The organism is Enterobacter hormaechei subsp. xiangfangensis (genome assembly GCF_001729785.1).
GTDB lineage: Bacteria > Pseudomonadota > Gammaproteobacteria > Enterobacterales > Enterobacteriaceae > Enterobacter > Enterobacter hormaechei_C.
Genome location: NZ_CP017183.1, coordinates 1,320,860 through 1,435,352, shown reverse-complemented (window position 1 = coordinate 1,435,352; position 114,493 = coordinate 1,320,860). Strand labels below are relative to the sequence as shown.

Annotated in this window: 105 protein-coding genes, 5 tRNA genes and 1 riboswitch (2 of these 111 cut by a window edge); of the genes, 44 read left to right on the top strand and 66 right to left on the bottom strand. The window is 56.2% G+C overall.

Annotated features, from left to right (window positions below; all coding sequences use genetic code 11):
• The 3 genes in view from BFV63_RS06775 to BFV63_RS06765 are tightly spaced (at most 22 nt apart) and all read left to right on the top strand, a layout consistent with a single transcriptional unit that may run on beyond the window.
• Positions 1-378: the 3' portion of a fimbria/pilus outer membrane usher protein gene (locus BFV63_RS06775; RefSeq protein ID WP_072203111.1), read on the top strand. Its footprint begins 2,166 nt before the window's first position; only the last 378 of its 2,544 coding nucleotides appear in the window; its start codon lies beyond the left edge, outside the window; the stop codon is at positions 376-378.
• A 22-nt stretch (positions 379-400) separates the two neighbouring features.
• Complete coding sequence (locus BFV63_RS06770; RefSeq protein WP_048241113.1) at positions 401-1,390, top strand: fimbrial protein; 990 nt, start codon at positions 401-403, stop codon at positions 1,388-1,390.
• Positions 1,391-1,395: 5 nt separating this feature from the next.
• Positions 1,396-1,899 (top strand): fimbrial protein, encoded by a 504-nt coding sequence (locus BFV63_RS06765; RefSeq protein WP_003858483.1) that lies wholly within the window; start codon positions 1,396-1,398, stop codon positions 1,897-1,899.
• On the opposite strand, the gene dinG is transcribed toward BFV63_RS06765, so the two are convergent.
• Positions 1,886-4,063: an ATP-dependent DNA helicase DinG gene (gene dinG / locus BFV63_RS06760; protein WP_023315673.1), complete on the bottom strand. Its 2,178-nt coding sequence runs from the start codon at positions 4,061-4,063 to the stop codon at positions 1,886-1,888. The genes BFV63_RS06765 and dinG overlap by 14 nt on opposite strands.
• Positions 4,064-4,160: 97 nt before the next feature.
• Entirely contained in the window at positions 4,161-5,543 is a 1,383-nt protein-coding gene (gene rhlE / locus BFV63_RS06755) for an ATP-dependent RNA helicase RhlE (RefSeq protein WP_003858487.1), read from the bottom strand.
• 204 nt (positions 5,544-5,747) lie between these two features.
• On the opposite strand from rhlE, the gene cecR reads away from it, so the two are divergent.
• Genes cecR through BFV63_RS06730 form a run of 5 tightly spaced genes read left to right on the top strand, consistent with a single transcriptional unit; the run spans position 5,748 to position 11,388 of the window.
• Positions 5,748-6,425 (top strand): transcriptional regulator CecR, encoded by a 678-nt coding sequence (gene cecR, locus BFV63_RS06750; protein ID WP_045350699.1) that lies wholly within the window; start codon positions 5,748-5,750, stop codon positions 6,423-6,425.
• On the top strand, positions 6,422-7,417 hold the full coding sequence (hlyD, locus tag BFV63_RS06745; protein ID WP_023315672.1) for a secretion protein HlyD: 996 nt from the start codon (positions 6,422-6,424) through the stop codon (positions 7,415-7,417). The genes cecR and hlyD overlap by 4 nt, the downstream gene beginning before the upstream one ends.
• Positions 7,410-9,149, top strand: a complete 1,740-nt coding sequence (locus tag BFV63_RS06740) for an ATP-binding cassette domain-containing protein (RefSeq protein ID WP_032608898.1) — start codon at positions 7,410-7,412, stop codon at positions 9,147-9,149. The genes hlyD and BFV63_RS06740 overlap by 8 nt, the downstream gene beginning before the upstream one ends.
• Positions 9,139-10,272, top strand: coding sequence for an ABC transporter permease (locus BFV63_RS06735; RefSeq protein WP_045331596.1), 1,134 nt, complete (start codon positions 9,139-9,141; stop codon positions 10,270-10,272). The genes BFV63_RS06740 and BFV63_RS06735 overlap by 11 nt, the downstream gene beginning before the upstream one ends.
• A gap of 9 nt (positions 10,273-10,281) precedes the next feature.
• Positions 10,282-11,388 carry an ABC transporter permease gene (locus tag BFV63_RS06730; protein WP_022647506.1) on the top strand — a complete coding sequence of 369 codons (1,107 nt, stop codon included), beginning with the start codon at positions 10,282-10,284 and terminating at the stop codon, positions 11,386-11,388.
• Here the strand turns inward: BFV63_RS06730 and BFV63_RS06725 are convergent.
• Positions 11,350-11,760 (bottom strand): YbhQ family protein, encoded by a 411-nt coding sequence (locus tag BFV63_RS06725; RefSeq protein WP_003858499.1) that lies wholly within the window; start codon positions 11,758-11,760, stop codon positions 11,350-11,352. The two genes, BFV63_RS06730 and BFV63_RS06725, sit on opposite strands and share 39 nt — an antisense overlap.
• Before the next feature lie 133 nt (positions 11,761-11,893).
• Here BFV63_RS06725 and BFV63_RS06720 point away from each other — a divergent pair, with 133 nt between their 5' ends.
• From BFV63_RS06720 to BFV63_RS06710, 3 genes are read left to right on the top strand one after another with little or no spacing between them, the layout of a single operon-like run.
• Positions 11,894-12,655, top strand: a complete 762-nt coding sequence (locus tag BFV63_RS06720; protein ID WP_032657660.1) for an endonuclease/exonuclease/phosphatase family protein — start codon at positions 11,894-11,896, stop codon at positions 12,653-12,655.
• A complete protein-coding gene (gene clsB, locus BFV63_RS06715) occupies positions 12,652-13,890 on the top strand; it encodes a cardiolipin synthase ClsB (RefSeq protein WP_003858503.1) in 1,239 nt (412 codons plus the stop codon). Before BFV63_RS06720 ends, clsB begins: the two co-directional genes overlap by 4 nt.
• On the top strand, positions 13,890-14,852 hold the full coding sequence (locus BFV63_RS06710) for a lysylphosphatidylglycerol synthase domain-containing protein (RefSeq protein ID WP_003858505.1): 963 nt from the start codon (positions 13,890-13,892) through the stop codon (positions 14,850-14,852). The genes clsB and BFV63_RS06710 overlap by 1 nt, the downstream gene beginning before the upstream one ends.
• Before the next feature lie 94 nt (positions 14,853-14,946).
• Here BFV63_RS06710 and BFV63_RS06705 read toward each other — a convergent pair whose 3' ends face one another.
• The 6 genes from BFV63_RS06705 to moaA form a co-directional block, all read right to left on the bottom strand.
• A complete protein-coding gene (locus tag BFV63_RS06705; protein ID WP_003858508.1) occupies positions 14,947-15,654 on the bottom strand; it encodes a Bax inhibitor-1/YccA family protein in 708 nt (235 codons plus the stop codon).
• Positions 15,655-15,712: 58 nt separating this feature from the next.
• Positions 15,713-16,165, bottom strand: coding sequence for a molybdopterin synthase catalytic subunit MoaE (gene moaE, locus BFV63_RS06700; RefSeq protein WP_003858509.1), 453 nt, complete (start codon positions 16,163-16,165; stop codon positions 15,713-15,715).
• 1 nt (position 16,166) lies between these two features.
• Positions 16,167-16,412 (bottom strand): molybdopterin synthase sulfur carrier subunit, encoded by a 246-nt coding sequence (gene moaD / locus BFV63_RS06695; protein WP_003858510.1) that lies wholly within the window; start codon positions 16,410-16,412, stop codon positions 16,167-16,169.
• Positions 16,405-16,890 (bottom strand): cyclic pyranopterin monophosphate synthase MoaC, encoded by a 486-nt coding sequence (gene moaC / locus BFV63_RS06690; protein ID WP_003858511.1) that lies wholly within the window; start codon positions 16,888-16,890, stop codon positions 16,405-16,407. The genes moaD and moaC overlap by 8 nt, the downstream gene beginning before the upstream one ends.
• Before the next feature lie 3 nt (positions 16,891-16,893).
• Positions 16,894-17,406 (bottom strand): molybdenum cofactor biosynthesis protein B, encoded by a 513-nt coding sequence (moaB, locus tag BFV63_RS06685; protein ID WP_048241118.1) that lies wholly within the window; start codon positions 17,404-17,406, stop codon positions 16,894-16,896.
• 24 nt (positions 17,407-17,430) lie between these two features.
• Complete coding sequence (gene moaA / locus BFV63_RS06680; protein ID WP_003858516.1) at positions 17,431-18,420, bottom strand: GTP 3',8-cyclase MoaA; 990 nt, start codon at positions 18,418-18,420, stop codon at positions 17,431-17,433.
• A riboswitch (molybdenum cofactor riboswitch) is annotated at positions 18,408-18,541 on the bottom strand. It overlaps the preceding gene by 13 nt.
• Before the next feature lie 226 nt (positions 18,542-18,767).
• On the opposite strand from moaA, the gene yvcK reads away from it, so the two are divergent.
• Positions 18,768-19,676 (top strand): uridine diphosphate-N-acetylglucosamine-binding protein YvcK, encoded by a 909-nt coding sequence (gene yvcK / locus BFV63_RS06675; protein WP_023299636.1) that lies wholly within the window; start codon positions 18,768-18,770, stop codon positions 19,674-19,676.
• Positions 19,677-19,755: 79 nt separating this feature from the next.
• Here yvcK and uvrB read toward each other — a convergent pair whose 3' ends face one another.
• On the bottom strand, positions 19,756-21,771 hold the full coding sequence (uvrB, locus tag BFV63_RS06670; RefSeq protein ID WP_003858519.1) for an excinuclease ABC subunit UvrB: 2,016 nt from the start codon (positions 21,769-21,771) through the stop codon (positions 19,756-19,758).
• Positions 21,772-22,520: 749 nt separating this feature from the next.
• Between uvrB and BFV63_RS06665 the strand changes: the two genes are divergently transcribed.
• On the top strand, positions 22,521-23,243 hold the full coding sequence (locus BFV63_RS06665; RefSeq protein WP_003858522.1) for an ABC transporter ATP-binding protein: 723 nt from the start codon (positions 22,521-22,523) through the stop codon (positions 23,241-23,243).
• Here BFV63_RS06665 and bioD read toward each other — a convergent pair.
• From bioD to bioB, 4 genes are read right to left on the bottom strand one after another with little or no spacing between them, the layout of a single operon-like run.
• Positions 23,206-23,907 (bottom strand): dethiobiotin synthase, encoded by a 702-nt coding sequence (bioD, locus tag BFV63_RS06660; protein WP_003858523.1) that lies wholly within the window; start codon positions 23,905-23,907, stop codon positions 23,206-23,208. The genes BFV63_RS06665 and bioD overlap by 38 nt on opposite strands.
• Positions 23,900-24,655, bottom strand: coding sequence for a malonyl-ACP O-methyltransferase BioC (gene bioC, locus BFV63_RS06655; protein ID WP_045331609.1), 756 nt, complete (start codon positions 24,653-24,655; stop codon positions 23,900-23,902). Before bioC ends, bioD begins: the two co-directional genes overlap by 8 nt.
• The gene (gene bioF, locus BFV63_RS06650; RefSeq protein ID WP_045331611.1) at positions 24,639-25,796 is read right to left on the bottom strand and encodes an 8-amino-7-oxononanoate synthase; all 1,158 of its coding nucleotides are present in this window, start codon (positions 25,794-25,796) and stop codon (positions 24,639-24,641) included. Before bioF ends, bioC begins: the two co-directional genes overlap by 17 nt.
• Positions 25,793-26,833, bottom strand: a complete 1,041-nt coding sequence (bioB, locus tag BFV63_RS06645; protein WP_017384942.1) for a biotin synthase BioB — start codon at positions 26,831-26,833, stop codon at positions 25,793-25,795. The genes bioF and bioB overlap by 4 nt, the downstream gene beginning before the upstream one ends.
• An 86-nt stretch (positions 26,834-26,919) precedes the next feature.
• On the opposite strand from bioB, the gene bioA reads away from it, so the two are divergent.
• Together bioA and BFV63_RS06635 are read left to right on the top strand one after the other, a co-directional pair.
• On the top strand, positions 26,920-28,209 hold the full coding sequence (bioA, locus tag BFV63_RS06640) for an adenosylmethionine--8-amino-7-oxononanoate transaminase (RefSeq protein WP_032628176.1): 1,290 nt from the start codon (positions 26,920-26,922) through the stop codon (positions 28,207-28,209).
• 47 nt (positions 28,210-28,256) lie between these two features.
• A complete protein-coding gene (locus tag BFV63_RS06635) occupies positions 28,257-28,733 on the top strand; it encodes a kinase inhibitor (RefSeq protein ID WP_003858531.1) in 477 nt (158 codons plus the stop codon).
• A 66-nt stretch (positions 28,734-28,799) separates the two neighbouring features.
• Here BFV63_RS06635 and hutH read toward each other — a convergent pair whose 3' ends face one another.
• From hutH to hutI, 5 genes are all read right to left on the bottom strand, one after another.
• Positions 28,800-30,320: a histidine ammonia-lyase gene (gene hutH, locus BFV63_RS06630; RefSeq protein ID WP_023324343.1), complete on the bottom strand. Its 1,521-nt coding sequence runs from the start codon at positions 30,318-30,320 to the stop codon at positions 28,800-28,802.
• Positions 30,317-32,005, bottom strand: coding sequence for a urocanate hydratase (hutU, locus tag BFV63_RS06625; RefSeq protein ID WP_003858533.1), 1,689 nt, complete (start codon positions 32,003-32,005; stop codon positions 30,317-30,319). The genes hutH and hutU overlap by 4 nt, the downstream gene beginning before the upstream one ends.
• A 127-nt stretch (positions 32,006-32,132) precedes the next feature.
• Positions 32,133-32,867, bottom strand: a complete 735-nt coding sequence (locus BFV63_RS06620) for a histidine utilization repressor (protein ID WP_003858534.1) — start codon at positions 32,865-32,867, stop codon at positions 32,133-32,135.
• 19 nt (positions 32,868-32,886) lie between these two features.
• On the bottom strand, positions 32,887-33,825 hold the full coding sequence (gene hutG / locus BFV63_RS06615; RefSeq protein ID WP_045336985.1) for a formimidoylglutamase: 939 nt from the start codon (positions 33,823-33,825) through the stop codon (positions 32,887-32,889).
• Positions 33,822-35,045 carry an imidazolonepropionase gene (hutI, locus tag BFV63_RS06610; protein ID WP_048241124.1) on the bottom strand — a complete coding sequence of 408 codons (1,224 nt, stop codon included), beginning with the start codon at positions 35,043-35,045 and terminating at the stop codon, positions 33,822-33,824. The genes hutG and hutI overlap by 4 nt, the downstream gene beginning before the upstream one ends.
• A 223-nt stretch (positions 35,046-35,268) precedes the next feature.
• Here hutI and BFV63_RS06605 point away from each other — a divergent pair, with 223 nt between their 5' ends.
• Positions 35,269-36,552, top strand: coding sequence for a putative acyl-CoA thioester hydrolase (locus tag BFV63_RS06605; protein ID WP_003858537.1), 1,284 nt, complete (start codon positions 35,269-35,271; stop codon positions 36,550-36,552).
• Positions 36,553-36,654: 102 nt separating this feature from the next.
• On the opposite strand, the gene pgl is transcribed toward BFV63_RS06605, so the two are convergent.
• Positions 36,655-37,650 carry a 6-phosphogluconolactonase gene (gene pgl / locus BFV63_RS06600; RefSeq protein WP_048241126.1) on the bottom strand — a complete coding sequence of 332 codons (996 nt, stop codon included), beginning with the start codon at positions 37,648-37,650 and terminating at the stop codon, positions 36,655-36,657.
• A gap of 119 nt (positions 37,651-37,769) precedes the next feature.
• Here pgl and BFV63_RS06595 point away from each other — a divergent pair, with 119 nt between their 5' ends.
• Positions 37,770-38,588 (top strand): pyridoxal phosphatase, encoded by an 819-nt coding sequence (locus tag BFV63_RS06595; protein WP_057059383.1) that lies wholly within the window; start codon positions 37,770-37,772, stop codon positions 38,586-38,588.
• Here BFV63_RS06595 and modC read toward each other — a convergent pair whose 3' ends face one another.
• From modC to BFV63_RS06575, 4 genes are all read right to left on the bottom strand, one after another.
• Positions 38,589-39,647, bottom strand: coding sequence for a molybdenum ABC transporter ATP-binding protein ModC (gene modC / locus BFV63_RS06590; protein ID WP_023303318.1), 1,059 nt, complete (start codon positions 39,645-39,647; stop codon positions 38,589-38,591). It lies immediately after the preceding gene.
• The gene (gene modB / locus BFV63_RS06585; protein WP_006809548.1) at positions 39,647-40,339 is read right to left on the bottom strand and encodes a molybdate ABC transporter permease subunit; all 693 of its coding nucleotides are present in this window, start codon (positions 40,337-40,339) and stop codon (positions 39,647-39,649) included. Before modB ends, modC begins: the two co-directional genes overlap by 1 nt.
• Complete coding sequence (modA, locus tag BFV63_RS06580; RefSeq protein ID WP_048241131.1) at positions 40,336-41,112, bottom strand: molybdate ABC transporter substrate-binding protein; 777 nt, start codon at positions 41,110-41,112, stop codon at positions 40,336-40,338. The genes modB and modA overlap by 4 nt, the downstream gene beginning before the upstream one ends.
• A gap of 178 nt (positions 41,113-41,290) precedes the next feature.
• Complete coding sequence (locus tag BFV63_RS06575) at positions 41,291-41,443, bottom strand: AcrZ family multidrug efflux pump-associated protein (RefSeq protein ID WP_003858549.1); 153 nt, start codon at positions 41,441-41,443, stop codon at positions 41,291-41,293.
• Between the two features lie 127 nt (positions 41,444-41,570).
• Between BFV63_RS06575 and modE the strand changes: the two genes are divergently transcribed.
• From modE to gpmA, 7 genes are all read left to right on the top strand, one after another.
• Complete coding sequence (gene modE / locus BFV63_RS06570; protein WP_022650630.1) at positions 41,571-42,359, top strand: molybdenum-dependent transcriptional regulator; 789 nt, start codon at positions 41,571-41,573, stop codon at positions 42,357-42,359.
• A 67-nt stretch (positions 42,360-42,426) separates the two neighbouring features.
• Positions 42,427-43,899 (top strand): molybdate ABC transporter ATP-binding protein ModF, encoded by a 1,473-nt coding sequence (gene modF / locus BFV63_RS06565; RefSeq protein WP_048241133.1) that lies wholly within the window; start codon positions 42,427-42,429, stop codon positions 43,897-43,899.
• 201 nt (positions 43,900-44,100) lie between these two features.
• Complete coding sequence (gene galE, locus BFV63_RS06560; protein ID WP_003858554.1) at positions 44,101-45,117, top strand: UDP-glucose 4-epimerase GalE; 1,017 nt, start codon at positions 44,101-44,103, stop codon at positions 45,115-45,117.
• 9 nt (positions 45,118-45,126) lie between these two features.
• Complete coding sequence (galT, locus tag BFV63_RS06555) at positions 45,127-46,173, top strand: galactose-1-phosphate uridylyltransferase (protein WP_045336995.1); 1,047 nt, start codon at positions 45,127-45,129, stop codon at positions 46,171-46,173.
• A 2-nt stretch (positions 46,174-46,175) separates the two neighbouring features.
• Positions 46,176-47,324 carry a galactokinase gene (gene galK, locus BFV63_RS06550; RefSeq protein ID WP_023324336.1) on the top strand — a complete coding sequence of 383 codons (1,149 nt, stop codon included), beginning with the start codon at positions 46,176-46,178 and terminating at the stop codon, positions 47,322-47,324.
• A complete protein-coding gene (galM, locus tag BFV63_RS06545; protein ID WP_003858560.1) occupies positions 47,318-48,361 on the top strand; it encodes a galactose-1-epimerase in 1,044 nt (347 codons plus the stop codon). Before galK ends, galM begins: the two co-directional genes overlap by 7 nt.
• A gap of 265 nt (positions 48,362-48,626) precedes the next feature.
• Entirely contained in the window at positions 48,627-49,379 is a 753-nt protein-coding gene (gpmA, locus tag BFV63_RS06540) for a 2,3-diphosphoglycerate-dependent phosphoglycerate mutase (protein ID WP_003858562.1), read from the top strand.
• A 61-nt stretch (positions 49,380-49,440) separates the two neighbouring features.
• On the opposite strand, the gene aroG is transcribed toward gpmA, so the two are convergent.
• A complete protein-coding gene (gene aroG, locus BFV63_RS06535; protein WP_003858564.1) occupies positions 49,441-50,493 on the bottom strand; it encodes a 3-deoxy-7-phosphoheptulonate synthase AroG in 1,053 nt (350 codons plus the stop codon).
• A 304-nt stretch (positions 50,494-50,797) separates the two neighbouring features.
• On the opposite strand from aroG, the gene BFV63_RS06530 reads away from it, so the two are divergent.
• Both BFV63_RS06530 and zitB read left to right on the top strand, forming a co-directional pair.
• Positions 50,798-51,157 carry a protein YbgS gene (locus tag BFV63_RS06530; RefSeq protein WP_003858566.1) on the top strand — a complete coding sequence of 120 codons (360 nt, stop codon included), beginning with the start codon at positions 50,798-50,800 and terminating at the stop codon, positions 51,155-51,157.
• Between the two features lie 99 nt (positions 51,158-51,256).
• Positions 51,257-52,195, top strand: a complete 939-nt coding sequence (zitB, locus tag BFV63_RS06525) for a CDF family zinc transporter ZitB (RefSeq protein ID WP_045894962.1) — start codon at positions 51,257-51,259, stop codon at positions 52,193-52,195.
• Here the strand turns inward: zitB and pnuC are convergent.
• The 20 genes from pnuC to mngA form a co-directional block, all read right to left on the bottom strand.
• A complete protein-coding gene (gene pnuC / locus BFV63_RS06520; RefSeq protein ID WP_022650623.1) occupies positions 52,192-52,911 on the bottom strand; it encodes a nicotinamide riboside transporter PnuC in 720 nt (239 codons plus the stop codon). The genes zitB and pnuC overlap by 4 nt on opposite strands.
• A 22-nt stretch (positions 52,912-52,933) precedes the next feature.
• On the bottom strand, positions 52,934-53,977 hold the full coding sequence (nadA, locus tag BFV63_RS06515; RefSeq protein ID WP_057059380.1) for a quinolinate synthase NadA: 1,044 nt from the start codon (positions 53,975-53,977) through the stop codon (positions 52,934-52,936).
• 230 nt (positions 53,978-54,207) lie between these two features.
• A tRNA-Lys gene (locus BFV63_RS06510) sits at positions 54,208-54,283 on the bottom strand.
• A gap of 31 nt (positions 54,284-54,314) precedes the next feature.
• A tRNA-Lys gene (locus BFV63_RS06505) sits at positions 54,315-54,390 on the bottom strand.
• 41 nt (positions 54,391-54,431) lie between these two features.
• Positions 54,432-54,507: transfer RNA gene (locus tag BFV63_RS06500), tRNA-Lys, on the bottom strand.
• A gap of 3 nt (positions 54,508-54,510) precedes the next feature.
• Positions 54,511-54,586 (bottom strand) — tRNA-Val (locus tag BFV63_RS06495).
• Positions 54,587-54,613: 27 nt separating this feature from the next.
• Positions 54,614-54,689, bottom strand: a tRNA-Lys gene (locus tag BFV63_RS06490).
• A gap of 161 nt (positions 54,690-54,850) precedes the next feature.
• Positions 54,851-55,639, bottom strand: a complete 789-nt coding sequence (gene cpoB, locus BFV63_RS06485) for a cell division protein CpoB (protein ID WP_003858574.1) — start codon at positions 55,637-55,639, stop codon at positions 54,851-54,853.
• 9 nt (positions 55,640-55,648) lie between these two features.
• Entirely contained in the window at positions 55,649-56,170 is a 522-nt protein-coding gene (pal, locus tag BFV63_RS06480) for a peptidoglycan-associated lipoprotein Pal (RefSeq protein WP_003858578.1), read from the bottom strand.
• Between the two features lie 34 nt (positions 56,171-56,204).
• Positions 56,205-57,497, bottom strand: coding sequence for a Tol-Pal system beta propeller repeat protein TolB (tolB, locus tag BFV63_RS06475; RefSeq protein WP_017384962.1), 1,293 nt, complete (start codon positions 57,495-57,497; stop codon positions 56,205-56,207).
• Between the two features lie 100 nt (positions 57,498-57,597).
• On the bottom strand, positions 57,598-58,845 hold the full coding sequence (gene tolA, locus BFV63_RS06470; RefSeq protein WP_003858583.1) for a cell envelope integrity protein TolA: 1,248 nt from the start codon (positions 58,843-58,845) through the stop codon (positions 57,598-57,600).
• 28 nt (positions 58,846-58,873) lie between these two features.
• Complete coding sequence (gene tolR, locus BFV63_RS06465; protein ID WP_003858589.1) at positions 58,874-59,302, bottom strand: colicin uptake protein TolR; 429 nt, start codon at positions 59,300-59,302, stop codon at positions 58,874-58,876.
• Positions 59,303-59,305: 3 nt separating this feature from the next.
• A complete protein-coding gene (gene tolQ, locus BFV63_RS06460; RefSeq protein WP_003858590.1) occupies positions 59,306-59,998 on the bottom strand; it encodes a Tol-Pal system protein TolQ in 693 nt (230 codons plus the stop codon).
• Positions 59,995-60,399 (bottom strand): tol-pal system-associated acyl-CoA thioesterase, encoded by a 405-nt coding sequence (gene ybgC / locus BFV63_RS06455; RefSeq protein ID WP_003858593.1) that lies wholly within the window; start codon positions 60,397-60,399, stop codon positions 59,995-59,997. Before ybgC ends, tolQ begins: the two co-directional genes overlap by 4 nt.
• A gap of 148 nt (positions 60,400-60,547) precedes the next feature.
• Entirely contained in the window at positions 60,548-60,838 is a 291-nt protein-coding gene (gene ybgE / locus BFV63_RS06450; RefSeq protein ID WP_003858596.1) for a cyd operon protein YbgE, read from the bottom strand.
• On the bottom strand, positions 60,838-60,951 hold the full coding sequence (cydX, locus tag BFV63_RS06445; protein WP_003858598.1) for a cytochrome bd-I oxidase subunit CydX: 114 nt from the start codon (positions 60,949-60,951) through the stop codon (positions 60,838-60,840). Before cydX ends, ybgE begins: the two co-directional genes overlap by 1 nt.
• A gap of 14 nt (positions 60,952-60,965) precedes the next feature.
• Positions 60,966-62,105 carry a cytochrome d ubiquinol oxidase subunit II gene (gene cydB, locus BFV63_RS06440; RefSeq protein ID WP_069597468.1) on the bottom strand — a complete coding sequence of 380 codons (1,140 nt, stop codon included), beginning with the start codon at positions 62,103-62,105 and terminating at the stop codon, positions 60,966-60,968.
• A 15-nt stretch (positions 62,106-62,120) separates the two neighbouring features.
• On the bottom strand, positions 62,121-63,689 hold the full coding sequence (gene cydA / locus BFV63_RS06435) for a cytochrome ubiquinol oxidase subunit I (protein ID WP_003858601.1): 1,569 nt from the start codon (positions 63,687-63,689) through the stop codon (positions 62,121-62,123).
• Positions 63,690-64,368: 679 nt separating this feature from the next.
• Positions 64,369-67,005: a mannosylglycerate hydrolase gene (gene mngB, locus BFV63_RS06430; RefSeq protein WP_048241137.1), complete on the bottom strand. Its 2,637-nt coding sequence runs from the start codon at positions 67,003-67,005 to the stop codon at positions 64,369-64,371.
• Positions 67,006-67,028: 23 nt separating this feature from the next.
• Positions 67,029-68,945: a PTS 2-O-a-mannosyl-D-glycerate transporter subunit IIABC gene (gene mngA / locus BFV63_RS06425; protein ID WP_048241139.1), complete on the bottom strand. Its 1,917-nt coding sequence runs from the start codon at positions 68,943-68,945 to the stop codon at positions 67,029-67,031.
• Positions 68,946-69,116: 171 nt separating this feature from the next.
• Between mngA and BFV63_RS06420 the strand changes: the two genes are divergently transcribed.
• Positions 69,117-69,833: a GntR family transcriptional regulator gene (locus BFV63_RS06420; protein ID WP_045896878.1), complete on the top strand. Its 717-nt coding sequence runs from the start codon at positions 69,117-69,119 to the stop codon at positions 69,831-69,833.
• A gap of 86 nt (positions 69,834-69,919) precedes the next feature.
• Here BFV63_RS06420 and sucD read toward each other — a convergent pair whose 3' ends face one another.
• The 8 genes from sucD to sdhC form a co-directional block, all read right to left on the bottom strand.
• On the bottom strand, positions 69,920-70,789 hold the full coding sequence (sucD, locus tag BFV63_RS06415) for a succinate--CoA ligase subunit alpha (RefSeq protein WP_003858609.1): 870 nt from the start codon (positions 70,787-70,789) through the stop codon (positions 69,920-69,922).
• The gene (sucC, locus tag BFV63_RS06410) at positions 70,789-71,955 is read right to left on the bottom strand and encodes an ADP-forming succinate--CoA ligase subunit beta (protein WP_003858611.1); all 1,167 of its coding nucleotides are present in this window, start codon (positions 71,953-71,955) and stop codon (positions 70,789-70,791) included. The genes sucD and sucC overlap by 1 nt, the downstream gene beginning before the upstream one ends.
• A gap of 85 nt (positions 71,956-72,040) precedes the next feature.
• Positions 72,041-73,267, bottom strand: coding sequence for a 2-oxoglutarate dehydrogenase complex dihydrolipoyllysine-residue succinyltransferase (gene odhB, locus BFV63_RS06405; protein ID WP_003858613.1), 1,227 nt, complete (start codon positions 73,265-73,267; stop codon positions 72,041-72,043).
• 14 nt (positions 73,268-73,281) lie between these two features.
• A complete protein-coding gene (gene sucA, locus BFV63_RS06400; protein WP_003858615.1) occupies positions 73,282-76,089 on the bottom strand; it encodes a 2-oxoglutarate dehydrogenase E1 component in 2,808 nt (935 codons plus the stop codon).
• A 223-nt stretch (positions 76,090-76,312) separates the two neighbouring features.
• Positions 76,313-77,029, bottom strand: a complete 717-nt coding sequence (gene sdhB / locus BFV63_RS06395; protein WP_003858617.1) for a succinate dehydrogenase iron-sulfur subunit SdhB — start codon at positions 77,027-77,029, stop codon at positions 76,313-76,315.
• Positions 77,030-77,044: 15 nt separating this feature from the next.
• On the bottom strand, positions 77,045-78,811 hold the full coding sequence (gene sdhA / locus BFV63_RS06390; protein WP_003858619.1) for a succinate dehydrogenase flavoprotein subunit: 1,767 nt from the start codon (positions 78,809-78,811) through the stop codon (positions 77,045-77,047).
• Entirely contained in the window at positions 78,811-79,158 is a 348-nt protein-coding gene (gene sdhD, locus BFV63_RS06385) for a succinate dehydrogenase membrane anchor subunit (RefSeq protein WP_003858621.1), read from the bottom strand. Before sdhD ends, sdhA begins: the two co-directional genes overlap by 1 nt.
• Positions 79,152-79,556 carry a succinate dehydrogenase cytochrome b556 subunit gene (gene sdhC, locus BFV63_RS06380; protein ID WP_026080740.1) on the bottom strand — a complete coding sequence of 135 codons (405 nt, stop codon included), beginning with the start codon at positions 79,554-79,556 and terminating at the stop codon, positions 79,152-79,154. The genes sdhD and sdhC overlap by 7 nt, the downstream gene beginning before the upstream one ends.
• Positions 79,557-80,195: 639 nt before the next feature.
• Here sdhC and BFV63_RS06375 point away from each other — a divergent pair.
• Positions 80,196-81,479 carry a citrate synthase gene (locus BFV63_RS06375; RefSeq protein ID WP_003858624.1) on the top strand — a complete coding sequence of 428 codons (1,284 nt, stop codon included), beginning with the start codon at positions 80,196-80,198 and terminating at the stop codon, positions 81,477-81,479.
• Positions 81,480-81,564: 85 nt separating this feature from the next.
• On the opposite strand, the gene nei is transcribed toward BFV63_RS06375, so the two are convergent.
• The 7 genes from nei to BFV63_RS06340 all read right to left on the bottom strand — a co-directional run bounded on the left by nei (position 81,565) and on the right by BFV63_RS06340 (position 87,670).
• Entirely contained in the window at positions 81,565-82,356 is a 792-nt protein-coding gene (nei, locus tag BFV63_RS06370) for an endonuclease VIII (protein WP_048241141.1), read from the bottom strand.
• 18 nt (positions 82,357-82,374) lie between these two features.
• Positions 82,375-83,115, bottom strand: coding sequence for a 5-oxoprolinase subunit PxpA (gene pxpA / locus BFV63_RS06365; protein ID WP_048241142.1), 741 nt, complete (start codon positions 83,113-83,115; stop codon positions 82,375-82,377).
• A complete protein-coding gene (gene pxpC, locus BFV63_RS06360; RefSeq protein ID WP_023315643.1) occupies positions 83,102-84,034 on the bottom strand; it encodes a 5-oxoprolinase subunit PxpC in 933 nt (310 codons plus the stop codon). The genes pxpA and pxpC overlap by 14 nt, the downstream gene beginning before the upstream one ends.
• Positions 84,028-84,684, bottom strand: coding sequence for a 5-oxoprolinase subunit PxpB (pxpB, locus tag BFV63_RS06355; protein ID WP_003858633.1), 657 nt, complete (start codon positions 84,682-84,684; stop codon positions 84,028-84,030). Before pxpB ends, pxpC begins: the two co-directional genes overlap by 7 nt.
• A 14-nt stretch (positions 84,685-84,698) precedes the next feature.
• Complete coding sequence (locus tag BFV63_RS06350) at positions 84,699-85,442, bottom strand: type 2 GTP cyclohydrolase I (protein WP_003858635.1); 744 nt, start codon at positions 85,440-85,442, stop codon at positions 84,699-84,701.
• 10 nt (positions 85,443-85,452) lie between these two features.
• Complete coding sequence (gene phrB, locus BFV63_RS06345) at positions 85,453-86,865, bottom strand: deoxyribodipyrimidine photo-lyase (RefSeq protein WP_048241143.1); 1,413 nt, start codon at positions 86,863-86,865, stop codon at positions 85,453-85,455.
• 598 nt (positions 86,866-87,463) lie between these two features.
• Positions 87,464-87,670, bottom strand: coding sequence for a YbfA family protein (locus BFV63_RS06340; protein WP_003858637.1), 207 nt, complete (start codon positions 87,668-87,670; stop codon positions 87,464-87,466).
• Positions 87,671-87,980: 310 nt separating this feature from the next.
• Between BFV63_RS06340 and kdpF the strand changes: the two genes are divergently transcribed.
• The 9 genes from kdpF to potE all read left to right on the top strand — a co-directional run bounded on the left by kdpF (position 87,981) and on the right by potE (position 99,912).
• Positions 87,981-88,070, top strand: coding sequence for a K(+)-transporting ATPase subunit F (gene kdpF, locus BFV63_RS06335; RefSeq protein ID WP_003858638.1), 90 nt, complete (start codon positions 87,981-87,983; stop codon positions 88,068-88,070).
• Positions 88,070-89,749: a potassium-transporting ATPase subunit KdpA gene (gene kdpA, locus BFV63_RS06330; RefSeq protein WP_048241145.1), complete on the top strand. Its 1,680-nt coding sequence runs from the start codon at positions 88,070-88,072 to the stop codon at positions 89,747-89,749. Before kdpF ends, kdpA begins: the two co-directional genes overlap by 1 nt.
• Positions 89,750-89,767: 18 nt before the next feature.
• Positions 89,768-91,816 carry a potassium-transporting ATPase subunit KdpB gene (gene kdpB, locus BFV63_RS06325; RefSeq protein ID WP_022650611.1) on the top strand — a complete coding sequence of 683 codons (2,049 nt, stop codon included), beginning with the start codon at positions 89,768-89,770 and terminating at the stop codon, positions 91,814-91,816.
• Positions 91,817-91,828: 12 nt separating this feature from the next.
• On the top strand, positions 91,829-92,404 hold the full coding sequence (gene kdpC, locus BFV63_RS06320; protein ID WP_045332356.1) for a potassium-transporting ATPase subunit KdpC: 576 nt from the start codon (positions 91,829-91,831) through the stop codon (positions 92,402-92,404).
• Positions 92,405-95,092, top strand: coding sequence for a two-component system sensor histidine kinase KdpD (gene kdpD, locus BFV63_RS06315; RefSeq protein ID WP_045332357.1), 2,688 nt, complete (start codon positions 92,405-92,407; stop codon positions 95,090-95,092). It begins immediately after the preceding gene.
• The gene (gene kdpE, locus BFV63_RS06310) at positions 95,089-95,766 is read left to right on the top strand and encodes a two-component system response regulator KdpE (protein WP_048241147.1); all 678 of its coding nucleotides are present in this window, start codon (positions 95,089-95,091) and stop codon (positions 95,764-95,766) included. The genes kdpD and kdpE overlap by 4 nt, the downstream gene beginning before the upstream one ends.
• Before the next feature lie 277 nt (positions 95,767-96,043).
• Positions 96,044-96,148 carry a leader peptide SpeFL gene (speFL, locus tag BFV63_RS22410; RefSeq protein WP_003858645.1) on the top strand — a complete coding sequence of 35 codons (105 nt, stop codon included), beginning with the start codon at positions 96,044-96,046 and terminating at the stop codon, positions 96,146-96,148.
• 255 nt (positions 96,149-96,403) lie between these two features.
• Positions 96,404-98,602: an ornithine decarboxylase SpeF gene (speF, locus tag BFV63_RS06305; protein ID WP_048241149.1), complete on the top strand. Its 2,199-nt coding sequence runs from the start codon at positions 96,404-96,406 to the stop codon at positions 98,600-98,602.
• Positions 98,599-99,912, top strand: coding sequence for a putrescine-ornithine antiporter (potE, locus tag BFV63_RS06300; RefSeq protein ID WP_069597467.1), 1,314 nt, complete (start codon positions 98,599-98,601; stop codon positions 99,910-99,912). Before speF ends, potE begins: the two co-directional genes overlap by 4 nt.
• A 103-nt stretch (positions 99,913-100,015) precedes the next feature.
• Here the strand turns inward: potE and pgm are convergent, their stop codons facing one another.
• Together pgm and seqA are read right to left on the bottom strand one after the other, a co-directional pair.
• Complete coding sequence (gene pgm, locus BFV63_RS06295; RefSeq protein WP_003858649.1) at positions 100,016-101,656, bottom strand: phosphoglucomutase (alpha-D-glucose-1,6-bisphosphate-dependent); 1,641 nt, start codon at positions 101,654-101,656, stop codon at positions 100,016-100,018.
• A 24-nt stretch (positions 101,657-101,680) separates the two neighbouring features.
• Positions 101,681-102,226 carry a replication initiation negative regulator SeqA gene (gene seqA, locus BFV63_RS06290; RefSeq protein WP_003858650.1) on the bottom strand — a complete coding sequence of 182 codons (546 nt, stop codon included), beginning with the start codon at positions 102,224-102,226 and terminating at the stop codon, positions 101,681-101,683.
• A gap of 183 nt (positions 102,227-102,409) precedes the next feature.
• On the opposite strand from seqA, the gene ybfF reads away from it, so the two are divergent.
• The 4 genes from ybfF to fur all read left to right on the top strand — a co-directional run bounded on the left by ybfF (position 102,410) and on the right by fur (position 105,023).
• On the top strand, positions 102,410-103,183 hold the full coding sequence (gene ybfF / locus BFV63_RS06285) for an esterase (RefSeq protein WP_003858651.1): 774 nt from the start codon (positions 102,410-102,412) through the stop codon (positions 103,181-103,183).
• A gap of 128 nt (positions 103,184-103,311) precedes the next feature.
• Positions 103,312-103,599 (top strand): LexA regulated protein, encoded by a 288-nt coding sequence (gene ybfE / locus BFV63_RS06280; RefSeq protein WP_003858652.1) that lies wholly within the window; start codon positions 103,312-103,314, stop codon positions 103,597-103,599.
• Between the two features lie 155 nt (positions 103,600-103,754).
• Positions 103,755-104,285 carry a flavodoxin FldA gene (gene fldA / locus BFV63_RS06275; RefSeq protein WP_003858653.1) on the top strand — a complete coding sequence of 177 codons (531 nt, stop codon included), beginning with the start codon at positions 103,755-103,757 and terminating at the stop codon, positions 104,283-104,285.
• 291 nt (positions 104,286-104,576) lie between these two features.
• On the top strand, positions 104,577-105,023 hold the full coding sequence (fur, locus tag BFV63_RS06270; protein ID WP_003858655.1) for a ferric iron uptake transcriptional regulator: 447 nt from the start codon (positions 104,577-104,579) through the stop codon (positions 105,021-105,023).
• Between the two features lie 91 nt (positions 105,024-105,114).
• Here fur and chiQ read toward each other — a convergent pair whose 3' ends face one another.
• From chiQ to nagE, 4 genes are all read right to left on the bottom strand, one after another.
• Complete coding sequence (gene chiQ / locus BFV63_RS06265) at positions 105,115-105,441, bottom strand: ChiQ/YbfN family lipoprotein (RefSeq protein WP_045350624.1); 327 nt, start codon at positions 105,439-105,441, stop codon at positions 105,115-105,117.
• Positions 105,442-105,488: 47 nt separating this feature from the next.
• Positions 105,489-106,886, bottom strand: a complete 1,398-nt coding sequence (gene chiP / locus BFV63_RS06260; RefSeq protein ID WP_023315635.1) for a chitoporin ChiP — start codon at positions 106,884-106,886, stop codon at positions 105,489-105,491.
• A gap of 447 nt (positions 106,887-107,333) precedes the next feature.
• The gene (glnS, locus tag BFV63_RS06255; protein WP_003858661.1) at positions 107,334-109,001 is read right to left on the bottom strand and encodes a glutamine--tRNA ligase; all 1,668 of its coding nucleotides are present in this window, start codon (positions 108,999-109,001) and stop codon (positions 107,334-107,336) included.
• A gap of 169 nt (positions 109,002-109,170) precedes the next feature.
• Positions 109,171-111,120, bottom strand: a complete 1,950-nt coding sequence (gene nagE, locus BFV63_RS06250; RefSeq protein ID WP_003858662.1) for a PTS N-acetyl glucosamine transporter subunit IIABC — start codon at positions 111,118-111,120, stop codon at positions 109,171-109,173.
• Positions 111,121-111,445: 325 nt separating this feature from the next.
• On the opposite strand from nagE, the gene nagB reads away from it, so the two are divergent.
• The 3 genes in view from nagB to nagC are tightly spaced (at most 55 nt apart) and all read left to right on the top strand, a layout consistent with a single transcriptional unit that may run on beyond the window.
• Complete coding sequence (nagB, locus tag BFV63_RS06245) at positions 111,446-112,246, top strand: glucosamine-6-phosphate deaminase (protein WP_003858663.1); 801 nt, start codon at positions 111,446-111,448, stop codon at positions 112,244-112,246.
• 55 nt (positions 112,247-112,301) lie between these two features.
• Positions 112,302-113,450, top strand: a complete 1,149-nt coding sequence (nagA, locus tag BFV63_RS06240) for an N-acetylglucosamine-6-phosphate deacetylase (RefSeq protein ID WP_069597466.1) — start codon at positions 112,302-112,304, stop codon at positions 113,448-113,450.
• 8 nt (positions 113,451-113,458) lie between these two features.
• A protein-coding gene (nagC, locus tag BFV63_RS06235; RefSeq protein ID WP_003858665.1) for a DNA-binding transcriptional regulator NagC crosses the window boundary here: on the top strand, positions 113,459-114,493 show its 5' portion. Its footprint extends 186 nt past the window's final position; only the first 1,035 of its 1,221 coding nucleotides appear in the window; its start codon is at positions 113,459-113,461; its stop codon lies off the right edge, out of view.

Below are 114,493 nucleotides of genomic sequence, written 5' to 3'. Positions count from 1 at the left end.
CGCCGCAACACCATCGCGCTGGATACCGAAACGCTACCGGACAACGCCGACGTCACCCACGCGGCGCAGATCGTGACGCCAACCCGCGGGGCCGTGGTGCGCGCCAGCTTTAACACCCGCGTGGGTAACCGCGTCCTGATGATGCTTACGCAAAAGGGTAAACCGCTGCCCTTCGGCGCAACGGTCACCACCGAAGATAAGGACAGCGAATTTATTGTCGGGAATGACGGCCAGACCTACCTCTCTGGTCTGCCGCAGCAAGGGCATCTCTACGTTTCCTGGGGACAGGGGGCGAACGAGCACTGCGTCGCTGACTATGCGCTAACGGATGAGAAAGAGCAAACCAGCATCATTAACGCTGCCGCGCAGTGTCACTGATCCACCGTTCAGGCTAACGATTATGCAAATGATTAAACAGTGCTTTTTCTTACTGGTTCTGGGAACCGCCGCGTTATTTATGCCGCATGCGAAGGCGACCTGCACCACGCCGGATCTGCCCAAAATGATTAACATGGCCTCCATTTCTGTCCCGACGACGCTGGCGGTTGGTGCAACCATTCCGGGTACAGAGCAGAGCGTTCATGTTACCGGGCACTGCGATCAGAGTATCGACAGCGGACTGGAAATTGTCTCGTGTTACTACGGTACCGGAGCGGAAATTCCGGGGCTGAAGGGAGTATACGAATCCGGCGTACCGGGTGTCGGGGTCGCATTGATGAACGATCAGGGTCAGCGAATCAGCGGAGCAGGCGGAGTACAGTGCGATTCACGCGGAACGCCTGTTGGCTATGTTTCTGGCGATGGCACACAGTCGTTTAACTTTGACGTCACGCTTGAACTGGTCAAAACAAGCGACGCCGTGACCTCCGGCACGCTGGTGCAGTCTCAGACCGAATTCGGCATTGGCGTTTTCGGTCACGAAGGGATCGGCAGCCCTAACCATATTGCGTATGCAGGTAACGTCATTTTGCATCAGGTCACCTGCTCTGTTTCGCCAAAAAATCTCACCGTTAATTTGGGTGATTTTCCCGTCAGTGATTTTATGAGCGTGGGTTTTTTATTCAGCCCCGCTCAAACGTTTAATATCACCGTTAACTGTGACACAACCGTTCAGCCTGAGCTAAAAATCACCAGTGCTAACGGCTACGAGACGGCATTCGAGGGGGTGATCAAACTGACGAAGCAGACAGGCATGGCAACGGGCGTCGGGGTGAGAATGCTGTTTGATGACCGCATTGCGACCTTTGATACCTACGTCAACACTCAAAGCCAGGCCGTTGCCAATGAAACGCTGGAGATCCCCTTTCAGGTTCGCTACGAGCAGATCAACGATGTGGTGACGCCCGGCCCCGCCAACACCGTAGCAACCATCACTCTCGCCTATAAGTGACCAACATGAAAAAGACAATCGCGTTTCTGACGATGGGCTTACTGGCCCAGGCCCACGCAGACGATATTCAGATCCAGATGACGGGAAATATTTACGCCAATACCTGCATCATTGACAGCGCCAGCCGCAACCTGACGGTGGACTTAGGCCAGACGGTGTCGGGCAGTTTTAAAGACGTGGGGGATACCGGCGAGTGGAAAGACTTTTCCCTGTCAGTATCGCACTGTCCTGCCACGCTGGCGCTTGCCACGGCCTTTTTCTATGGCCAGGCAGACAGCGTGCATCCGACCAAATTTGCCAATATCGGCAGCGCAAAGGGGCTGGCGCTGGAGCTGGCAGACCGGCAGGACAAAATACTGATTGCCCCGCAGGCCGCCTTTAACGCCGCCATCAATCCGAGCGACCACACGGCAACCTTTCCCCTGTCCGCGCGCTACTACGCCACCTCAATGCCCGTCACTGCCGGGACGTTCAGCAGCGTGATTCAGGTGACATTCACTTACCAGTAGGACCGCGCCTCTTTGCACGGATGCTTTTTGTACGCCCGGCAGAGGGTTTTGCCGGGCGTTTTTTTACCTCCGGCACTTCTGGCTGCTCAATCGGGAAGATCGGCAGCGCATTCAGCAGCCGTTGGCCGTAGTTTTTGGTGAGCAGTCGTTTGTCATAAATCACCACCTCGCCCCAGCAGCCGTGGCTACGGATCAAGCGCCCGACCTGCTGAATAAGGTTAAACGACGCCGCAGGCAGGCTTTGCACTTCAAACGGATAACGGTTCAGGCTTTTCAGCCATTCGCCTTCGGTGATCACCACCGGGCTGTCGATGGGCGGGAAGGCAATTTTATGGATATGCACCTGCGTCAGGTAGTCACCTTTCAAATCAAGCCCTTCCGCAAAGGACTGTAACCCCACCAGCACGCTGCGCTCGCCGTTATCAATGCGTTTACGGTGGGTTTCCACCAGCCGATAGCGCGGCTGATCGCCCTGCACCAGCAGGAGCAAGCGCAGATCGGTGACGTGCTCCAGGAAGCGTTGCATCGCGCGGCCGCTGGCAAACAGCACCAGCATACCGGGGTATTTTTTACTCTCAACCTGCTCGCGGAAGTAGGCCGCCATTTCCGCAATATGCTGCTCTTCGTTATCGATAAGCGGCTCATAGTTCATGCGCGGGATCACCAGCTTGCCCTGCTCACAGTGGTTGAACGGCGAGTCCAGGGCCACAAAACGGTCCCCCGCTTTCTCTTTCAGGCCGCTCATTTCCTGCAACCTTGAGAAGCTGTTCAGTGAACGCAGGGTCGCCGATGTCACTACCACGTGCGGCACGCTGCGCCAGATCAGCTTTTCCAGCTGATCGGCCACGCGGATGCCCACGCAGTGGAAGAAAAGATGTACCTGCCCGTCTCGCACTTCGCGGGTGGCCCACTTTGTCACCGGCGCGCCGGACGCCTGCGCCATTGAGGCCAGCCGCCAGAGTTTGCTCTGCGCCTCAAACATGCCCAGCGCGCGGTTCATTTGCAGCAGAATGCGGTGCAAACGCACCACGTCATGGGTACCGGTTTTCTCGCTGAGATCATTTAAGAACATCTCCGCCAGCCCGCGCAGCTTTTCAAGGTGCTTCGCCAGCTGCTGACAAATTTCCATCACTTCCTGCGGCAACTCCCCCATCGCAAAGCGGTGTTCCGCCTCCTGGGTGGCGGGGAGATACAGGTTAAGAATGTTATTCAGCGAGGCGATGAGGCCGTACACCTCTTCACAGTGCTCGCTCAACCGCTCCGGAACCGCCAGCGGCGGCGTGGTTTTCGGGCGGAACTGCTCCATGCAGGTTGCCACCAGCTTACAGAACAGATCCAGTTGCAGGCGAAACCACGGGGCGGTAATTTCCGCGCTCATCTCCAGCGCATCCCGCGCCACGTCGGGCAGATGATGACCTTCATCGAGCACCAGCAGCAGGTTTTTGGGCTCCGGCAGGACCGCTTCACTCTCCAGTGCGGCCATCACCAGCGCATGGTTGGCGACAACCACCTCCGCTTCCTGAATCTCACGCCGGGCAACAAAGAAAGGGCATTCGCGGTAGTAGTGACAGTTGCGGTTCAGGCAGCTCGCTTTATCGGTGCTGAGCCTGCGCCACAGGTCGTCGCCGATCGCCTGGCTGGTGTGATCCCGCAGGCCGTCCCACCTGTAGCTGTCGAGATCGGCCTTCAGCTTTGCGCACTGCTCCTGCTCCGCCTTGTTGTTTGGCGTCAGCTCGTCATCAAGAAACGCGAGCAGATCCTGCTGGGCGGGTTCACTGCTGGCCAGCGCCGCCAGATTGCGCGGGCAGACGTAGCGCCCGCGACCAAAGGCGGCGGTGAAGCGTAAATCGGGGATAATTTTGCGCAGCAGCGGCAAATCTTTGCTGAAGATCTGATCCTGCAAGGCCACGTTGGCGGTGCTGACCACCAGCGTTTTGTCCTCCTCCCGCGCGATGGCGATGCCGGGAATGAGATACGACAGGGTTTTCCCGACGCCGGTCGGGGCTTCAATCGCCAGATGTCGCCCGTCGTCCCCGGCGAGCGTTTTTGCCACGTCGGCAATCATCTGCCGCTGCGGCGCTCGGGGGATAAAATCGGGGATCTGCTGCTGTAGCGCCTTATACCAGGCGCCTATTTGCGCTTTCAGCGCAGCGGTTAAAGCCATCGGAAAACCTGAAATACTGTATAAACAGCCACTATTGTGGCACTTTCTCTCCGCTGCCGCAAAAAGAAAAGCCCGGCTTTACGACCGGGCTTCCAGATTACTGCGGGTTAGCAGGTTTACGCGGGCGGCGTCGGCGCTGCCCCTCGCCTGCCGGTTTCCCTTCGCCGCTACGCCACGGGTTTTCACCGGCTGGTTTGCTGTCGTTATTACGACGCGGCGGTTTGCCCGAAGATTTCGGCGCGCCACCTTCTGAACGACGCGGCTGCTGACCGCGACCACCGCCGCCCTGACCGCGTCCGCCACCCTGACGACCGTTCTGAATTGGCTCGGCTTTGATCGACGGGTCCACTTCATAGCCCGGGGTTTCAATGCGCGGGATCTCTTTCTTCAGCAGGCGTTCGATGTCACGCAGCAGCTTGTGCTCGTCCACGCAAACCAGAGAGAGCGCTTCACCGGTGGCCGCCGCACGGCCGGTACGGCCGATACGGTGAACGTAATCTTCCGGCACGTTTGGCAGCTCGTAGTTCACCACGTGCGGCAGCTCTTCGATATCCAGACCGCGTGCGGCGATGTCGGTTGCCACCAGCACGCGAATGTCGCCAGATTTAAAGTCCGCCAGCGCGCGGGTACGCGCGCCCTGGCTCTTGTTGCCGTGGATCGCCGCGCTGCGGATGCCGTCTTTATTCAGCTGTTCCGCCAGGTGGTTGGCGCCGTGCTTGGTGCGGGTAAAGACCAGCACCTGCTGCCAGTTGCCCTGTCCGATCATCTGGGAGAGCAGTTCCCGCTTGCGCTTCTTATCCACAAAGTGAACGTGCTGCGTCACCTGCTCGGAGGCGGTGTTGCGGCGCGCGACTTCCACTTCCAGCGGGTTATGCAGCAGCTTTTCCGCCAGCGCCTTGATCTCGTCGGAGAAGGTCGCGGAGAAGAGCAGGTTCTGACGACGCGTCGGCAGCTTCGCCAGCACGCGGCGAATGTCGTGGATGAAGCCCATGTCCAGCATACGGTCGGCTTCGTCCAGCACCAGGATTTCGATGTTATCGAGCTTCACCGCGTTCTGGTGTTCCAGATCCAGCAGACGCCCCGGCGTTGCCACCAGCACGTCCACGCCGCCGCGCAGCTTCATCATCTGCGGGTTAATGCTTACCCCGCCGAAAACCACCAGCGAACGAATGTTGAGGTAGCGGCTGTATTCACGCACGTTCTCGCCAATCTGGGCCGCCAGCTCGCGGGTTGGGGTGAGGATCAGCGCACGCACCGGACGACGGCCTTTGGCGTGCGGCTGGTTTTTTACCAACAGCTCCAGCAGCGGCAGGGTAAAGCCCGCGGTCTTACCGGTACCGGTCTGCGCGCTTGCCATCAGGTCACGGCCCTGCAAAACGGCCGGTATGGCCTGCTGCTGGATAGGGGTTGGCTCAACGTAGCCCTGCTCTGCGATGGCGCGCAGAATTTCCGGGTTCAGACCAAGGGAATCAAAAGACATAAAAACTCCGAACCGCCCCGACCATCACAGGTGTAGTTTTCAGGGAGATATAACGAATAGAAGGACAAAAACCACAATGTCGCGAAGGTGCGGAGTGTAGCAGCTTTTGTGACGTGGCGCATAAAATATCCCCGGCGATGACTCGACGTTTGCGCAAATCAGGCATAATCTTAATCAATCGATTGATTAATTTTTAATGCTGCTATGAATACAACCCCAGCGACAACCAAAGGCGAACAGGCGAAAAGTCAGCTTATCGCCGCCGCGCTGGCGCAGTTTGGCGAGTATGGTCTGCATGCCACCACGCGGGATATCGCCGCTCAGGCCGGGCAGAATATTGCGGCCATCACCTACTATTTTGGCTCAAAAGAGGATTTATACCTCGCCTGCGCCCAGTGGATCGCGGATTTTATCGGCACCAGCTTTCGCCCGCACGTGGAAGAAGCCACCGCGCTGTTCAGCCAGCCAGAGCCTGACCGGGCTGCCATCCGCCAGCTGATCCTTAACGCCTGTCACAACATGATCCGCCTGCTGACGCACGACGATACGCTGAACCTGAGCAAATTTATCTCCCGCGAGCAGCTCTCCCCCACTGCCGCGTACCAGCTGGTGCACGATCAGGTGATCGCCCCGATGCACAGCCATCTGACCCGGCTGATCGCCGCCTATACCGGACGGGACGCCAGCGATACCGACACCATTTTGCATACCCACGCCCTGCTGGGCGAAGTGCTCGCCTTCCGTCTGGGGCGTGAGACCATCCTGTTACGTACGGGCTGGACACAATTCGATGAGGATAAAGCCGCGCAAATTAGCCAGGTCATTACCTGTCACGTTGATCTGATCCTGCAAGGCTTAACGCAAAGGAGCCAGAAGTCATGAAAAAACCTGTCGCCATCATTCTGGTGGTTGTTGTCTTGCTTGCCGCGGGAACAGGCGGCTGGCTGTGGTATCAGAGCCAGCAGGATCGTGGCCTGACGCTGTATGGCAACGTGGATATCCGCACCGTCAACATGAGCTTCCGCGTTGGCGGACGGCTGGCCTCGCTGAACGTTGACGAAGGCGATGCCATCAAAGCCGGGCAGACGCTGGGGATGCTGGACAAAGCCCCGTTTGAGAACGCGCTGATGCAGGCAAAAGCAGGCGTCTCCGTCGCACAGGCGCAATACGACCTGATGCTGGCGGGCTATCGTGACGAAGAGATCTCCCAGGCGGCCGCTGCCGTTAAGCAGGCAAAAGCCGCCTATGACTATGCGCAGAATTTTTATAACCGTCAGCAAGGCTTATGGAAAAGCCGTACTATTTCCGCCAACGACCTGGAAAATGCGCGCTCATCCCGCGACCAGGCACAGGCGACGCTGAAATCTGCCCAGGATAAGCTAAGCCAGTACCGCACCGGTAACCGTGCGCAGGACATTGCCCAGGCGAAGGCCAGCCTTGAGCAGGCGCAGGCGCAGTTAGCCCAGGCGGAGCTGGATCTGCACGACACCACGTTAATCGCCCCGTCTGACGGCACGCTGATGACCCGCGCCGTGGAGCCGGGCAGCATGCTCAGCGCGGGCAGCACCGTGTTAACGCTCTCCTTAACCCGTCCGGTGTGGGTGCGCGCTTACATTGATGAGCCGAATCTTGGCCAGATGCAGCCGGGCCGCGAACTGCTGCTCTATACCGACGGTCGCCCGGACAAGCCGTATCACGGCAAAGTGGGCTTCGTCTCTCCTACCGCCGAGTTCACGCCAAAAACCGTTGAAACCCCGGACCTGCGTACCGACCTGGTGTATCGCCTGCGCATCATCGTCACCGATGCGGACGACGCGCTGCGTCAGGGCATGCCTGTTACCGTGACCTTAAACGACGGGGAACGACATGAATGACGCGGTTATCCAGCTCAACAATCTGGTCAAACGCTTCCCGGGAATGGCTAAACCGGCGGTCGCACCGCTGAATTGTACGATTCAGAAAGGCTATGTGACCGGGCTGGTGGGGCCGGACGGCGCGGGTAAAACCACGCTGATGCGGATGCTGGCGGGATTGCTGAAGCCGGATGAAGGCAGTGCCAGCGTGCTTGGCCTCGATCCGATCAAAGACGACGCGGCGCTCCACGGCATACTCGGCTATATGCCGCAGAAGTTTGGTCTGTACGAAGATCTGACGGTAATGGAAAACCTCAACCTGTACGCCGACCTGCGCAGCGTCACCGGCGAAACCCGGGAGAAAACCTTCGCCCGCCTGCTGGAATTTACCTCGCTCGGCCCGTTCACCGACCGGCTGGCGGGCAAGCTCTCCGGCGGGATGAAGCAGAAACTGGGGCTGGCCTGCACGCTGGTGGGCGAACCGAAGGTGCTGTTGCTGGATGAACCCGGCGTCGGCGTGGACCCGATTTCCCGCCGTGAACTGTGGCAGATGGTGCACGAGCTGGCGGGTGACGGCATGCTGATCCTCTGGAGTACCTCATACCTTGATGAAGCAGAACAGTGCCGCGACGTGCTGCTGATGAATGAAGGCGAACTGCTCTATCAGGGCGAACCCACCGAGCTGACGCAAACCATGGCCGGGCGAAGTTTTCTGCTGCACAGCGCGCAGGAATCCAACCGCACGCTGCTGCAACGGGTGCTGAAGCTGCCCCAGGTGAGCGACGGGATGATTCAGGGCCGTTCGGTGCGCGTGATCCTCAAAAAAGAGGCCACCGCCGACGATATCCGGCGTGCGCAGGGGATGCCTGAGATCGACATGACAGAGACCGCGCCGCGCTTTGAAGATGCGTTTATCGATCTGCTGGGCGGGGCGGGAACCTCAGAATCACCGCTTGGCGCCATTCTGCACACGGTGGAAGGTACGCCGGGCGAAACGGTCATTGAAGCGAAATCGCTCACCAAAAAATTCGGCGATTTCGCCGCCACCGATAACGTCAATTTTGCCGTGAAGCGCGGCGAGATATTTGGCCTGCTCGGGCCGAACGGCGCAGGAAAATCCACCACCTTTAAAATGATGTGCGGTCTGCTGGTACCGACGTCCGGCAAAGCGCTGGTGCTGAACATGGATCTCAAAGTCAGCTCCGGCAAGGCGCGCCAGCACCTGGGCTATATGGCGCAGAAGTTTTCGCTCTACGGCAACCTGACGGTGGAGCAAAATCTGCGATTTTTCTCCGGCGTCTATGGCCTGCGGGGACGGGCGCAGAACCAGAAGATCGGCCGCATGTGCGACGCCTTCGGCCTGACCGATATCGCCTCGCAGGCGACCGACGCGCTGCCGCTTGGCTTCAAACAGCGGCTGGCGCTGGCCTGCTCGTTGATGCACGAGCCGGATATCCTGTTTCTTGATGAACCTACGTCAGGCGTGGACCCCCTCACCCGCCGTGAATTCTGGTTGCATATCAATAGCATGGTGGAAAAAGGCGTGACCGTGATGGTCACCACCCACTTTATGGACGAGGCGGAGTATTGCGACCGTATCGGGCTGGTCTATCGCGGCAAGCTGATTGCCCACGGCACGCCGGATGACCTGAAAGCGCAGGCCGCCGACGACGCGCAGCCAGACCCGACCATGGAGCAGGCGTTTATCACCCTCATTCACGACTGGGATAAGGAGAATACTCATGCGCAGTAACGCCCTCTCCTGGCGCCGGGTGCGCGCCCTGTGCGTCAAAGAGACGCGGCAGATTGTGCGCGACCCCAGCAGCTGGCTGATTGCGGTGGTGATCCCCCTGCTGCTGCTGTTTATTTTCGGCTACGGGATTAACCTCGATTCCAGCAAGCTGCGGGTCGGGATTTTGCTGGAGCAGCAGAGCGAAGAGGCGCTGGACTTCACCCACGCCATGACCGGCTCGCCCTACATCGATGCCACCATCAGCGACAATCGGCAGGAACTGATCCAGAAAATGCAGGCCGGGAAGATTCGCGGTCTGATCGTCATTCCGGTGGATTTTGCCGCCAACATGGCGCGGGCGAATACCGATGCGCCGATCCAGGTCATCACCGACGGCAGCGAGCCAAACACCGCGAACTTTGTGCAGGGCTACGCGGAGGGGATCTGGCAGCTGTGGCAGATGCAGCGCGCCGAGGACCGGGGGGAGGAGTTTGAACCTCTGATTGACGTGCAGACGCGCTACTGGTTTAACCCCGCCGCCATCAGCCAGCACTTTATTATTCCGGGCGCGGTAACGATTATTATGACGGTGATCGGCGCGATTCTGACCTCGCTGGTCATCGCCCGCGAATGGGAGCGCGGCACCATGGAGGCGCTGCTCTCGACCGAAGTGACGCGCGTCGAGCTGCTGCTGTGCAAGCTTATTCCCTACTACTTCCTCGGCATGCTGGCGATGCTGCTCTGCATGCTGGTGTCCGTCTTTATCCTCGGCGTGCCGTACCGCGGCTCGCTGGTGGTGCTGTTCTTTATCACAAGCCTGTTTTTACTCAGCACGCTGGGGATGGGGCTGCTCATCTCCACCATCACCCGCAACCAGTTTAACGCCGCGCAGGTGGCGCTGAACGCCGCTTTCCTGCCGTCAATAATGCTCTCAGGGTTTATCTTCCAGATAGACAGCATGCCTGCCGTCATCCGCGCCGTGACCTACGTGATTCCGGCGCGCTACTTCGTGAGCACGCTGCAAAGCCTGTTCCTGGCGGGGAATATTCCGGTAGTGCTGATTATCAACACGCTGTTTTTAATGGCGTCGGCGGTGATGTTTATCGGGTTGACGTGGATGAAAACCAAACGGCGGTTAGATTAAGGAGCGCGCATGTTTCACCGTTTATGGACGTTAATACGCAAAGAGCTGCAATCCCTACTGCGCGAGCCGCAGACCCGCGCCATTCTGGTGCTGCCGGTGCTGCTTCAGGTTGTACTGTTTCCGTTTGCCGCCACGCTGGAGGTCACCAACGCCACCATCGCCATTTACAACGAAGACAATGGCAAGCATTCCGTCGAGCTGACGCAGCGTTTCGCCCGCGCCAAAGCCTTTACCCATGTCCTGCTGCTGCAAAGCCCGCAGGCGATCCAGCCCACCATCGACACGCAGAAAGCATTATTGCTGGTGCGCTTCCCGGCGGATTTCTCCCGCAATCTGGATACCTTCCAGACCGCGCCGATGCAGCTGATCCTCGACGGGCGTAACTCCAACAGCGCCCAGATTGCGGCGAACTATTTGCAGCAGGTAGTGAAGGACTACCAGCAGGAGCTGATGGCGGGCAAACCCAAACCCAACAACAGCGAACTGGTGGTGCGCAACTGGTATAACCCGAATCTGGACTACAAGTGGTTTGTGGTGCCGTCGCTGATCGCCATGATCACTACCATCGGAGTGATGATTGTGACCTCTCTCTCCGTCGCCCGCGAGCGCGAACAGGGCACGCTGGATCAGCTGCTGGTCTCGCCGCTCGCCACCTGGCAGATATTTGTCGGCAAGGCGGTGCCGGCACTGATTGTCGCGACGTTCCAGGCCACCATCGTGCTGGGGGTGGGAATATGGGCGTACCAGATCCCGTTTGCCGGATCGCTGGCGCTGTTTTACTTCACGATGGTGATTTACGGCCTGTCGCTGGTGGGGTTTGGGCTGCTGATTTCCGCGCTATGCTCAACGCAGCAGCAGGCGTTTATTGGGGTGTTTGTCTTTATGATGCCGGCGATTTTGCTTTCTGGGTACGTTTCGCCAGTGGAGAACATGCCGGTGTGGTTACAGGATTTGACGTGGATAAACCCGATTCGTCACTTCACGGATATCACCAAGCAAATCTATCTGAAGGATGCGAGTCTGGATATTGTGTGGGGAAGTTTGTGGCCGCTACTGGTCATCGCGGCCACTACGGGCTCAGTGGCCTATGCGATGTTTAGACGAAACATCGCGTAGCTTTTTCTCTTTGGTGAGCAACGACACCACCGCGGGTCCTGCGAGGATAGCCAGACCCGCCAGGGCCAGCAGCAGGTTGTTTTGCAGCACGCGTGACAACAGCCACAGGACGATCATTGCCGCACCAAAATACCAGGTGGTGGTGAGCTCTTCGAGCACATCTCCCACTTCGCGCCAGCGCGCGTCGTGATGACGCTGTAAAAACAGCATCGACAGCACGGTCACGCCGTAAACCACGCATAACCCTAAGCCAACACGCACCAGCGTGCCGCTCATCCAGCCCATCACCAGTACGGCCACGACCAGTAAATGCAACATTATCTGCCAGCAACTCAAACCGGTTGCGACACGAACGCGTTGTTGCCACTTCATGGCTTCTCTCCTGAAGGATTTTTCTCTGCTAATTCAGACTACCGCACTTTACGGAAAATTCCGTAACGCCGCATCTTTTTGTGACGCCTACTACACTTTATTTTCATCGGGATAGTCACCCAGGAAGGTGTTTATGAGCAAAAAAACGCAGCATTTCTCGCTTAAGGTGCTGACGATAAACATTCATAAGGGCTTCACAGCATTTAACCGCCGCTTCATTTTACCGGAGCTGCGCGACGCGGTGCGCACCGTCAGCGCCGATATTGTCTGCCTCCAGGAGGTCATGGGCGCGCATGAAGTGCACCCGATGCATTTCGAAAACTGGCCCGACACGCCCCACTACGAGTTTCTGGCGGATACCATGTGGAGCGATTACGCCTACGGGCGCAATGCGGTCTACCCGGAGGGGCATCACGGTAACGCGGTGCTGTCGCGTTTTCCTATCGAGCATTATGAGAACCGGGACGTCTCCGTTGGCGAGAGTGAAAAACGCGGGCTGTTATACTGTCGTATCACCCCCCCAGAGCTCGATTTTCCCATTCATGTAGGCTGTGTTCATCTTGGCCTGCGTGAAGCCCACCGTCAGGCCCAGCTACAGATGCTGGCAGACTGGACAAATGCGCTGCCGGAGGGCGAGCCCGTGGTGGTGGCCGGTGATTTCAACGACTGGCGACAGCGTGCCAACCATCCGCTGAAGGTGAATGCGGGGCTGGAGGAGATTTTTACCCGCGCACGCGGTCGTCCCGCGCGAACGTTTCCGGTGCGCTTCCCCGTGCTGCGCCTTGACCGTATCTACGTAAAAAATGCCCACGCCAGCAGCCCGACGGCGCTGGCTTTACTCAACTGGCGACATCTCTCCGACCATGCCCCACTCAGCGCGGAGATCCACTTATGAAATGCACATGGCAGGAAGGTAACCGTATTACGCTGCTGGAAAATGGCGATAACTATTATCCGGCGGTTTTTGAGGCGATTAGCCACGCACAGCAGAAAGTCTTTCTGGAAACGTTTATCTGGTTTGAAGACGACGTGGGCAGGCAGTTGCACAGCGCACTGCTGCATGCCGCTCGTCGCGGTATAAAAATCGAGGTCCTGCTCGACGGATATGGTTCGCCGGATCTCAGCGACGAATTTGTTAACGAGCTCACCGCCGCAGGGGTGGTATTCCGCTATTACGATCCCGGCCCGCGTCTGTTCGGGATGCGCACCAACCTGTTCCGCCGTATGCACCGCAAAATTGTGGTGGTGGATGAAACGGTGGCCTTCGTTGGCGGCATTAACTACTCCGCCGAGCATATGTCGGATTACGGTCCCGAAGCGAAACAGGACTACGCGATCCGTATCGAAGGGCCGGTAGTGCAGGACATCCAGCTGTTCGTGCTGGAAAACTTACCCGGCAAGGAGGCCGTCCGCCGCTGGTGGCGACGCCGTCACCGCCCGGAGGAGAACCGCAAGCCTGGCGAGGCGCAGGCCCTGTTCGTCTGGCGTGATAACGAGGAGCATCGGGACGATATCGAGCGTCATTACCTGAAGATGCTGGCGAACGCGAAGCGCGAGGTGATTATCGCCAACGCCTATTTCTTCCCCGGTTACCGGATTTTGCATGCCATGCGCAACGCGGCCCGACGCGGTGTGAGCGTGAAGCTTATCGTGCAGGGGGAGCCCGATATGCCGATTGTGAAGGTGGGCGCGCGTCTGCTCTATCGCTATCTGGTCAAAAGCGGCGTGCAGATCTATGAATATCGCCGCCGCCCGCTGCACGGCAAAGTCGCCGTGATGGATGACCACTGGGCGACCGTCGGCTCCAGCAACCTTGATCCGCTGAGCTTATCGCTTAATCTGGAAGCGAACCTCATCATCCACGATCGCCAGTTTAATCACACCCTGCGCGATAACCTTCAGGGTCTTATTAATAAAGACTGCGTGCGTGTGGATGAGTCCATGGTGCCGAAACGCAGCTGGTGGAACGTGGGCATCGGCGTGGTGGTGTTCCACTTCCTGCGCCACTTCCCGGCCATGGTGGGCTGGCTGCCCGCGCATACGCCGAAACTGGCGCTGGTGGATCCGCCTGTGCAACCCGAAATGGAAACCCAGGACCGCGTAGAGGCGGAAGATGGAGGGAAAACCTGATGTCGAAATCTCATCCTCGCTGGCGGCTGGCGAAAAAAATCCTGACCTGGCTGTTCTTTATTGCCGTCGCGGTCCTGCTGGTGGTGTATGCCCAGAAGGTGGACTGGGAAGAGGTGTGGAAAGTTATTCGCAACTACAACCGGACAGTCCTGCTGGGTGCCGTTGGGCTGGTGATTGTGAGCTACCTGATGTACGGCTGCTATGACCTGCTGGGACGCGCCTACTGCGGGCATAAGCTTGCCAAACGGCAGGTTATGCTGGTGTCATTCATCTGCTACGCCTTTAACCTGACGCTGAGCACCTGGGTGGGCGGGATTGGTATGCGCTATCGCCTGTACTCCCGCCTTGGCTTACCGGGCGGCACCATTACGCGTATTTTCTCCTTAAGCATCACCACCAACTGGCTGGGGTATATTCTGCTGGGCGGGGTGATTTTCACCATCGGCGTGGTGCAGCTGCCTGCGCACTGGTACATCGATGAGGCCACTCTGCGCATTCTGGGCATCGTACTGCTGCTGATCATCGCGGCCTACCTGTGGGCCTGCGCCTTTGCCAAACGTCGTCACATGACCATTAAAGGCCAGAAGCTGGTGCTGCCGTCATGGAAGTTTGCCGTCCTGCAAATGGTGGTTTCCAGCGCCAACTGGATGGCGATGGGGGCCATTATCTGGCTGTTAATTGGCGAAGATGTGAATTACTTCTTCGTGCTGGGCGTGTTGCTGGTAAGCAGTATTGCCGGGGTGATTGTGCATATTCCGGCGGGTATTGGCGTACTGGAAGCGGTGTTTATCGCGCTGCTTGCGGGGGAGCATGTGTCTCACGGGACGATTATCGCCGCCCTGCTCGCGTACCGCATGATCTACTACTTCCTGCCGCTGGCGCTGGCAACGGTCTGTTATCTGGTGCTGGAGAGTCGGGCGAAGAAGCTGCGCGCGAAGAACGAGAAGGCGATGGCAAAATAAAAGCAAAACGGCAACTTCGTTGCCGTTTTTAGGGTTTGTTCCCTCTCCCTGTGGGAGAGGGTCAGGGTGAGGGCATCAGACAGCGCCACCCTCACTAACGACGGTTGCCGAAGATACGCAGCAGCATCAGGAACAGGTTGATGAAGTCCAGATAAAGCGTCAACGCGCCCAGAATCGAGTATTTGCGCAGGTTTGAACTGTCACGAACATCAATTTGTTCACCGATGTTTTTCAGCTTCTGGGTGTCGTAGGCGGTTAAGCCCACGAAGATCACCACCCCGATATAGGTCACCGCCCACATCAGCGCGTCACTTTTCAGCCACAGGTTCACCAGCGACGCCAGCACAATCCCAATCAGCCCCATAAACAGCATGTTGCCGAAGCCGCTCAGGTCACGTTTGGTGGTGTAACCGTACAGGCTCATCACACCGAACATCCCGCCGGTCACCACAAAGGTGCTGGCGATGGAGGAGTAGGTGTAAACGATGAAAATACTGGAAAGCGTCAGCCCGGTCAGCGCCGAATAGAGCATAAACAGCGTGGTCGCCATACCCGAGCTGAGCTTGTGCACCAGCCCGGAGAGCACAAATACCAGCGCCAGTTGCGCAATAATCAGCCCAAAGAAGGTGATTTTGCTGGAGAAGATAAACATCATCAGTTCAGGCGTGTTTGCCGCATACCACGCGATAAACGCGGTAAGCAGCAGGCCAACCGTCATCCAGCCATATACCTGAGCCATGTAGGTTTGCAGCCCGCTACGGGTCTGCTGAACTATCGAATCGGAACGCGGAAATCGGTCCATGATTCACTCCTGATTAAGTAAACACACATGTTAAGACTAACACATCCACGTAAACCTGTTACCAACGGCTGGCGGCATGCTTATCGCTGTCGCGTGATTCCACCCAGCGCTCACCTTCCGGCGTCGCTTCACGTTTCCAGAACGGCGCTTTGGTTTTAAGATAATCCATGATGAACTCCCCCGCCGCAAACGCACTCCCGCGATGGGCGCTGGTGACGCCGACAAACACAATCTCTTCGCCGGGCCACATTTCGCCGATGCGATGGATAACCGTAACGCGTCCCAGCGGCCAGCGGCCTCGCGCCTCTTCGACAATGGCCGCCAGTGATTTTTCGGTCATCCCCGGATAGTGCTCCAGCGTCAGCGCTTTTACGCTGTCGCCGAGGTTGTGGTTACGCACTTTTCCGGTAAACGTCACGACCGCGCCGTCTTCATCGCGCTCTGCCAGCCAGCTGTATTCGGTACCGACGCTAAAGCGCTCAGGGCCGACCAGAATTCGGGTTTCCGTCATCTTAACCCCCTGTTACCGGCGGGAAGAAGGCCACTTCGTCCCCATCGGCCAGCGGGTGGGTCAACTCCACCAGCGTCTGATTCACGGCGGCCAGCAGTTTGCCTTCATCCAGCGCCAGCGCCCAACGGTCGCCTTGCGCCGCCAGATGCGCGCGCAGGGCGGCGACGTTTTCGAAAGAGCCGTCCAGCGTCAGGCTGTCGGTATTGACCAGCTCACGGACCTGGGCAAAAAAAAGCACCTTAATCATGGCTTTCTACCTTAAAATCGCCGGATTTGCCGCCGCTTTTTGCCAACAGACGCACCGGGCCAATCACCATATCTTTCTGCACCGCTTTACACATGTCGTAGATGGTCAGCGCCGCCACGGAGGCCGCCGTCAACGCCTCCATCTCCACGCCGGTTTTCCCGGTTAAGCGGCACAAGGACTCGATACGCACGCGATTATGCGCCGGCTGCGCCTGCAAATTTACCTCCACTTTGCTGAGCATCAGCGGATGGCAGAGCGGAATGAGGTCCCAGGTACGTTTAGCGGCCTGAATACCAGCGATACGGGCGGTGGCAAACACATCACCCTTGTGATGGCTGCCGTCGATAATCATCGCCAGCGTCTCCGGCAGCATGGTGATGAACGCTTCAGCACGCGCCTCGCGCACCGTTTCGGCTTTGGCGGAGACATCCACCATATGCGCTTCGCCAGCGGCGTTTATGTGGGTCAGTTGTGACATAGCTTATTTCTTTAAATGGGGATGGAAGTTACACGGACGGGTACGGGCATCCAGCTGCGGGGCAATAATGTTTTCCCACGCGGTGCGGCAGGCTTTGGTCGACCCCGGCATGGCGAAGATCAGCGTCTTGTTCGCCACCCCCGCGACAGCACGGGACTGAAGCGTAGAGGTACCAATCTCTTCAAACGAGAGCATGCGGAACACTTCGCCGAAGCCTTCCACTTCGCGATCGAACAGCGGGAGCAGCGCTTCCGGCGCCTGGTCGCCTGCGGTAAAGCCGGTGCCGCCAGTGATCAGCACCACCTGGACGTCATCGTTCGCAATCCACTGTGAGACCTGAGCGCGAATGGCGTAACGGTTTTCTTTGACGATCGCTTTATCAACAATCTGGTGTCCGGCTTCGTGTGCCGCCTCGCGCAGCCAGTGGCCGGAGGTATCATCCTCTTCACCACGACGTTCGGAAACGGTAAGAATAGCAATGCGTGTCGGGATAAATTCCGCGCTTACTTGATTCATCTTCTGGTTCCTTCTAAAGCCTGATTACCCGCCGATATAGGACAGGTTCTGAGTAATGCCGGTGTTGCCCTGATGCAGGAAATGGGTCTGCTTTTTGTGCGTCAGCGCCTCGGAAATGCGTGCTTCAAGCGCGTCCTGTTGAGCGTCATCTTCCAGCAAATCGCGCAGATCGACGCCGCCATCCCCGAACAGGCAAAGATGGAGCTTGCCAACGGAGGAGACACGCAGGCGGTTGCAGCTGGCACAGAAGTCTTTTTCATAGGGCATGATCAGGCCGATTTCGCCTTCATAATCCGGATGACAAAAAACCTGCGCCGGGCCATCGCTGCGCTGGCGGATCTGATGGATCCAGCCGCGTTTCAGCAGCTCGTCGCGCAACACCATGCCGGAAATATGGTGACGGCGGAACAGCTCGCTGCCCTCGCCCGTTTCCATCAGCTCGATAAAACGCAGTTGAATGGGACGGGATTTAATCCACGCCAGGAAGGTGTCCAACTGATGGTGGTTTACGTCGCGCATCAGCACCGTGTTGACTTTGACTTTTTCGAACCCGGCGGTAAACGCCGCATCGATGCCGTCCATCACCTGGCGGAACTTGTCCTGACCGGTAATGGCGTGAAACTGCCGGGCATCAAGGCTGTCCACGCTGACGTTGATCGCCGTCAGCCCCGCATCGCGCCAGTACGCCACGTCACGCGCCATGCGGTAACCGTTGGTGGTCACCGCGATCTGGCGGATACGTTCGTTTTCACGCACGGCGGCAATAATGTCAGGGAAATCACGACGCAGGGAGGGCTCTCCCCCGGTAAGACGCACTTTTTCCGTGCCGAGTTCCGAGAACGCACGCGTAACGCGGCGTACTTCATCCACGGAGAGAAAGCCATTATTGGTGACGCTGCCCGGCTTGTAGCCATCGGGCAGGCAGTAGGTGCAACGGAAGTTGCACACATCGGTAATCGACAGACGCAAGTAGTAAAACTTACGCGCGAAAGCATCAGTAAGTTGTGAAGCCATGTACACCTTTCCAGATCGGGAGGCACAGTCATTTCTTTCTGTACCCTGGTGGCAAATCCGCCACGGCCAGGGCGCCATATCTCTCGACACAGGCGCCAGGGCTAGAGTGTATGTTTTCAGTTTTGAAAACGTGGTTATGGCGATAGTAGCGTGGAAATCGCCACTTCGCCATTGTCGCTTTTCGCTATATAAATTTATACATAACGATGTTATCGTGCATTTTCACTACAGAATACGCAAAAACAGCGCTTTCGCATTGATATACGTCATTATGGATTGTGAGAGGCATCGTCTTTTAGGAGTAGTTGCGTTACTGTGACGCAAGCTTAACAGGATAAGGAATAGGTATGCGCAATCGCACTTTTGCGGATCTGGACCGCGTGGTCGCTCTTGGCGGAGGTCACGGGCTGGGACGGGTTATGTCGTCGTTATCGTCACTGGGCTCACGCCTGACGGGCATCGTGACAACAACGGACAACGGCGGCTCAACCGGGCGGATCCGACGTGCTGAAGGCGGGATAGCCTGGGGCGACATGCGCAACTGCCTCAACCAGCTCATCACTGAGCCAAGCGTGGCCTCGGCGATGTTTGAGTACCGTTTTGGCGGGAATGGCGAACTTTCAGGCCATAACCTTGGAAATCTGATGTTAAAGGCGCTGGATCACCTGAGCGTGCGCCCTCTGGAAGCGATCAATTTAATTCGTAACCTGCTAAAAGTGGATGCGTTCCTGATCCCAATGTCCGAACAGCCGGTAGATTTGATGGCGATCGATGCTGACGATCACGAAGTGTATGGTGAAGTGAATATCGACCAGCTTCTTCTGCCGCCAAAAGAGCTGATGACCTACCCCAGCGTACCCGCAACGCGTGAAGCGGTAGAAGCGATTGGCGAGGCCGATCTGATCCTGATTGGGCCGGGAAGTTTTTACACCAGCCTGATGCCGATCCTGCTGGTGAAAGAGCTGGCGCAGGCGCTGCGCAGAACGCCTGCGCCCATGGTCTATATCGGTAATTTAGGCCGCGAACTCAGCCCGGCGGCGGCAAGCCTGTCGCTGGCGGATAAGCTGGACCTGATGGAACAGTACGTTGGTAAGAAAATTATCGATGGTGTCGTGGTCGGACCGAAAGTGGATGTATCAGGGATTGGCGATCGCGTGGTGGTACAGGAGCCGCTGGAAGCCAGCGATATTAAATATCGCCACGACCGCCATCTGCTACGCGAGGCGCTGGAGAAGGCGATTCAGGCATTAGGTTAGGTTCGTTTTGTGCGGCCTGATGCCCTCACCCCGGCCCTCTCCCACAGGGAGAGGGAGAAAACGCCACCGGGCAAAAAATTCACGATGCCGCAATAAACAGATCCCGCAGCTGATGCAGCTGATCGCGGATTTGCGCAGCCTCTTCGAACTCCAGGTTCTGCGCATGCTGCATCATCTGCCCTTCCAGCTCGTGGATCTTCTGCTGCAACGCTTTCGGCGTCAGCGCGACGGTATCCTCTTCCACCACTGAACGGGCCTTGCCGCGGCCTTTCGCTTTGGTCTTCGCAATGTTCTGACCCAGCGCCAGGATATCCACCACCTTCTTGTTCAGCCCCTGCGGCGTGATGCCGTGCTCTTCGTTATAGCGCTGCTGCTTCTCGCGACGACGTTCCGTTTCGCCAATCGCTTTGGCCATAGACGGGGTGATTTTATCCCCGTACAGGATCGCCTTCCCGTTGACGTTACGCGCGGCGCGGCCAATGGTCTGGATCAGCGAGCGCTCGGAACGCAGGAAGCCCTCTTTGTCCGCGTCCAGAATCGCCACCAGCGACACCTCAGGCATATCCAGCCCTTCTCGCAGAAGGTTAATCCCTACCAGCACGTCGAACTCGCCCAGACGCAGATCGCGGATGATCTCCATACGCTCCACGGTATCGATATCCGAGTGCAGATACCGCACCTTCTCACCGTGTTCTTCCAGATACTCCGTCAAATCTTCCGCCATACGTTTGGTGAGCGTGGTAACCAGCACGCGCTCGTTGATGGCGGAACGGGCACGTATTTCCGAGAGCAGATCGTCCACCTGCGTCGCCACCGGACGCACCTCGATAATCGGATCCAGCAGCCCGGTCGGACGCACCACCTGGTCCACCACGTCATCACCGGATTTTTCCAGCTCGTAGTTGCCCGGCGTCGCCGATACGTAGATGGTCTGCGGAGCAAGCGCCTCAAATTCTTCAAACTTCATCGGACGGTTGTCCAGCGCTGACGGCAGTCGGAACCCGTACTCCACCAGCGTCTCTTTACGCGCGCGGTCACCGCGGTACATCCCGCCTATCTGGGGGATCGTAACGTGGGATTCGTCGATCACCAGCAGGCCGTCCGCCGGAAGGTAGTCAAACAGCGTCGGCGGCGCTTCGCCCGGCCCGCGCCCGGAGAGGTAGCGCGAGTAGTTTTCGATGCCGGAGCAGTAGCCCAGCTCGTTCATCATCTCCAGATCGAACTGGGTACGCTGGCTCAGGCGTTGCTCTTCCAGCAGCTTATTGTTCGCCAGCAGCACCTTGCGGCGGTCCGCCAGCTCAATTTTGATCTCTTCCATCGCCTGCACGATACGCTCGCGTGGCGTCACGTAGTGCGTTTTCGGGTAGATGGTGAAGCGCTGGATCACCGACTCGACGTGACCGGTCAACGGATCGAACAGCGACAGGCGTTCAACCTCTTCGTCGAACAGCTCCACGCGCAGCGCCATGTCGTCCGATTCCGCCGGGAAGATATCAATCACCTCGCCGCGCACGCGGAAGGTCCCGCGCTGGAACGCCTGATCGTTACGGGTGTACTGCAACTCAGCCAGACGGCGCAAAATCGCCCGCTGATCGATGATCATCCCCTGCGTCAGGTGCAGCATCATCTTGAGATAAAGATCCGGATCGCCCAGGCCGTAGATCGCCGACACCGAGGCCACCACCACCACATCACGACGCTCCAGCAGCGCCTTGGTCGCCGACAAACGCATCTGCTCGATATGTTCGTTCACCGAGGCATCTTTCTCGATAAACGTGTCGGAGCTGGGAACGTAGGCTTCCGGCTGGTAGTAGTCGTAGTAGGAGACGAAATACTCCACCGCGTTTTCCGGGAAGAACTCTTTCATCTCACCATACAGCTGCGCCGCCAGCGTTTTGTTCGGCGCGAGGACCATCGTCGGACGCTGGAGATCGGCAATGACGTTGGCAATGGTGAAGGTTTTGCCCGAACCGGTAACCCCCAGCAGAGTCTGGTGCGCCAGCCCGTCCTCCAGCCCCTCTTCCAGGCGACGAATAGCCTCGGGCTGATCCCCGGAAGGACGGAAAGCAGAATTCAGTTTAAACGGTTTACTCATGGGCGACGACCTGATGACAGAATAAGCGGCAGGTGAGTAATTTTACTCGTTGTGGCCAGGATTGCCAGTAAAAAACACTGGATGAAAAACCAGTAGCGTGTCAGGATATTTAGCGTAGCGCAGAGAGGATTAGTGCGTTCGCGAGCCAAATTTCGACTGTGACAAAATAAAACACCAGCCTCAGGGGGTTATCCCCAGAACTATTACTTTTTTAACATTTGTCAAGGGCGGTTATGAAAGTTTTATGGCAACAGGTGTCGCTGGCGTTGAGGGAATTGCTTTTATCTAATTCGTTAAAAAATAAAGACTAATTTATTAAGCCGCGTTTCCCATCAATTTGGTCGTAACCCGCGTATTCTCTCGCTTATCGCGTGTTTTCTAACTCTAATGCACAAGGTTATCCACAGGAATAGTGGATAACTGCCTCCAGCCCGTACAGCATGCACTTCAGCAAATTCCCGGTTTTTCCCACGAAGCGGCAGTAAAAAATTTTTATCACTCTTTTTTGCCTGGAAAACGTTCATTTTTTCATAAGCAACTGGCGAGATCTTAATCACAATTCTGTCATTTCTCCTGCACCACGATTCGACATACGCGGCACCGGGAATGTGCATTTCGTATAAACGTACTGCTTTTGATAGTGAGTTATTCCTAAAAATGGCCTTTTTTTAATCATTATGAAGTTCCTGGCAGGCGTTTTGCAGACATCACTCTGTGCATCACCCCCACACATTTTTAAGGAGAGAAAGATGTTGAGTCTGCGTGCTGTAAATCAGTTTTACGGAAGCCAACATACGCTATGGAACGTGAATATCGATTTCCCGCAAGGCATCTGTACGGGCATTGTTGGCCTGCCTGGCATGGGTAAATCCACGCTCATGAACTGCATTACCGGAAAGGTGCCCGTTGAGAGCGGCACCATCATCTGGCATGAGGCTGGCGCGCCGCCGCGTAATTTGCTCAGCCCTGCGTCAGCATTCACGGCGCCGCCGACGATAGGCTACGTCCCGCAGGATCGGCGGATATTTTCCCAGCTGACCGTCGATGAAAATCTGCATATCGCTATGCGGGCGACAGGGAAACCTGACCCGACATCAAAAAGTGACGTGTATGCCCTGTTTCCGGAGCTCTATCCGCTGCGACAGAGCCGTGCCTCTTCGCTGTCCCCTGACGACCAGTATCAGCTGGCCCTCGCCAGTGCGCTGGTTAATCGCCCGCGCGTGTTGATTCTGGATGAGCCCATGCATGGCGCAGGGCACGGTTTCGCGCGCAGGCTGGGGCAGCTGCTGGTGCGGCTGAATCGGGAGCTGGGAATGACGGTGCTGTTAGCTGAGCAACAGCTGTCGTTTATCCGCCGGGTAGCGGATCGTTTCTGCATGCTCTATCGCGGGCGTAACGTGGCACAGGGCCACGTTAACGAGCTGGATGACGACCTTATTGCGCACTGGATGGCGCGGGACATAAGGCGCTAAGGTCAAGATAGCGTCCGGTTTCCGCCTGCTCTGCGCCGTCGGCAAGCCACGGGATCTCGCCGAGAAACGGCGCAGGCAGCCCCCGCTTCAGCGTCGCCAGATACTCAGCATGACGTTTACCCGGCGCAACCACGTCATTGGCAATCCACCCTGCCAGACGCAACCCGGCCTGCTGCACGGCCTGAGCGGTCAGCATGGCGTGATTGATACAGCCAAGCTTCACGCCGACCACCAGAATGACAGGAAGCTGCTCGGCCTGCACCCAGTCAGCAAATGTCTGCTCGTCGGACAGCGGGGTAAACCAGCCGCCAGCCCCCTCCACCAGCACCCAGTCGGCCTGCGTTTCCAGGTCGCGTAACCCGGAAGAGAGCACCGAAAAATCAATCGGACGATCTTCATCGGCGCTGACGATGTGCGGCGAGGTGGGTTCAGCAAAGGTATAGGGGTTCACCGCAGAATAGGCCAGCGCAAGGCTGCTATTACGCTGTAGCGCCAGCGCATCGGTATTGCGTAAGCCTTCCGGCGTCATCTCGCTGCCGGAGGCTACGGGCTTATACCCGGCAGTTGTTTTCCCCAGCAGACGCGCCGCCTGCAACAGCGCGGCGCTGGCAACCGTTTTACCGACTTCAGTGTCCGTGCCGGTAACAAAATAACGTTCAGTCACGTTCAATAATCCCATGAAAAAGATGATAAGAGAGCGGGAACCGGCCCCGCTCCTGCGGCCAGGCCAGCTCGAGACGCTGGAGTTGTCCGCGGGTAAGGGGTTTCTTCTCCCGTCCGGCGTGCAGGTGCGTCGCGCCTATGCCCTTAAGCGATCGCATGGCGCTTAACGCATCGCTAAATTCGAGGGTGACGGTCTGGACCACGCTGCGATAGCGCCAGCCTGCCAGCGCCTGAGTGACCTGTTCGTGCGAGAGAAACCGGTTGGCATGAGGCTGTGCATCCACTGCCCTCCACGCCTGATTCAGCTCCGGCAACGAACTTTCCAGCAGGGTGGTAAAGGCCACCGCTCCGCCGGGCCGCGCCACGCGGTATAACTCGCGTAGGGCCTGCGGCAGGCTGGCGCACCACTGCACCGCCAGATGGCTCCAGACGAGGTCAAACAGCGCATCCTCCAGCGGGATGGCCTCGATATCGGCCACCAGATAACGGTCTGCTGACAGCTGCTGGCGGGCTTCATCCAGCATCTGCGCGGATAAATCCAGCGCCGTGACGTGGCTACCTGTTGCGCGCCAGTAACGGCTATTGCCGCCTGGCCCGCAGCCTGCGTCGAGCACCTGCGCAAAACGCCCGTCACCGAGCGCGGCCAGCAGCCCGCGGGCGCTCAGGCGTTGCAGCTCATCGTGCTGTGAATAGCTTTGCGCTGCCCGGCCAAACGCGGCGGCAACGGCCTGTTTATTGACGAGAGACATACAGTGCCTCCAGAAGCGTATCGATATCCTGCGGCTCATGCTCTGCCGTGAGCGTCAGACGCAAGCGCGCGGTGCCTGGTGGCACGGTGGGTGGGCGGATCGCCGTGACCCACTGCCCGCGTTCTCGTAGCGCCTGTGCCACCATCAGCGCCCGATGGTTTTCACCCACAATTACGGGCTGAATGGCGCTGTGCGAGTCGGTAAGCCGGTAAGACAGCTCGCTTATCCCCCGGCGAAAACGCTGAATATGGTCGGCCAGGCGCGCCCGGCGTTCAGCGCCGTCTTCGCCGCGGATCACCGCAAGCGACGCAGAGAGCGCCACGGCCTGCGCCGGGGGCATGCTGGTGCTGTAGATCAGGTGACGGGCGAACTGCACCAGGTAATCGGCCACCGGCTCGCTGCACAACACCGCGGCGCCGCTGACGCCGAAGCCTTTGCCGAAGGTGACCACCAGCAGTTCCGGCCTGACGCGTTGCTGGTGCGCGCTTCCGCGCCCCTCCTCGCCGGTGACGCCAATGCCGTGGGCATCGTCGACCAGCAGCCAGGCGTTCTGCTGTTTTGCGACGTCATGCAAGGTGGCAAGGGGCGCGCTGTCGCCGTCCATGCTGAATACCCCTTCCGTCACCGCCAGCTGAAGCCCAGAACAGGGTTTACCCAGCAGAACGTTCAGCTGAGAGGCATTGTTATGGGCAAAACGCCGCAGCTGCGCCGGGCTGAGACTGGCCGCTTCAAGCAGAGACGCGTGGCTCAGGCGGTCCGCGACGATGCGGTCATCTTTGCCCATCAGGGCGGCAATCACCGCCTGATTCGCGGCAAAACCGGAGATAAACAGCAGCGCCCGCGGGTAGCCCAGCCAGTCGGCCAGCTCTTCCTCCAGCGCCTGATGCGCCGTGGTGTAGCCGCTGACGTGCCCGGAGCCGCCGCTGCCCACGCCGTAACGATCCGCGCCCTGCTGCCAGGCGCGAACGATCTGCGGGTGCTGGCTCAGTCCCAGATAATCGTTGCTGGAGAAATTACAGAACCGCTCTCCTTCCCGGGTGAGAAAACGGCCTGCACCGTTTTCCACTACCCTGCGCACCCGAAACGCATCCGCCGCCCGCCGCTCGTCGAGCGCGGTCCTGATACGTGCCTGCCAGGTCATACGGCTGCCGCGTTGTAGAACTGGTCGGTGTCGGCGTTAAAAATCTGCTGCTCCAGCTGCTGCTGTTGCTCGTTATCCCCCGCCTGTACCCCGGTCTGGTGTGGGTTCAGCCCCAGCTTGCGGAACAGCTGGACATCTTTGTCCTCTTCCGGGTTTGGCGTGGTCAGCAGTTTACAGCCGTAGAAGATGGAGTTGGCCCCGGCCATGAAGCACATCGCCTGGGTCTGCTCGCTCATCTGCTCGCGACCGGCAGAGAGGCGAACGTAAGAGGTCGGCATCATGATGCGCGCCACCGCGATGGTGCGGATGAAATCGAAGGCATCCACGTCCTCGTTATCCGCCAGCGGCGTGCCTTTTACCTTCACCAGCATGTTGATGGGCACGCTTTCCGGCGGGGTCGGCAGGTTTGCCAGCTGTAACAGCAGGCCGGCACGATCTTTTACCGTCTCGCCCAGTCCCACGATCCCGCCGGAACAGACCTTGATCCCCGCATCACGCACTTTATCCAGCGTGTCCAGACGCTCCTGATAGGTGCGCGTGGTGATGATGTTGCCGTAGAACTCCGGCGAAGTATCGAGGTTGTGGTTGTAGTAATCCAGCCCCGCCGCCGAGAGACGCTGCGCCTGCTCCTCGTTCAGCGTACCCAGGGTCATGCAGGCTTCAAGCCCCATCTCCTTCACCCCCTTCACCATCTGCTCCAGATAGGGCATGTCGCGGTCATGCGGATTTTTCCACGCCGCGCCCATGCAGAAGCGGGTCGAGCCAGCGTTTTTGGCCTTGCGCGCGGAGTCGAGCACCTGCTCCACTTCCATCAGGCGCTCGGATTCGAGACCGGTTTTATAGCGCGCGCTTTGCGGGCAATATTTGCAGTCTTCCGGGCAAGCCCCGGTTTTGATCGACAGCAGCGTGCTGACCTGAACATGACGCGGATCGAAGTGCTGGCGGTGCACCTGTTGCGCCTCAAACATCAGCTCCAGGAAAGGTTTATTGAATAATTCAGTGACTTGCGACATCGTCCAGCGTGCGTGGTGAGCCATCGGGCTTCTCCAAAGGGTTTTGTTAATTGTCGGTTCGGTTTATACTTGTAAACCTAAAACTTTTCAAAATGGTTTACAAGTCGATTATGACCCAGGACGATCTCGCCTTCGACAAGCAGCATATCTGGCACCCTTACACCTCCACGACCCGCCCCCTTCCCGTCTATCCGGTAGCCTCTGCCCACGGCTGCGAGCTGCATCTCGCCAGCGGCGAGCGGCTTGTTGACGGGATGTCCTCCTGGTGGGCGGCGATCCATGGCTACAACCACCCGCGTCTGAACGCGGCGATGAAAGCGCAGATTGACCAGATGTCACACGTGATGTTTGGCGGGATCACACATCAGCCCGCGGTGGATTTATGCCGTCGCCTGGTAGCGATGACGCCTGAATCGCTGGAGTGTGTTTTCCTGGCCGACTCCGGCTCGGTGGCCGTGGAAGTGGCGATGAAAATGGCGTTGCAGTACTGGCATGCGAAGGGCGAAACGCGCCAGCGGTTCCTCACCTTCCGCAACGGCTATCACGGCGACACCTTCGGGGCGATGTCGGTGTGCGATCCGGACAACTCCATGCACAGCCTGTGGAAAGGCTACCTGCCGGAAAACCTGTTTGCGCCAGCCCCGCAGAGCCGCTTCGACGGCGAATGGGACGAGATGGACATGGTGGGCTTCGCGCGGCTGATGGCGGCCCATCGCCACGAGATTGCCGCCGTTATTCTCGAACCGATTGTGCAGGGCGCGGGCGGAATGCGGATCTATCACCCCGAGTGGCTGAAGCGCATTCGGAAGATGTGCGACCGCGAAGGAATTTTGCTGATTGCCGATGAGATCGCCACCGGCTTTGGCCGTACCGGGAAGCTGTTTGCCTGCGAGCATGCGGGGATCGCGCCGGATATTCTGTGCCTGGGGAAAGCGCTCACCGGCGGCACCATGACGCTCTCCGCCACGCTTACCACGCGCCAAGTTGCCGACACCATCAGCGACGGTGACGCGGGCTGCTTTATGCACGGCCCGACGTTTATGGGCAACCCGCTGGCCTGCGCCGTGGCAAGCGAAAGCCTCGCCATTCTGGAGAGCGGCGCGTGGCAGACGCAGGTGGCGGCGATTGAGGCGCAGCTGAAGCAGCAGTTAAGCGCGGCGGCGGAGGCGGAATACGTCGCGGACGTCCGCGTACTGGGCGCCATCGGGGTAATCGAGACAACGCATCCGGTGAACATGGCCGCGTTGCAGCGCTTCTTCGTTGACCAGGGCGTGTGGGTGCGACCTTTCGGTAAGCTGATTTACCTCATGCCGCCGTACAGCATTTCTGCGGATCAGCTCCGCAAGCTGACCGGGGCAGTGGTTGAAGCCGTTAACACTTCAGCGCATTTCGCGATTTAACCCCATGCGTTACACTTTCTGAATGAGTGAGTAACGAGGAAAATCGGATGAAAATCATCAGTAAAGATTTGCGCGACGGCGAAAAGCTGCCGGAACGTCACGTGTTTAACGGGATGGGTTATCAGGGGGATAATATCTCTCCCCATCTGGCGTGGGACGATGTGCCAGCGGGAACCAAAAGTTTTGTTGTGACCTGCTACGATCCGGATGCGCCAACCGGGTCGGGCTGGTGGCACTGGATCGTGGCAAACCTGCCCGCCGACACGCGCGTATTACCGCAGGGCTCCGGTTCCGATCTGGTTGCTCTGCCTGACGGTGCGATTCAGACGCGCACTGACTTTGGCAAAGCGGGCTACGGCGGCGCGGCGCCGCCAAAAGGGGAAACGCACCGCTATATCTTCACCGTGCACGCGCTGGATGTGGACAAGATTGAGGTCGACGAAGGGGCGAGCGGCGCGATGGTAGGCTTTAACGTGCATTTCCATTCGCTGGGTAGCGCGTCGATTACGGCGATGTATTCGTAATCGTGCGGGCTGATGCCCTCACCCCGGCCCTCTCCCACAGGGAGAGGGTTAGGGTGAGGGTAAAAATCACAGCACGGAAGGCAATAACCCCACCAGCCGCCCTTCTTGCAGAAGCTGCATCGCCTTATCAATATCCGGCGCAAAGAAGCGGTCGTCATCGTAGTGCGTAACGTGCTCGCGCAGCGTATGACGCGCCTGCTCCAGCAGCGGGCTGGATGTTAGCCCTTCGCGCAAATCAATACCCTGACACGCCGCCAGCCACTCCACCGCCAGCACGCCGCGGGTGTTAGAGGCCATCTCCCACAGACGACGCCCGGCAGCCGGGGCCATCGACACGTGATCTTCCTGGTTGGCTGAGGTTGGCAGGCTGTCCACGCTGTGCGGGTGCGACAGCGCCTTGTTCTCGCTTGCCAGTGCCGCGGCGGTGACCTGGGCGATCATAAAGCCCGAGTTCACGCCGCCGTTACGCACCAGGAATGGTGGCAGCTGGGACATGTGCTTATCCATCATCAGCGCGATTCGACGCTCAGACAGCGCCCCGATTTCGGCAATCGCCAGCGCGATATTATCTGCCGCCATCGCCACCGGCTCGGCGTGGAAGTTGCCGCCAGAAACCACCTCGTTTTCCTGGGCAAACACCAGCGGGTTATCGGACACCGCATTGGCCTCCACCAGCAGCACTTCTGCCGCCTGGCGCAGCTGAGTCAGGCATGCGCCCATCACCTGCGGCTGGCAGCGCAGGGAATACGGATCCTGCACCTTCTCGCAGTTATGGTGTGATTCGGCAATGTCGCTGGTATCGGTAAGTACGTGGCGGTACATGGCAGCGGCATCAATCTGACCGCGCTGGCCGCGCACCTCGTGGATGCGGGCATCGAACGGACGACGCGAGCCGAGCACCGCCTCAGTGGTCAGTGCACCGCACACCACCGCCGAGGCGAACAGATCTTCCGCTTCAAACAGACCGCGCAGCGCGAAAGCGGTCGACGCCTGCGTGCCGTTGAGCAGCGCCAGCCCCTCTTTTGCCGCGAGGGTGATCGGCGTTAAACCGGCTTTTTTCAGCGCCTCTTTCGCAGGCAGCCACTCCCCTTGCCAGCGCGCCTGGCCTTCACCCAGCAGGAGCAGCGACATATGCGCCAGCGGCGCCAGATCGCCGGAGGCGCCGACGGAGCCCTTCGCCGGGATCCACGGATAAACTTCCGCATTGACCAGCGCCATCAGCGCCTGGATCACGCTCAGACGAATGCCGGAAAACCCACGCGCCAGGCTGTTGATTTTCAACACCATCATCAGGCGGACGATCTCATCGTCCAGCGGCTGGCCAACCCCCGCCGCGTGCGACAGCACCAGCGAACGCTGTAAATTCTCCAGATCGTGCGTGGCGATGCGGGTCTGCGCCAGCAGGCCAAACCCGGTATTGATGCCGTAGGCGGTGCGCCCCTCCGCCACAATCGCCTCCACGCAGGCCACGCTGTCGTTAATGGCACGGTGGGCGCTTTCATCAAGGGAGAGTGTCACCGGCTGACGCCAGACGTGACGCAGCTGTTTGAGCGTCAGCGAGCCGGGAGTAAGTGTTAACGCGTTCATGCAGGCTTTCCTTGTGTGGCGGGGATCATCGGCAGGTTCAGGCCCTGCTCTTTGGCACAATCAATGGCAATCTCGTAACCCGCATCCGCGTGACGCATCACGCCGGTTGCCGGGTCGTTGTGCAGCACGCGAGCGATACGCGCGGCCGCTTCATCAGTTCCGTCACAGACGATGACCATCCCGGAGTGCTGGGAGAAGCCCATCCCGACGCCGCCGCCGTGGTGCAGCGACACCCAGGTCGCGCCGCTGGCGGTGTTCAGCAGGGCATTCAGCAGCGGCCAGTCGGAGACCGCATCCGAGCCGTCGCGCATGGCTTCGGTTTCACGGTTCGGACTGGCGACAGAGCCGGAGTCCAGGTGGTCGCGGCCAATGACGATCGGCGCGGAGACTTCGCCGCTGCGCACCATTTCGTTAAAGGCGAGGCCGAGTTTTTGCCGCCACTCCAGCCCGACCCAGCAGATACGCGCCGGCAGGCCCTGGAAGTTAATGCGCTCGCGCGCCATATCCAGCCAGCGATGCAGGTGTTCGTCATCGGCGACAATCTCTTTCACTCTGGCATCGGTTTTGTAGATATCCTCCGGATCGCCGGACAGGGCAACCCAGCGGAACGGCCCAATGCCGCGGCAGAACAGAGGACGGATATAGGCGGGCACGAAGCCGGGGAAGTCAAAGGCGTTATTCACCCCCATTTCTTTCGCCATCTGGCGGATGTTATTCCCGTAATCAAAGGTCGGAATACCCATCTTACTGAAGGCCAGCATCGCGGAGACGTGTTCCGCCATGGCGCGTTTAGCCGCCAGTACCGTGCCCTCAGGATCGGTTTCCGCTTTTTGCTGGTAGTCTTCCCACGTCCAGCCTTTTGGCAGATAGCCGTGGAGCGGATCGTGAGCGCTGGTCTGGTCGGTGACCAGATCCGGACGCACGCCGCGCGCCACCAGTTCCGGCAGAATATCCGCCGCGTTGCCGCACAGGGCAACCGACACGGCTTTGCCTTCAGCGGTGTACTTTTTGATGCGCGCCAGCGCGTCATCGAGGTTGTCGGCCTGTTCATCGACATAGCGGGTACGCAGACGGAAATCGATGCGGCTCTGCTGGCACTCAATGTTCAGGGAGCACGCGCCCGCCAGCGTCGCGGCCAGCGGCTGCGCGCCGCCCATGCCGCCCAGTCCGGCGGTGAGCACCCAGCGGCCTTTCAGTGAGCCGTTATAGTGCTGACGGCCCGCTTCCACGAAGGTTTCATAGGTGCCCTGCACAATCCCCTGGCTGCCGATGTAGATCCAGCTACCGGCGGTCATCTGGCCGTACATGGCCAGCCCTTTTGCGTCCAGCTCGTTGAAGTGTTCCCACGTCGCCCAGTGCGGCACCAGGTTGGAGTTGGCAATCAGCACGCGGGGCGCATTTTTATGGGTTTTGAATACGCCAACCGGTTTGCCGGATTGCACCAGCAGCGTTTCGTCGTTTTCGAGATTCGTCAAAGACTCGACAATCGCGTCATAGCACGCCCAGTTGCGTGCGGCGCGGCCAATGCCGCCGTAGACCACCAGCTCGTGGGGATTTTCTGCTACCTCAGGATCAAGGTTGTTCATCAACATGCGCAGCGGTGCTTCGGTGAGCCAGCTTTTTGCGGTGAGCGTGGTGCCGCGCGCGGCGCGGACATCCTGCTTGCGGTATTTATCTGACGACATTGTGTGTTCCTCATAAGGGACAGATGATGCATTTAGATATACTTGTATAGACAAGCACACACAAGGTCGGATTTAACAAAAAAGATACAATTTTGCTATATTGCGTTAGCGATCACGCTTATAAAACTTATGACATAAAGTGGCCCTGCAACCGGTAGCGATTTCCCGGGAACAGCAGCTTCGCATGCGACACAATTTGCGAGGACGACCAGGTACGACGGCGGATCAGCAGGCAGGGATCGTGCTCTTTAATACGCAACAGCTCGCATTCCTGCGGCGTGGCGCGCACGGCTTCCACGATATGCTCCCCTTCCGTCAGCGGGGCGACGAGCGAGAGATACGCATGCGGTGTGGTTTGGGTGTAATCCTGATTCAGATAGTCCGGTATCCGCTCCGCGTTGACGCAGCGATCTTCAATCTGGACCGGAATGTCGTTCTCATAGTGCACCATCACCGAATGGAAAATCCGGGTGCCCTCGGTAACGTTCAGCTCGATGGCCTGTTCGGCGCTGGCCTGCGTCTCTTCAAGCACCAGCACCTCGCAGTGGTGCTGATGGTTGCGGGCGGCAATTTCATCGGCAATGCTGCGGATTTCAAACAGCGCCGACTGTCCTTTTGGCTCCGCCACAAATGTCCCGACCCCTTGCAGGCGCACCAGCAACCCTTCATCGGTCAGTTCACGCAGTGCGCGGTTGATGGTCATTCGGCTAAAGCCAAACTGCGCCACCAGCTCGGCCTCGGACGGAATGCGGTCGTGCGGGCGCCAGACGCCGGCGGCGATTTTTTCGCTGATCGCCTGCTTCACCTTTTCGTAAAAAGGCGCGGGAGGACTCGGCTGCGGCAGGGGCGAGCGTGAAAACATCATGACTCCTTGAATGTTGTTATGCCCACCAGTGAGCAATTTGCCAGGCCAGTCGGGCGGCAAGCTTCGCCCCCTGACCGTCCCGATCGTAGTGCGGATTAAATTCCACCAGATCCGCCGCCTGTAGTTTACCGCTTCGGCAGATACGCTCAATCACCGGGAACAGATCCAGCGCCGGGATCCCCAACGCCGCAGGGGCGGACACGGCGGGCATTTCTGCGGCAGGCAGCACATCGAGGTCAACGGTGAGATAAACCCGGTCTGCCTGCGTAAGCACGCTATCCAGCGCGGATAGCGCATCCCGGCGAAAATCGAGATCTTCAACCAGCGTCACGTTCAACCGCTCAGCTTCCTCCCACAGCGCCTGAGTATTCGCCGCACGGCTTACCCCCAGGCAGGCGTAGTGAAACACCCGAGACTGAGACGCGCAGTAGTGCGCCAGCTGGCGGAACGGCGTGCCGGACGTTGCCCGTTCAGCCTTGCGTAAATCGAGGTGCGCATCCAGGTTGATCACCGCAATGCGATCGTTCGGAAAGGCGTCCAGCACGCCGCGCCCGTGCGCCCAGGCGGTTTCATGTCCACCGCCGAAAACCAGAGTACGCATCCCGGATTGCTGGCACGCGGTTATGGCCTCGCTCAGCGCCTGCTGTGCCGCCTCCAGCGCGTGGCCTTCAACATAAACAGAACCCATATCCACGAGGCGCGCATGCCCCTGATGGCTCGCCATATTTGCCAGCGCGCCGCGCAACACATCGGGCGCCTGTGCAGCACCGGGCCTGCCCTGGTTACGCTTAACCCCTTCATCACATTCAAAGCCCAGCAGGGCAATGCCTGACGGCACGGGAGAAAAGTGTTCGCGCTGCTGTATGGTCTGGAAGAGACGTTTCGCGTTGCTGGACTCGGCGCTGTCGTCACGCCCCTGCCAGACCTGCGGGGAGACGGGATGCCACAGTTTCATGCTACCTGCCCCCGAAACACGCGTTGATGCAAAGGATTCCGCCCCGGCTCGTAAACCATCTCAACCGGATGATTCGCCTCCCAGACGACGAAATCAGCCACATAACCGGGCTTTAACTGCCCGTGCGTCGCAGCACGTCCTAGCGCCTGCGCCGCATGCCGCGTCACGCCAGCCCAGGCCTCTTCCGGCGTGAGGCCAAACTGGACGCAGGCCATGTTCATTGCCAGATGCAGGCTGGCAAACGGACTGGTGCCCGGGTTGTAGTCGGTAGCCACCGCTATCGGCACACCCTGCTCTCTGAGCTGCGCCACCGGTGGACGCTGGCGCTCCTGAAGAAAATAGAACGCGCCGGGGAGCAATACCGCCACCGTGCCGCTTTGCGCCATCGCCTGAATACCTGCATCATCGAGAAACTCAATATGATCGGCCGACAGCCCTTTATACTGGCTGACCAGCGCCGCGCCGCCAAGATTCGACAGTTGTTCTACATGCCCTTTTACCGGGATCCCGAGCGCGGCGGCGGCCCGGAACAGGCGCTCGGTTTGCGCCGGGGTAAAGCCGACGTTTTCACAAAACACGTCCACCGCTTCAAATAACTCTTTTTGCCACAGCGTGGGCATGATCTGCTCACAGACCAGCGCCAGATAGGCATCCGGATCCTGTCGGTACTCGGCAGGAACGGCATGCGCGGCCAGCAGCGTCGGGCTGATATCGACCAGATTATTCAGGCTGAGCTGGCGGGCAACCAGCAGCATTTTCTCTTCGGCTTCGGCATTCAGACCGTATCCTGATTTGATTTCAACGGTCGTTACGCCTTCATTCATCAGCCGCTGGAGTCGCTGCTGCGCCACCGTCAGGAGCGTTTCCGGCGAACTGTTGCGGGTGGCCGTGACCGTGGCGTTAATTCCGCCGCCCTGCGCGCTAATGGTCTGATATGACACGCCGTTAAGCCGTTGCTCCCATTCCGCTGCACGATCGCCGCCGAACACCAGGTGGGTGTGGCAATCGATCAGGCCGGGAGTAACCAGACGCCCGTCGAGATCGACACACTGACAATGCCCGGAGGGGATCTCGGATTCAGGAATAATGGCCAGAATCGTCTGGCCGCGCACAACGAGGGCATGTTGTTCTCTCAGGCCGTAGGGTTCCGCCTCGCCTGTCGCCAGGGTTGCCAGTCGCGCATTTCGCCATATAACATCATCGGGATTAAGCTGCTGCATGTGCCTTCCACTTGTCATGGGTTGTATAGACATTTATTTTCATCTGCCGCCTGCTGTCAACCGCATTGGGGGAAAATGTTATTTATTTGTGATGACTTTCCCGTCGCCTGCGGGCAAAAATGCAACTTTTCCGGTTTTTATCTTCCCGTTTCGCTCAACTTAGTATAAAAAAGCAGGCTATTTCGTCTATCCAGATAAGACTTGCATACCCAGGAGCATTACCTTGAATATTTCCAGGATTTCCCGTCTGGCGTTGGCACTCGCCTTTGGCGTGACTTTATCCGCTTGCAGTTCAACACCACCGGATCAGCAACCTTCTGAGCAGGTTGCTCCGGGCACCGCTTCCCGTCCGATCCTGTCAGCGGCTGAAGCGAAGAACTTCACCCGTGCGCACTATTTCTCGGCGATGGATCCCAATGCAGCCCCGTGGACGCCTTCTTCTATTAACCTGCCGAAACAGCCAGACTTCGTTGTCGGCCCGGCCGGGGCGCAGGGCGTTACACACACCTCTATTCAGGCAGCCGTTGATGCCGCAATCACCAAACACAGCGCATCTCGTCAGTACATTGCCATCCTGCCGGGTGAATACGAAGGAACCGTTTATGTTCCGGCAGCACCGGGAAGCATTACGCTTTACGGCCTGGGCGAAAAAGCGGTCGACGTAAAAATTGGCCTGGCGATTGATTCAGAGATCGACAGCACCACCTGGCGCCATCTGGTGAACCCGGCCGGTAAATACATGCCAGGTAAACCGGCGTGGTATATGTTTGATAACTGCCAGCGCAAGCGTGCCGCCACCATTGGCGTGATGTGTTCGGCGGTATTCTGGTCACAAAACAATGGCCTGCAATTGCAAAACCTGACCATTCAGAACACCTTGGGCGACAGCGTTGACGCAGGTAATCATCAGGCCGTGGCGCTGCGTAGCGATGGCGACAAGGTACAGATTAACAACGTCAATATCCTGGGCCGCCAGAACACCTTCTTCGTGACCAATAGCGGCGTGCAGAATACCCTTCAGAACAACCGTCTGACGCGTACTCTGGTCACCAACAGCTACATTGAAGGCGACGTGGATATGGTCTCTGGCCGCGGCGCGGTGGTATTTGATAACACCGACTTCCGCGTGGTGAATTCACGTACGCAGCAGGAAGGTTACGTCTTTGCACCGGCCACGCAGTCTAACCTGTTCTATGGCTTCCTGGCCGTGAATAGCCGCTTTACTGCTGCTGGCGATGGCGTGGCGCAGCTTGGTCGCTCTCTGGACGTGGACTCCGCCACTAACGGCCAGGTCGTGATCCGCGACAGCGTGATTAACGAAGGCTTTAACATGGCGAAACCGTGGGCGGATGCGGCGATCTCGAAACGTCCTTTCTCCGGCAACACCGGCACGGTGGATGATAAAGACAACGTGCAGCGTAACCTGAACGACGCTAACTTCAACCGCATGTGGGAATACAACAACCGCGGTCTGGGTAGCAAAGTGGTTGCTGAGCCGAAGCAGTAAAATGCCTGCTGCCGGGTGGCGGCTGCGCCTTACCCGGCCTGCCACATGCATTAACCGCGCATAAAAAACCTCGCATTTGCGAGGTTTTTTTTCGTCTACGGATCAATGAGCGTTAATCACAACCCACATCGGCCCTTGTCCGACCGCATAGCGTCCTTTCTCTTCCAGTAGACCCTGCAAGCCCTGGATTTCATAGAGCGCAATGTGGTGGGATTTCTGCCCCGCCGCAATCAGGTATTTGCCGCTGTGGTCGACATTAAAGCCGCGCGGCTGGGTTTCTGTCGGCTGGAAGCCCTCAACTGCCAGAACGCTGCCGTCTTCGGAGACGCTGAAGACGGTGATCAGACTGGAGGTACGGTCACAGGCATACAGGTGACGGCCATCCGGCGTGATGTGAATGTCTGCCGCCCAGCGTGTGTCAGAGAAATCAGATGGCATCATGTCCAGCGTCTGTACGCACTCGATCTGCCCGTTAGGATCGTTCAGCTCCCACACGTCTACCGAGCTGTTCAGCTCGTTAACGACATAGGCATACTGCTGATTCGGGTGGAAGACCATGTGGCGCGGGCCTGCGCCTTCAACGGTGGTGACTTCCGCCGGGCTCTGCGCGACCAGATGGCCGTCATCGCTCAGGGTAAACAGGCAGATGCGGTCCTGCTTAAGCGCTGGCACCCACAGCGTGCGGTTATCCGGCGAAATGTTGGCTGAGTGGCAACCTTCGAGCCCTTCTACCACGTCGACGGTTTCAACGGGAATACCGTCTTCCAGGCGGGTGACGCTCACGGAGCCTGCATTGTAGGAGCCGCTGAAGATAAAGTTGCCTTTATGGTCAGTGGAAATATGGGTCGGGCTGCCCGGCAGCGGGGCTTCTGCGGTATAGGTCAGCGCGCCGTCATCCGGGGAGATGCGGTATGCCAGTACGCGGAATTCGGGGCGTACGCCGACATAAAGAAAACGTTTATCCGGGCTGACGACCATCGGCTGCACCTGGCCTGGCACATCAACAACCTGAACCAGCGTAAGCGAACCTTCTGTATTCAAACGCCAGACATGGATCTGCTGACTTTCAGGACTGGCGGTATAAACGGTTTGTTTCATGAATACTCCTGATTATTTTTAACGGTGAATGCTGAATTGTAGTCCGGGATTTTGCAGGGTTCCGCTCTCGGTGTACCATCCCGACAGACCTTAAATTCAACATTAACCCGGAAGAAAAAATGACCTCGCGAGTGATTGCCCTGGATTTAGACGGAACACTGCTTACCCCTCAGAAAACCCTGCTCCCCTCTTCTCTTGAGGCCCTCAAACGAGCCCAGGAAGCGGGGTATCAACTTCTCATCGTAACGGGTCGACATCACGTAGCCATTCATCCTTTTTATCAGGCACTGGGCTTAGATACACCTGCAATTTGTTGTAATGGCACCTATTTGTATGATTATCAGGCAAAAAAGGTTTTAGCCTCCGATCCGCTTCCCGTTACGCAGGCGCTGCAATTGATTGATTTACTGGATGAGCACGCCATTCACGGCCTGATGTATGTGGATAACGCCATGGTGTATGAACGCCCTACCGGCCATGTGATCCGCACCAGCAACTGGGCTCTGTCTCTGCCGGAAGCGCAGCGTCCGGTGTTTACTCAGGTTTCCTCCCTGCGCCAGGCGGCGGAAGACGTCGAAGCAATCTGGAAATTTGCCCTGACCGATGAAGACACCGCCAAACTGAATACCTTCGCAAAACTTGTCGAGCATACGCTGGGTCTGGAATGTGAATGGTCCTGGCACGATCAGGTGGATATCGCCCGCAAAGGCAACAGCAAAGGAAGGCGTCTGACTCAGTTCGTTGAATCGCAGGGCGGAGCAATGCAGGACGTAATTGCTTTCGGCGATAACTATAACGACATCAGCATGCTGGAAGCGGCCGGAACGGGCGTGGCGATGGGTAATGCCGATGACGCGGTGAAAGCGCGCGCTGACGTGGTGATTGGTGATAACACCACCGACAGCATCGCGCAGTATATTTATACCCACCTGCTGTGATCAGGCGGTTATGGAAACGCTCTTGATTTGCGCGTAAAGCCACAGGCCAGGCTTGATGCCCAGCTCATCCCTGGCCCACGGGCTGATGCGCGCCCACAGCGTTCTGCTGCCCACTTCCAGCTGCACTTCCACCTGGCCGTTATCATCAAAACACTGCGCCACTTTTGCGCGCAAAATATTGCGGATACTGGTTTGCAGCGGCGGTTGCAGCACCAGGGAGACATCCGACGCCTGAATGCGGATCCGTAACGTGGACTGAATCGGCGTATCGATTTTATTCACCCACAAATGCTGATCGCCCAGCGCCAGCGCGGTCATCGCGTAGTGCGGATGGTGCTCCAGCACGCTCACCTTCAGAATGCTGCTCTGCTGCTCCTTTGGCAGCCATGGATGCATAACGCTGCTGCCCCACACCTCCTCCAGATTGCCGAATGCCTTCACCCTGCCCGCTTCCAGCACCAGCACTTTGTCGGCCAGATGTAAAATCTCATCCAGCGAATGGCTGACGTAGAGCATGGGCACGTTGATTTCCCGCGCCAGACGTTGCAGATACGGCAGCAGCTCGCGCTTGCGCGGAATATCCAGCGAGGCCAGCGGCTCATCCAGCAGCAGCAGTTCCGGCGCGGTTAACAGGGCGCGGCCAATCGCCACACGCTGTTTTTCACCACCCGACAGCGACGACGGCAGACGATCCAGCAGCGGTTCGATGCCCAGCAGCGCCACCAGCTTATCGAACTGTCCGGCCATGCTTTTTGCCATGCCGTAACGCAGGTTCCCGCGAACGCTGTAGTGCGGAAACAGGCGCGCATCCTGAAACACATAGCCGATACGGCGTTTGTCCGGTGACAGGCAGACCTTCTTCTCCGCGTCATTCAAGACGCGGTTATTTAACACAATACGGCCAGACTGGGGACGCGTCAGGCCGCTAATCGCATTAATCAGCGACGTTTTCCCCGCCCCGGACACGCCAAAAATGGCGGTGATACCGCTGGCAGGCAGCGTTTCGTTCAGCGTCAGGGTGTGACTGCCCAGGGTTTGCGTAAAGTTGAGTTCCAGCATCACGGTTTCCCCATCCGTTCACGGCTGAGGCGCGCCAGCCATTCAGACACCAGCAGCGAGACCAGGGCGAGTACAATCGAAATAATACACAGCCGGGCCGCCGCACCTTCGCCACCCGGGGTCTGAATCAGGGTATACATGGCCGACGGGATGGTCCGCGTCTCGCCGGGAATGTTGGACACAAAGGTGATGGTCGCGCCAAACTCACCCAACGAACGGGCGAAGGCTAACACCGTACCGACGATAATGCCCGGTAACGTGAGCGGAAGCGTAATGGTCAGGAATACCCGCCAGCGGCCTGCGCCCAGCGTGCGGGCGGCCTGTTCTAACCGGATATCCACCCCTTCCAGCGCCAGGCGGATAGCGCGCACCATCAGCGGGAAAGACATCACCGCCGCGGCCAGAACCGCGCCGCGCCAGCTGAAAGCAAAGGTCAGTCCGAACCAGTCGTACAGCCATTCGCCGATAAAACCGCGTCGCCCCATGGAGATCAGCAGCAGATATCCGACCACCACAGGCGGTAAGACAAGCGGAAGATGGAGAACACTGTCGAGCAGGGCTTTGCCTGGAAACTTCACGCGAACTAGTAACCAGGCAAAGAACACCCCAAAGGGCAAACTCAGCGCAACCGCCAGGGAAGAGACTTTCAGGCTCAGCAGCACGGCCTGCCATTCAGGTTCGGTCAATATCATTCGTGAGTCGTAAATCCGTAACGTTTAAAGATAGCGGACGATTCAGGCCCCTTCAGGTAGTCAACGAAGGCCGTCACGCTCGCATTTTTATGTCCATCAACTATCGCAACAGGATATTCCACTTTCTTATGCGAGTCTTCCGGGAAGGTGCCCACCACCTTCACACCTTTACTGGCGACGGCATCGGAGCCGTAAACGATCCCGAGTGGCGCTTCGTTACGCTCCACCAGCGCCAGCGCGCCACGCACATCTTCTGCGGGAGCCAGCTTCGGCGATAAGGTTTCCCATGCGCCAAGTTTTTGCAGCGCTTCTTTCGCATAAATCCCGGCAGGAACATGCTCCGGATCGCCCACCGCCAGACGACCACCGTTGAGCAGACGGGTCCAGTCCGTCTGTTTGTTGATGGCGATGTCGCCCTGCTTGCTGTTTGCGGGTGCAACCACCACAAGGCTATTTCCCAGCAGCGTTTCGCGGGTAGCCGTATCAACAGATTTTTTCTCCACCGCGTAATCCATCCATTTCTGATCGGCAGAGATGAACAGATCCGCGGGCGCCCCCGCTTCAATCTGGCGGGCCAGCGTGGACGAGGAGGCAAACGACGAGACCACCTCGACGTTTTTCTCTTTTTTGTATACCGCAGCAATATCCTGCATCGCGTTAGTCAGCGACGCCGCCGCAAAGACCGTGATTTTTCCTTCATCCGCCAGCGCGTGGCCGGTGAGTGAGAGAGTCAGCATTGCCCCTGCGAAAAGGCGTACCCATGAACGTGCCATTTGAAGCTCCTGTGCGTATCGTTATATACAAACAAATATAACGATATATCGCAGGCGTTCCTAGCGCTAAATCGTACCCATTAATGCGTAAACTCAAGGAACGTTGTAAAAGATATCGGCGGGAGAGGAATAAACTTGAGAGCAAAACGCCCGGGCTGGCCGGGCGTTTTGGAGGAAATCATTGCTGCTTTTTAGGCTGGTCACGACGATGACCAATGTTCGAAAAGACGTTGAACACTTCACCCAGGCCGTAGATGGCACCGAGGATGATAGCCATCACTACTGGCACCATGATTACCGCGAATACCAGACTTTTCAACAACTCTAACATGGTTTTCTCCAGATCTTGTGAACGGCTTATTCTACCCTGAAAAGTAAGAAAAACATCCCCTTTTGTGCGGTGCGCTTTCCGCCCCCGGGCATTTGGGTCACAATAGCCTTTTTGCCGGGACACTGTTATGCAGGCCGAAATTCTCCTCACCCTACGACTTCAGCAGAAGCTTTTCGCCGATCCGCGACGTATCGCCCTGTTAAAACAAATAGAACAAACTGGCTCGATTAGCCAGGGAGCAAAAAACGCCGGCATCAGCTATAAAAGCGCCTGGGATGCGATTAACGACATGAACACCCTGAGTGAACACACGCTGGTTGAGCGCGCCACCGGCGGGAAAGGCGGCGGCGGCGCCGTGTTGACGCGTTACGGGCAACGTCTGATCCAGCTCTACGATTTACTGGCGCAGATCCAGCAAAAAGCATTTGATGTGCTGAGCGATGACGACAACCTGCCGCTGGACAGCCTGCTGGGCGCCATCTCCCGTTTCTCTTTGCAGACCAGCGCCCGTAACCAGTGGTTTGGTACGGTGACGGGGCGCGATCATTCGCAGGTGCAGGAGCATATTGAGATCCTGCTCGCGGACGGCACGACGCGCCTGAAAGCCGCCATCACCGCGCAAAGTGGTCAACGCCTTGGGCTGAACGAAGGTCAGGAGGTGCTGGTATTACTCAAAGCCCCCTGGATCAGCATCACGCTTAACCCTGAGCAGGCCGCAGAGGCCGACAACCAGCTGCGGGGACGCATCAGCCACATCGAGCGCGGCGCAGAACAGTGTGAAGTGCTGATGACCCTGCCGGATGGACAGTCGCTCTGCGCCACCGTTCCGGTGAACGACGCGACCGAATTAGACGAAGGTGCTGTGGTGACCGCATATTTCAATGCAGACAGGGTAATTATCGCCACATTGTGCTAAGCGCATTGACAACCCTGCTTACACTGAGTATCCCTGACATCTGTTGCTGCAAAAAATGGGATAACACATGTCATCATTGCATATTTCGCAAGGCACGTTTCGTCTTAGCGATACCCGTACCTTATCGCTGCCAGAGTTAACCCTTCGCGCCGGAGAAAGCTGGGCGTTTGTGGGCTCTAATGGCAGCGGAAAATCCGCGCTGGCCCGCGCTTTGGCTGGCGAAATAACCCAACTGAAGGGTGAACGTCGGTGCACCTTTACCCGGCTGACGCGCCTTTCCTTCGAACAGCTGCAAAAGCTGGTCAGCGATGAGTGGCAGCGTAACAATACCGATTTGCTCAGCCCCGGCGAAGAAGATACCGGCCGCACGACGGCGGAAATTATCCAGGATGAGATAAAAGATCCTGCCCGCTGTCAGCAGCTGGCGGAGCAATTTGGCATTACCGCCCTGCTTAACCGCCGTTTCAAATATCTTTCTACCGGTGAGACGCGCAAAACGCTGCTGTGTCAGGCGCTGATGAGCGAGCCGGAACTCTTGATCCTGGATGAACCGTTTGACGGACTGGATGTGCAGTCCCGCGCGCAGCTGGCAGCGTTGCTGGCGTCGCTTAACCAGCAGGGATACACCCTTGTACTGGTCCTGAACCGCTTTGATGAGATCCCGGATTTCGTACATTATGCAGGCGTGCTGGCGGACTGTAGCCTGACCGAAACCGGCGAGAAAGCCGTACTGCTTCGGCAGGCGCTGATTGCGCAGCTGGCCCACAGCGAGAAACTGGACGGTATTGCCCTGCCGGAGCCGGATGCGCCTTCGGCGCGCCACGGGCTGGAGCCTGACCAGCCGCGCATTGTGCTGCGCGATGGGGTGGTTGCTTACGACGATCGCCCTATTCTTAATCACCTCAGCTGGACGGTTAATCCTGGTGAGCACTGGCAGATCGTCGGCCCCAACGGGGCGGGTAAATCCACGCTGCTGAGCCTGATCACCGGGGATCACCCGCAGGGATACAGCAACGATCTCACCCTGTTCGGCCGTCGCCGCGGCAGCGGGGAAACCATCTGGGATATCAAAAAGCACATCGGCTATGTCAGCAGCAGCCTGCATCTGGACTACCGGGTGAGCACCACGGTGCGAAACGTGATCCTCTCTGGCTTCTTCGACTCCATTGGTATTTATCAGGCGGTATCCGACAAGCAGCACAAGCTGGCGCAGCAGTGGCTGGATATTCTGGGTATGGATAACCGGGTCGCCGATGCACCCTTCCAAAGCCTGTCGTGGGGGCAGCAGCGGCTGGCATTGATAGTCCGCGCGCTGGTTAAGCACCCTACGCTGCTGATTCTGGATGAACCGTTGCAGGGGCTGGATCCGCTCAACCGTCAGCTGATCCGCCGCTTTGTGGATGTCCTGATTAGCGAAGGTGAAACCCAGCTGCTGTTTGTGTCCCACCATGCTGAAGATGCCCCGTCCTGCATCACCAATCGGCTGGAATTTGTCCCTGACGGCGAGCAATACCGCTACCTGCTGAACAAAATCGATTAACGCTCGGAGGGCGCTGCCCTCCGCTTTTCAGACAACCTGCAACAATACATCTCTATCTCTTTGATCTACAATGCACTCAGTCTGAGAAAAAGCGCGTGTGAAATCCAGTGTAAACGATACCACTATTTTATCCCATGTCACACTTTTCGCGTCTCTGATATGCTATGGTTAATTCATACCATAAGCCTAATGGAGCGAAATATGCGAGTTCTGGTAACAGGTGGTAGCGGTTACATAGGAAGTCATACCTGTGTGCAACTGCTGCAAAGCGGCCACGATGTTGTCATTCTTGATAACCTGTGCAACAGTAAGCGCAGCGTGCTGCCGGTCATTGAACGCCTTTCGGGTAAACAGCCGACTTTCGTTGAAGGCGATATCCGCAATGAAGCATTGATGACTGAAATCCTTCACGATCACGCGATTGAAACCGTTATCCACTTCGCGGGCCTGAAAGCGGTTGGCGAATCGGTGGCAAAACCGCTTGAGTACTATGACAACAACGTCAACGGTACCCTGCGTCTGATCTCCGCCATGCGTGCGGCCAACGTTAAAAACTTTATCTTCAGCTCTTCCGCAACCGTCTACGGCGATCAGCCAAAAATTCCTTACGTTGAAAGCTTCCCGACCGGTACGCCGCAAAGCCCGTATGGCAAAAGCAAGCTGATGGTAGAGCAGATCCTGACCGACCTGCAAAAAGCCCAGCCTGAGTGGAGCATCGCGTTGCTGCGCTACTTCAATCCGGTCGGGGCGCATCCTTCAGGTGATATGGGCGAAGATCCGCAGGGCATTCCTAACAACCTGATGCCGTATATCGCGCAGGTTGCCGTAGGGCGTCGCGATTCCCTGGCGATTTTTGGTAACGATTATCCCACCGAAGATGGCACCGGCGTGCGCGATTACATTCACGTCATGGATCTGGCCGACGGCCACGTGGCGGCGATGCAGCAACTGGCGGACAAACCGGGCGTGCATATTTACAACCTCGGCGCCGGGATTGGCAGCAGCGTGCTGGATGTGGTGAATGCTTTCAGTAAAGCCTGCGGCAAGCCGGTGAAGTATCACTTCGCTCCCCGCCGTGATGGCGACCTCCCGGCTTACTGGGCCGATGCCACCAAAGCGGATAAAGAGCTCAACTGGCGTGTCACCCGCACGCTCGATGAAATGGCACAGGATACCTGGCACTGGCAATCACGCCATCCGCAGGGCTATCCGGACTAAGGATTTGTCATGACGCAATTCAATCCCGTCGATCACCCGCATCGTCGTTTTAACCCGCTCAGCGGGCAATGGATTTTAGTTTCACCGCATCGCGCCAAGCGCCCCTGGCAGGGGGCGCAAGAGACGCCTGCCAAACAGACGCTGCCGCAGCATGATCCGGACTGTTTCCTCTGCCCGGGCAATACCCGCGTGACGGGCGATAAAAACCCGGACTACAAAGGCACCTTCGTGTTTACTAACGACTTTGCCGCGCTGATGACCGATACGCCGGACGCGCCGGAAAGCCATGACCCGCTGATGCGCTGCGAAAGCGCCCGCGGCACCAGCCGCGTGATCTGCTTCTCGCCCGATCACAGCAAAACGCTGCCGGAGCTGAGCGTGGATGCCCTGAAAGAGGTGGTCAGCACCTGGCAGGTGCAAACCGCGGAGCTGGGCCAGAGCTATCCGTGGGTACAGGTGTTTGAAAATAAAGGCGCGGCGATGGGCTGCTCCAACCCACATCCGCACGGTCAGATCTGGGCGAACAGCTTCCTGCCGAACGAAGCCGAGCGTGAGGACCGACTGCAAAAAGCGTATTTCGCCCAGAACGGTTCGCCTATGCTGGTGGATTACACCCAGCGTGAGCTGGCGGATGGCAGCCGTACCGTGGTGGAAACCGAACACTGGCTTGCGGTAGTCCCTTACTGGGCGGCGTGGCCATTTGAGACGCTGCTGCTGCCGAAAGCCCATGTTCAGCGCATTACCGAACTCAGCGACGCCCAGCGTGACGACCTGGCGCTGGCGCTGAAAAAACTGACCAGCCGCTACGACAACCTCTTCCAGTGCTCCTTCCCCTACTCCATGGGCTGGCACGGCGCGCCGTTTAACGGCGAAGAGAATCAACACTGGCAGTTACATGCACACTTCTACCCGCCGCTGCTGCGCTCAGCAACGGTACGTAAATTCATGGTGGGCTATGAAATGCTGGCGGAAACCCAGCGCGACCTGACGGCGGAACAGGCGGCAGAACGTCTGCGTGCCGTTAGCGACGTCCATTACCGCGAATCAGGAGTCTAAAAATGAGTCTGAAAGATAAAACACAATCCCTGTTTGCTGAAAAATTTGGCTACCCTGCCACCCATGTTATCCAGGCGCCAGGCCGCGTTAATCTGATCGGCGAGCACACCGACTATAACGACGGTTTTGTCCTGCCGTGTGCCATCGACTACCAGACGGTGATCAGCTGTGCGAAACGCGACGATCGTCATGTGCGAGTAATCGCCGCGGATTACGGCAACGAAATTGACGAATTTTCCCTCGATGCGCCGATCGTGACCCACGACAGCCAGCAGTGGTCGAACTATGTTCGCGGCGTGGTGAAGCACCTGCAAAAGCGTAACAAGAATTTCGGCGGGGCCGATCTGGTGATCAGCGGCAACGTGCCGCAGGGGGCGGGATTAAGCTCTTCCGCATCTCTGGAAGTGGCGGTCGGCACCGTGTTCCAGCAGCTTTATCATCTGCCGCTGGACGGGGCGCAGATCGCCCTGAACGGTCAGGAAGCGGAAAACCAGTTCGTGGGCTGCAACTGCGGCATTATGGATCAGCTGATTTCCGCGCTGGGCAAGAAAGAACACGCTTTGCTGATTGACTGTCGCTCCCTCGGGACCAAAGCGGTTCCGCTGCCTAAAGGTGCGGCTGTGGTGATCATCAACAGCAACTTCAAACGCACCCTGGTGGGCAGCGAGTACAACACCCGTCGCGAACAGTGCGAAACCGGCGCGCGCTTCTTCCAGCAGCCAGCCCTGCGTGATGTCTCACTTGATGAATTTAACAAGGTCGCCCACGAGCTGGACCCGGTTGTCACGAAGCGCGTGCGCCATATACTGACCGAAAATGCCCGTACCGTAGAAGCCGCCTCCGCGCTGGCGAAAGGTGACCTGAAACGGATGGGCGAGCTGATGGCCGAATCGCATGCCTCCATGCGTGACGATTTCGAAATCACCGTGCCGCAAATCGACACCCTGGTTGAAATTGTGAAAGCCACGATTGGCGACAAAGGCGGCGTGCGTATGACCGGCGGCGGATTTGGCGGGTGCGTCGTCGCCCTCGTGCCGGAAGAGCTGGTCCCTGCCATTCAGGACGCAGTGGCTAAACAGTACGAAGCCAAAACGGGCATCAAAGAAACTTTCTATGTCTGCAAAGCATCACAAGGAGCCGGACAGTGCTAAACGAAATACCTACACTCGCACCGGATGGTCTGCCGTATCGCCTGTTAACCCTGCGCAACAGCGCCGGGATGGTGGTTACGCTGATGGACTGGGGCGCAACGTTACTTTCTGCCCGCGTACCGATGCCTGACGGCAGCGTGCGCGAAACCCTGCTCGGCTGCGCATCGCCGGAGCAGTATATCGAGCAGACCGCTTTTCTGGGCGCATCCATAGGCCGCTACGCTAACCGCATCGCCAGAAGCCGGTTTACGCTGGACGGCGTAACGTATTCCCTGCTTGCCAGCCAGGGCGAAAATCAGCTGCACGGCGGCCCGGAAGGGTTTGATAAACGTCGCTGGAAGATTGTGCAGCAAAATGACGGTGAGGTCTGGTTCTCTCTGGACTCCCTCGATGGAGACCAGGGTTTCCCGGGCAATCTCACCGCAACGGCGCGCTTCACCCTGACCGAAGATAATCGCATCGCCATTGAGTACCGCGCGACCGTCGATAAGCCGTGCCCGGTCAACCTGACTAACCACGCCTATTTCAACCTTGACGGTAATCAGACCGATGTCCGCAGCCACAAACTCCAGATCCTGTCGGACGAGTATCTGCCGGTCGATGAGATGGGTATCCCTTATCAGGGGCTGAAACCGGTAAGCGGTAATAGCTTTGATTTTCGTCAGCCGAAAACCATCGCCCAGGATTTCCTGAGTGATGACGATCAGCGCAAGGTGAAAGGCTACGACCATGCTTTCCTGTTGCAGGCGAAAGGCGATCTTTCTCAACCTGCCGCACAGGTCTGGTCTGCTGATGAGAAGTTACAGATGACGGTCTACACCACCGCCCCCGCCCTACAGTTCTATTCCGGTAACTATCTGGAGGGTACCACGGCGCGCGAACATGACGCCTACGGCGCCTGGCAAGGCCTGGCGCTGGAGAGCGAGTTCCTGCCAGACAGTCCTAACCATCCTGAATGGCCGCAGCCGGACTGCGTGCTACGTCCGGGTGAAGAGTACGTAAGCGTCACCGAGTATCATTTCATTCCGCGCGCTTAATGTCCGGCGGCGCACGGGCCTACAAATGTAGGCCTGATAAGCGAAGCGCCATCCGGCAAAAAAGCCTGGCCCTCACCGCGAGGGCTTTTTTATCTCCGCCTTGCTGAAAATAGCGGCGATCGCAGACAAAATCATAACCCTGGATTCACATGCATCTTACACTCTCGAACTATTTTCGCTATGGTTAGGGTTAAGCGTTGCTGCTGGCACAGTCACGGCAATATAATGAGAATTGTTATCATTCAAAATGCTTGAGGAGTAAGAAATGGCTAATACTAAGCTTGTCCTGGTGCGCCACGGCGAAAGCCAGTGGAACAACGAAAACCGCTTCACCGGTTGGTATGACGTTGATCTGTCCGAGAAAGGCGTGAGCGAAGCAAAAGCGGCAGGTAAACTGCTGAAAGAAGAAGGCTTCACCTTTGACTTTGCTTACACCTCTGTGCTGAAACGTGCCATCCATACCCTGTGGAACATTCTGGACGAGCTGGATCAGGCCTGGCTGCCGGTTGAGAAATCCTGGAAACTGAACGAGCGTCACTACGGTGCGCTGCAAGGTCTGAACAAAGCGGAAACCGCAGAAAAATACGGTGACGAGCAGGTTAAGCAGTGGCGTCGTGGTTTTGCGGTTACGCCTCCAGAGCTGAGCAAAGATGACGAGCGCTACCCGGGCCACGATCCGCGTTACGCGAAGCTGACTGAGGCTGAACTGCCGCAGACCGAAAGCCTGGCGCTGACCATCGACCGCGTTGTGCCTTACTGGAACGAAACCATTCTGCCACGCCTGAAAAGCGGCGAGCGTGTCATTATCGCTGCTCACGGTAACTCCCTGCGTGCGCTGGTGAAATACCTGGACAACATGGGTGAAGATGAAATCCTCGAGCTGAACATCCCTACCGGCGTGCCGCTGGTGTACGAGTTCGACGAAAACTTCAAGCCAGTTAAACATTACTACCTGGGTAACGCCGACGAAATCGCTGCAAAAGCGGCAGCCGTGGCGAACCAGGGTAAAGCGAAGTAATATTTGCCGGACATAAAAAAAGCGTGGAGAAATCCACGCTTTTTTATTACCCGCGAAATACTTAGCCGCGACGCGCTTTAACCGCATCCGCCAGCTGACGCAGGATCGCATCGGTATCGTCCCAGCCAATGCAGGCATCCGTCACGCTCTTACCGTAGACCAGCGGCTCGCTGCCCTCCAGGTTCTGGTTGCCTTCAACCAGATGGCTCTCAATCATCACCCCAATCACTGCGCGTTCACCGCTGGCGATTTGCTGACACACATCTGCGCCGACTTCCATCTGCTTTTTGAACTGTTTGCTGGAGTTGGCATGGCTGAAATCGATCATCACCTGCGGTGCCAGACCTGCTTTCTCCAGCCCTGCTTTTACCTCCGCTACGTGTTTAGCGCTATAGTTAGGCTCTTTACCGCCGCGCAGTATGATATGGCAATCGCCATTACCGCTGGTATTCACGATAGCCGAGTGGCCCCACTTGGTCACCGACAGGAAGCAGTGCGGCGCGCCCGCCGCATTAATGGCGTCAATGGCGACCTTGATGGTGCCATCAGTGCCATTTTTGAAACCCACCGGGCATGACAGGCCAGACGCCAGCTCGCGGTGAACCTGAGATTCAGTCGTACGCGCACCAATAGCGCCCCAGCTCATCAGGTCAGCCAGATACTGCGGGGTGATCATATCGAGGAATTCTCCGGCAGCAGGCAGCCCGCTGTCGTTGATCTCCAGCAGCAGCTTACGCGCAATGCGCAGGCCGTCGTTAATCTGGAAACTGTTGTCCATATGCGGATCGTTGATTAACCCTTTCCAGCCCACGGTGGTACGCGGTTTTTCGAAATAAACGCGCATCACGATTTCCAGTTCGCCTTTCAGCTCTTCACGCAGGGCGAGCAGACGCGACGCATACTCTTTGGCCGCAGCAGGATCGTGAATGGAGCATGGCCCGATCACTACCAGAAGACGATCGTCGCTACCTTTCAGGATCTTGTGGATCGCCTTGCGGGCATGAGACACCGTGTTGGCGGCATTTTCGGTGGCGGGGAATTTTTCAAGGAGCGCTACGGGAGGTAATAACTCATTGATCTCTTTAATGCGTAAATCGTCGTTCTGATAATTCATCTTCTTTCCGGCTCTGCCATATCTTTAGTAATGAAAGCAATCCTTTCAATCTAACTTGTCGGCCACGAAGTGTAAACGGGCTTTTACACTTCGCGCAGATAATTCCTGGAATTCGCCTAAAATACGCAACAAAATAGCGAAAAATGAGATCTGGCCTAAGCTTTTTACTTGTAACGACTGTTTTTAAATATTTATACGCGATTCCATCCTGACATAATTCAGGAGTCCGGAATCTTTCGCCACTGAACAAGATGCACTGTTGGAGAATGTTATCCAGCGTAACGATAAGAACAGGAGCACCATGATGAAAATGACGAAACTGACTACGCTTTTCCTGACGGCAACCCTTACCCTGGCAAGCGGTAGCGTACTGGCTGCTGATGCAGGCTCATCCGGCAGCAACGGCGACGCGAATGCCGCTGCCGAAGCAGGCCAGGTTGCGCCGGATGCAAAACAGAATATCGCGCCAAACAATGTTGATAACAGTAATATCAACACGGGCAATACCAATACTGGCGGGACGAACACAGGCACGATGAACCATGAGGGTATGACTACCGACGAGGTGCATAAAAACTCAGTCTGTAAAGACGGGAAATGCCCGGACCCGAATGACAAAGTGGGCAGCGATGCCAATACCAAAACGGACGGTACTACCCAGTAACCTTCCATAAGGTAAAACAGGGAGAGCGAATGCTCTCCTTTTTTATTTAAGCTCTTAAAAACGCTACACTAAAAATAATAATAAATCAGGAACGATACCATGGCGCACTCCCACTCCCATTCCCACTCCACTGGTGATGAAAATGCCAAACGGCTTTTGCTGGCTTTTGGCGTCACTGCCACCTTTATGATTATTGAGGTCACAGGCGGGCTGATATCCGGATCGCTGGCGCTGCTGGCCGATGCAGGACACATGCTGACCGACGCTGCCGCGCTCCTGTTTGCTCTGCTGGCCGTGCAGTTTGCCCGTCGCCCTCCCAATACCCGCCACACCTTTGGCTGGCTCAGACTGACCACGCTTGCCGCCTTTGTGAATGCGATTGCACTGGTGGTCATTACTATTCTTATCGTCTGGGAGGCTTTTCAGCGCTTTCGGCATCCACAACCGATAGCCGGGACGACAATGATGGTTATCGCCATTGCCGGGTTGGTCGCCAATATTCTGGCGTTCTGGATATTACATCGCGGCAGCAGCGAAAAAAATCTGAACGTGCGGGCCGCAGCGCTGCACGTGCTCGGTGATTTGCTGGGTTCTGTTGGTGCGATTGTGGCCGCGCTGATCATTATGGGTACGGGCTGGACCCCCATCGACCCGATTCTTTCCGTGCTGGTATCGTGCCTGGTATTGCGCAGCGCCTGGCGGCTGTTAAAAGAGAGCGTCAATGAGCTGCTGGAAGGCGCGCCCACATCACTGGATATTGGCGAACTGAAGCGCAACCTGAGTCGCTCCATTCCTGAGGTTCGTAACGTCCATCACGTTCACGTCTGGCTGGTGGGTGAGAAACCTCTTATGACGCTGCACGTTCAGGTTGTTCCACCCCACGATCACGACGCGCTGCTTGAACGTATTCAGCATTTCCTCGAGCATCACTATGAGATTGCGCACTCCACTATCCAGATGGAGTACCAGCCTTGCAGCGGGCCAGACTGCCACCTTAACGAGGCGCAGTCCGGCCACTCACACGCACATCATCATTAACGGGAAAGCGCGCGAGAGCCACGCTCACGCGCGCTGTTAATCCACATGCGGCTGCCGTTGAGAGCAATGAAGGTCAGGAGCATATACTCCAGCGACATGGCATAAACACCCTGGCGGGCAAAAATCACCACGCTAATGACATTGATGACCACCCACAGCAGCCAGTTCTCAACGTATTTACGGGTCATCAGGATCATTGCGGCAATCGACAACACCATCATGCAGGAATCCCAGAACGGGAAGGCATCCGGCTGAAGCTCAGGCATCGTCACGTTCAATCCCAGACCCGACATGACCGAGACCGCCACGCGCGTCAGGAAGGCAAATACCGGATCAATAAAGACGGTCATAAAGCCGATAGCCACCACGCAGGCCGCGAACCAGGCGATGGCTTTTGGCAACGGCAGCCAGCGGATTTGCAGTTCCGCCTCCTGCTGACTGTTTTGCCGAGACCAGGCGTACCAGCCATAGATATTGGCCGCGAAGAAGAACAGCTGTAGAAGCAGGCTGGCGTAGAGCTGGATCTGGAAAAAGATGATCGCAAACAGCGTGACGTTTATCAGCCCGAACGCATAGTTGCTGATCTTCTCAAGGCTGGCCAGCCAGATACAGAGTAAACCGGCCAGCGTACCCACCGCTTCAATCCACGACAGGTCATAGCCGCCCGCACCAATCGGGATATGAACCAGGATGTTCTGTGTGCTAAAAAAATCCATTTTTTCTCCGGGGCGTAATAAGTTAAGTACGTAGTGTAGCCGCAAAATCCAGCATACGGTTAAGTGGAATTAACGCGCCTTCACGCAGAGCGGCATCCACGTGGATCTCATGCGCTGCGCCACCGTTCTCAAGCGCCTCCGAAATCGCTTTGAGCCCATTCATCGCCATCCACGGGCAATGCGCGCAGCTTCGGCAGCTCGCCCCTTCTCCGGCGGTTGGCGCTTCAAGCAGCTCTTTTTCCGGCACGGCCTGTTGCATTTTGTAGAAGATACCGCGATCGGTCGCCACGATGAGCTGCTTGTGTGGCAGCGTTTTTGCCGCGTTAATTAACTGGCTGGTTGAGCCGACGGCGTCCGCCATGTCGACGATGGACTGCGGGGATTCCGGGTGCACCAGAATCGCGGCGTCCGGGTATAAGCCTTTCATCCGGGTCAGCGCCTGGGTCTTGAACTCATCGTGGACGATACAGGCCCCCTGCCAGCACAGCACATCCGCACCGGTCTGTTTTTGTACGTAGTTTCCCAGGTGACGATCGGGCGCCCAGATGATTTTCTCCCCCAGGCTGTCCAGATGTTCAATCAGCTCAACGGCAATACTGGACGTCACTACCCAGTCCGCCCGGGCTTTCACCGCCGCAGACGTGTTGGCATAGACCACCACGGTACGGTCAGGGTGGGCATCACAGAAGGCGGTGAACTCATCAATCGGGCAACCGAGGTCAAGGGAGCATTCGGCATTCAGCGTCGGCATCAGTATGGTTTTTTCCGGGCTGAGAATTTTTGCCGTTTCGCCCATGAAGCGCACACCTGCAACCAGCAGCGTGGAGGCAGGATGTTTAGCACCGAAACGCGCCATGTCCAGGGAATCTGAGATACAGCCGCCCGTCTCTTCCGCCAGCTGCTGAATTTCCGGGTCGGTGTAGTAATGCGCCACCATCACCGCATCACGCTCTTTAAGCAGGCGCTTGATTTTCTCTCGATAGAACTGTTTTTCATCCCGGCTTAGCGGAGCAGGCTTTGGCGGGAAGGGATAGATTGCGGTTTCGGGATCAAACATCACACTCATTATGGCTTCTCGTTTTACTGGCTTAACAATATTGCCTTTGTTTTGCATGAGATAACAAAAATGAGGCAATGGTGTTTTGTATACTAAACAAGATAGCGAATTTGAGGGGGAATGTCATCGGGAAATGATGCCGGTAGCATCTGTCGGGTGGCGGCTTCGCCTTACCCGACCTGCAAGGCCCTGGCGAACGACAGACAGCAAAAAGGCGCCTTTAGGGCGCCTTTTTACATTGGTGGGTCGTGCAGGATTCGAACCTGCGACCAATTGATTAAAAGTCAACTGCTCTACCAACTGAGCTAACGACCCCTTACGGGATGTACTTCAAATCTATTCAGGCTGGTGGGTCGTGCAGGATTCGAACCTGCGACCAATTGATTAAAAGTCAACTGCTCTACCAACTGAGCTAACGACCCATTCGGGTGTTGCCTGAATTATCACTCGGTACCAATAAAATTGGTGGGTCGTGCAGGATTCGAACCTGCGACCAATTGATTAAAAGTCAACTGCTCTACCAACTGAGCTAACGACCCGAGTGGTGGGTGATGACGGGCTCGAACCGCCGACCCCCTCCGTGTAAAGGAGATGCTCTACCAACTGAGCTAATCACCCACTCTGTACTGCCGGAACTGCTTTAAGTGGTGGGTCGTGCAGGATTCGAACCTGCGACCAATTGATTAAAAGTCAACTGCTCTACCAACTGAGCTAACGACCCACTTTTGCGCTGCTTTCACGTTGTTTGATATCCCGTGGCAACGGCGGCATATATTACTGATTTAAGAATTCTGCGCAACAAAAATTTCGATGAAGATCACTTAACTGCTTAGGAATCATGCTGCACGACCAGAAATAACGCGATTTCTGGTCATGCGATAATCAACCCATCGAACTCAAACGTTTTTGTGCCTGTTTGGCGCCGTCTGTACCCGGGAATTTCGCAACCACCTGCTGATAAACCGCTTTGGCTTTTGCAGTGTCGCCTTTGTCCTGCATGATCACGCCGACTTTATACATCGCATCAGGCGCTTTCGGTGATTTCGGGTAATTTTTCACCACAGAGGCAAAGTAAAACGCCGCATCATCCTTTTTACCCTTGTTGTAATTCAACTGACCCAGCCAGTAGTTCGCATTTGGCTGGTAAGTGGAATCAGGGTACTTCTTAACGAAGTTCTGAAACGCAACGATAGCATCGTCCTGGCGCGATTTGTCCTGCACCAGGGCAATGGCCGCGTTGTAGTCCGTATTCGCGTCACCGCTCTGTACAGGCGCACCAGACGACGCGGAGGCATCTGCCGCAGGTGCAGGCGTCGCCGCACCGCTTTGATCGCCTGCTGCTGGCTGTGCTGCTGCTCCGCCGCTGTTCAGGCTATCCATCTGCAACAAAATTTGCTTCTGGCGCTCCACAACCTGATTAAGCTGATACTGACTCTCCTGGATCTGACCACGAAGGGAATCAATATCATTCTGGTTATCGGAAAGCTGCTGCTGGAGTTGAGTTAAAAGCTGGCTGTGAGCGTTAGAAATACGCTCGAGTTGAGTGACTCGATCTTCTACCGAGCCTGAGCCGACACTACTGATTGGTGCCTGAGCAAAAGCGGCCCAGGGGGCCGCTATTCCAACCAGTAACGACAGACTCATCAGATGATGTCTGAAGTTACTGCTCATGCAATTCTCTTAGTAAACGAGTACGGCACGACGGTTTTTGGAGTAAGCCGCTTCGTCGTGACCCAGTACTGCTGGTTTTTCTTTACCGTAAGAAACGATGGAGATCTGGTCAGCAGAAACGCCTTTACCCTGGAGGTACATTTTAACAGCGTTTGCACGACGTTCACCCAGGGAGATGTTGTACTCCGGAGTACCACGTTCGTCCGCATGACCTTCTACGGTGACTTTGTAAGACGGGTTGCTACGCAGGAAGTTTGCGTGCGCATCCAGCATTGCAGCGAAGTCAGAACGAATGTCGTATTTATCCAGATCGAAGTAAACGATGTTGTTCTGCTGTAACTGCTGCATCTGAAGACGCGCTTGCTCTTCAGAAGACATATTGCCATTGCCGTTAGCGTCCATACCGGTGCCGGCACCCATCATGCCTTCGCCGCTCTGGTCATTGCTTGCGTTCTTGTTAGAAGAACACGCTGCGATTGCCATAACAGGCAGAGCGATCATCAGCCCCTTCAGCACTTTGTTCAGTTGCATTTCTAAGATTCCTTTAGTAATCAATTAATTATTATTACAGATACGGCGACCAGGCAGGTGATTTTACCTGTCCATCAGTTGCCGGAAGACGCGCTTTGAAACGCCCATCTGTAGAAACCAGATTCAGCACGGATCCCATCCCCTGAGAAGAGCTGTAGATTACCATGGTGCCGTTAGGTGCCAGACTTGGCGTTTCATCCAGGAACGTTGACGACAGTACTTGTACGCCCCCCGTTACCAGATCTTGTTTGGCAATGTGCTGCTGACCACCCGCAGTACTGACCATTACCATTGTTTTACCATCGGCACTGACGTCAGCATCCTGGTTCTGAGAACCTTCCCAGGTAATACGCTGCGCTGCTCCGCCGTTGATATTCACTTTATAAACTTGTGGACGACCTGCCTGGTCAGACGTAAATGCCAGATTCTGGCTGTCCGGGAACCAGGTTGGCTCAGTGTTGTTGCTACGACCATCCGTGACCTGACGGATCTGACCAGAACCAATATCCATCACGTACAGGTTCAGGCTACCGGTTTTAGACAGGGCAAACGCCAGTTTGGTACCGTCCGGAGAGAACGCAGGCGCACCGTTGTGACGCGGGAATGACGCAACCTGACGCACAGCACCGTTAGACAGTGTCTGGATAACCAGCGCGGAACGGCCGCTTTCGAAGGTCACGTACGCCAGCTTAGAGCCATCCGGAGACCATGCCGGAGACATCAGCGGCTGTGGTGAACGGTGTACGGTGAACTGGTTGTAACCATCGTAGTCAGAGACGCGCAGCTCATAAGGGAACTGGCCGCCGTTGGTCTGTACTACGTACGCGATACGGGTACGGAACGCACCTTTAATACCGGTCAGCTTCTCAAACACTTCGTCACTCGCCGTGTGGCCTGCATAACGCAGCCACTGCTTGTTCACCTTATACGTGTTTTGAGCCAGAACGGTACCCGGCGCACCGCCGGTATCCACCAGCTGATAAGCGACGTTATAGCCGCCGTCTGGCGCAGGAGTAACCTGTCCGACAACCACGGCATCAATACCCAGTGCAGACCATGCAGCAGGTTGAACTTCCTGAGCTGTACCCGGCTGCTGCGGCAGACGAGAACGATCTAAGGGGTTAAATTTACCGCTGTTACGCAGGTCAGCTGCAACAATGCCGCCAATATCTTCAGGCGCAGCGCCCGGGCCTGCCCACTGGAACGGAACGACACCGATTGGACGCGCTGAGTCGTTCCAGTCGGTAATGTCGATGCTTACTGTGGCATGCACTGCTGACGTCAACAGTACTAAAAAACCAAAAGCTAATCGTAATGCCTGCTTCATCATATCTCCCTTATCCGAACAATAAGTCCTGGATAATTTAGCAGAAGGTTAACAAACTCAAATACACAAAACTATCAGAACCCGATAACAGCAGCTCTGCTTATGGCTTAAAGTTCAGCGAAGCGTCTTTGAACACTTCATAGACAGCCTGTGATGGAGGTTTTGGCAGTTTTGCCTGATTCACTGCCACAAGTGCAGCCTGGCATAACGCTTCATCTCCCCCTTCTGACTCAACGCTCAGCACCATACCATCCGTAGCCAGTTTAATATGCAGTCGGCACGTTTTCCCGGTATAGAGCGATTTATCGTTAAGTCTGCTGGCAATAGCCGCGGCAATCTGATTCTTATAGTCGTTGATCTCAGCGCCAGAAGCACCGTTGTTCTTAGTGTTACCACTTCCTGCCGGTGCTGCGTTACTTCCTTTCGCCCCTCCGCCCGTTTTCGGTGCATTCTTACCGGAGCTCAGGTCGCCCAGCAGATCGTCAACCCCTGCGGCAGCGGCTTTTTCCGCAGCAGCGGCCTTCTTAGCTGCGGCTTTTTCAGCAGCAGCTTTCTTATCAGCAGCGGCTTTCTCAGCTGCCGCTTTTTTATCAGCAGCGGCTTTTTCCGCAGCGGCGGCTTTTTCTGCCGCAGCTTTCTCGGCGGCGGCCGCTTTTTTAGCAGCATCGGCAGCCGCTTTCTTCTCTGCTTCCTGCGCAGCTTTTTTGGCGGCTTCCGCTTCGGCTTTCTTCTGTGCGTCAGCGGCAGCTTTTTTCGCCGCTTCGGCTTCTGCTTTCTTCTTCGCATCAGCAGCGGCTTTCTTCGCAGCTTCGGCTTCCGCTTTCTTCTGCGCATCAGCAGCCGCTTTCTTCGCGGCTTCTGCGGCTAACTTAGCCTGAGCATCTGCCTGCGCCTTCGCGTCTGCCGCGGCTTTGGCTGCCGCCTCTTCCGCCTGCTTCTGCTGTTCCTGAGCTTTCTTCGCTGCGGCTTCAGCCTGTTTCTGCTGCTCCGCCTGCTCTTTAGCGGCTTCCTGCGCCTGCAAACGCTCTTTCTCAAGCTGCTTCAGACGTTCCTGCTCGGCGGCCTGCTTTTCACGCAGCTCTTCCGCCTGCTGTTGCGCCTGTTTTTCACGCTGTTCTTCCGCGCGTTTTGCGCTCGCCTGCTGCTGTTGCTGGCGATTATAGTTCTGCACTACCGCACCGGGATCCACCATGACGGCGTCGATGGACGAGCCCCCACCGCCGCCTGATGCATCAAGGTGCTCATCGAACGAACTCCAGATCAGCGCTGCAAAAAGAATTACGTGCAGCACTGCGGAGACGATTATCGCTCGCTTAAGCTTGTCGTTCTGTTCGGTTGCCTTTGACACTATCGGTTCCCAAAAACTACGCAGATGATCAAATAGGCTGAGTCATTAAGCCAACTGACTTAACGCCCGCGCTATGTAGCAAGTTCAGCGCTTTGATAATTTCATCATATGGTACGTCTTTCGCACCACCGATTAAGAAGACCGTCTTCGGATTTGACTCCAGACGTCGTTGCGCTTCAGCAATAACCTGCTCTGGCGGAAGCTGATCCATACGATCTTTCTCTACCACCACGCTGTACTGCCCTACGCCGGAAACCTCAATGATGACCGGAGGATCGTCATTGGTGCTTACCGCCTGTGATTCTGTCGCATCCGGCAGATCAACTTCCACGCTCTGGGTGATGATGGGCGCTGTCGCCATAAAGATCAGCAGCAGCACCAGCAGCACGTCCAGTAACGGAACGATATTGATTTCGGACTTGAGCTCGCGACGACCTCGTCCACGCGATCTGGCCATGGTTTACCCCTTGTTGCTCTCGGTGCTGGTAAACGCCTGACGATGCAGAATCGCGGTGAACTCTTCCATAAAGTTGTCGTAGTTCAGTTCCAGTTTGTTCACGCGCTGGTTCAGACGGTTGTACGCCATTACCGCCGGAATTGCGGCGAACAGACCGATTGCGGTCGCGATCAGTGCTTCTGCGATACCCGGTGCAACCATCTGCAACGTTGCCTGCTTCACCGCCCCCAGGGCGATAAAGGCGTGCATGATCCCCCACACCGTACCAAACAGGCCGATATACGGGCTGATGGAGCCAACGGTTCCGAGGAATGGAATATGCGTTTCAAGATTTTCCAGTTCGCGGTTCATGGAGATGCGCATCGCACGCGACGCCCCTTCTACCACGGCTTCCGGCGCATGGCTGTTAGCGCGATGTAAGCGAGCGAACTCTTTGAAACCGCTGTAGAAAATTTGTTCGGAGCCTGAAAGGTTATCACGGCGTCCCTGGCTTTCCTGGTACAGACGAGAAAGCTCAATTCCCGACCAGAACTTATCTTCAAACGCTTCGGCTTCGCGGCCAGCGGCATTAAGGATACGCGTTCTCTGGATGATGATGGCCCAGGATGCGATTGAAAAACCAATCAAAATCAACATGATAAGTTTAACCAGAAGGCTTGCCTTCAGGAACAAATCAAGGATATTCATGTCAGTCACTGCTTAAACTCCGCGACAATAGACTTAGGAAGCGCACGAGGCTTCATTATGGTTGGATCAACACAGACAATCAGGACTTCAGCTGAGTTCAGTACCGTGTTCTCTGCATTGACTATCCGCTGCGTGAAAACCAGTGAAGTTCCGCGCATTGATGTAATTTCTGTTTGAACTTCGAGCATATCGTCGAGTCTGGCAGGCGCAAAATACTCAAGCGTCATCTTGCGTACCACGAAGGCAACTCGCTCAGCCAACAGCACCTGTTGACTAAAGTGATGATGGCGCAGCATCTCTGTGCGTGCCCGTTCATAAAAAGCAACGTAGCTGGCGTGGTAGACCACACCACCGGCATCGGTATCTTCGTAATAGACACGTACCGGCCATCGAAACAGCGTTGTATTCACTTTACATCCCGGTAATACAAGAAAAGTTGGAGCTTTCAAACTTCGCTACTATACGCGCGGGAATGATGGTTTGGAATGGGGGAAAGTAAACGGAGAGTAAATTTTTATGGGCCATGGTAAGCCCATAACGTTAACGGACATTTCTTATTCAGAAGAAGAAGAAAATCAAACCGGCGAGGAGAACCAGATCGGCAATCAGTGGGCAGAAGATGCCCTGCCAGTGTAGCGCTTTCGGACGAAAGCCGACACCGTGAATCACGCCTGCGCACACAGCCCACATAATCAGGAAGCCATGCCAGATTTCAAGCTCGCTGGTTTTCGCCGCGAAGCGCGACGGGTCCCAGAAGATACAGCCTGCCAGCAGTAATGCCATAATGAGGGAAAGCGCCCTCAGGGGGCGCTTATCCATTACCGCATATAAGGTTGCGATAATATTCATTAGTGCTTTTCTTCACCTGCTTTGGTCGCTTCTACATGCTCAAGTGCCAGGGCAGTGATGACACCAAACGCACAGGCAAGAAGCGTCCCTAAAATCCATGCGAAATACCACATATTCAGCTCCTTACTTAGTACATAGAGTGGGTGTTGCTTTCGATATGTTCTTTAGTGATGCGACCGAACATTTTCCAGTAACACCAGGTGGTGTAGAGCAGGATAATCGGTACGAACACGCAAGCAACATAGGTCATTAAGTTCAGCGTCAACTGACTGGACGTTGCATCCCACATGGTCAGGCTGGCATTCATCATGGTGCTGGATGGCATCACGAACGGGAACATCGCAATCCCCGCCGTCAGGATGATGCACGCCAGCGTCAGTGAAGAGAATACGAACGCCAGAGCGCCTTTTTCCAGACGAGACGTCAGCACGGTCAGCAGCGGCAGCAGCACACCCAGAGCCGGGATAGCACACAGCGCAGGAGTATTGTTGAAGTTCACCAGCCATGCACCGGCCTGACGCGCCACTTCTTTGGTCAGCGGGTTAGACGGTGCAGTATGGTTGATCGCGGAGGTCACCACGTAACCATCAATACCGTACACCACCCACACGCCAGCCAGCGCGAAGCAGACCAGCGTCACCAGCGCCGCCACCTGAGCGGTAGCGCGGGAACGCAGGTGCAGTTCACCTACGGTACGCATCTGGAGATAGGTTGCGCCCTGGGTGATGATCATCGCCACGCTCACCACGCCCGCCAGCAGACCAAACGGATTCAGCAACTGGAAGAAGTTACCGGTGTAGAACAGACGCATATATTCGTCGACGTGGAACGGTACGCCCTGCAAGAGGTTACCGAACGCCACACCAATGACCAGCGGTGGAACGAAGCTACCGATGAAGATGCCCCAGTCCCACATGTTACGCCATCGGGTGTCTTCAATCTTGGAACGGTAGTCGAAACCCACCGGACGGAAGAATAAAGAGGCCAGCACCAGAATCATCGCCACATAGAAGCCGGAGAACGCAGCCGCGTAGACCATCGGCCAGGCAGCGAACAGCGCGCCGCCTGCGGTGATCAGCCACACCTGGTTACCGTCCCAGTGCGGGGCGATGGAGTTGATCATGATTCGACGCTCGGTGTCATTACGACCGAGGAAACGGGTGAGCATGCCCACGCCCATGTCGAAACCATCGGTGACCGCGAAACCAATCAGCAGAACACCGATCAGCAGCCACCAGATAAAACGCAATACTTCATAATCGATCATTTGATGACTCCTGTCTTAGCGTGCCGGCTGAGTAGTCGCAACAGACTGCTCGTAGTGATAGCGTCCGGTTTTCAGGCTGCTTGGGCCAAGGCGCGCGAACTTGAACATCAGGAACAGTTCAGCCACCAGGAACAGGGTGTACAGACCGCAAATGAGCAGCATGGAGAAGATCAGGTCGCCTGCGGTCAGGGAGGAGTTCGCTACCGCTGTTGGCAGCACCTCACCGATCGCCCACGGCTGACGGCCATATTCCGCAACAAACCAGCCGGACTCGATAGCAATCCATGGCAGTGGGATACCGTAAAGCGCGGTGCGCAGCAGCCATTTTTTCTCACCGATACGGTTACGAATGACTGACCAGAACGAGGCCGCGATGATCAGCAGCATGATAATGCCGCAACCCACCATGATGCGGAACGCGAAGTACAGCGGCGCAACGCGTGGAATAGAGTCTTTGGTTGCCATCTGAATCTGCGCTTCCGTCGCGTCAGAGACGTTCGGGGTATAGCGTTTCAGCAGCAGACCGTAACCGAGGTCTTTCTTCACGTCGTTAAATTGATCGCGAACGGCCTGGTCGGTAGAGCCGGCGCGCAGCTGTTCCAGCAGCGAGTAAGCTTTCATCCCGTTACGGATACGCTCTTCATGCTGCACCATCAGATCTTTCAGGCCAGTCACCTGTTTGTCGACGGAGCGCGTGGCGATAATACCCAGAGCGTAAGGAATTTGAATGGCGAAGCGGTTTTCCTGCGCTTCCTGGTCAGGCACGCCGAACAGGGTAAACGCTGCTGGTGCCGGCTGGGTTTCCCATTCAGCTTCAATTGCGGCGAGTTTGGTTTTCTGCACGTCGCCCATTTCGTAACCGGATTCATCACCCAGAACAATAACGGACAGAATCGCGGCCATACCGAAGCTTGCTGCAATAGCAAAAGAACGCTTGGCGAACGCGAAGTCACGGCCGCGCAGCATATAGTAGGAGCTGATGCCCAGCACGAACATCGCGCCGCACACATAGCCAGACGCCACGGTGTGAACGAATTTAACCTGGGCAACCGGGTTCAGGACCAGCTCAGCGAAGCTGACCATCTCCATACGCATGGTTTCGAAGTTGAAATCAGATGCGATTGGGTTTTGCATCCAGCCGTTCGCCACCAGGATCCACAGTGCGGACAAGTTGGAGCCTAATGCCACCAGCCAGGTTACCGCCATATGCTGGACTTTACCCAGACGGTCCCAACCGAAGAAGAACAGACCTACAAAGGTGGATTCGAGGAAGAAGGCCATCAGACCTTCAATGGCCAGCGGCGCACCGAAAATATCCCCCACATAGTGGGAATAGTAAGACCAGTTTGTCCCGAACTGGAACTCCATGGTCAGACCGGTTGCCACGCCCAGCGCAAAGTTGATACCAAACAACTTGCCCCAGAACTTGGTCATATCTTTATAAATCTGTTTGCCGGAGAGGACGTAAACCGTTTCCATGATGGCCAGCAGGAACGCCATACCGAGCGTCAGCGGCACAAACAGGAAGTGGTACATCGCGGTCAAGGCAAACTGTAAGCGCGACAGTTCGACTACGTCTAACATTATGACTCCTTGCTCATCGCATGAAGACTCCGAGAGTGAACCCCGTTAGATAAGGATCCACACGCATGCCCCAATACAAAGTTATCTGCTTCCCTTCTTCGTTGCTTATTCTCTACATGAGGAAAAAGCAATGATGAAAGGTTACAAATACGTTAAGAAAAAACCAAATTGATCCCGTAAATATAATACGCTGCAAAACCCTTACAATAAACAGGTTTTTATTCGAACAGATTTACGTTTTTCGACGGCGATCAATTTATAGCAAAATTACCACTTTTCGGCCATTTTGATCGGGAACAATTTAACGCCTTTTAGAGCCTTTTTCCAAGGATTAAACATTGATTTAAATCAAAAACGGCCAGAGCTGTTAATGATGTTTCTTTGTGGTGCGGATAGTAAAAACCTTGTTAATGATATGTACATTTAAAGGCGTTGATGGTTATAAAAGCCAGAGGATAATATAAACAGTTGTGATTTTTATTAACGCGCGTGAAAAAACGCATTTTGCCGGAAGATAAACATATAATGTTATCTGCTTCACAGTATTTTTCTTTCGCTTTGCTACCTGCCGAAACGATTACATTTTATTCACTTTTAATAATCTTAAAATTAACACCCTTTCGTGACTATTTGATGAAATAAAGGCCGCAGGAATGCGGCCTTTATTTTATTTTGAGGATTACCTTTCAATTTTTATGCTGAAGGTACGTGACTGGCCTGGCCGGAAAGACCCCGTAATGGCTGAGCCCTCTTCCCCGTGCGCCTTGTACACCTCATTCATGTCCGTTTCGCAGCAGGCCTGGACCTCACGGTTCACAGACAAAGCCACGTCACAGGAGCGGGTCTCCGAAGGGTTGTACAGACGAAGAATCATCTCGTCACGATCCTCCGCTTTTTTCAGCGCACTGAGTACGCATCCGTTAGGCGCCAGCGTTAGCAGACTATAGCTACAGGGGGTGGTGAAAGAGGCGCGGTTAAGCTTCATCGCATCCCACGGAATTTTGTTATAACAGTGCACTGGCGTTAACCACGACTTCGCCTGCTGCGCAACACCAGCACTGACGGGCGTACCATTAAAACTGAACAGGCTAAAGCGACAGGTTAACTGGCCCCGCATCTGCGAATCAGGCACCGGCATTTTGATCCCGGACGGTCTGCCGGGGCGCAGCAGTAAATCTTCCTTCCCAAGTACCCCCACGCCGCGAAGCAACGTCAGGGCAAACGTTTTTTGACGCTCGCCAGTCACTTCAAATTCGCGTAACCCTTCGGTAAACAGCGCCATCCCGTTACGCCGTTCCTGGAGCACCGCGTAGTTAAGCAGATTCCACACCGGCAGCGGCGCTTCCTTCCAGCCCTCCTCCTGCCAGTTCGCCATCGCTTCATCCTGTACAGGTCGCGTCAGCGAACCGAACTGGGTATCAGCTAACACCGTGTCTGCGGTGAAGGGCGTCGGGATCAACACCCGAACACGGTGGTCATCCGCGTGATTTCCGAGACGCGCCTCAATGTCGATACGTCGGCTGTTATGGCTGAGCGTGACCGTGAGCTCTGCCTCAAGCGTTCCCGTCTGCTGACGCGCAGAACGTTCAGCGAGATCCGCCGGCACCGCCATGCGATGGCGGATCACCGCCCTGCTCTGCCAGGCCTCGTGGATCACCTTAACCTCATGCTCGCCCTGCGCGGAAGTGAGTCTCCACTCTTCCCGTGAAGGCGAGTAGTCGTACTCATCGCCATCATCCGAGCTCTCTTCTATTTCCAGCGCGCGGTCATAGATAAGCCCGGACGCTTTATCGAGCAGACGCAGGGTGCCGTCGTCGTTTAACGTTATTTCCCAGAAAGCATTTTCCAGTAATGCCTCCGACGTTGTTTCTGGCGCCAGCAGCTTGCCAGCCACGTGCGGCTCGATATAGAGCGTGCGGTAACCCATTGATGGCAGGATCTGGTTGAGCTGGATATCAAACTCCATAAAGGGATCGTAGTTGCCGTAATGCACAATCTGCCGGTCTATTAAGCCGGGGTCGATTTCACGCGCGCTGCGCAGGCAGTAAGGGATTTCATTCCCCCTATCGTCCAGCAGGCGGAACTGGCTGGCGCGCAGACGTATCGTAGTGTTAATCACTTCCTCACGCGGCCAGGGCGTGAGGTTAAACATCACCAGTTTGTCTTCCTCGCACTGCGGCATGTTGTCGACAATCTTGCGCATATAGAAGCATGTCAGGTTATCGGCCATGTCTTCCGCCAGCTCGAAGCGTGACATCACCTCACGATGCACTTTGTCACTACAGCAGCAGCCGATACTGTCATGGGCGTGATTCTTGAGGATCTCTTTCCACATTTTTTCCAGCAAGCCGTGGTGATACTCAAAGCCCAGCGTCCAGGCAAGCGTGGCCAGCGGCTCAAGGACATTGACGATTTTATGCTCTATCCGGGCGTGGGCGATTTTGATGTCCATTCGCGTGGAGCCTATTGTCCGGTGCACCCGCATATATTTACCGTCAATAAACTCCCCTTTCAGCGTCGCCAGTTCATCGCGGTGCTCGTCAATGTGGTCAAACACCTCCTCGAAGCGGCTCATCACAAACTGACGCTGCGGATAGATTTCGCGCAGCTTATCCATCACCGCAAAGATGTTCTGCTGGAGCGGCATCTGATCATGGCCGTTAGGCAGCAAAATTTCTTTCGTCACGGAGGCTTTTTCCAGCACCTCGAAGTACGTGTCGAGCCGTTTGCGCAGCCCGGCCTCATCCTCCGGTAAGTACTTACCAATCGCGTAGCCCAGCGGTAGCACCTGTGCCGTCACTTCACTGCCGTCCTGACTTTGCCAGAGAAATTCGGTTTTATCGGTACCATGCCGCTCGGAACACCCGCGCCAGAACATGGTGCGCGTGATGCCAAAACCGTTGTAAATGTGTGGCAGCTGGGAAGACATGCCGAAGGAGTCCGGCAGATAGCCAATTTTCATCGGCTCGCCAAAGGCCAGACAGTCGCGAATGCCGTACATCAGATTTCGGACAATCGACTCGCCGGAGACAAGGGTGGTGTCCGTCTGGGTATACCACGGCCCGATAATCAGCTTCCCGGCCGCCACCAGCGCCTTCACGCGTGGCCTGTTTTCCGGTTTCACGGCAAAATAATCTTCCAGCACCGCCGTCTGGCCGTCGAGAACGTAGTATTTATACTCTGCGTCCTGCTCAAGACGGGTAAGGATCTCTTCCATATTATTGACCAGAAGAATACGTGACGCTTCGGTGGTGAAGTACCACTCCCGGTCCCAGTGCATATGTGGCGTGATATGAACGCGAGATACAGCTTTCATCTTCGTTTCCTGTCAGTGCGTGTTTAGGATGTTATGTCTTCAATCACGTAGGTGCCGCTCTTCACGGCCTGGCGTCGCCAGAGGAGTAAAATGAGCGTAGAGATTGCGGCGCCAATCAGCGCGGCGCCAAACCAGCCGGCAGCGGCCATCACGCCACCCAGCCCGGCATCATGCAGTAAGAAGAGAGAGAAAATGCCCGCGCCCGGGGTGGATAGCCCAATCCCCATCGCCCCGACAATCGCTCCGGTCGCCATTGACCCCAGAACAAATGAGCCGATGACCCGCAACGGATCCTCGATAGCCATCGGAATTGCTCCTTCGGTGATGCCCGCCAGCCCCAGCAGCCAGGTGGACTTGCCGGTTTCAATTTCGAACTGTTTGAACAGGTTCGGAGCCAGCATCGTTGATGCCGTCACGGTAAAGGCCGATACCATTTTGACGGAGGCAAAAATCGCATAAGGCCCGTATACGCCATTGGCCATCGCCCCCAGACAGAACGCGTAAGAGGCTTTGTTGACCGGACCGCCCAGATCGAACGAGCACATAAAGCCCAGGATCGCCCCCAGCAGCAGCGCGTTCGCGCCGGACAGACCGTTAAGCCAGGCGGTGAGGGCGTTATTGATCCAGGCCACCGGTTCGCCGATCACAAACAGCATCAGGCTGCCTGCGCCCAGCACGCCAATCACCGGATAAAGATAAAAGGTCAGAAAGCCGTTGTAGCGGCTACTCAGCCGGATGTGGTTTTTCACCCAGCGCATCAGGTAGCCCGCAATCAGCCCGCCGACGATGGCCCCCAGAAAGCCGGAGCCGATCATATTGGCGGCAAGACCCGCCGCAAAGCCTGGCGTTAGCGCAGGTTTATCCGCCAGCGAGTAAGCGGTGTAGGCCGCCAGAACAGGCACCATCAGAATACCGAGCATCCCGCCGCCCAGTTTGCGGTACATCCACAGCCACGAATTTTCCTGATCGAACAGATGCTGCAAGCCCAGGATTTGCGCCAGCAGTACCGACACGGCCAGCACCGTGCCGCCAGCGACAATCAGCGGCACCGCAAAGGAGATACCGCTGAGCAGCGCCTGCTTGAGTTCGGTTTTAACGCACTTTTTCGCGTCCGTGTCGACGTGCGCAGGACGCGCATCGGATACAGGCTGTAGCGCCAGCGCACGCTCAATGAGCGCTTCCGCATGGCGCAAGGGTTCCGCGACGGGCACGGAAATGGCAGGGATCCCCTGAAAACGCTCGCGCTCTTTAATCGCCACTTCCGCCGCGAAGATACACGCTTTTGCCTCCTGCAACTGCTGCGCGGTGATGCGCCCCTCAATACCGTTTGCCCCCTGCTTTTCGACCACCACATTGACGCCGAGCTTTCGTCCCGCTTTTTCGAGATATTCCGCTGCCATGTAGGTATGGGCGATCCCGGCCGGACAGGCGGTAACGCAGACGATCGTCGGGGCATTCTCCGCAACGGCGGTTTCTTGCGCGTCAGGCGCCGTTTCCAGCGCCGCAAGCACCGCTTCAGCGCTGGTCGCCGTCATCACGCGGCCCCTGAGATCGTCATCCGCCAGGCGAGACGTCAGTTCCGTCAGCACCTGAATATGCGTTGATCCCGCTTGTGCGGGAGGAATGGCGAGCAAAAAAATCAGCTCGACCTCCTCCGGTCCGTCCACGCCTTCCCAGGCCAGCGGCTCGCACAGTGTGGCCACGGCAAAAGCCGCTTCCTTTACCGCCGCTGATTTACCATGAGGTACGGCCAGCCCCTCGCCCAGCGCCGTCGGGCCAAGCGATTCCCGATGGAAAACGTCTGCCAGAAACGTATCGGCGTCGGCTATTTTGCCCAACGCTACCAGCCGCGTCGCAAGCTGACGGATTGCCTCATCACGGCTGTTAAACTGCGCCTGCACGCAGACAGCACGGGGGTCGGTCAGAGTCGTCAGGTTCATAAAGATCCTCACCTATCCAAAGTTTTTGTCTGGGGAGGATTGTGGCAGATCGAATAATACATTTATGTGATCATTTTCACTAACACCGAAATTTGTATCTTATTTGTATTATTTACAAATCCGACACTGAAGGCATAATTCCCTGAAAAGGTATTAAATAGGCGTGACCCAATGGGCAATAAACCGATGTACCGGCAGATCGCCGATGCGTTCCGCGAGAAAATTAATGCCGGTGAGTTAAAACCTGGCGACGCGCTGCCGACAGAATCCAGCCTTCAGGAGGCGTTTAGCGTCAGCCGTGTCACCGTGCGGCAGGCGTTGAAGCTGCTCGCCGACGAGCAGATCATCGAAAGTATTCAGGGCAGCGGCTCGTATGTAAAAGAGGAGCGGGTGAATTACGATATTTATCAGCTCACCGGCTTTTACGAAAAGTTAGCGGATCGCAACGTCGATACGCACAGCGACGTCAGCGTCTTCGAAGTGGTGAAAGCCGATGAGCGGCTCGCGACAAAACTGGCGCTCAATCCGGATGATAAGGTCTGGCACGTCAAGCGCGTACGCTTCATCAGGGAAAAGCCGGTGAATCTGGAAGAGACATGGATGCCGCTGGCGATGTTCCCCGACCTCACCTGGGAAGTGATGGAACAGTCGAAATACCATTACATTGAGCAGATCAAAAAGATGGTTATCGATCGCAGCGAGCAGGAGCTGGTGCCAGTCATGCCATCGGACGAGGCGATTGCCGCCCTGGCGCTCGATCCGGCAAAACCGATTCTGGAAAAAGTCTCCCGTGGCTTTCTGAAAGACGGCCGGATATTTGAATACAGTCGCAACGTGTTTAACTCCGACGACTATAAATTCACTCTGGTGGCTAAACGCAGACAATAAAAAAAGGCCGCTTTACAGCGGCCAACCATGTCGAAACGGACATTTTTTTATACTTCAACGCGCCCCATACGGGGAGCAGAGAGGACTTACTTAATGATGGATTTCAGTGCTTCACCGATATCCGCCAGGCTGCGAACGGTTTTCACGCCTGCGGCTTCCAGTGCTGCGAATTTCTCATCAGCCGTACCTTTACCGCCTGCGATAATCGCGCCCGCGTGACCCATACGTTTGCCTTTCGGCGCGGTCACACCCGCGATGTAACCCACCACCGGCTTGGTCACATGATCTTTGATGTAAGCAGCCGCTTCTTCTTCCGCGCTACCACCGATCTCACCGATCATCACGATCGCTTCGGTCTGTGGATCTTCCTGGAACAGCTTCAGGATGTCGATGAAGTTAGAGCCCGGGATCGGGTCACCGCCGATGCCCACGCAGGTGGACTGGCCGAAACCGTAGTCGGTGGTCTGCTTAACCGCTTCATAGGTCAGGGTACCGGAACGGGACACAATGCCCACTTTGCCTGGGCGATGAATGTGGCCCGGCATGATGCCGATTTTGCATTCGCCCGGGGTGATAACGCCTGGGCAGTTCGGGCCGATCATGCGCACGCCTGCTTCGTCCAGCTTCACCTTCACGGTCAGCATATCCAGCGTCGGGATACCTTCGGTGATGGTGATGATCAGCTTAATGCCTGCGTCGATCGCTTCCAGAATGGAGTCTTTGCAGAACGGCGCCGGAACGTAGATCACGGTCGCGGTTGCGCCCGTCGCTTCTACGGCTTCACGCACGGTGTTGAACACCGGCAGGCCCAGGTGGGTGGTGCCGCCTTTACCTGGCGTTACGCCGCCAACCATCTGCGTGCCGTAGGCAATCGCCTGTTCGGAGTGGAAAGTCCCCTGGCTACCGGTGAAGCCCTGGCAGATAACCTTGGTATCTTTATTAATTAAAACGGACATTATTTCCCCTCCACTGCGGCAACAACCTGCTGAGCTGCATCCGTCAGACTTTTCGCTGCAATAATATTCAGGCCGCTGTCAGCCAGTTTTTTCGCGCCGAGTTCAGCGTTGTTCCCTTCCAGACGTACAACAACCGGAACGTTAACGCCCACTTCTTCTACCGCGCCGATGATACCGTCGGCGATCAGGTCGCAACGTACGATACCGCCGAAGATGTTCACCAGAACCGCTTTCACGTTGCTGTCAGAGAGAATGATTTTGAACGCTTCGGTTACGCGCTCTTTGGTTGCGCCACCGCCCACGTCGAGGAAGTTCGCTGGCTCACCGCCGTGCAGCTTAACGATGTCCATGGTGCCCATTGCCAGGCCCGCACCGTTAACCATGCAGCCGATGTTGCCATCCAGCGCCACGTAGTTCAGTTCCCACTGTGCAGCCTGCGCTTCACGCGGATCTTCCTGAGACTGGTCGCGCATTTCGCGCAGATCGGACTGGCGGAACAGCGCGTTGCCGTCAGCGCCCAGCTTGCCGTCGAGGCAGATCAGGTCGCCCTGGGTGGTGATCACCAGCGGGTTGATCTCGATCAGCGCCAGATCGCGCTCCAGGAAGATGGTCGCCAGACCCATGAAGATCTTGGTGAACTGCTGAACCAGCTTGCCTTCCAGACCCAGTTTGAACGCCAGCTCACGACCCTGGTAAGGCATTGGGCCCGCCAGCGGATCGATAGCCACTTTGTGGATCAGGTGCGGGGTCTCTTCCGCCACTTTTTCGATTTCCACACCGCCTTCGGTAGACGCCATGAACACCACGCGACGGGAGCTACGGTCTACGACTGCGCCGAGGTACAGTTCTTTCGCGATGTCGGTCGCCGCTTCAACCAGGATCTGGTTAACCGGCTGGCCGTTCGCATCTGTCTGGTAGGTTACCAGACGCTTGCCGAGCCAATGTTCAGCAAACGCACGGATCTCTTCTTTGCTCTTAACAACCTTCACACCGCCCGCTTTACCACGGCCACCAGCGTGAACCTGACATTTAACTACCCACGGGCCGGCACCGATTTTAGACGCGGCTTCTTCTGCTTCACGCGGGGTAGTACAGGCATAACCCACCGGAGCCGGTAAGCCATACCGGGCAAACAGCTGTTTGGCCTGATATTCATGTAAGTTCATGTGTTCTATCCATCCTTCAGGTAATCGTTAGGTAGTGCTTTTGTAAGCCCGGCAAGCAACGCGCCGCCGGGCAAGACTGCAAAAACTAGACGTCCAGCAGCAGACGCGTTGGATCTTCCAGCAGCTCTTTAATGGCAACCAGGAAGCCTACGGACTCGCGGCCGTCGATCAGGCGGTGATCGTAAGAGAGCGCCAGGTACATCATCGGCAGGATCTCCACTTTACCGTCTACCGCCATTGGACGATCTTTAATGGCGTGCATACCCAGGATCGCGCTCTGCGGCGGGTTGATGATCGGGGTAGACATCAGCGAGCCGAACACACCGCCGTTGGTAATGGTGAAGTTACCGCCGGTCAGGTCCTCAACGGTCAGCTTGCCGTCGCGGCCTTTCACGGCCAGCTCTTTGATTTTCTTCTCAATGTCAGCCATACCCAGGGTATCTACGTCACGCAGAACCGGGGTCACCAGGCCGCGTGGAGTAGAAACCGCCATGCTGACATCGAAGTAGTTGTGGTAAACCACGTCATCGCCATCGATAGACGCGTTCACTTCCGGGTAGCGTTTCAGCGCTTCAACTACCGCTTTCACGTAGAAGGACATGAAGCCCAGACGGATACCGTGACGTTTTTCAAACGCGTCACCGTACTGCTTGCGCAGGTCCATGATTGGTTTCATGTTGACTTCGTTGAAGGTAGTCAGCATCGCGGTGGAATTTTTCGCTTCCAGCAGACGCTCGGCCACGCGCTTACGCAGGCGGGTCATTGGCACGCGTTTTTCGCTACGTGCGCCCAGAGCTGGCTGTGCCGCTGGTGCTGCCGCAGGGGCTTTCGCTTCCGCTTTCGCCTCAGAAGGCGCTTTTGCCAGATGCTTGTCGATGTCTTCGCGCGTCAGACGGCCACCCACGCCGGTGCCTTTGATGGCTGCCGGATCGAGGCTGTGCTCAGCCAGCAGGCGACGGATCGCCGGGCTGAGCGCGTCGTTGGTCTGATCGGACAGAGACGCCTGCTGGCGCTGGGCCGGGGTAGACGCTTTTTCTTCAGATTTGGCGCTGGACTCTTTGCCCGCACTATTGCCTTCACGCAGGCGCCCCAGGATCTGGCGAGAAGTGACGGTCGTACCTTCATCTTCCAGGACTGCATCCAGAATGCCATCCGCTGAAGCCGGTACTTCCAGTACCACTTTGTCAGTTTCGATTTCTACCAGCACTTCGTCACGGGTTACCGCGTCGCCTGGTTTTTTGTGCCAGGTGGCGACGGTTGCATCTGCTACGGACTCAGGCAGGTCGGGAACAAGAATATCTACGCTACTCATTATGTATCCTTTAATTAATCGACGTTCAGCGCGTCATTGACCAGATCTTGTTGCTGCTTCTGGTGAACGGACATATACCCTACCGCCGGAGAGGCGGAGGCCGGGCGACCTGCATAACGCAGGGCAGACCCAAATGGAATCACTTCACGGAAATGATGCTGGCTGCAATACCATGCGCCCTGGTTGAGCGGCTCTTCCTGGCACCAGACAAAATCATGAACGTGAGCGTACTGTTTCAGCACTTCCTGCATCGCCTGATGCGGGAACGGATAAAGCTGTTCGATACGCACGATGGCGACATCTTTCTGATCGTTCTTACGGCGCTGTTCCAGCAGGTCGTAATAAACCTTACCAGAACACATTACGACACGCTTAACGGCCTGCGGATCCAGCTCGTCAATTTCACCGATGGCCGGCAGGAAGGTGCCGTTTGCCAGCTCTTCCAGGCTGGAGACCGCCAGTGGATGACGCAGCAGGGATTTTGGCGACATGACTACCAGCGGACGGCGCATACCGCGCAGCGCCTGACGACGCAGCATGTGGTAAACCTGAGCTGGGGTCGACGGCACGCAAACCTGCATGTTCTGCTCGGCGCAGAGTTGCAGATAACGCTCCAGACGCGCGGAGGAGTGCTCCGGCCCTTGTCCTTCATAGCCGTGCGGCAGCAGCATCACCAGACCGCACATACGGCCCCACTTCTGCTCACCGGAGGAGATGAACTGGTCGATAACCACCTGCGCACCGTTGGCGAAGTCACCGAACTGCGCTTCCCAGATTGTCAGGGTGCGGGGTTCTGCGGTGGCATAGCCGTATTCGAAGGCCAGAACCGCTTCTTCTGACAGCACGGAGTCCCAGACCTTGAACTGGCCCTGACCGTTATGCACGTGCTGAAGCGGAGTATACGTTGAACCGTTAGACTGGTTATGCACAACCGCGTGACGGTGGAAGAAGGTGCCACGACCCGCATCTTCACCGGACAGACGAACCGGAATACCTTCGTCAACCAGCGTCGCATAGGCCAGCGTTTCCGCCCCGCCCCAGTCGAACAGCTTCTCACCCGCCGCCATGGCCTGGCGATCGCCATAGATCTTGGCCACGCGGGACTGCATCTCGATCGCTTCCGGCACGGTGCTGATGCGTTTAGCCAGCTCCTGCAAACGCTTCATCTCAACCTTGTTCGGGTAGCTCTCGTCCCACTCGTGGTTGAGGTACGGCGACCAGGTAAAGGAGTGCATGTTCATTGGACGCAGCTCTTTGACCACGCATTCACCCGCGTCCAGCGCGTCGCGATAAAGATTGACCATTTCGGTCGCATCTTCAAGCGTCGCCACTTTTTCGCTTTCCAGCTTGTCAGCATAGATTTTACGCGGCGTCGGATGTTTTTTGATTTTCTGGTACATCAGCGGCTGGGTTGCACTTGGCTCATCCGCTTCGTTGTGGCCGTGACGGCGGTAGCAGAAGAGGTCAATGAACACGTCGCGCTTGAAGGTGTTACGGAAGTCCAGCGCCAGACGGGTAACGAAAGCAACGGCTTCAGGGTCATCCGCGTTAACGTGGAAAATTGGCGCCTGAACCATTTTACCGATGTCGGTGCAGTACGGGGTGGAACGCGCATCCAGCGGGTTAGAGGTGGTGAAGCCCACCTGGTTGTTGATTACGATGCGAACGGTACCGCCCACTTCATAACCACGCGCTTTCGACATGTTCAGGGTTTCCTGAACCACGCCCTGCCCTGTGACCGCCGCATCACCGTGAATGGTGATTGGCAGCACTTTATTGCTGCTCGGCTCGTCCAGACGATCCAGACGCGCACGCACGGAACCGATAACCACCGGGCTAACGATTTCCAGGTGCGACGGGTTAAATGCCAGCGCCAGGTGAACCTGACCGCCCTCGGTTTCGATATCCGACGAGAAGCCCATGTGGTACTTCACGTCACCGGTGCCGAGGTGCTCTTTATGTTTACCCGCAAATTCGTCGAACAGATCCTGCGGCTTTTTACCCAGCACGTTAACCAGCACGTTAAGGCGTCCACGGTGCGCCATGCCCAGCACCACTTCGCGCGTACCGCTCTTACCGGCATGACGAATCAGCTCTTTCAGCATCGGGACTAACGCATCGCCGCCCTCCAGTGAGAAGCGTTTTGCGCCAGGGAATTTTGCGCCCAGATAGCGCTCAAGGCCTTCCGCTGCGGTCAGTTCGCTGAGGAAACGTTTTTTCTCTTCTGCTGAGAAATTCGCGTGGCCTGCCACGGATTCGATACGCTGCTGGATCCAGCGTTTCTCTTCGGTGGAGGTAATGTGCATATATTCCGCGCCGATGGAGCCGCAGTAGGTTTGCTTGAGCGCGTCAATCAGATCGCCCAGCTTCATCGTGTCTTTGCCGATGGCAAAAGAACCTACGTTAAAGCTTTCCTGGAAATCGGCCTCGGTCAGATCGTGATAAGCCGGATCGAGATCCGCTACACGTTCCTGCTGCCACAGTCCCAGCGGATCGAGATTCGCATGCTGGTGACCACGGAAGCGATAAGCGTTGATAAGTTGCAGGACTTTTACCTGCTTCGCATTGGTGTCAGGGTCGGAAATCGCAGAAGAGTAACGTGAGGCATCCTTCGCCAGACGACGGAAATAATCACGTGTTTTTGAATGGAATTGATCCGGTTTGACCCCTGTACCAGGCAACTGCTGGAACATGGAACGCCAGTTTGCGTCCACTGAGTCAGGATCGGTTAAGAAGTCTTCATAGAGCTGTTCTATCCAGCTCTGGTTTGAACCAGAGAGGTAAGAAGAGTCCAGCCAGGCTTTCATTGCGCCGTTCTGCATCGTGATCCCTTAAGCATTTTTATGCTTACTTTCGCCGTAGAAACTACCACGCACACCACGTGTACGTGCCGGGGTTCACCTGCGAGCTCTTTTCATTTGGCCCGCGAAGGAACCTTTAGAAACTGTCTAAACTTCAGGGCAGTTTTTAAAGGTTTCTGCAATCTGTCCCCTCTCCCTTTGGGAGAGGGTTAGGGTGAGGGGAACAGCGCTCCCCTCTCACTACTTACGCACTGCGCTGCAACAACATCGACTTAATATGGCCGATGGCGCGCGTTGGGTTCAGCCCCTTAGGACACACACTGACGCAGTTCATGATGCTATGGCAGCGGAATACGCTGAAAGCGTCACTTAGCCCTTCCAGACGATTCTCGGTTTCGGTATCGCGGCTGTCGATCAGGAAGCGATAGGCAGCCAGCAGACCCGCAGGGCCGATAAATTTATCCGGATTCCACCAGAACGACGGGCATGACGTTGAACAGCATGCACAGAGAATACACTCGTACAACCCATCGAGTTTTTCACGCTGCTCAGGAGACTGTAAGTGCTCGCGAGCGGGTGGATTTTGCCCATTATTCAATAAGTAAGGCTTAATCTTCTCATATTGTGCATAGAATTGCCCCATGTCCACCACCAAATCACGCACGACCGGCAGGCCAGGCAGAGGACGGATAACAATTTTCTGGCCAGGGCGGTTTAGCGCAGAAATTGGCGTGATGCAGGCCAGGCCATTTTTGCCGTTCATGTTCACACCGTCAGAACCACACACCCCTTCACGGCAGGAGCGGCGGAACGACAGCGTAGGATCTTTCTCTTTCAGCTGGATTAAGGCATCCAGCAGCATCATGTCGCGACCTTCTTCCGCTTCGAGGGTGTAATCCTGCATACGCGGAGCATCGTCTACATCCGGGTTATAACGATAAACTGAGAATTCGAGTTTCATTATCCTGTCTCCGCATTAGTAAGTACGAATCTTCGGCGGGAACGCCGGACGCAGTTTCGGTTCCATATTAACGCTACGACGCGTCATGGTTTCCGACTCTGGCAGATACAGGGAATGGCACAGCCAGTTTTCGTCATCACGATCCGGGAAGTCGAAGCGGCTATGGGCGCCACGGCTTTCGGTACGGAAGTTTGCCGACATCGCAGTGGCGAACGCGGTTTCCATCAGGTTATCCAGCTCAAGGCACTCAACGCGCTGGGTGTTGAACTCGCTGGAGGTATCGTCCAGACGGGCATTCTTCAGACGCTCGCGAATCGCTTTCAGCTGCTCAAGCCCTTTGGCCATCGCGTCACCTTCACGGAATACCGAGAAGTTGTGCTGCATACACTCTTGCAGCGCTTTACGAATTTCCACCGGATCTTCGCCGTTACGGTTGCCGTTCCAGCGGTTGAGGCGCTCAAGAGAGGCATCGATTTCGTCGTCGGTCGCATCACGCAGCGCGCCCTGCTCGGCAATAGATTCCTGGAGATGCAGCCCCACCGCACGACCAAATACCACCAGGTCCAGCAGGGAGTTGCCGCCCAGACGGTTTGCGCCGTGCACGGATACGCAGGCTATTTCGCCTACCGCGAACAGGCCTGGGATGACCACGTCTTCGCCCTGCTCGTTCACGGTCAGCGCCTGACCGGTCACTTTGGTCGGAATACCGCCCATCATGTAGTGACAGGTTGGGATAACCGGAATTGGCTCTTTCACCGGGTCGACGTGCGCGAAGGTGCGGGACAGCTCCAGAATGCCCGGCAGACGGGATTCCAGCACTTCTTTACCCAGATGGTCGAGTTTCAGCTTCGCGTGTGGACCCCAAGGGCCGTCACAGCCGCGGCCTTCACGAATTTCGATCATGATGGAACGCGCCACCACGTCACGGCCCGCCAGGTCTTTCGCGTTTGGCGCATAACGCTCCATGAAGCGCTCGCCATGTTTGTTCAGCAGGTAGCCACCTTCACCACGGCAGCCTTCTGTCACCAGTACGCCCGCCCCGGCGATACCGGTTGGGTGGAACTGCCACATCTCCATGTCCTGGACCGGCACGCCCGCGCGGATAGCCATACCGACACCATCACCGGTGTTGATGTGGGCGTTGGTGGTGGACTGGTAAATACGGCCTGCACCGCCGGTCGCCAGCACCGTAGCGCGGGCTTTGAAGTAGACCACTTCACCAGTTTCGATGCACAGGGCGGTACAACCCACCACGGCGCCATCGGCGTTTTTCACCAGATCCAGCGCATACCACTCGGAGAAGATGGTGGTGTGGTTTTTCAGGTTCTGCTGATATAACGTGTGCAGCAGCGCGTGGCCGGTACGGTCAGCCGCCGCTGCGGTACGTGCCGCCTGCTCGCCGCCGAAGTTTTTCGACTGGCCGCCAAACGGACGCTGATAGATGGTGCCATTTTCCAGACGGGAGAACGGCAGACCCATGTGGTCCAGCTCCAGAATCGCTTCCGGGCCGGTTTTACACATATATTCGATGGCATCCTGGTCACCGATGTAATCGGAACCTTTTACCGTATCGTACATGTGCCATTCCCAGTTATCTTCATGGGAATTACCCAGCGCAACGGTGATACCGCCCTGCGCAGACACTGTGTGGGAACGGGTCGGGAATACTTTAGAGAGCAGCGCACAGGTCTGGCCGCTCTGGGAAATTTGCAGTGCGGCGCGCATACCTGCGCCACCCGCACCAATCACAACAGCATCAAATTCTCTGACTGGCAGTTTCATTACACACCCCACACCACAACAAATCCATAAATGACGTAAACCAGCAGAGCAACAACAATAATCAGTTGCAGCGGAAGGCGAATCGCCAGCGGTTTAACGTAATCGGTCAACACCTGCCACATGCCAATCCAGGCATGAATAAGGATGGAGAACAGGGCCAGCAGGGTGAACACTTTGGTGAAGGCCGATCCGAAGAAACCACTCCAGATTTCCCACGTCAGCGTCCCGCTGGTCGCGAAGAAACCGATCATATAGATGATGTAAAGGGTGAGAACGATGGCGGTAGCACGGACCAGGATGAAGTCATGTACGCCGTTGCGTCCTAATGCGGAGGCGTTGCTTACCATACGAGAACTCCTGCGAGAAGTGAAAGCACGACAGTGATCACAAATGAAATGTTAGCGGTACGTTTACCGGCCTCGAACGTCTCTTCCAGGTAGCCAAAGTCCATCAGCATATGGCGAACGCCACCAACCACGTGATAGGCCAGCGCGGTCAGAATGCCCCACATGATAAATTTCACGAAGAAGCTGTTCATGATGGCTGAGGCCTGGAGGAATCCTTCAGGGGATGAGAGGCTGGTTCCCAGTAACCACAGCAAGATACCGACCGCCACAAACGTAATCACACCAGAAACACGGTGCAGAATGGACGCTATTGCTGTTACAGGGAATCGGATCGTTTTGAGATCCAGATTGACAGGTCTTTGTTTTTTCACATTTCTTATCATGAATAACGCCCACATGCTGTTCTTATTGTTTCCTTCCTCCGGACTGCGATGCGGGTCAGACAGCGTTCCTTTTCTATAACTGCGCGTCATGCAAAACATTGCTTCCAAATGCTAAAACGACACGTTACAACGCTGGGTGGCTCGGGATTGCAGGGTGTTCCGGAGACCTGGCGGCAGTATAGGCCGTTCACAAAATCATTACAATTAACCTACATACAGTTTGTTGGGTTTTCTCTGGAACAGTGATCGGGGTCACGATAACAACATCTTTTTAAATTTTAATCATCTGATTTGACAAATGTTAAACAATATTGTTACAAACGTCATCAGAAAAGGCATATAATGCGCAAAAGTTATGAGGTCTCTCTTTCACCTGACAAATAGTTATGTAACAGTGTGATGGTATTGACCGAAGTTATCAGGACAGTTATTAGTGATATACAGGTTTGAATAATTCGGACTGCAAAAACGCTGATTTGCTGTTGTTTCACTGATATTTCATTCGTTTACCTGCAAGGCGCCATAGCTCTGTACCCTGGTTTCTCCTCGTGAGCTGAGCGGTAAGCCAAATAACAATCTGGTAACGATGATTAACAGCTGAAAGCAAATCCGGTAAAGCGCAGTCTTAAGCATAAGGCGCTAAGGAGACCGTAAATGGCTGATACAAAGGCAAAACTCACCCTAAATGGTGATGATGCTATTGAACTGGATGTGCTAAAAGGCACGCTCGGTCAGGATGTTATTGATATCCGTACGCTGGGTTCCAAAGGGGTATTCACCTTTGACCCTGGATTCACCTCCACCGCATCTTGCGAATCCAAAATCACCTACATTGACGGTGACGAAGGTATCCTGCTCCATCGCGGCTTCCCCATCGATCAGTTAGCCACCGAATCCAACTATCTGGAAGTGTGCTACATCCTGCTGAACGGCGAAAAACCGACGCAGGCTCAATACGATGAATTTAAAACCACCGTGACCCGTCACACCATGATCCATGAGCAGATTACCCGTCTGTTCCATGCGTTCCGTCGTGACTCTCATCCGATGGCGGTTATGTGCGGTATTACCGGTGCGCTGGCGGCGTTCTACCACGATTCTCTGGACGTGAATAACCCACGTCACCGTGATATCGCGGCGTTCCGTCTGCTCTCCAAAATGCCTACCATGGCGGCGATGTGTTACAAATACTCTATCGGTCAGCCGTTTGTGTATCCACGCAACGACCTCTCCTACGCGGGTAACTTCCTGCGCATGATGTTCTCCACGCCATGCGAAGAGTATGAAGTGAACCCGGTGCTGGAGCGCGCGATGGACCGTATTCTGATCCTGCACGCTGACCACGAACAGAACGCCTCGACCTCTACCGTCCGTACCGCAGGCTCTTCCGGCGCGAACCCGTTCGCCTGTATCGCTGCGGGTATCGCCTCCCTGTGGGGACCGGCGCACGGCGGCGCGAACGAAGCAGCACTGAAGATGCTGGAAGAGATCAGCTCCGTTGAGCATATTCCTGAGTTCGTGCGCCGCGCGAAAGACAAGAATGACTCCTTCCGTCTGATGGGCTTCGGTCATCGTGTTTACAAAAACTACGACCCTCGCGCGACCGTCATGCGTGAGACCTGCCACGAAGTGCTGAAAGAGCTGGGCACCAAAGATGATCTGCTGGAAGTGGCGATGGAGCTGGAACACATCGCGCTGAACGACCCGTACTTCATCGAGAAGAAACTCTACCCGAACGTCGATTTCTACTCTGGCATTATTCTGAAAGCGATGGGCATTCCGTCTTCCATGTTCACCGTGATCTTCGCCATGGCGCGTACCGTGGGCTGGATTGCGCACTGGAACGAAATGCACAGCGAAGGCATGAAAATCGCCCGTCCTCGTCAGCTGTATACCGGCTACGAGCAGCGTGATTTTAAGTCTGACCTGAAGCGCTAAAAGTTAAGCCCGGTGGCGCTACCGCTTACCGGGCCTACAAATGCGAAACATAGGCCGGGTAAGGCGTAGCCGCCACCCAGCTTGTTTATTTTTGACAATGTGGACACCAGTAAAAGGGTCTCGAAGAGAGCATAATCCTGTCGATAATCCCGCCGCACCGCTCACACTTTTTACCCGCCCGATGAAACACCTTGAACCGGAACAGCGCCCCGTGGTGCTTGTTTTCATCTACGATGCCACGCGTGTTGTACGACAGCCGTGGAATATCCAGCAACGCGTGCGACAGCGCCTCCAGCTTTTCATCGCTTAGCTGCGACGCTTTGTGCTGCGGTGCCAGCCCGACTTCCCAGAGGATCTCCACCCGCAGGTAGTTGCCAAGCCCGGCGAGAAAGGCCTGGTCAAGGAACAGGCCGGAAAACTGCCGGTTGCGAAATGTGGGCGATAGCAGCCGGGCCTTCACATCGCTCGCCGTCAGGCGCATATCCAGCACGTCCGGCCCAACCCGCTGTAAGAACGGGTGCGTGAGCAACTGCTCCGGCGTTAACATTTCGATATCAGAGGCGCTGTAGAGCAGGATCGCCTTATCCGCCGTTTGTAGCCGCACGCGCAGCACGCGGGTCGTTTGCGGCTGCTCGTCCGCCTCCACCACCCGCCAGACGCCGTAAAGCTGATTATGGCTGTATAACGTCAGGTTATGGGAAAAGTGGGTGAGTAACGCTTTGCCGCGCGTTTCAATGTGGGTCACCGTCTGCCCCACCAGCTGCGATTCAAACGGCTTGAGTTGAGGAAAGGCAAACCAGACGTGTGTCAGAGGTTTGCCCTTTATCGCCGCCTCCAGGCTATCCGCCGCGCGGCGGATCTCCGGACCTTCTGGCATGTTATTGTCCTTTCATGATTATTCTGCGCTGACAACAATGCCCTCTTCCGAGAACGCCGCCCGCAGACGTCGCGCAAACTGGAGCGCATGCTCGCCGTCACCGTGTAAGCACACCGTATCAGCCTGAACGTTTGCCGTTGTACCCTCCGTTGAGGTTACTCGCCCGAAGCGCACCATCTCCAGCGTCTGCGCCAGCGCTTTACCTTCGTCGGTGATCAGCGCACCGGCCCGCGTGCGCGGAACCAGGCTGCCGTCCGGCAGGTATCCCCGATCGGCAAACACTTCCTGCCGCGTGCTCAGCCCCAGCCGTTCGCCGGCACGAATAAGCTCGCTGCCCGCCAGGCCCACCAGCACCAGACGCGGATTGCAGTCCCGCACCGCGCGGGCAATGGCATCTGCCAGCGCCGGATCTTTCGCCGCCTGGTTATAGAGCATGCCGTGCGGCTTGACGTGGCGCAACACGCCATTCTCAGCGCGCACTATCGCCTCCAGCGCGCCGATCTGGTAGAGCATTTGCGCGTAAACCGTCTCAGGCGGCAGATCCATCGCCGTGCGGCCAAAGTTTTCCCGGTCCGGAAAGCTGGGGTGAGCGCCTATCGCCACGCCGTTTTTCATGGCATTGCGCACGCTCGCCAGCATAGTCTGCGCATCGCCGGCATGAAACCCGCAGGCGATATTCACCGAGGAGACCAGCGTCATCAGCGCCGCATCGGCGCTGCTGCCCTCTCCCAGATCGGCGTTTAAATCAATCTTTACCATCGAGCCTCCACGCCAGCTGTTCGAGATAACGCTGCTGATCCTGCCGGGCTTTCAGTGCCTCCTCCAGCGAACACTGCACAAAATGAATTGGCTGACCGAGAGGAATTTGCGCCAGATGGTAGCGATCCGCTTCGATAATGCAGGCAATACGCGGATATCCTCCCGTGGTTTGCGCATCGTTCATCAGTACAATGGGCTGTCCGTTGCCTGGCACCTGAATCACCCCCGGCAACAGACCATGGGAAAGCAGCTCCCGGTCAGTTGTGCGGGTCAGCGGCTGGCCCTGAAGCCGGTAACCCATGCGGTTACTCTGCGGGCTGATCTTCCACGGCGAGCGCCAGAAAGACTCTTTCGCGGCTTCATCAAACTCCTGGTATTCCGGTCCTGGTAAGGCGCGGATCACGTTCCCCCACAGCAGCTGTTTCACGCCCTGCGTGGTGGTGAAATGGCGCGTTGAGGTCTTTATTCGCAGACGATCGCCGTCGCGCAGCAGCCGTCCTTCATGGCCGCCCATTCCCGCTTTCTGGTCAGTGCTGGATGAGCCCAGCACCTCCGGCACGTCGATCCCCCCCGCTACCGCAAGATAGCTACGCACGCCGTGCAGAGGACGCTTGAGCGTCAGACGCTGCCCGGCCTTCGCCCGCAGGCGCCAGCCGGTCCACACCGCTTTGCCGTCCAGCGTCGCGTCACAGCCCGCGCCGGTTAAGGCAAACCAGGTTTCCTGACCAAACTCAATCACGCACTGACCCAGCGTAATTTCTAACGCCGCCGTGCTGCCTGCGTTACCTACCAGCAGGTTGGCAATTTCCAGCGAGGGACGATCAAGCGCACCGCAGTAGCTCACGCCCGACTGACGCAGCCCAAAACGCCCGGCATCCTGTACCGAGGTGTAAAGCCCTGCGCGAATAAGCGTTAACATACTCCCTCCTTCTGCGGGATAAAGCGCAGCGTATCCCCCGGACGCAGGAGTATGGGCGCGTCCTGGCCTGGTTCAAATAACGGCGTGGACGTGTGCCCAATCAGCTGCCAGCCTCCCGGTGAAGCGAGCGGATAAATTCCCGTTTGCTCGCCACCAATCGCCACGCTGCCCGCCGGTACGCTCAGGCGCGGCTCAGCCCGGCGCGGCGTATGCAGCTGGGGCGATAACCCGCCCAGATAGGGGAAACCCGGCTGAAATCCCAAAAACCAGACAACGTAGTCGACTGAGCTATGCAGCTCCACAACCTGCTTCTCCGTTAATCCACAGTGCTCGGCCACCACGCCAAGGTCGGGGCCTCCCTTGCCGCCATAGACAACCGGGATCTCAATCGTGCGCGATTCCGGCTCCAGCGCCTCGCTCTCCTCCCACCAGCGTTGCAGACGCTCAATGGCATCCAGCGCCCCCGTGTGCGGATCACGCAGCACCACGGTGATATTATTCATACCCGGAATAGCTTCAACCACGCCGGGTAGCTCGGGCAGTCGCTGAGCCAGACGCCAGATACGCTTTTGCGTGGCAAGCGTCACCGGAGGCTCAAGTTCCAGAACCACTGCGGTTTCACCCAGAAGATAACAACGCGCTCGCTGCACTTAACTACCTCTCATCAGGCCGGATTAGGGATATCAATAAACGTCACATCCAGATCGGTATTTTCCGTCAGCCACTCGCTGAGGGCGCGGATGCCGCCACGCTCGGTGGCGTGATGGCCCGCCGCGTAAAAATGCAGGCCTTGTTCACGGGCTGAGTGGATAGTCTGCTCGGAGACTTCGCCGGTAATGAAGGCGTCGACACCAAAACGCGCCGCGCTGTCAATAAAGCCCTGGCCGCCGCCGGTGCACCATGCCACGCGCTTCACGGTATCCGGCCCGGTGTCGCCGCACCACAGCGGACGACGCCCCAGGCGCGCTTCGATCCACGAGGCCAGCTCCAGACCCGGAACCGGCATCGACAGTTCGCCCCACGGCACCAGGGGTTCAATTTCACCCATCACGGTAATCCCCAGCAGTTGCGCAAGCTGAACGTTGTTCCCCAGCTCAGGATGCGCATCGAGCGGCAGGTGATAGCCGTACAGGTTGATGTCATTCGCCAGCAGCGTTTTGAGTCGGTTGCGCTTCATGCCGCGAATAATCGGTGATTCGTTTTTCCAGAAATAACCGTGGTGGACAATCACCGCATCGGCTTCCTGACGCACCGCCTCATCCAGCAGCGCCTGGCTTGCCGTCACGCCGGTGATGATTTTTTGCACCGTCTCGCGCCCCTCCACCTGCAAGCCATTCGGGCCGTAGTCGCTAAACGAAGCCGTGTTGAGTTTTTCGTTAATCAGGCGTTCCAGTTCACTGTTTTTCATCATCATTCTCTCAAACTTTTCGGGCGGCTTCGTACGCCGCCAGCGTGGCGACGCGCGCCTGTTTATGGTCGACAATGGGACGGGGATAGTTCAGGGTAACACGCTGTTTATCCGCCCATACCCAGGGTTCATGAATGGCTTTGGCCGGGACATCCTTAAGCTCAGGCAGCCAGCGGCGGATAAACTCGCCGTCGGCGTCAAATCGTTGTCCCTGCGTGGTCGGATTGAAGATCCGAAAATAGGGAGCCGCATCCGTTCCGGTGGAGGCCGCCCACTGCCAGCCGCCGTTATTCGCCGCCAGATCGCCATCGATCAGCTGAGAGATAAAATAACGCTCTCCGGTTCGCCAGTCGATAAGCAGATCCTTCACCAGGAAGCTGGCGGTAATCATACGCAGACGGTTATGCATCCACCCGGTTTCATTGAGCTGCCGCATAGCCGCATCAACAATCGGGAAGCCGGTAAGCCCATGCTGCCATGCCTTAAGCAGCTTCTCATTCGACTGCCACTGTACCTGTTCGGTCCAACGAATAAAGGGCCGATGTTTACACAAATCAGGATGATACGTCATCAGATGGCGATAGAACTCACGCCAGATCAGTTCGTTCAGCCACACTGCGCCCGCCCCCCCGTCTAACGCCTGAGGCTGTTCCGCCAGCAGGCGATGTAAACACTGGCGCGGAGAGAGCGCGCCCAGCGCTAGACAGGCCGACAAGCGGCTGGTGCCTTCAATCGCTGGAAAATCCCGACGCGCCTCGTACTCCGACGCCCCCTGCGCGCAGAACTGACGCAACCGGGCGATAGCCGCTTTCTCGCTGGCGGGGAATACTGTTTCATCGAACGACTGCTGGGGATAATTCAGCCTGATCGCCGGCAGATCCGTTATCGTTTCCCCTCTCACGGACGGGGCGGTAACGCACTCAGGTAGTCCCTCTTTCAGGCGTTTGATAAAGGCATTTTTAAACGGCGTGAAAACTTTATACATCTCGTGACTGCCGGTCATTACGCTGCCAGGCGCGAGCATCACGCTGTCATCAAAGCCTTCACAGACCACGCCCGCAAGGGATTTCTCCAGCTGACGATCCCGCTGCTGCTCGTTGAATTCATACTGATAGTTGTAATAAAGATGCGTTACTGCGTACTGCTGGCAGATTGCCTGCACCGTCTGACGCTGAGCGGCAAAATCATGGGCCTCTTTATAGATCAGCGGAATGCCTTTTTCGGCCAGTGAATGTTGCAGGTCATTCAGATACGCGCTGAGCAGTGCCGCTTGCCGGGGCGCCATGTCATGCTGCCGCCACTGTTCAGGCGTGGCGATAAACAGGGCCAGCACATTCGCGTCTTTAGCGCGGCAGGCCGCCGCGAGAGCGAAGTTGTCGTGAATGCGTAAATCCGCGCGAAACCAAACCAGATGGGTGGGCATAAAACTCCTGGCAATTGTCCATTATGTCCGTAAGGGCATGCCGTAAAAGGAAAAAGGCATGCATTGAACTACTTTGCCATGAAGTGTAGACGGGATGAAATAAAAAAGGCCGCCCGAGGCGGCCTTAACGCTACTTGTCCTGCACTATCGGGGTAAAGGCAATAAACACATCCGGTTTATCACTCTTTACAACGAGTGCGCTGGCGACAGTGAACGCAATGCATAAATAGCGTTTCACTATGCGGTCCCTGCTGCTAACCGCTCCACCTATCACCACCGGTGATAAATCGGTGGACACAAGCCCGGGTAGGCGGGCTGCTTTACGGCTATGGATACACCTTTCCCAGGACCGATGCCCATTTGCGAGATGGCGGAAAGGGACGTGGCATCATAATTAACACCAACGCCAAAAGTAAGTTATTTCAGTAAAATTAGGAATTTATAAAGGTGAAGTGGATTGCGAACTTTTTAAAGAAGGGTATGATAAAAATCCCGGGTAGGGGCTGCAAGATTACCCAACGGACCGCGAATCCCGAGGGACAAAAAAACCGCCACTTTGCTGTAGGCGGTTTTTTTATGGCTAAGATGTCACACCGTATCAGTAGAAATCGCAGGTTGCTTTCTCGGCCTGATCCATCCACACCGGCTTCTCGCTGGTTTTCGCCCAGACGCGATGCAGGTAACTGTAGAAACGTGCGCGATCTTTCCAGAACAGCATCACCGGCAGGGCCAGCACGCCAGCCACAACGGCGAAAGTGCGACGCATGAAAATGATATGAGCCGGAAACTCTTTATAAAGATCCATATTTTTCTCCCCTGTAGTTGGCCGGAAACCGTCTCCGGAAAATGTGAAATCTGTGACCTGGTTAAAATAATACCGCTTTGTTTGTAATTTTACTACTCATCCGACCACTTATTTTCATCCATTTCGTGAATATTTACATTCATGCCTGTAATTAAGTTACAAAAAAGTTAACGATTTACTTACCAATAGTTAAATTGTGGCTTTTCCCTTTTTTATACTTTTTTTACACCTGCCCTTCTGATTTTTGCGAAATCTTTGCGCCACAAATCCTACCGTTTGTACAACAACAAAAGTCACCCGGAGGTGGAGTGTGAGTGCAGGTCTGATTGCCGGCATCGTGCTGGTGTTCCTGTTATTGGGTTATCTGATTTATGCCCTGATTAATGCGGAGGCATTCTGATGGCTGCTCAGGCGTTTTTGCTTATTGCCAGCTTTTTACTGGTACTGTTTGTGCTCGCCAGGCCGCTGGGAACAGCGCTGGCGCGGCTGATAAACAACGTGCCATTGCCGGGCACGCGAAGTATTGAAAATGTGCTCTGGCGCATTTCAGGTATCAGCGACCGGGAAATGAACTGGCGCCAATACCTGATGGCGATACTGCTTCTGAATATCGTGGGGCTTATTGCCCTCTTTACGCTGCTAATACTCCAGGGCAGTCTGCCGTTGAACCCGCAGCATTTACCGGGGTTATCCTGGCATCTGGCACTGAACACGGCGGTCAGCTTTGTCACCAACACCAACTGGCAGTCTTACGCCGGTGAAACCACGCTCAGCTACTTCAGCCAGATGACCGGGTTAACCGTGCAGAACTTTCTTTCTGCGGCCAGCGGTATCGCGGTGATCTTCGCCCTGACGCGCGCGTTTGCCCGTCAGAATGTCAGCACTCTCGGCAACGCCTGGGTTGATGTCACACGCATCACCCTTTGGATCCTGGTGCCTGTTGCGCTGATTATTGCCCTGTTCTTTATTCAGCAAGGCACTCTGCAAAACCTGCTGCCTTATACCCCTTTCACCTCGCTTGAAGGGGCCAGGGAACTCCTGCCAATGGGGCCGGTGGCGTCGCAGGAAGCAATCAAGATGCTGGGCACCAATGGGGGCGGCTTCTTCAACGCCAATTCATCGCACCCGTTTGAAAACCCAACGGCGTTAACCAATTTTGTACAGATGCTGGCAATCTTCCTGATCCCCACCGCGCTCTGCTTCGCCTTTGGCGATGTAGTTAACGATCGCCGCCAGGGCCGTACGCTGCTGTGGGCCATGTCGTTAATCTTCGTGGTCTGCGTAGCACTGGTGATGTGGGCCGAATGGTACGGCAACAGCCACTTTATGCAGCTGGGGACTAACAGCAATATCAACCTGGAAGGCAAAGAGAGCCGCTTCGGCATTCTTGCCAGCAGTCTCTATGCGGTGGTCACCACGGCGGCCTCCTGCGGGGCGGTGAACGCCATGCATGACTCTTTCACCGCGCTTGGCGGCATGATCCCGATGTGGCTGATGCAGATTGGCGAGGTAGTCTTCGGTGGGGTCGGTTCGGGGCTGTACGGCATGCTGTTGTTCGTTCTGCTCGCCGTGTTTATCGCCGGGCTGATGATCGGCCGCACGCCGGAATATCTCGGCAAAAAAATCGACGTCCGCGAAATGAAATTAACCGCGCTGGCAATCCTGGTCACCCCCACCCTTGTGCTGCTCGGTACCGCCCTGGCGCTGATGACCGACGTCGGGCGCAGCGGCATCTTTAACCCGGGCATTCACGGCTTTAGCGAAGTGCTTTACGCCGTTTCGTCTGCCGCAAACAACAACGGCAGCGCCTTTGCAGGGTTAAGCGCCAACTCACCGTTCTGGAACTGTCTGCTGGCGTTCTGCATGTTCGTCGGTCGTTTCGGCGTGATTATTCCCGTCATGGCGATCGCCGGAACACTGGTGAATAAGAAGATCCAGCCGACCACCACCGGTACGTTACCGACTCACGGCGCGCTGTTCGTCGGCCTGCTGATTGGCACCGTTCTGCTGGTAGGTGCCCTGACCTTTATCCCCGCCCTCGCGTTAGGCCCGGTTGCGGAATATCTCTCTTTACGCTGATTTTGCGGAGAATTTGTCATGAGTCGTAAACAACTGGCCCTGCTCGAACCGACCTTAGTTCGTCAGGCCCTCATGGATGCGGTAAAAAAACTGAGCCCGCGCGTCCAGTGGCACAACCCGGTGATGTTTATTGTCTGGACTGGAAGTTTACTCACCACCGTACTGGCGATTGCCATGGGAACGGGACACCTTTTGGGGAATGCAACCTTTACCGGCGCCATCAGCCTGTGGCTGTGGTTTACCGTGCTGTTCGCCAACTTCGCCGAAGCGCTGGCGGAAGGCCGCAGTAAAGCGCAGGCCAACAGTCTGAAAGGGGTCAAAAAAACCGCCTTTGCGCGCAAATTACGCGAACCTAAATACGGCGCGCAGATGGACCACGTACCGGCGGATGAACTGCGTAAAGGTGACGTGGTGCTGGTGGAAGCCGGCGACATCATCCCCTGCGACGGGGAAGTGATTGAGGGCGGCGCGTCGGTAGACGAAAGCGCCATTACCGGGGAATCCGCACCGGTGATCCGTGAGTCGGGCGGAGATTTCGCCTCAGTTACCGGCGGAACGCGCATTCTTTCCGACTGGCTGGTGATCCAGTGCAGCGTTAACCCGGGCGAAACCTTTCTCGACCGGATGATCGCCATGGTGGAAGGCGCACAGCGTCGTAAAACGCCGAACGAGATCGCCCTGACCATTCTGCTGGTGGCGCTCACCATTGTCTTCCTGCTGGCAACGGCGACCCTGTGGCCCTTCTCCGCCTACGGCGGTACAGCGGTCAGCATCACCGTACTGATCGCCCTGCTGGTCTGTCTGATCCCCACCACTATTGGTGGCCTGCTTTCCGCGATTGGCGTGGCGGGGATGAGCCGGATGCTGGGCGCGAACGTCATCGCCACCAGCGGACGCGCCGTTGAAGCGGCGGGGGACGTAGACGTTCTGCTGCTGGATAAAACCGGGACCATCACCCTGGGCAATCGTCAGGCCTCTGACTTTTTACCTGCTCCCGGCGTGGATGAAAAAACGCTGGCTGACGCGGCGCAGCTTTCCTCGCTGGCTGATGAAACGCCGGAAGGCCGCAGTATCGTGATCCTCGCCAAGCAGCGCTTTAACCTGCGCCAGCGCGACGTACAAAGCCTGCACGCCACGTTCGTTCCCTTCACGGCGCAAACCCGCATGAGCGGCATTAACATTCAGGACCGGATGATCCGTAAAGGGTCCGTTGATGCCATTCGCCGTCATATTGAAGCCAATAATGGACACTTCCCCCCGGAAGTCGACCATCTGGTGGAAAGCGTGGCGCGTCAGGGGGCAACCCCGCTGGTGGTGGCGGAAGGTGCAAGCGTTCTGGGGGTGATCGCTCTGAAGGATATCGTTAAAGGCGGTATAAAAGAGCGTTTCGCCCAGATGCGTAAGATGGGCATTAAAACGGTGATGATCACCGGGGATAACCGTCTGACTGCGGCGGCCATTGCCGCCGAAGCGGGCGTGGATGATTTCCTTTCCGAAGCGACGCCGGAAGCAAAGCTGGCGCTCATTCGCCAGTATCAGGCGGAAGGTCGTCTGGTGGCGATGACCGGCGACGGCACCAACGACGCCCCGGCGCTGGCGCAGGCCGACGTGGCGGTGGCAATGAACTCCGGTACCCAGGCGGCAAAAGAGGCGGGCAACATGGTGGATCTCGACTCGAACCCGACCAAGCTGATCGAGGTGGTGCACATCGGGAAGCAGATGCTGATGACGCGCGGCTCGCTGACCACGTTCAGTATCGCCAACGACGTGGCAAAGTATTTCGCCATCATTCCGGCGGCGTTTGCGGCAACCTACCCGCAGCTAAATGCCCTGAACGTGATGCACCTGCACTCTCCGGCCTCGGCCATTCTGAGCGCGGTGATCTTCAACGCGCTGATTATTGTCTTTCTTATTCCGCTGGCGCTGAAAGGGGTGAGCTATAAGCCGCTGACGGCCGCCGCCATGCTGCGCCGTAACCTGTGGATTTACGGTCTGGGTGGGCTGGTGGTGCCCTTTATTGGGATCAAGGTTATCGACATGTTGCTAACGCTGTTCGGGCTGGTTTAAAAGGTGGATCCAATGACGATGTTACGTCCCGCTATACTGTTGTTTATTCTGCTGTCTCTGATTACCGGCGGGCTTTACCCGCTGATGACTACCGCGCTGGGCCAGTGGTGGTTTCAGGATCAGGCCAACGGCTCGCTGATTATCCAGAACGGTGAAAACCGCGGCTCGCGTCTGATTGGGCAGAACTTTACGGACCCACGCTACTTCCAGGGACGCCCTTCCGCCACTGCGGAAAGCCCGTATAATCCAATGGCCTCCGGCGGCAGCAATCTGGCGGGCAGTAACCCTGACCTGGACAAAGCCATTGCTGAACGCGTTGCCGCCCTGCGCGCTGCTAATCCGCAGGCCAGCCGTGAGGTGCCGGTTGAGCTGGTCACCGCCTCCGCGAGCGGGCTGGATTACAGCCTGACGCCGGACGCGGTGGCCTGGCAGATCCCACGCGTGGCCGCCGCCCGTCAGCTGACCGTCGAGCAGGTGAGCCAGCTGGTTGCAGAACATACGCAAAAGCCGCTGGTCAGCTTCATCGGCATGCCGGTAGTGAACATTGTTGAGCTGAATCTGGCGCTGGATGCGCTAAGGAAGAACTAAATGACCGACGAGCCCATGCGCCCGGATCCGGACAGGCTGCTTGAACAGACGGCTGAAGCCCACCGTGGCAAGCTGAAAATTTTTTTCGGCGCCTGCGCGGGTGTCGGGAAAACCTTCGCCATGCTGATGGAAGCCCAGCGGCTTCGGGCGCAGGGGCTTGATATTCTCATCGGCGTGGTGGAAACCCACGGTCGCAAAGAGACGGCTGCGCTGCTGACGGGGCTGGCGACGCAGCCGCCCCAGCGTATCAGCCATCGCGGGCGGCTGGTCACGGAGTTTGATCTTGATGCCGCCCTCGCCCGCCGCCCTGCCCTGATCCTGATGGACGAACTGGCGCACAGCAATGCGCCAGGCTCCCGCCATCCGAAGCGCTGGCAGGATGTTGAGGAGCTGCTTGAGGCAGGCATTGACGTCTTCACCACGGTGAATGTTCAGCATCTGGAAAGCCTGAACGACGTGGTGAGCGGTGTAACCGGTATCCAGGTGCGTGAAACCGTCCCCGATCCGTTTTTTGATTCTGCCGATGAAGTCGTACTGGTTGACCTGCCGCCGGACGATCTGCGCCAGCGCCTGCATGAAGGCAAAGTGTATATTGCCGGCCAGGCCGAACGCGCCATCGAACATTTTTTCCGCAAAGGAAACCTGATTGCACTGCGCGAGCTGGCCCTGCGCCGCACCGCCGATCGCGTTGATGACCAGATGCGCGCCTGGCGAGACCTACAGGGACAAGAGCGCGTCTGGCACACGCGGGACGCCATTCTGTTATGCATTGGTCACGGCAGCGGCAACGAAAAACTGGTTCGCACCGCCGCCCGGCTTGCAGCGAAGTTTGGCAGCGTCTGGCACGCGGTCTACGTCGAAACGCCGCAGCTGCATGGCCTGCCGGAAAATCAGCGCCGCGCCATTTTGAGCGCGCTGCGGCTGGCGCAGGAGCTGGGCGCCGAAACCGCAACCCTTTCCGATCCGCAGGAAGATAAAGCCATTCTGCGCTACGCGCGGGAGCACAACCTGGGCAAGATTGTCATTGGACGTCGCCAGCACCGCCGCTGGTTTAGCCGCGAATCTTTTGCCGACAGGCTGGCCCGCCGCGCGCCGGATCTTGATTTAGTCATCGTCGCGCTGGATGACAAGCCCGCCCCCCTGCCCAACCGTACGCCGGACGCTCGCACCTTTGGCGATAAATGGCGCATTCAGATCCGGGGCTGCATGGTGGCCGTGGTCCTCTGCGCCCTGATTACGGTGATTGCCAGCCAGTGGCTCATCGCCTTCGACGCCGCCAATCTGGTCATGATTTATCTGCTCGGCGTCGTTGTGGTCGCGCTCTTTTATGGCCGCTGGCCGTCGGTGCTGGCGACGGTGATCAACGTCATCAGCTTCGATCTCTTCTTTATTGCTCCGCGCGGGACGCTTGCTGTCTCGGACGTGCAGTACATTCTGACCTTTGCCGTGATGCTTACCGTCGGGCTGGTGATCGGGAATCTGACGGCAGGCGTGCGCTACCAGGCACGCATTGCCCGCTATCGCGAGCAGCGCACGCGCCATCTGTATGAAATGTCAAAATCGCTGGCGGTTGGCCGCACGCAGCGAGATATCGTGCAGACCAGCGAGCAGTTTATCCGTTCGACCTTTCATGCCAGTAACCTGATTTTGCTCCCCGACGAACAAGGGCGCCTTCGCCCGCTGACCTCCCCTTCGGGGATGACGCCCTGGGATGAAGCGATTGCCCGCTGGAGTTTCGATAAGGGTTTACCTGCCGGCGCCGGCACCGACACGCTGCCCGGCGTGCCTTACCAGATCCTGCCGCTGCGCAGCGCGGATAAAAATCACGGGCTGGTCATCGTCGAGCCGTCTAACCTGCGTCAGCTGATGATCCCCGAACAGCAGCGCCTGCTGGAAACCTTCACCCTGCTGGTCGCCAGCGCCCTTGAACGGCTGGCGCTCACCGCCAGCGAAGAGCAGGCGCGGCTGGCAAGCGAGCGCGAAAGTATTCGCAACTCGCTGCTGGCAGCGCTGTCTCACGATTTGCGCACGCCGCTTACCGTGCTGTTTGGCCAGTCCGAAATTCTGACGCTGGATCTGGCGGCGGAAGGATCAAAGCACGCGATGCAGGCCAGCGAAATTCGCCAGCACGTGCTGAATACCACGCGCCTGGTGAACAACCTGCTGGACATGGCGCGCATTCAGTCCGGCGGGTTTAACCTCAAAAAAGAGTGGCTCACCCTTGAGGAGGTTGTCGGCAGTGCGCTGAAGATGCTGGAGCCGGGTCTCGGCGGGCGCCATATTGAGCTGGACATGCCGGAACCCCTGACGTTAATCCATGTGGATGGCCCGCTGTTTGAGCGCGTGCTGATTAATCTTCTGGAAAATGCCGCTAAATACGCCGGGGCAAAGGCCCGGCTGGGGATTGCTGCCAGGGTGGATAAACGTGTGCTGCGGCTCGACGTCTGGGATACCGGGCCGGGTATTCCGGCCGGTCAGGAGCGCGCCATATTCGAAAAATTTGCGCGCGGTAATAAGGAATCCGCCATTCCTGGCGTTGGGCTGGGGCTGGCGATCTGCCAGGCGATTGTCGACGTGCATGGCGGCACCATTTCCGCAGAGAACCGCCCGGAAGGTGGGGCACGCTTTTGTGTTACACTTCCTCTGGAAAGCCCACCAGAACTTGATGAATTACCAGAGGATTTGTGATTAACGTTCTGATTGTTGAAGATGAGCTCGCTATCAGCCGATTTCTGCGTACCGCGCTGGAAGGCGACGGTTTGCGCGTTCATGAAGCCGGAACGCTTCAACGAGGGTTGATTGAAGCCGCGACCCGCAAGCCAGATCTGGTGATCCTGGATCTGGGACTTCCGGATGGCGACGGCATCGATTTTATTCGTGAGGTGCGTCAGTGGAGCCAGATGCCTATTCTGGTGCTCTCTGCCCGCACCGAAGAGACGGATAAAATCGCCGCGCTGGATGCCGGAGCGGATGATTATCTGATCAAACCGTTTGGCATTGGCGAGTTACAGGCCCGGCTTCGTGTGGCGCTGCGTCGACACAGTGCCACCTCCCCTTCCGACCCGGTGTACGCCTTTGGCGATATCCGCGTCGATCTTGCTGCACGCCGCATCGTAAGAGGAGAAGAAGAGATCCACCTTACGCCTATTGAGTTTCGTCTGCTGGCCGTGCTGCTCAATAACCATGGTAAAGTGTTAACGCAGCGACAGCTGTTAAGCCAGGTCTGGGGGCCGAATGCTGTCGAGCATAGTCACTATTTACGCATTTATATGGGACACCTTCGCCAGAAGCTTGAAGCCGATCCCGCGCGTCCTCGTCATTTATTAACAGAAACCGGTATTGGATATCGGTTTATAATCTGAATAAGTATTCACTTTAATTTTAAATAAAAACTTACCAACCTGAATATAGCCATGAAAATAACGATGAGATTATTTTCACGGCTATATTCGCCCTCTTTAAACACAATTAAAACATCAATTTAACACCGAGCCAACAAAACAGCATTTTGATCTTCGTTATTCACTCAAAACGACTAATTATTTCTGAAATGATCGGTTATTGGTGATCTGTTTCACAGTTAATCCCTTTTTCCTGGATAAAATGACCATGCTTTCAATTACTGAAAGGAAATTGAACATGGAAAACAATAATCGTTTAATGCCCCATATAAGGCGGACAACACATATCATGATGTTTGCCCACCGAAACTGTTTTGACTTTCATCTCTTTAACGCCCGGTAGTCCTTCGACTTCTGGCGCATCTGCTTACAGGTTATCCTGAAACACGCTATTTTACAGGCTGTTGCCTGTGAACACCTGCGCTCATTCCTTGTGATTCAGATTCTCCGCAACCGGGCGGACTGAATTCTACTCAGCAAAAAAGCAATTAACTGATTTCGTATCAGCGGACACGCTTTGCTTTTTTTTCCGGAAATAATCGATTTCTTTACCGCAAGAAGTCGAGGGCCCCATATTGCCTGAAATAAAGAGATAAAGATGAAAACGTTAAAAATTGCCGTCAGCCGTGCCTGCCCTGAATGCTTTACCACTTCGCGCGACATTGTGGATATCACCGCATCGGATTATATTGATGTGGCAGCCGTGGTTCTGGCCGTCAGCGATATTTTCAATGGCGCCATAGAAGAAATAGAAGCCACGGGATTCGGTATTCCGGTGTTTATTGCCACGCATAAAGAAGAAAGGGTTCCGGCTGAATTTCTGTCGCGTATTCACGGCGTTTTTGAGTACTCCGACACCAGCAATGCGTACTACGGACGCCAGCTTGAAGCGGCTGCGCAGAAGTACGAAACCCAGCTCCGCCCGCCGTTCTTCCGCGCGCTGGTCGATTACGTCCAGCAGGGGAACAGTGCGTTTGACTGCCCCGGACATCAGGGAGGCCAGTTCTTCCGCCGCCATCCGGCCGGAAACCAGTTTGTCGATTTCTTTGGCGAAACGCTTTTCCGCGCCGATCTGTGCAATGCCGACGTGGCAATGGGCGATCTGCTGATCCATGAAGGCGCGCCATGCATCGCCCAACAGCATGCGGCAAAAGTCTTTAATGCGGATAAAACCTACTTCGTGCTGAACGGCACCTCCTCTTCCAACAAAGTGGTGCTCAATGCCCTCCTCACGCCAGGCGATCTGGTGCTGTTCGATCGCAATAACCATAAATCTATTCACCACGGAGCACTGTTACAGGCAGGCGCGACGCCGGTGTATCTGGAAACGGCGCGCAACCCGTACGGGTTTATCGGCGGTATTGACGCACACTGTTTCGACGAGAGTTACCTGCGGGAACTGGTGTCAGAGGTCGCGCCTGGTCGCGCGCGGGATGAACGTCCCTTCCGTCTGGCGGTGATCCAGCTGGGCACCTACGACGGTACCATTTATAACGCCCGTCAGGTGGTGGATAAGATTGGTCACCTGTGCGATTACATTCTGTTTGACTCCGCCTGGGTGGGTTACGAGCAGTTTATCCCGATGATGGCCGACTGCTCGCCGCTGCTGCTGGAGCTGAACGAAAACGATCCGGGCATTCTGGTTACCCAGTCGGTGCATAAGCAGCAGGCGGGCTTCTCGCAAACCTCGCAAATCCATAAGAAGGACAGCCATATAAAAGGCCAGGCGCGCTATGTCCCGCATAAGCGCCTCAACAACGCCTTTATGATGCACGCCTCCACCAGCCCGTTCTATCCGCTGTTTGCCGCCCTGGATATCAACGCCCGCATGCACGAGGGGCAAAGTGGGCGCAACATGTGGATGGACTGCGTGGTGACCGGTATCGAAGCACGGAAACTGATCCTTCAGAACTGTCAGTTTATTCGTCCGTTCGTGCCAGAGACGGTGGATGGCCGTCCATGGGAAAGCTGGGATACGGCAGAGATTGCTACCGATCTGCGCTTCTTCCATTTTGTTCCGGGCGAACGCTGGCACGCCTTTGAGGGATATGCCGAGCATCAGTATTTTATCGATCCCTGCAAACTGCTGCTGACCACGCCAGGCATCAACGCCCGCACCGGCGAGTACGATGATTTCGGCGTGCCCGCCACCATCCTCGCCAACTTCCTGCGTGAAAACGGCATCGTGCCTGAAAAATGCGACCTCAACTCCATTCTCTTCCTGCTCACCCCGGCGGAGGACATGGGCAAATTGCAGCAGCTCGTCGCCCAACTGGTGCGCTTCGAAAAACTGCTCCAGAGCGATGTGCCGCTGAAAGAGGTTCTGCCCTCTCTTTATAAGCAACATCCGGAACGTTATGCGGATTATACCCTGCGTCAGATTTGTCAGGAGATGCACGACCTCTATGCCCGCCATAACGTGAAGCAGCTGCAAAAAGAGATGTTCCGCAGGTCTCACTTCCCGCGCGTCATGATGAACCCGCAGGAGGCGAACTATGCCTATCTGCGCGGTGAGGTCGAGCTGGTGTCCCTGCGCGACGCGGAAGGCCGTATCGCCGCGGAAGGCGCGCTGCCTTACCCACCGGGGGTGTTGTGCGTGGTTCCGGGGGAAGTCTGGGGCGGTTCCGTGCTGCGCTACTTCGCCGCGCTGGAAGACGGGATCAATCTGCTGCCGGGCTTTGCGCCGGAGTTACAGGGGGTTTACGTCGAGGAGTGTGACGGTCGCAAACAGGTGCGCTGCTACGTCATCAAACAACCTGCCGCTCAGCCATCGCTGCTGAAAGGAGAAAAATTATGAGTAAGGCCAACAAGATGGGCGTGGTGCAACTCACTATTCTCACCATGGTGAATATGATGGGTTCGGGGATCATCATGCTGCCCACCAAGCTCGCTGAAGTGGGGACGATTTCGATTATCTCCTGGCTTGTTACCGCCATGGGTTCGATGGCGCTGGCATGGGCCTTTGCCAAGTGCGGAATGTTCAGCCGCAAGTCCGGCGAGATGGGTGGCTATGCCGAATATGCGTTCGGTAAGTCCGGTAACTTTATGGCGAACTATACCTACGGCGTGTCGCTGCTGATCGCCAACGTGGCGATTGCCATTTCCGCTGTCGGTTACGGCACGGAGCTGTTTGGGGCGACGCTGACCCCGGTGCAGATTGGGCTGGCAACCATCGGCGTGCTGTGGATCTGTACCGTCGCCAACTTTGGCGGCGCGCGCATCACCGGACAACTTAGCAGCATTACCGTCTGGGGCGTGATTATCCCGGTTGTCGGCCTGTGCATCATCGGCTGGTTCTGGTTCAGCCCGACCCTGTACGCCAACTCCTGGAATCCGCATCACGTACCGTTCTTCACTGCCGTGGGATCGTCCATCGCCATGACGCTATGGGCCTTCCTCGGGCTGGAGTCAGCCTGTGCGAATGCGGAAGTGGTGGAAAACCCGGAGAAAAATGTGCCGATCGCGGTACTCGGCGGGACGCTGGGGGCGGCGGTGATCTATATCGTCTCGACCAACGTGATTGCGGGAATTGTGCCCAACATGGATCTGGCCAACTCCACGGCGCCGTTCGGGCTGGCGTTTGCGCAGATGTTTACGCCGGAGGTAGGGAAAGTGATCATGGGACTGATGGTGATGTCCTGCTGCGGCTCGCTGCTGGGCTGGCAGTTCACCATCGCTCAGGTGTTTAAATCCTCGGCTGACGAAGGCTATTTCCCGAAAATCTTCTCCCGCGTGACCAAAGCGGATGCGCCAGTGCAAGGGATGCTGGCGATTGTCATCTTCCAGAGTGGTTTGTCGCTGATGACCATCAGCCCGTCACTGAACAGCCAGTTTAACGTGCTGGTCAACCTGGCGGTGGTGACGAACATCATTCCGTACATTTTGTCGATGGCGGCGCTGGTGATTATTCAGAAGGTGGCGAAGGTTGATCCGCGCAAAGCCCGTGCGGCCAATATTGTGGCGCTGATTGGCGCAATTTACAGCTTCTATGCGCTCTATTCCTCCGGCCAGGAAGCGATGCTGTATGGTGCGATGGTGACCTTTATGGGCTGGACGCTGTACGGTCTGGTGTCGCCGAGATTTGAATTGAAGAACAAGCACAGTTAGGTAAAAGCAAAACGGCAACCCTGAGGTTGCCGTTTTTAGTGTTTTCTCTCTCTCCCCGTGCGAGAGGGCCGGGGTGAGGGCATCAGCCCGCACCAAACACCACTTACGCGTTTTTCAGCACTTCGCTGACAATCTCTACCGCTTCTTTCTCAATCTGCTGACGATGCTCAGCGCCGAGGAAGCTTTCGCAATAGATTTTGTACGCATCTTCCGTACCGGATGGACGCGCGGCGAACCAGCCGTTTTCGGTCATCACCTTCAGGCCGCCGATGGATGCGCCGTTACCCGGTGCCGCCGTCAGACGCGCGGTGATCGGGTCACCTGCCAGGGTGCTGGCGCTGACCATCTCCGGAGAGAGTTTTGACAGAGCTGCTTTTTGCGCAGACGTGGCGCCAGCCTGGATACGGTTATAGCTTGGCGCACCAAAACGTTCCGCCAGCTCGTTGTAATGTTCCTGCGGGTTCTTACCGGTGACCGCGGTGATTTCCGCCGCCAGCAGGCACATGATGATGCCGTCTTTATCGGTTGACCATGGGGTGCCGTCGAAGCGCAGGAAGGATGCCCCCGCGCTCTCTTCACCGCCAAAGCCGAAGCTGCCGTCGTGCAGACCGTCAACAAACCACTTGAAGCCCACCGGCACTTCCACCAGCTTGCGGCCCAGCGCATCGACCACACGGTCAATCATGGCGGAAGAGACCAGCGTTTTACCCACCGCGACCTCTTTGCCCCACTGCGGACGGTGCTGGAAGAGATAATTAATGGCCACAGCCAGGTAGTGGTTCGGGTTCATCAGCCCAGCCGGGGTGACGATACCGTGACGGTCGTAGTCCGGGTCGTTAGCAAACGCCAGATCGAACTTGTCGCGCAGCGCCAGCAGGCCAGCCATTGCGCATTCGGAGGAGCAGTCCATACGGATCGCGCCGTCTTTGTCCAGGTGCATAAAGCGGAAGGTCTGATCGACGTGATCGTTCACGATGGTCAGATCCAGCTTGTAGTGCTCGGCAATGCGTTTCCAGTATTCAATACCGGAGCCGCCCAGTGGATCCACGCCCAGCTTCAGACCGGCTTTCTGGATAGCGGCCATATCGACGATATCCGCCAGCCCTTCCACGAACGGCTGAACCAGATCCTGCTCTTTCACGTGGCCGGAGGCCATGGCTTCATCCAGTGAGATACGCTTCACGCCGTTCAGACCGTTAGCCAGTAACGCGTTGGCGCGATCTTCCACCACTTTCGTGACGTTGGTATCCGCCGGGCCACCGTTTGGTGGGTTGTACTTGATGCCGCCATCTTCCGGTGGGTTGTGGGACGGGGTGATCACAATGCCGTCAGCCTGCGCGCCACCTTTTTTGTTGTGTACCAGAATAGCGTTAGACACCGCAGGCGTTGGCGTGAAACCGTTGTTCTCCTGAACAATCACGTCTACGCCGTTCGCCGCCAGCACTTCCAGCACGGAGATAAAAGCAGGTTCAGACAGGGCGTGGGTATCTTTCCCTACATAGCACGGACCGGTGACGCCATTTTTGGCGCGCTCTTCCGCGATGGCCTGAGCAATGGCCAGAATGTGCGGTTCGTTAAAGCTGTGGCGCGCCGCGCTGCCGCGGTGGCCAGATGTACCAAACTTCACTGCGTGTTCTGCGTTGCCCACCACCGGTTTCAGCACGTAGTACTGCGCGGTCAGTTGAGCGACGTTAATCAAATCGCGTTGTTGCGCAGGTTGTCCTGCACGGCTGTGATTTGCCATTGCCTGGTCCTTCTGATGCAAGGGTTAAATTGTACCGCAAACCTTTTCGATCAATTCCGCCGGGAACTGCATGGACTGCATGATATGTTCGATCATGCTGCACTTGCGGCCCGTATTGGTATTGGTGATCACCCAGTATGGCGTACCGGGAACGTGTTTGGGTTTGGTTTGGTTGCCATTTTGCAGCAAGGTCTGCTCGTCGCCTGCGAAATAAACGCGCGTGCGACCGTGCAGCGACTCTGTCGCTTCTGCAAATGCGTTGTTATCCAGTGAGTAAAGTGTAGACAGCACCAGCATAAAGCGGTTAACGGCCTTTTTCTGCTCGGCATATTCATCGGACAGCAGCAGCTCGCGCATCGCGCGCACTTTGTCCTTTGCCGGCATGACGGCAGGTTTTACTTGTGCAACAACGCTCGGCTGAGACACGACATCTTTAGTGACAGGAGTGGGCTGTGAGGCGGCGGAAATTTTAAGCATGCGCCGTAAAATGTCGGACGCGCTCTCCCCAATATGCCGCGTCTGGCTGGCAATATACTGATAGAGTTCGTCATCAACTTCGATTGTTTTCATCTTAATCCAGTGCGATATCTTATCTGAATACAAGTCGTTGAGATTATAAGGTCAAATCCCAACAGCGGATAGCGTCAAACCAGGTTGGCGGCAAAAGTCAGATTAAACTGGATCCTTGCCCCCGGGCGGCAGAATGGTCAACATGATACCCTAACCTGACAAACCTAAAAAAAGAACTTTGCCATGAAATTGAATACCCGAGCGCAAACTGCACAATCGCCGAACAATAATTCTCCCATCGTACTGGTTCACGGCCTGTTTGGTAGCCTGGATAATCTGGGTGTGCTGGCGCGCGATTTAGTGACCGATCACGAGATCCTCCAGGTTGATATGCGCAATCACGGTCTTTCAGGGCGCTCGGAGGAGATGACCTACGCAGCCATGGCGCAGGATCTGCGGGACACCCTCGATGCGAATAATATTCAGAAAGCGACGCTTATCGGGCATTCAATGGGCGGTAAAGCGGTGATGGCGCTCACTGCGCTGGCACCTGAGCGAATTTCCGGGCTGGTGGTCATCGACGTTGCGCCCGTCAATTACGACGTTCGCCGTCACGATGAGATTTTTGCCGCCATCAATGCGGTCACCGAAGCGGGTGTCGCAACCCGCCAACAGGCGGCTGCCGTTATGCGCGAGCATCTTGATGAAGAAGGCGTGGTCCAGTTCCTGCTGAAATCGTTTGTTGACGGGCAATGGCGCTTTAACGTCCCGGTGCTGTGGGATCAGTATTCGCATATTGTGGGCTGGGAAGCCGTCCCCGCCTGGCCGCACCCTACCCTTTTTATTCGCGGCGGCAACTCCCCTTACGTCACTGACGCGTACCGTGACGCGCTGCTGGCGCAATTCCCGCAGGCTCGCGCTCACGTCATTGCGGGTGCCGGGCACTGGGTCCACGCGGAAAAACCGGATGCCGTCCTGCGCGCCATTCGCCGCTATCTTACTGATACAGCGAATTGATTAAAAAGCCAGCGACCGGAAGACGACGGGCTTCCAGTCGTTGGCGTGTGGATTTGGGTGATGTATGATGGCGCGCTTATCGCCCGGGCATTAGCAGGGCGGCGTGTTTCCCCCGAAGTCTCAGAATCATGGCCAAAGAACAAACGGACCGTACGACACTAGATCTGTTCGCGAATGAGCGTCGACCGGGACGACCGAAAACGAATCCGCTTTCGCGCGATGAACAGCTGCGTATCAATAAACGCAACCAGCTTAAACGCGATAAAAATCGTGGGCTTAAGCGTGTCGAACTGAAGCTGAATGCCGATGCCGTCGATGCGCTTAACGAGTTAGCTGACGCGCGCAACATCAGCCGCAGCGAACTGATCGAAGAGATGCTGATCGCCCAGCTTGAGACGTTACGCGGCAAGGCGTGAGTCAGAAAATCCCCAATATTACCTTTTTCATGTAGCACAGAGTGCAGTCCTGCGTGATAGCTGTTTCCGCAGGGTTGCCTGTTCTGCTATTATTGCCCTTATCCGTGGACAATTTGCGCCACCATACCATTAAGTTTCAAGAGGTTATTTTACTCATGGCAATCATCGGCATTTTCTTTGGCAGTGATACCGGCAATACTGAAAATATCGCAAAAAACATTCAAAAACAGCTCGGTAAAGACGTTGCTGATGTGCATGACATCGCCAAGAGCAGCAAAGAAGATCTCGAGGGCTATGACATCCTGCTGCTGGGCATCCCCACCTGGTACTACGGTGAAGCACAGTGTGACTGGGACGATTTCTTCCCGACGCTGGAAGAAGTAGACTTCAACGGCAAGCTGGTTGCCCTGTTTGGCTGTGGCGATCAGGAAGACTATGCTGAGTATTTCTGTGATGCGCTGGGCACTATTCGCGACATCATTGAGCCACGCGGTGCGGCGATCGTCGGTCACTGGCCAACGGCGGGTTACCATTTCGAAGCTTCCAAAGGTCTGGCAGATGACGATCACTTCGTTGGCCTGGCCATTGATGAAGACCGTCAGCCAGAGCTGACCGCTGAGCGTGTAGAAAAATGGGTTAAGCAGGTTCGTGAAGAGCTGAACCTGGACGATATCCTTAACGCCTGATATCCCTGCGGCGCAACTCCGGTTGCGCCCGTTTTCCAGGTAAAACCGATTAAATTAATTGCTACAAACTTTTAACTTTTTCGCCCAGACCTGTACAATATCCCCCTGGTAAAAAGTGGGTGCCATCGAACAAGTTTGTTGGTGATACCACGTTTTTATAAGCATACTTTGCTTGAGACTTGCAGTTTTCATTTAGCCATGGCAGTTCTATAATGAGACGCATTATCCCAAGTGCATTTTCTGTCACTTCTTCTTTTGAAGTGAATCGTTTAGCAACAGGACAGATTCCGCATGACTGACAACAATACCGCATTAAAGAAAGCTGGCCTGAAAGTAACGCTTCCTCGGTTAAAAATCCTTGAAGTGCTTCAGGGGCCAGACAATCACCATGTCAGTGCGGAAGACCTTTATAAGCGTCTTATCGATATGGGTGAAGAGATTGGGCTGGCAACCGTCTATCGTGTGCTGAACCAGTTTGATGACGCGGGCATTGTTACTCGTCATAATTTCGAAGGCGGTAAATCCGTGTTCGAGCTGACTCAGCAGCACCACCACGATCACCTGATCTGCCTCGACTGTGGCAAGGTCATTGAATTTAGCGATGATTCCATTGAATCGCGCCAGCGTGAAATCGCCGCCCGTCATGGCATCCGCCTGACCAACCACAGCCTGTACCTGTACGGTCACTGTGCTGAAGGTGATTGCCGCGAAAATGAACATGCGCACGACGCAAAATAAGTGAGTGTTCATACTCTGAGCCAGCCGTGAGGTTGGCTTTTTTTTGCCTGAAAAAAGCCCGGTGACGCTGCGCCACCGGGCGTAAAGCAACTTATTTATTGTTATTGCGTATCTCGTTCCAGATCTTATCGCAACGCTTCGCCACTTCCTGATCGTTACCGGTTTTACGCGCCTGAATACAGGCCTGGTAATCCATTACGCGAACGTTTTCCTGCGTGGCGAATTGCTCATGGGCTTTGTCTTTTTTCAGCACGTTCAGCACGCTTTGACAGGCCTCAATCTTCTCAGGTGAACCCTGTGCGGTATTGATGCACGCGCTGTAGGCCTCTTTCAGACGGGAGTCCTCTTTCGGCACCTGATCCTGCGCGCATGCCACCAGCCCGAAGGTCAGCAACGCAACGATTACCCTTTTATTCATCATGTTCAGTCTCCATAACGGCGGGACACCGCCCGCCGCAGCATTCCTCAGAAGATGGTAAATGGCGCAATGACCATGAATTTCACGTCACGTTCATCCTGGAAGATGTTGCCGTAGCCGCCCGCGTAGCTCGGGATATCGGAGTGGTTGTCATACTGGGTGAAGTGCAGTTTGAACATCGTGCCTTTCGCACGGCCCTCCTGAAGGGTATAAATCGCATCCAGACTGTATGAAGACTCTTTCAGACGGTAGTTCGGATCGTAGTACGCGTCTGGCGTTGCCATATCCCCGGGCTTCGCATCCCAGGCGTACGCGTAGGATGCTCCCACTGCCCAGCCGGGCAGGTTCCAGTTTTTCAGGTCATACATTGCCCCGAAGAAGACCGCCTTTTCGCCGTCGGCGTTAAAGTCAGAGCGGTTATCCCACCAGATATCCAGACGACCGTTAGAGGAGGCGTAGGTAGGCGTCATACGTTGCAGGAAGTAACCCTGCTGCCCTTCTGCCTTGACCCATGTTCCCTCCAGACGCAAATCAACCTGACCTACCTTGTAGCCGAAGGTCAGCGCCTGTAACCACGCGGTGCCGTCATAGATATCATTTACGCTGCCATCACTGACCTTGTCGCGCGTACCGTAGAACTGATAGCTGGTGCTCAGCGGGCTACCCGCGATATCAAATTTGTAGCTGGCTTTAGCAAAGTACTGATCGATATAGCCTTCAGCCTGACCAAATGCAGCTTCCAGCACCAGATCGTTTTTAAAGTCGTACTTCGCTCCCAGCGAGTGGAGATAATCAACTTTGGTTTTTTTATCGTTCTGATAGAACTTGTCCATCTCAATGTGCCACGGCGCTTTGTACTCGTTGGTCCACATATAGGAGAAGCTCAACGCCCCCGCATCGCCGTAGTCAAAATTAGCACCGGCTTCCGCCCCCTGATAGGTGCCTGGCATAAAGCTCCAGTGCGGCGCTAACAGCGTCTGACCGGTTGGCTGGATATAACCTCCGCGCGCCCAGACCGGACCATATTTGAATTTTGCAGCCGCTTTATACAGGCTGATTCCGCTTTTATCGCCGGACCAGTCTTCGTCGTAGGCTTTATTGCTGGAGGAGAACGCAATTTCGTTCGGATGGCCGCTGTCGCCATTTTCGGCCATTTCAATTGCGGTGAACGCTGCAATATCGATCCCGAACATATCGGCGGCATATCCCGACTGGAAATCAAGGTTGGCGTTCCAGGTCGAGTGAGAAAGGTTGGTTTTGTATTTATCTTCAGTGACGTCTTTACGGTCACGCTCACGCTGCCAGTAATAAATACCGCCCGTGAGGGTGGAATCTTCGATGAAACCTGCTGCTTTTGCCTCTGGCGCAACCACCAGGCCCGACATTGCTGTCACACCGGCGATAGCCAGCGCCAGCGCACTACGTTTGCCACTGAACGTACGCATAGATTATTCCTCTTTGACGAATTAAAACGCCTTAAACGGCGAAAAACAGAAAAGACCAAGTGGTCAGGGGTAGTCAGAAATACCCTCGAATTAACTACCGTCTTTAGGTTATTTTTCGCGACGCGAATTATCAATGCTTTTAATCAGGCAAAAGTCAGGATTATGACGAAGAGCACATATTTCGTAGTGCTTTGTAACATTTACCGGGAAGCGAGTACTGGCGGGGGAATGCGCTGATTTTCAGTAAGTAACATTGATATTGTGAATATATTTTTCAGTGTTTCTGTTTTTGGAAAACAACAAACTTTTTTTAAATAAAATAAGTAGCACCACATTGACCTGGAATGTTGGGTTTAAATGATTATCCCGATGCTTAACGACATGATCGTTAAATAAAAAAACGCCGCATTACGCGGCGTTTGTTTCTCATTGACCAGAGCAGCGTTATTATTCGCCGATCTTAGTCCAGGTATCACGCAGACCGACGGTACGGTTAAATACCGGTTTTTCTGCCGTGCTGTAACGGCTGTCCAGGCAGAAGTAACCCTCACGTTCAAACTGGAACGCTTTACCGGCTTCAGCGGCTTTCAGAGACGGCTCGGCATACCCCTGCTTGATAATCAGAGACTCAGGGTTAATGACCGCCAGGAAGTCCTCCGCAGCGCCTGGATTAGGCACGCTGAACAGACGATCGTAGAGACGGATCTCAACCGGCAGCGCATGCTGCGCGCTCACCCAGTGGATTACACCTTTTACTTTACGACCATCCGCCGGATCTTTACTCAGCGTCTCTGCGTCGTACGTACAGAAGATGGTCGTGATGTTACCTTCCGCATCTTTCTCTACGCGCTCGGCTTTGATCACATATGCGTTACGCAGACGCACTTCTTTGCCCAGCACCAGACGCTTGTACTGCTTGTTCGCTTCTTCGCGGAAGTCGGCGCGATCGATCCAGATTTCACCGCTGAACGGCACGTCGCGGATGCCCATTTCCGGTTTGTTCGGATGGTTAGGCATCGAGACCTGTTCGCTTCCGCCCTGCGGATAGTTTTCGATAACCAGTTTCACTGGATCGATCACCGCCATCGCGCGCGGCGCGTTTTCGTTCAGGTCTTCACGAATGCAGGATTCCAGAGACGCCATTTCGATGGTGTTGTCCTGCTTGGTGACGCCGATACGTTTGCAGAACTCACGAATGGAGGCGGAGGTGTAGCCACGACGACGCAGGCCAGAGATGGTCGGCATACGTGGGTCGTCCCAGCCTTCAACGTGCTTGTCAGTGACCAGCAGGTTCAGCTTACGCTTGGACATCACGGTGTATTCCAGGTTCAGACGAGAGAACTCGTACTGACGCGGATGCACAGGAATGGTGATGTTATCCAGCACCCAGTCGTACAGACGACGGTTGTCCTGGAATTCCAGCGTGCACAGAGAGTGCGTAATGCCTTCCAGCGCATCGCTGATGCAGTGGGTGAAGTCGTACATCGGGTAGATGCACCACTTGTTACCGGTCTGGTGGTGTTCAGCGAACTTAATGCGGTACAGCACCGGATCGCGCATCACGATGAACGGAGACGCCATATCGATTTTGGCACGCAGACACGCTTTACCTTCTTCGAAGCCACCGGCACGCATTTTTTCAAACAGCGCCAGGTTCTCTTCCACGCTACGATCGCGGAACGGGCTGTTTTTACCAGGCTGAGTCAGCGTACCGCGGTATTCACGGATTTCGTCAGCTGACAATTCGTCGACGTATGCCAGACCTTTGTTAATCAGTTCAACCGCGTAGGCATACAGCTGATCGAAATAGTCTGAGGAGTAGCAGATATCGCCAGACCAGTTGAAGCCCAGCCATTGCACGTCGTTTTTTATCGACTCAACGTATTCGATGTCTTCTTTTACTGGGTTGGTGTCATCGAAACGCAGGTTGCACTGCCCCTGGTAATCTTGCGCAATACCAAAGTTCAGGCAGATCGATTTGGCGTGACCAATGTGCAGGTAGCCATTTGGCTCCGGCGGGAAACGCGTGTGGACTGTGGTGTGCTTACCACTGGCCAGATCTTCATCGATGATCTGACGAATAAAGTTACTCGGGCGGGCTTCTGCCTCACTCATCGTGGATTCCTCAAAGCGTAAACAACGTATAACGGCATATGATCTTATAAGCCGGACGTAGTGACAACCCTTAAAACGTCCCGGAAGAAAATAATGGGGGCAATTGCTGCAAAAAAAAGCGGCGGAGGATATCCCCCGCCGCTAAAGGCATAACTCTACTCAGGAGCGATTACTTGCCTTTAATCTCATACAGTGGCGTCTGGCCTGCAACTACCTGCCCCTGCGCCTGGATCACCAGACCGCTGAAGTCGTCGATGTTGCTGCACACGACCGGGCTTATCATGGAGCGCGCGTTGGCATTCAGGAAGTCCAGATCCATTTCCAGAATCGGCTGGCCTGCCGCCACTTCAGCACCCTCTTCCACCAGGCGAGTAAAGCCCTGGCCGTTCAGCGCAACGGTATCGATACCCATATGGACAACGATCTCCGCGCCTTTTTCCGTTTCCAGGCAGAACGCATGGTTGGTGTTGAAGATTTTCACGATAGTACCGGCAGCCGGAGAGACCACAGTTTTGTCCGTTGGTTTCACCGCCACGCCGTCACCGACCGCTTTGCTGGCGAACGCTTCGTCAGGCACCTGTTCAAGCGCAACAACGTCACCTGTCACCGGAGAAACCAGCGCAGCGATGGTCACCGCGTTTGGCACAGCCTGCGGTTTTGCAACCGGCGCGTCAGCCACTGGCGCGTTATCCGTTGAGGCGGCAGCGACCGGCCCACGGGCAACCACTTTTTTCATTTCATCGCCGATAGATTCGGCTTTCGCACCCACGATAACCTGGATGGTTTGTTTGTTCAGTTTCACCACACCAGACGCACCCAGGCGTTTGCACATTGCATCGCTCACGCGCGCGGAGTCACCTACGGTCAGACGCAGACGGGTAATACAGGCATCGATCGCTTTCAGGTTGTCGGTGCCACCCACAGCGGCAATGTAGCTGGTTGCCAGTTGGGTTAAACCCTCTTCGGTATTGCTGTTGGCTTCACTGGTCACAACATCATCTTTCGTATCTTCGCGGCCAGGCGTCTTCAGGTTAAACATACGAATAACCGCGCTGAACAGAACGAAGTAGATAACGAAGAAGATCAGGCCCATCACCATCAGGATCCAGACGTTGCTGCTTGCCGCCGGCAGGTTGTACATCAACACATAGTCGATGGCGCCTGCGGAGAAGGAGAAGCCAGCATGGATACCCAGAAGGGTGGCGACGAACAGGCTGATACCGGTCAGGATCGCATGCATCAGATACAGCAGCGGAGCCAGGAACATGAACAGGAATTCCAGTGGCTCGGTCACGCCGGTCAGGAAGGCGGTGATCGCAACGGACAGCAGCATCCCGCCAACCATTGGGCGACGCGCTTTCGGCGCAGCCAGGTACATTGCCAGCGCCGCGCCAGGCAGACCAAACATCATGATTGGGAAGAAGCCAGACATGAACATGCCCGCGGTGCCGTCGCCTGCGTAGAAGCGGTTGATATCACCGTGGAATACCGCGCCGGCCGCGTTGGTGAACTCACCAATCTGGAACCAGGCGATGGTGTTCAGTACCTGATGCAGACCGGTTGGGATCAGCAGACGGTTAATGAAACCGAAGATGCCCGCACCCATTGCGCCCGCAGACACGATCCACTCGCCACCCGCATGGATAGCATGCTGCACCGGTGGCCAAACGTAGCCAAAGATGGCGGCGAGGATCAGACAGAAAAAGCCCGTCGCAATCGGCACAAAACGTTTACCGCCGAAGAAGCTCAGGAAGTCAGGAAGTTTGATACCTGCCCAACGGTTGTACACGGCGCCACCCACCAGGCCAGTAATGATACCTGCCAGCACACCCATGTTGATTTCAGGATTGATGGTTACCATCGCTTTCGTGAGGATGAAGTAACCGACAGCCCCTGCCAGTGCCGCGGCACCCGCGCTGTCTTTTGACCAGCTTGACGCCACACCGATGGCGAAAATCAGCGCCAGGTTGTCAAAAATTGCGCCGCCTGCCTGGGCAATAAACGGCACGTTAAGAAGATCGGGTTGCCCGAATCGCAGCAGCAATGCTGCAACCGGTAGCACGGCGATAGGGAGCTGCAAAGCCCTACCGAGGCGCTGGAAAAAACCTAAAATATTCATCCTATTCCCCCTACGAGACCCTTTGTTAAGACTCGCGCATAAACTATGTTTTTATTGTGTCACGAACGATAGATACAGTTGATGATTCACTGGCAGTGTGAGTGTGTGAAAAATTAATTCGTATCGCAAATTAAACACCTATTTTTTGTGATTATTGTCACCAAATATCGTATTAAACCCTCCCTGTCACTGGCTAACGACGAAAACTTATTTTATCATTCAAAAAATCAAGACGGATTGATCCGGCCTGAAAGGTTCCAGGTTACGCTTAGTTCAGGTTGCACTAATCATCCGCCCACTTTTACTTAAACTTTAGAGGTGAATAATGAGACTGATTCCCCTGGCAACAGCTGAACAAGTCGGAAAATGGGCTGCTCGTCATATCGTTAACCGCATCAACGCGTTCAAACCAACAGCCGATCGTCCTTTCGTTCTCGGTCTTCCAACCGGCGGCACGCCCCTGACCGCTTATAAAGCTCTGGTTGAAATGCACAAAGCGGGCCAGGTAAGCTTTAAACACGTTGTGACCTTCAACATGGACGAATATGTCGGCCTGCCAAAGGAACATCCGGAAAGTTACCACAGCTTTATGCACCGTAATTTCTTCGATCACGTTGATATTCCGGCTGAAAACATTAACCTGCTGAATGGAAACGCGCCTGATATTGACGCAGAATGCCGTCAGTATGAAGAAAAAATCCGTTCCTACGGTAAAATCCACCTGTTTATGGGCGGCGTAGGCAACGATGGTCATATCGCGTTCAACGAACCGGCATCTTCACTGGCTTCCCGTACCCGTATTAAAACGCTGACCCATGATACGCGCGTGGCTAACTCCCGCTTCTTTGACGGCGACGTCAATCAGGTGCCTAAATACGCGCTGACCGTGGGCGTGGGCACGCTGCTGGATGCCGAAGAAGTGATGATTCTGGTGCTGGGCGCGGTGAAAGCGCAAGCGCTTCAGGCTGCCGTTGAAGGCAACGTGAACCATATGTGGACGATCAGCTGCTTACAGCTGCATCCAAAAGCGGTTGTCGTGTGTGACGAACCGTCCACCATGGAGCTGAAAGTGAAAACGCTGAAATACTTCAACGAGCTGGAAGCTGAGAACATCAAAGGTCTGTAATTGAATAACCGCCTCTTTTATCCGGGGCGGTCGCTTTTTTTAACCGGGGGTCGATATGTACGCTTTAACTCACGGTCGGATTTATACCGGCCATGAAATTCTGGATGACCATGCGATTGTAATCGCCAATGGCCTGATTGAACGTGTTTGCCCGCTGGCGGAACTGCCGACGGAGATCGAACAGCGTTCACTCAATAGAGCTGTAATCTCCCCCGGTTTCATCGACGTACAGCTTAACGGCTGCGGCGGTGTCCAGTTTAACGATACCGCAGAAGCGGTGACGGTTGAAACGCTGGAAATTATGCAGAAAGCCAACGAGAAATCGGGCTGCACCAGCTATCTGCCAACGCTGATCACCAGCAGCGATGACCTGATGAAACAGGGTATCCGCGTCATGCGCGAATACCTGGCAAAACATCCGAATCAGGCGCTGGGCCTGCACCTGGAAGGGCCCTGGCTGAATATGGTCAAGAAAGGCACCCATAACCCAAACTACGTGCGCAAACCGGATGCCGAGCTGGTGGATTACATGTGCGCCAATGCCGATGTGATCACCAAAGTGACGCTGGCCCCGGAAATGACCGGCACGGACGTTATCAGCAAACTGGCCGCCGCCGGGATTGTGGTATCTGCGGGCCATTCGAACGCGACGCTGAAAGAGGCGAAGGCCGGTTTCCGCGCAGGCATTACATTTGCCACACACCTTTATAACGCGATGCCCTATATTACTGGCCGCGAACCGGGACTGGTTGGCGCAATTCTGGATGAACCAGACGTCTACTGCGGCATTATCGCCGACGGCTTGCATGTCGATTACACCAACATCCGCAACGCCAAACGCCTGAAAGGCGACAAGCTCTGCCTGGTGACGGATGCTACCGCTCCGGCAGGAGCGAATATTGAGCAGTTCATTTTTGCTGGTAAAACAATATACTACCGGAATGGACTGTGTGTGGATGAGAACGGCACGCTGAGCGGTTCTTCTCTGACGATGATCGAAGGGGTACGTAACCTCGTTGAACATTGCGGCATCGCGCTTGAGGAAGTGCTGCGCATGGCCACGCTTTATCCGGCGCGCGCCATTGGCGTCGATAAACAGCTCGGTGGTATTGCGCCAGGTATGGTTGCAAACCTGACGGCGTTCACACACGATTATAAAATTATTAAGACCATCGTTAATGGTAACGAGGTCGTCACTGAGTAAGTAAAAGTATGACACCAGGCGGACAAGCTCAAATCGGTAATGTCGATCTCGTTAAACAACTTAACAGCGCGGCAGTTTATCGCCTGATTGACCAGCACGGGCCAATCTCACGCATTCAGATAGCCGAACAAAGCCAGCTTGCTCCCGCCAGCGTGACAAAAATTACACGTCAGCTTATTGAGCGCGGCCTGATCAAAGAAGTCGATCAGCAGGCCTCCACCGGGGGCCGCCGCGCGATTTCCATCGTCACGGAAACCCGCAATTTTCAGGCCATTGGCGTTCGCTTAGGACGTCATGACACCACTCTTACGCTCTACGACCTGAGCAGCAAGGCCATTGCCGAAGAGCATTACCCCCTTCCTGAGCGCACGCAGGAGACGCTTGAACATGCGTTACTGAATACCATTGCGCAGTTTATCGAAAGCTGTCAGCGCAAGATCCGTGAACTCATCGCCATCTCGGTGATTTTGCCCGGCCTGGTTGACCCGGAAAGCGGCGTTATTCGCTACATGCCGCATATTAAGGTAGAGAACTGGGGGCTGGTTGAGGCGCTGGAAAAGCGCTTCAAGCTGACCTGCTTTGTTGGTCACGATATTCGCTCGCTGGCGCTGGCGGAGCACTACTTTGGTGCGAGCCAGGACTGCGAAGACTCTATTCTGGTGCGCGTTCACCGTGGTACAGGTGCGGGCATCATCTCGAATGGCCGCATTTTTATTGGTCGTAACGGTAACGTAGGCGAGATTGGTCATATCCAGGTGGAACCGCTTGGCGAGCGCTGCCACTGCGGTAATTTTGGCTGTCTTGAAACCGTTGCCGCCAACGCCGCCATTGAACATCGCGTTCGCCATCTGCTGGAGCAGGGTTACCAGAGCCGCGTCACGCTGGACGATTGTAAGATCGGCACCATCTGCAAAGCGGCAAACAAAGGCGATGCGCTGGCCTGCGAAGTGATCGAACAGGTAGGACGCCACCTGGGTAAGACCATCGCCATTGCCATCAACCTGTTTAATCCGCAAAAGGTGGTGATTGCCGGCGAGATCGTT

What these genes read in the sequence shown, in the direction of transcription:
- BFV63_RS06770 (WP_048241113.1), top strand. Translation starts at nt 401, where the DNA reads ATGCAAATGATTAAACAGTGCTTTTTCTTACTGGTTCTGGGAACCGCC.
- BFV63_RS06765 (WP_003858483.1), top strand. Translation starts at nt 1,396, where the DNA reads ATGAAAAAGACAATCGCGTTTCTGACGATGGGCTTACTGGCCCAGGCC.
- dinG (WP_023315673.1), bottom strand. Translation starts at nt 4,063, where the DNA reads ATGGCTTTAACCGCTGCGCTGAAAGCGCAAATAGGCGCCTGGTATAAG.
- rhlE (WP_003858487.1), bottom strand. Translation starts at nt 5,543, where the DNA reads ATGTCTTTTGATTCCCTTGGTCTGAACCCGGAAATTCTGCGCGCCATC.
- cecR (WP_045350699.1), top strand. Translation starts at nt 5,748, where the DNA reads ATGAATACAACCCCAGCGACAACCAAAGGCGAACAGGCGAAAAGTCAG.
- hlyD (WP_023315672.1), top strand. Translation starts at nt 6,422, where the DNA reads ATGAAAAAACCTGTCGCCATCATTCTGGTGGTTGTTGTCTTGCTTGCC.
- BFV63_RS06740 (WP_032608898.1), top strand. Translation starts at nt 7,410, where the DNA reads ATGAATGACGCGGTTATCCAGCTCAACAATCTGGTCAAACGCTTCCCG.
- BFV63_RS06735 (WP_045331596.1), top strand. Translation starts at nt 9,139, where the DNA reads ATGCGCAGTAACGCCCTCTCCTGGCGCCGGGTGCGCGCCCTGTGCGTC.
- BFV63_RS06730 (WP_022647506.1), top strand. Translation starts at nt 10,282, where the DNA reads ATGTTTCACCGTTTATGGACGTTAATACGCAAAGAGCTGCAATCCCTA.
- BFV63_RS06725 (WP_003858499.1), bottom strand. Translation starts at nt 11,760, where the DNA reads ATGAAGTGGCAACAACGCGTTCGTGTCGCAACCGGTTTGAGTTGCTGG.
- BFV63_RS06720 (WP_032657660.1), top strand. Translation starts at nt 11,894, where the DNA reads ATGAGCAAAAAAACGCAGCATTTCTCGCTTAAGGTGCTGACGATAAAC.
- clsB (WP_003858503.1), top strand. Translation starts at nt 12,652, where the DNA reads ATGAAATGCACATGGCAGGAAGGTAACCGTATTACGCTGCTGGAAAAT.
- BFV63_RS06710 (WP_003858505.1), top strand. Translation starts at nt 13,890, where the DNA reads ATGTCGAAATCTCATCCTCGCTGGCGGCTGGCGAAAAAAATCCTGACC.
- BFV63_RS06705 (WP_003858508.1), bottom strand. Translation starts at nt 15,654, where the DNA reads ATGGACCGATTTCCGCGTTCCGATTCGATAGTTCAGCAGACCCGTAGC.
- moaE (WP_003858509.1), bottom strand. Translation starts at nt 16,165, where the DNA reads ATGACGGAAACCCGAATTCTGGTCGGCCCTGAGCGCTTTAGCGTCGGT.
- moaD (WP_003858510.1), bottom strand. Translation starts at nt 16,412, where the DNA reads ATGATTAAGGTGCTTTTTTTTGCCCAGGTCCGTGAGCTGGTCAATACC.
- moaC (WP_003858511.1), bottom strand. Translation starts at nt 16,890, where the DNA reads ATGTCACAACTGACCCACATAAACGCCGCTGGCGAAGCGCATATGGTG.
- moaB (WP_048241118.1), bottom strand. Translation starts at nt 17,406, where the DNA reads ATGAATCAAGTAAGCGCGGAATTTATCCCGACACGCATTGCTATTCTT.
- moaA (WP_003858516.1), bottom strand. Translation starts at nt 18,420, where the DNA reads ATGGCTTCACAACTTACTGATGCTTTCGCGCGTAAGTTTTACTACTTG.
- yvcK (WP_023299636.1), top strand. Translation starts at nt 18,768, where the DNA reads ATGCGCAATCGCACTTTTGCGGATCTGGACCGCGTGGTCGCTCTTGGC.
- uvrB (WP_003858519.1), bottom strand. Translation starts at nt 21,771, where the DNA reads ATGAGTAAACCGTTTAAACTGAATTCTGCTTTCCGTCCTTCCGGGGAT.
- BFV63_RS06665 (WP_003858522.1), top strand. Translation starts at nt 22,521, where the DNA reads ATGTTGAGTCTGCGTGCTGTAAATCAGTTTTACGGAAGCCAACATACG.
- bioC (WP_045331609.1), bottom strand. Translation starts at nt 24,655, where the DNA reads ATGTCTCTCGTCAATAAACAGGCCGTTGCCGCCGCGTTTGGCCGGGCA.
- bioF (WP_045331611.1), bottom strand. Translation starts at nt 25,796, where the DNA reads ATGACCTGGCAGGCACGTATCAGGACCGCGCTCGACGAGCGGCGGGCG.
- bioB (WP_017384942.1), bottom strand. Translation starts at nt 26,833, where the DNA reads ATGGCTCACCACGCACGCTGGACGATGTCGCAAGTCACTGAATTATTC.
- bioA (WP_032628176.1), top strand. Translation starts at nt 26,920, where the DNA reads ATGACCCAGGACGATCTCGCCTTCGACAAGCAGCATATCTGGCACCCT.
- BFV63_RS06635 (WP_003858531.1), top strand. Translation starts at nt 28,257, where the DNA reads ATGAAAATCATCAGTAAAGATTTGCGCGACGGCGAAAAGCTGCCGGAA.
- hutH (WP_023324343.1), bottom strand. Translation starts at nt 30,320, where the DNA reads ATGAACGCGTTAACACTTACTCCCGGCTCGCTGACGCTCAAACAGCTG.
- hutU (WP_003858533.1), bottom strand. Translation starts at nt 32,005, where the DNA reads ATGTCGTCAGATAAATACCGCAAGCAGGATGTCCGCGCCGCGCGCGGC.
- BFV63_RS06620 (WP_003858534.1), bottom strand. Translation starts at nt 32,867, where the DNA reads ATGTTTTCACGCTCGCCCCTGCCGCAGCCGAGTCCTCCCGCGCCTTTT.
- hutG (WP_045336985.1), bottom strand. Translation starts at nt 33,825, where the DNA reads ATGAAACTGTGGCATCCCGTCTCCCCGCAGGTCTGGCAGGGGCGTGAC.
- hutI (WP_048241124.1), bottom strand. Translation starts at nt 35,045, where the DNA reads ATGCAGCAGCTTAATCCCGATGATGTTATATGGCGAAATGCGCGACTG.
- pgl (WP_048241126.1), bottom strand. Translation starts at nt 37,650, where the DNA reads ATGAAACAAACCGTTTATACCGCCAGTCCTGAAAGTCAGCAGATCCAT.
- BFV63_RS06595 (WP_057059383.1), top strand. Translation starts at nt 37,770, where the DNA reads ATGACCTCGCGAGTGATTGCCCTGGATTTAGACGGAACACTGCTTACC.
- modC (WP_023303318.1), bottom strand. Translation starts at nt 39,647, where the DNA reads ATGCTGGAACTCAACTTTACGCAAACCCTGGGCAGTCACACCCTGACG.
- modB (WP_006809548.1), bottom strand. Translation starts at nt 40,339, where the DNA reads ATGATATTGACCGAACCTGAATGGCAGGCCGTGCTGCTGAGCCTGAAA.
- modA (WP_048241131.1), bottom strand. Translation starts at nt 41,112, where the DNA reads ATGGCACGTTCATGGGTACGCCTTTTCGCAGGGGCAATGCTGACTCTC.
- BFV63_RS06575 (WP_003858549.1), bottom strand. Translation starts at nt 41,443, where the DNA reads ATGTTAGAGTTGTTGAAAAGTCTGGTATTCGCGGTAATCATGGTGCCA.
- modE (WP_022650630.1), top strand. Translation starts at nt 41,571, where the DNA reads ATGCAGGCCGAAATTCTCCTCACCCTACGACTTCAGCAGAAGCTTTTC.
- modF (WP_048241133.1), top strand. Translation starts at nt 42,427, where the DNA reads ATGTCATCATTGCATATTTCGCAAGGCACGTTTCGTCTTAGCGATACC.
- galE (WP_003858554.1), top strand. Translation starts at nt 44,101, where the DNA reads ATGCGAGTTCTGGTAACAGGTGGTAGCGGTTACATAGGAAGTCATACC.
- galT (WP_045336995.1), top strand. Translation starts at nt 45,127, where the DNA reads ATGACGCAATTCAATCCCGTCGATCACCCGCATCGTCGTTTTAACCCG.
- galK (WP_023324336.1), top strand. Translation starts at nt 46,176, where the DNA reads ATGAGTCTGAAAGATAAAACACAATCCCTGTTTGCTGAAAAATTTGGC.
- gpmA (WP_003858562.1), top strand. Translation starts at nt 48,627, where the DNA reads ATGGCTAATACTAAGCTTGTCCTGGTGCGCCACGGCGAAAGCCAGTGG.
- aroG (WP_003858564.1), bottom strand. Translation starts at nt 50,493, where the DNA reads ATGAATTATCAGAACGACGATTTACGCATTAAAGAGATCAATGAGTTA.
- BFV63_RS06530 (WP_003858566.1), top strand. Translation starts at nt 50,798, where the DNA reads ATGAAAATGACGAAACTGACTACGCTTTTCCTGACGGCAACCCTTACC.
- zitB (WP_045894962.1), top strand. Translation starts at nt 51,257, where the DNA reads ATGGCGCACTCCCACTCCCATTCCCACTCCACTGGTGATGAAAATGCC.
- pnuC (WP_022650623.1), bottom strand. Translation starts at nt 52,911, where the DNA reads ATGGATTTTTTTAGCACACAGAACATCCTGGTTCATATCCCGATTGGT.
- nadA (WP_057059380.1), bottom strand. Translation starts at nt 53,977, where the DNA reads ATGAGTGTGATGTTTGATCCCGAAACCGCAATCTATCCCTTCCCGCCA.
- cpoB (WP_003858574.1), bottom strand. Translation starts at nt 55,639, where the DNA reads ATGAGCAGTAACTTCAGACATCATCTGATGAGTCTGTCGTTACTGGTT.
- pal (WP_003858578.1), bottom strand. Translation starts at nt 56,170, where the DNA reads ATGCAACTGAACAAAGTGCTGAAGGGGCTGATGATCGCTCTGCCTGTT.
- tolB (WP_017384962.1), bottom strand. Translation starts at nt 57,497, where the DNA reads ATGAAGCAGGCATTACGATTAGCTTTTGGTTTTTTAGTACTGTTGACG.
- tolR (WP_003858589.1), bottom strand. Translation starts at nt 59,302, where the DNA reads ATGGCCAGATCGCGTGGACGAGGTCGTCGCGAGCTCAAGTCCGAAATC.
- ybgE (WP_003858596.1), bottom strand. Translation starts at nt 60,838, where the DNA reads ATGAATATTATCGCAACCTTATATGCGGTAATGGATAAGCGCCCCCTG.
- cydX (WP_003858598.1), bottom strand. Translation starts at nt 60,951, where the DNA reads ATGTGGTATTTCGCATGGATTTTAGGGACGCTTCTTGCCTGTGCGTTT.
- cydB (WP_069597468.1), bottom strand. Translation starts at nt 62,105, where the DNA reads ATGATCGATTATGAAGTATTGCGTTTTATCTGGTGGCTGCTGATCGGT.
- cydA (WP_003858601.1), bottom strand. Translation starts at nt 63,689, where the DNA reads ATGTTAGACGTAGTCGAACTGTCGCGCTTACAGTTTGCCTTGACCGCG.
- mngB (WP_048241137.1), bottom strand. Translation starts at nt 67,005, where the DNA reads ATGAAAGCTGTATCTCGCGTTCATATCACGCCACATATGCACTGGGAC.
- mngA (WP_048241139.1), bottom strand. Translation starts at nt 68,945, where the DNA reads ATGAACCTGACGACTCTGACCGACCCCCGTGCTGTCTGCGTGCAGGCG.
- BFV63_RS06420 (WP_045896878.1), top strand. Translation starts at nt 69,117, where the DNA reads ATGGGCAATAAACCGATGTACCGGCAGATCGCCGATGCGTTCCGCGAG.
- sucD (WP_003858609.1), bottom strand. Translation starts at nt 70,789, where the DNA reads ATGTCCGTTTTAATTAATAAAGATACCAAGGTTATCTGCCAGGGCTTC.
- sucC (WP_003858611.1), bottom strand. Translation starts at nt 71,955, where the DNA reads ATGAACTTACATGAATATCAGGCCAAACAGCTGTTTGCCCGGTATGGC.
- odhB (WP_003858613.1), bottom strand. Translation starts at nt 73,267, where the DNA reads ATGAGTAGCGTAGATATTCTTGTTCCCGACCTGCCTGAGTCCGTAGCA.
- sucA (WP_003858615.1), bottom strand. Translation starts at nt 76,089, where the DNA reads ATGCAGAACGGCGCAATGAAAGCCTGGCTGGACTCTTCTTACCTCTCT.
- sdhB (WP_003858617.1), bottom strand. Translation starts at nt 77,029, where the DNA reads ATGAAACTCGAATTCTCAGTTTATCGTTATAACCCGGATGTAGACGAT.
- sdhA (WP_003858619.1), bottom strand. Translation starts at nt 78,811, where the DNA reads ATGAAACTGCCAGTCAGAGAATTTGATGCTGTTGTGATTGGTGCGGGT.
- sdhD (WP_003858621.1), bottom strand. Translation starts at nt 79,158, where the DNA reads ATGGTAAGCAACGCCTCCGCATTAGGACGCAACGGCGTACATGACTTC.
- sdhC (WP_026080740.1), bottom strand. Translation starts at nt 79,556, where the DNA reads ATGTGGGCGTTATTCATGATAAGAAATGTGAAAAAACAAAGACCTGTC.
- BFV63_RS06375 (WP_003858624.1), top strand. Translation starts at nt 80,196, where the DNA reads ATGGCTGATACAAAGGCAAAACTCACCCTAAATGGTGATGATGCTATT.
- nei (WP_048241141.1), bottom strand. Translation starts at nt 82,356, where the DNA reads ATGCCAGAAGGTCCGGAGATCCGCCGCGCGGCGGATAGCCTGGAGGCG.
- pxpA (WP_048241142.1), bottom strand. Translation starts at nt 83,115, where the DNA reads ATGGTAAAGATTGATTTAAACGCCGATCTGGGAGAGGGCAGCAGCGCC.
- pxpC (WP_023315643.1), bottom strand. Translation starts at nt 84,034, where the DNA reads ATGTTAACGCTTATTCGCGCAGGGCTTTACACCTCGGTACAGGATGCC.
- BFV63_RS06350 (WP_003858635.1), bottom strand. Translation starts at nt 85,442, where the DNA reads ATGAAAAACAGTGAACTGGAACGCCTGATTAACGAAAAACTCAACACG.
- phrB (WP_048241143.1), bottom strand. Translation starts at nt 86,865, where the DNA reads ATGCCCACCCATCTGGTTTGGTTTCGCGCGGATTTACGCATTCACGAC.
- BFV63_RS06340 (WP_003858637.1), bottom strand. Translation starts at nt 87,670, where the DNA reads ATGGATCTTTATAAAGAGTTTCCGGCTCATATCATTTTCATGCGTCGC.
- kdpA (WP_048241145.1), top strand. Translation starts at nt 88,070, where the DNA reads ATGGCTGCTCAGGCGTTTTTGCTTATTGCCAGCTTTTTACTGGTACTG.
- kdpB (WP_022650611.1), top strand. Translation starts at nt 89,768, where the DNA reads ATGAGTCGTAAACAACTGGCCCTGCTCGAACCGACCTTAGTTCGTCAG.
- kdpC (WP_045332356.1), top strand. Translation starts at nt 91,829, where the DNA reads ATGACGATGTTACGTCCCGCTATACTGTTGTTTATTCTGCTGTCTCTG.
- kdpD (WP_045332357.1), top strand. Translation starts at nt 92,405, where the DNA reads ATGACCGACGAGCCCATGCGCCCGGATCCGGACAGGCTGCTTGAACAG.
- speFL (WP_003858645.1), top strand. Translation starts at nt 96,044, where the DNA reads ATGGAAAACAATAATCGTTTAATGCCCCATATAAGGCGGACAACACAT.
- speF (WP_048241149.1), top strand. Translation starts at nt 96,404, where the DNA reads ATGAAAACGTTAAAAATTGCCGTCAGCCGTGCCTGCCCTGAATGCTTT.
- potE (WP_069597467.1), top strand. Translation starts at nt 98,599, where the DNA reads ATGAGTAAGGCCAACAAGATGGGCGTGGTGCAACTCACTATTCTCACC.
- pgm (WP_003858649.1), bottom strand. Translation starts at nt 101,656, where the DNA reads ATGGCAAATCACAGCCGTGCAGGACAACCTGCGCAACAACGCGATTTG.
- seqA (WP_003858650.1), bottom strand. Translation starts at nt 102,226, where the DNA reads ATGAAAACAATCGAAGTTGATGACGAACTCTATCAGTATATTGCCAGC.
- ybfF (WP_003858651.1), top strand. Translation starts at nt 102,410, where the DNA reads ATGAAATTGAATACCCGAGCGCAAACTGCACAATCGCCGAACAATAAT.
- ybfE (WP_003858652.1), top strand. Translation starts at nt 103,312, where the DNA reads ATGGCCAAAGAACAAACGGACCGTACGACACTAGATCTGTTCGCGAAT.
- fldA (WP_003858653.1), top strand. Translation starts at nt 103,755, where the DNA reads ATGGCAATCATCGGCATTTTCTTTGGCAGTGATACCGGCAATACTGAA.
- fur (WP_003858655.1), top strand. Translation starts at nt 104,577, where the DNA reads ATGACTGACAACAATACCGCATTAAAGAAAGCTGGCCTGAAAGTAACG.
- chiQ (WP_045350624.1), bottom strand. Translation starts at nt 105,441, where the DNA reads ATGAATAAAAGGGTAATCGTTGCGTTGCTGACCTTCGGGCTGGTGGCA.
- chiP (WP_023315635.1), bottom strand. Translation starts at nt 106,886, where the DNA reads ATGCGTACGTTCAGTGGCAAACGTAGTGCGCTGGCGCTGGCTATCGCC.
- glnS (WP_003858661.1), bottom strand. Translation starts at nt 109,001, where the DNA reads ATGAGTGAGGCAGAAGCCCGCCCGAGTAACTTTATTCGTCAGATCATC.
- nagE (WP_003858662.1), bottom strand. Translation starts at nt 111,120, where the DNA reads ATGAATATTTTAGGTTTTTTCCAGCGCCTCGGTAGGGCTTTGCAGCTC.
- nagB (WP_003858663.1), top strand. Translation starts at nt 111,446, where the DNA reads ATGAGACTGATTCCCCTGGCAACAGCTGAACAAGTCGGAAAATGGGCT.
- nagA (WP_069597466.1), top strand. Translation starts at nt 112,302, where the DNA reads ATGTACGCTTTAACTCACGGTCGGATTTATACCGGCCATGAAATTCTG.